The 114,134-nt window shown below is 64.1% G+C and carries 100 protein-coding genes, 1 tRNA gene and 1 riboswitch (1 of these 102 cut by a window edge); of the genes, 51 read left to right on the top strand and 50 right to left on the bottom strand.

All coding sequences use genetic code 11. The annotated features are described in order from the left end of the window. Positions 1-6,918 carry the 5' portion of a GH36-type glycosyl hydrolase domain-containing protein gene (locus P9A16_RS29725; protein ID WP_037408997.1) on the bottom strand. Its footprint begins 1,584 nt before the window's first position, so only the first 6,918 of its 8,502 coding nucleotides appear in the window; the start codon lies at positions 6,916-6,918; its stop codon lies off the left edge, out of view. A 440-nt stretch (positions 6,919-7,358) separates the two neighbouring features. Then, positions 7,359-7,575: riboswitch (cobalamin riboswitch) on the top strand. 100 nt (positions 7,576-7,675) lie between these two features. Between P9A16_RS29725 and P9A16_RS29720 the strand changes: the two genes are divergently transcribed. Together P9A16_RS29720 and metH are read left to right on the top strand one after the other, a co-directional pair. Beyond that, entirely contained in the window at positions 7,676-7,885 is a 210-nt protein-coding gene (locus tag P9A16_RS29720; protein WP_023514825.1) for a hypothetical protein, read from the top strand. An 83-nt stretch (positions 7,886-7,968) separates the two neighbouring features. After that, the gene (metH, locus tag P9A16_RS29715; protein ID WP_024271352.1) at positions 7,969-11,760 is read left to right on the top strand and encodes a methionine synthase; all 3,792 of its coding nucleotides are present in this window, start codon (positions 7,969-7,971) and stop codon (positions 11,758-11,760) included. Positions 11,761-11,766: 6 nt separating this feature from the next. Here the strand turns inward: metH and P9A16_RS29710 are convergent, their stop codons facing one another. Continuing rightward, on the bottom strand, positions 11,767-12,801 hold the full coding sequence (locus P9A16_RS29710) for a YeiH family protein (RefSeq protein WP_023516531.1): 1,035 nt from the start codon (positions 12,799-12,801) through the stop codon (positions 11,767-11,769). Between the two features lie 78 nt (positions 12,802-12,879). Here P9A16_RS29710 and P9A16_RS29705 point away from each other — a divergent pair, with 78 nt between their 5' ends. Beyond that, the gene (locus P9A16_RS29705) at positions 12,880-13,740 is read left to right on the top strand and encodes a LysR substrate-binding domain-containing protein (protein ID WP_037409000.1); all 861 of its coding nucleotides are present in this window, start codon (positions 12,880-12,882) and stop codon (positions 13,738-13,740) included. Positions 13,741-13,796: 56 nt separating this feature from the next. On the opposite strand, the gene cobM is transcribed toward P9A16_RS29705, so the two are convergent. Together cobM and P9A16_RS29695 are read right to left on the bottom strand one after the other, a co-directional pair. Then, on the bottom strand, positions 13,797-14,561 hold the full coding sequence (gene cobM / locus P9A16_RS29700) for a precorrin-4 C(11)-methyltransferase (RefSeq protein ID WP_024271353.1): 765 nt from the start codon (positions 14,559-14,561) through the stop codon (positions 13,797-13,799). Continuing rightward, positions 14,558-15,820, bottom strand: coding sequence for a bifunctional cobalt-precorrin-7 (C(5))-methyltransferase/cobalt-precorrin-6B (C(15))-methyltransferase (locus P9A16_RS29695; protein WP_023512822.1), 1,263 nt, complete (start codon positions 15,818-15,820; stop codon positions 14,558-14,560). Before P9A16_RS29695 ends, cobM begins: the two co-directional genes overlap by 4 nt. Between P9A16_RS29695 and P9A16_RS29690 the strand changes: the two genes are divergently transcribed. Further along, a complete protein-coding gene (locus P9A16_RS29690; protein WP_037409004.1) occupies positions 15,813-16,583 on the top strand; it encodes a cobalt-precorrin-6A reductase in 771 nt (256 codons plus the stop codon). The genes P9A16_RS29695 and P9A16_RS29690 overlap by 8 nt on opposite strands. Here the strand turns inward: P9A16_RS29690 and P9A16_RS29685 are convergent. The 6 genes from P9A16_RS29685 to P9A16_RS29660 form a co-directional block, all read right to left on the bottom strand. Next, entirely contained in the window at positions 16,547-17,311 is a 765-nt protein-coding gene (locus P9A16_RS29685) for a precorrin-3B C(17)-methyltransferase (RefSeq protein WP_023512820.1), read from the bottom strand. The two genes, P9A16_RS29690 and P9A16_RS29685, sit on opposite strands and share 37 nt — an antisense overlap. Then, positions 17,308-18,051 (bottom strand): precorrin-2 C(20)-methyltransferase, encoded by a 744-nt coding sequence (locus P9A16_RS29680; protein WP_023512819.1) that lies wholly within the window; start codon positions 18,049-18,051, stop codon positions 17,308-17,310. The genes P9A16_RS29685 and P9A16_RS29680 overlap by 4 nt, the downstream gene beginning before the upstream one ends. After that, positions 18,048-18,680 carry a precorrin-8X methylmutase gene (locus tag P9A16_RS29675; protein WP_023512818.1) on the bottom strand — a complete coding sequence of 211 codons (633 nt, stop codon included), beginning with the start codon at positions 18,678-18,680 and terminating at the stop codon, positions 18,048-18,050. Before P9A16_RS29675 ends, P9A16_RS29680 begins: the two co-directional genes overlap by 4 nt. Then, complete coding sequence (gene cobG, locus P9A16_RS29670; protein WP_278026273.1) at positions 18,677-20,035, bottom strand: precorrin-3B synthase; 1,359 nt, start codon at positions 20,033-20,035, stop codon at positions 18,677-18,679. The genes P9A16_RS29675 and cobG overlap by 4 nt, the downstream gene beginning before the upstream one ends. Further along, positions 20,032-20,811, bottom strand: a complete 780-nt coding sequence (gene cobF, locus P9A16_RS29665) for a precorrin-6A synthase (deacetylating) (protein WP_023512816.1) — start codon at positions 20,809-20,811, stop codon at positions 20,032-20,034. Before cobF ends, cobG begins: the two co-directional genes overlap by 4 nt. Before the next feature lie 128 nt (positions 20,812-20,939). Next, positions 20,940-21,761 carry an AraC family transcriptional regulator gene (locus tag P9A16_RS29660; protein ID WP_023512815.1) on the bottom strand — a complete coding sequence of 274 codons (822 nt, stop codon included), beginning with the start codon at positions 21,759-21,761 and terminating at the stop codon, positions 20,940-20,942. Positions 21,762-21,872: 111 nt separating this feature from the next. Here P9A16_RS29660 and P9A16_RS29655 point away from each other — a divergent pair, with 111 nt between their 5' ends. Continuing rightward, the gene (locus P9A16_RS29655; protein WP_023516945.1) at positions 21,873-23,072 is read left to right on the top strand and encodes an MFS transporter; all 1,200 of its coding nucleotides are present in this window, start codon (positions 21,873-21,875) and stop codon (positions 23,070-23,072) included. Between the two features lie 62 nt (positions 23,073-23,134). Here the strand turns inward: P9A16_RS29655 and purU are convergent, their stop codons facing one another. Then, positions 23,135-24,019: a formyltetrahydrofolate deformylase gene (gene purU / locus P9A16_RS29650; protein WP_024271354.1), complete on the bottom strand. Its 885-nt coding sequence runs from the start codon at positions 24,017-24,019 to the stop codon at positions 23,135-23,137. A 370-nt stretch (positions 24,020-24,389) separates the two neighbouring features. Between purU and P9A16_RS29645 the strand changes: the two genes are divergently transcribed. Continuing rightward, a complete protein-coding gene (locus P9A16_RS29645) occupies positions 24,390-25,574 on the top strand; it encodes a hypothetical protein (protein ID WP_023514658.1) in 1,185 nt (394 codons plus the stop codon). Positions 25,575-25,678: 104 nt separating this feature from the next. Here P9A16_RS29645 and P9A16_RS29640 read toward each other — a convergent pair whose 3' ends face one another. The 8 genes from P9A16_RS29640 to P9A16_RS29605 are packed head-to-tail and all read right to left on the bottom strand — an operon-like array spanning position 25,679 to position 33,846. Then, entirely contained in the window at positions 25,679-26,692 is a 1,014-nt protein-coding gene (locus tag P9A16_RS29640) for a succinylglutamate desuccinylase/aspartoacylase family protein (protein ID WP_023514657.1), read from the bottom strand. Positions 26,693-26,716: 24 nt separating this feature from the next. Further along, a complete protein-coding gene (locus P9A16_RS29635; RefSeq protein WP_023514656.1) occupies positions 26,717-27,061 on the bottom strand; it encodes a RidA family protein in 345 nt (114 codons plus the stop codon). A gap of 27 nt (positions 27,062-27,088) precedes the next feature. Then, positions 27,089-28,402, bottom strand: coding sequence for an alanine racemase (locus P9A16_RS29630; protein ID WP_278026272.1), 1,314 nt, complete (start codon positions 28,400-28,402; stop codon positions 27,089-27,091). After that, complete coding sequence (locus P9A16_RS29625) at positions 28,395-29,351, bottom strand: amidohydrolase family protein (RefSeq protein WP_023514654.1); 957 nt, start codon at positions 29,349-29,351, stop codon at positions 28,395-28,397. The genes P9A16_RS29630 and P9A16_RS29625 overlap by 8 nt, the downstream gene beginning before the upstream one ends. Continuing rightward, entirely contained in the window at positions 29,348-30,289 is a 942-nt protein-coding gene (locus P9A16_RS29620; protein WP_023514653.1) for an ABC transporter permease, read from the bottom strand. Before P9A16_RS29620 ends, P9A16_RS29625 begins: the two co-directional genes overlap by 4 nt. Then, positions 30,286-31,251 (bottom strand): ABC transporter permease, encoded by a 966-nt coding sequence (locus P9A16_RS29615; protein ID WP_023514652.1) that lies wholly within the window; start codon positions 31,249-31,251, stop codon positions 30,286-30,288. Before P9A16_RS29615 ends, P9A16_RS29620 begins: the two co-directional genes overlap by 4 nt. Further along, positions 31,248-32,756, bottom strand: coding sequence for a sugar ABC transporter ATP-binding protein (locus P9A16_RS29610; protein WP_023514651.1), 1,509 nt, complete (start codon positions 32,754-32,756; stop codon positions 31,248-31,250). Before P9A16_RS29610 ends, P9A16_RS29615 begins: the two co-directional genes overlap by 4 nt. Before the next feature lie 19 nt (positions 32,757-32,775). Next, entirely contained in the window at positions 32,776-33,846 is a 1,071-nt protein-coding gene (locus P9A16_RS29605) for an ABC transporter substrate-binding protein (RefSeq protein ID WP_037409014.1), read from the bottom strand. Between the two features lie 229 nt (positions 33,847-34,075). On the opposite strand from P9A16_RS29605, the gene P9A16_RS29600 reads away from it, so the two are divergent. Next, a complete protein-coding gene (locus tag P9A16_RS29600; protein ID WP_023514649.1) occupies positions 34,076-34,858 on the top strand; it encodes an IclR family transcriptional regulator in 783 nt (260 codons plus the stop codon). A gap of 10 nt (positions 34,859-34,868) precedes the next feature. Here the strand turns inward: P9A16_RS29600 and P9A16_RS29595 are convergent, their stop codons facing one another. Then, positions 34,869-36,086: a TIGR03862 family flavoprotein gene (locus P9A16_RS29595; protein ID WP_023514648.1), complete on the bottom strand. Its 1,218-nt coding sequence runs from the start codon at positions 36,084-36,086 to the stop codon at positions 34,869-34,871. A gap of 106 nt (positions 36,087-36,192) precedes the next feature. Here P9A16_RS29595 and P9A16_RS29590 point away from each other — a divergent pair, with 106 nt between their 5' ends. Next, a complete protein-coding gene (locus P9A16_RS29590; RefSeq protein ID WP_023514647.1) occupies positions 36,193-36,594 on the top strand; it encodes a (R)-mandelonitrile lyase in 402 nt (133 codons plus the stop codon). Between the two features lie 25 nt (positions 36,595-36,619). Here the strand turns inward: P9A16_RS29590 and P9A16_RS29585 are convergent, their stop codons facing one another. Then, positions 36,620-38,242: an ABC-F family ATP-binding cassette domain-containing protein gene (locus P9A16_RS29585; protein WP_023514646.1), complete on the bottom strand. Its 1,623-nt coding sequence runs from the start codon at positions 38,240-38,242 to the stop codon at positions 36,620-36,622. A gap of 115 nt (positions 38,243-38,357) precedes the next feature. Next, positions 38,358-38,447 (bottom strand) — tRNA-Ser (locus P9A16_RS29580). Positions 38,448-38,793: 346 nt separating this feature from the next. Here P9A16_RS29580 and rplU point away from each other — a divergent pair. The 4 genes from rplU (at position 38,794) to P9A16_RS29560 (ending at position 40,804) form a co-directional block, all read left to right on the top strand. After that, entirely contained in the window at positions 38,794-39,165 is a 372-nt protein-coding gene (gene rplU / locus P9A16_RS29575) for a 50S ribosomal protein L21 (RefSeq protein ID WP_023515223.1), read from the top strand. A 25-nt stretch (positions 39,166-39,190) separates the two neighbouring features. Further along, complete coding sequence (gene rpmA / locus P9A16_RS29570; protein WP_023515222.1) at positions 39,191-39,460, top strand: 50S ribosomal protein L27; 270 nt, start codon at positions 39,191-39,193, stop codon at positions 39,458-39,460. A gap of 124 nt (positions 39,461-39,584) precedes the next feature. Beyond that, positions 39,585-40,217 carry a GNAT family N-acetyltransferase gene (locus P9A16_RS29565; RefSeq protein ID WP_024270533.1) on the top strand — a complete coding sequence of 211 codons (633 nt, stop codon included), beginning with the start codon at positions 39,585-39,587 and terminating at the stop codon, positions 40,215-40,217. Beyond that, positions 40,214-40,804: a GNAT family N-acetyltransferase gene (locus tag P9A16_RS29560; protein ID WP_023514266.1), complete on the top strand. Its 591-nt coding sequence runs from the start codon at positions 40,214-40,216 to the stop codon at positions 40,802-40,804. The genes P9A16_RS29565 and P9A16_RS29560 overlap by 4 nt, the downstream gene beginning before the upstream one ends. A gap of 39 nt (positions 40,805-40,843) precedes the next feature. Here the strand turns inward: P9A16_RS29560 and P9A16_RS29555 are convergent, their stop codons facing one another. Beyond that, positions 40,844-41,704: an endonuclease/exonuclease/phosphatase family protein gene (locus P9A16_RS29555; protein WP_023514267.1), complete on the bottom strand. Its 861-nt coding sequence runs from the start codon at positions 41,702-41,704 to the stop codon at positions 40,844-40,846. A gap of 79 nt (positions 41,705-41,783) precedes the next feature. Here P9A16_RS29555 and obgE point away from each other — a divergent pair, with 79 nt between their 5' ends. The 10 genes from obgE to P9A16_RS29505 all read left to right on the top strand — a co-directional run bounded on the left by obgE (position 41,784) and on the right by P9A16_RS29505 (position 51,766). After that, the gene (obgE, locus tag P9A16_RS29550) at positions 41,784-42,794 is read left to right on the top strand and encodes a GTPase ObgE (RefSeq protein WP_023514268.1); all 1,011 of its coding nucleotides are present in this window, start codon (positions 41,784-41,786) and stop codon (positions 42,792-42,794) included. A 1-nt stretch (position 42,795) separates the two neighbouring features. After that, positions 42,796-43,968 (top strand): glutamate 5-kinase, encoded by a 1,173-nt coding sequence (proB, locus tag P9A16_RS29545; RefSeq protein ID WP_023514269.1) that lies wholly within the window; start codon positions 42,796-42,798, stop codon positions 43,966-43,968. Next, a complete protein-coding gene (locus tag P9A16_RS29540; protein WP_023514270.1) occupies positions 43,961-45,238 on the top strand; it encodes a glutamate-5-semialdehyde dehydrogenase in 1,278 nt (425 codons plus the stop codon). The genes proB and P9A16_RS29540 overlap by 8 nt, the downstream gene beginning before the upstream one ends. Positions 45,239-45,274: 36 nt before the next feature. Then, positions 45,275-45,883, top strand: coding sequence for a nicotinate-nucleotide adenylyltransferase (locus P9A16_RS29535; RefSeq protein ID WP_050745341.1), 609 nt, complete (start codon positions 45,275-45,277; stop codon positions 45,881-45,883). Between the two features lie 40 nt (positions 45,884-45,923). After that, positions 45,924-46,397 carry a ribosome silencing factor gene (gene rsfS / locus P9A16_RS29530; protein ID WP_050745342.1) on the top strand — a complete coding sequence of 158 codons (474 nt, stop codon included), beginning with the start codon at positions 45,924-45,926 and terminating at the stop codon, positions 46,395-46,397. Positions 46,398-46,477: 80 nt separating this feature from the next. Then, positions 46,478-46,960 carry a 23S rRNA (pseudouridine(1915)-N(3))-methyltransferase RlmH gene (rlmH, locus tag P9A16_RS29525; RefSeq protein ID WP_278026271.1) on the top strand — a complete coding sequence of 161 codons (483 nt, stop codon included), beginning with the start codon at positions 46,478-46,480 and terminating at the stop codon, positions 46,958-46,960. Between the two features lie 140 nt (positions 46,961-47,100). Beyond that, the gene (locus P9A16_RS29520; protein WP_037407081.1) at positions 47,101-48,531 is read left to right on the top strand and encodes a murein hydrolase activator EnvC family protein; all 1,431 of its coding nucleotides are present in this window, start codon (positions 47,101-47,103) and stop codon (positions 48,529-48,531) included. Then, the gene (locus tag P9A16_RS29515; RefSeq protein ID WP_023514275.1) at positions 48,521-49,843 is read left to right on the top strand and encodes a S41 family peptidase; all 1,323 of its coding nucleotides are present in this window, start codon (positions 48,521-48,523) and stop codon (positions 49,841-49,843) included. Before P9A16_RS29520 ends, P9A16_RS29515 begins: the two co-directional genes overlap by 11 nt. A gap of 183 nt (positions 49,844-50,026) precedes the next feature. Then, positions 50,027-51,229, top strand: coding sequence for a divergent polysaccharide deacetylase family protein (locus tag P9A16_RS29510; RefSeq protein ID WP_023517260.1), 1,203 nt, complete (start codon positions 50,027-50,029; stop codon positions 51,227-51,229). A gap of 9 nt (positions 51,230-51,238) precedes the next feature. Next, entirely contained in the window at positions 51,239-51,766 is a 528-nt protein-coding gene (locus P9A16_RS29505) for an RNA pyrophosphohydrolase (protein WP_023517259.1), read from the top strand. Positions 51,767-51,832: 66 nt separating this feature from the next. On the opposite strand, the gene bfr is transcribed toward P9A16_RS29505, so the two are convergent. Together bfr and P9A16_RS29495 are read right to left on the bottom strand one after the other, a co-directional pair. After that, the gene (gene bfr / locus P9A16_RS29500) at positions 51,833-52,318 is read right to left on the bottom strand and encodes a bacterioferritin (protein ID WP_024271270.1); all 486 of its coding nucleotides are present in this window, start codon (positions 52,316-52,318) and stop codon (positions 51,833-51,835) included. Further along, positions 52,284-52,595, bottom strand: a complete 312-nt coding sequence (locus tag P9A16_RS29495; RefSeq protein ID WP_024271271.1) for a (2Fe-2S)-binding protein — start codon at positions 52,593-52,595, stop codon at positions 52,284-52,286. Before P9A16_RS29495 ends, bfr begins: the two co-directional genes overlap by 35 nt. Before the next feature lie 386 nt (positions 52,596-52,981). Here P9A16_RS29495 and P9A16_RS29490 point away from each other — a divergent pair, with 386 nt between their 5' ends. Next, positions 52,982-53,416: a metallopeptidase family protein gene (locus tag P9A16_RS29490; RefSeq protein WP_024271272.1), complete on the top strand. Its 435-nt coding sequence runs from the start codon at positions 52,982-52,984 to the stop codon at positions 53,414-53,416. A gap of 180 nt (positions 53,417-53,596) precedes the next feature. Here P9A16_RS29490 and P9A16_RS29485 read toward each other — a convergent pair whose 3' ends face one another. Beyond that, positions 53,597-53,803, bottom strand: a complete 207-nt coding sequence (locus tag P9A16_RS29485; protein ID WP_023517284.1) for a DUF1737 domain-containing protein — start codon at positions 53,801-53,803, stop codon at positions 53,597-53,599. Next, positions 53,800-54,711 carry an HpcH/HpaI aldolase/citrate lyase family protein gene (locus tag P9A16_RS29480; RefSeq protein WP_037408753.1) on the bottom strand — a complete coding sequence of 304 codons (912 nt, stop codon included), beginning with the start codon at positions 54,709-54,711 and terminating at the stop codon, positions 53,800-53,802. The genes P9A16_RS29485 and P9A16_RS29480 overlap by 4 nt, the downstream gene beginning before the upstream one ends. Positions 54,712-54,863: 152 nt before the next feature. Here P9A16_RS29480 and P9A16_RS29475 point away from each other — a divergent pair, with 152 nt between their 5' ends. The 5 genes from P9A16_RS29475 to P9A16_RS29455 all read left to right on the top strand — a co-directional run bounded on the left by P9A16_RS29475 (position 54,864) and on the right by P9A16_RS29455 (position 58,296). Next, positions 54,864-55,112 (top strand): hypothetical protein, encoded by a 249-nt coding sequence (locus tag P9A16_RS29475; protein ID WP_023517286.1) that lies wholly within the window; start codon positions 54,864-54,866, stop codon positions 55,110-55,112. A gap of 155 nt (positions 55,113-55,267) precedes the next feature. After that, the gene (leuD, locus tag P9A16_RS29470; RefSeq protein WP_023517287.1) at positions 55,268-55,873 is read left to right on the top strand and encodes a 3-isopropylmalate dehydratase small subunit; all 606 of its coding nucleotides are present in this window, start codon (positions 55,268-55,270) and stop codon (positions 55,871-55,873) included. A gap of 5 nt (positions 55,874-55,878) precedes the next feature. After that, entirely contained in the window at positions 55,879-56,259 is a 381-nt protein-coding gene (locus tag P9A16_RS29465) for a RidA family protein (RefSeq protein WP_023517288.1), read from the top strand. Between the two features lie 108 nt (positions 56,260-56,367). Then, on the top strand, positions 56,368-57,477 hold the full coding sequence (leuB, locus tag P9A16_RS29460) for a 3-isopropylmalate dehydrogenase (protein WP_023517289.1): 1,110 nt from the start codon (positions 56,368-56,370) through the stop codon (positions 57,475-57,477). Between the two features lie 120 nt (positions 57,478-57,597). Then, positions 57,598-58,296, top strand: coding sequence for a phosphatase PAP2 family protein (locus P9A16_RS29455; protein WP_023517290.1), 699 nt, complete (start codon positions 57,598-57,600; stop codon positions 58,294-58,296). A 59-nt stretch (positions 58,297-58,355) separates the two neighbouring features. Here P9A16_RS29455 and P9A16_RS29450 read toward each other — a convergent pair whose 3' ends face one another. Beyond that, complete coding sequence (locus P9A16_RS29450; protein WP_050745348.1) at positions 58,356-60,245, bottom strand: MFS transporter; 1,890 nt, start codon at positions 60,243-60,245, stop codon at positions 58,356-58,358. Between the two features lie 491 nt (positions 60,246-60,736). Between P9A16_RS29450 and P9A16_RS29445 the strand changes: the two genes are divergently transcribed. Both P9A16_RS29445 and P9A16_RS29440 read left to right on the top strand, forming a co-directional pair. After that, complete coding sequence (locus P9A16_RS29445) at positions 60,737-61,771, top strand: aspartate-semialdehyde dehydrogenase (protein WP_023512369.1); 1,035 nt, start codon at positions 60,737-60,739, stop codon at positions 61,769-61,771. 226 nt (positions 61,772-61,997) lie between these two features. Next, entirely contained in the window at positions 61,998-62,819 is an 822-nt protein-coding gene (locus P9A16_RS29440; RefSeq protein WP_037408762.1) for a lytic murein transglycosylase, read from the top strand. 150 nt (positions 62,820-62,969) lie between these two features. Here the strand turns inward: P9A16_RS29440 and P9A16_RS29435 are convergent, their stop codons facing one another. Next, on the bottom strand, positions 62,970-63,611 hold the full coding sequence (locus tag P9A16_RS29435) for a carbonic anhydrase (protein WP_023512367.1): 642 nt from the start codon (positions 63,609-63,611) through the stop codon (positions 62,970-62,972). Between the two features lie 95 nt (positions 63,612-63,706). Continuing rightward, positions 63,707-64,582 carry a pyridoxal kinase PdxY gene (gene pdxY / locus P9A16_RS29430; RefSeq protein ID WP_023512366.1) on the bottom strand — a complete coding sequence of 292 codons (876 nt, stop codon included), beginning with the start codon at positions 64,580-64,582 and terminating at the stop codon, positions 63,707-63,709. A 276-nt stretch (positions 64,583-64,858) separates the two neighbouring features. Here pdxY and P9A16_RS29425 point away from each other — a divergent pair, with 276 nt between their 5' ends. After that, complete coding sequence (locus P9A16_RS29425) at positions 64,859-69,640, top strand: NAD-glutamate dehydrogenase (RefSeq protein WP_023512365.1); 4,782 nt, start codon at positions 64,859-64,861, stop codon at positions 69,638-69,640. 249 nt (positions 69,641-69,889) lie between these two features. Next, on the top strand, positions 69,890-71,215 hold the full coding sequence (locus P9A16_RS29420; protein ID WP_081870721.1) for an MFS transporter: 1,326 nt from the start codon (positions 69,890-69,892) through the stop codon (positions 71,213-71,215). A 107-nt stretch (positions 71,216-71,322) separates the two neighbouring features. Here the strand turns inward: P9A16_RS29420 and purH are convergent, their stop codons facing one another. The 4 genes from purH to htpX all read right to left on the bottom strand — a co-directional run bounded on the left by purH (position 71,323) and on the right by htpX (position 77,203). Next, the gene (purH, locus tag P9A16_RS29415; RefSeq protein ID WP_023512363.1) at positions 71,323-72,933 is read right to left on the bottom strand and encodes a bifunctional phosphoribosylaminoimidazolecarboxamide formyltransferase/IMP cyclohydrolase; all 1,611 of its coding nucleotides are present in this window, start codon (positions 72,931-72,933) and stop codon (positions 71,323-71,325) included. Positions 72,934-73,035: 102 nt separating this feature from the next. Further along, complete coding sequence (locus P9A16_RS29410; protein ID WP_023512362.1) at positions 73,036-74,718, bottom strand: heparinase II/III family protein; 1,683 nt, start codon at positions 74,716-74,718, stop codon at positions 73,036-73,038. A gap of 116 nt (positions 74,719-74,834) precedes the next feature. Next, positions 74,835-76,247: an RsmB/NOP family class I SAM-dependent RNA methyltransferase gene (locus P9A16_RS29405; protein ID WP_439604869.1), complete on the bottom strand. Its 1,413-nt coding sequence runs from the start codon at positions 76,245-76,247 to the stop codon at positions 74,835-74,837. After that, complete coding sequence (gene htpX / locus P9A16_RS29400) at positions 76,238-77,203, bottom strand: zinc metalloprotease HtpX (protein WP_024271274.1); 966 nt, start codon at positions 77,201-77,203, stop codon at positions 76,238-76,240. The genes P9A16_RS29405 and htpX overlap by 10 nt, the downstream gene beginning before the upstream one ends. Positions 77,204-77,415: 212 nt before the next feature. Between htpX and P9A16_RS29395 the strand changes: the two genes are divergently transcribed. Further along, positions 77,416-77,613: a DUF1674 domain-containing protein gene (locus tag P9A16_RS29395; RefSeq protein ID WP_023515750.1), complete on the top strand. Its 198-nt coding sequence runs from the start codon at positions 77,416-77,418 to the stop codon at positions 77,611-77,613. A gap of 192 nt (positions 77,614-77,805) precedes the next feature. Here P9A16_RS29395 and acs read toward each other — a convergent pair whose 3' ends face one another. Beyond that, positions 77,806-79,761, bottom strand: a complete 1,956-nt coding sequence (gene acs, locus P9A16_RS29390; RefSeq protein WP_024271275.1) for an acetate--CoA ligase — start codon at positions 79,759-79,761, stop codon at positions 77,806-77,808. A gap of 232 nt (positions 79,762-79,993) precedes the next feature. Here acs and P9A16_RS29385 point away from each other — a divergent pair, with 232 nt between their 5' ends. Further along, entirely contained in the window at positions 79,994-80,695 is a 702-nt protein-coding gene (locus P9A16_RS29385; protein WP_023516580.1) for a DUF1013 domain-containing protein, read from the top strand. A gap of 60 nt (positions 80,696-80,755) precedes the next feature. Here P9A16_RS29385 and P9A16_RS29380 read toward each other — a convergent pair whose 3' ends face one another. Both P9A16_RS29380 and P9A16_RS29375 read right to left on the bottom strand, forming a co-directional pair. Beyond that, a complete protein-coding gene (locus P9A16_RS29380; RefSeq protein ID WP_023516581.1) occupies positions 80,756-82,660 on the bottom strand; it encodes a propionyl-CoA synthetase in 1,905 nt (634 codons plus the stop codon). Positions 82,661-82,794: 134 nt separating this feature from the next. Next, positions 82,795-83,454 (bottom strand): YggS family pyridoxal phosphate-dependent enzyme, encoded by a 660-nt coding sequence (locus P9A16_RS29375; protein ID WP_023516582.1) that lies wholly within the window; start codon positions 83,452-83,454, stop codon positions 82,795-82,797. A 198-nt stretch (positions 83,455-83,652) separates the two neighbouring features. On the opposite strand from P9A16_RS29375, the gene leuS reads away from it, so the two are divergent. Genes leuS through holA form a run of 3 tightly spaced genes read left to right on the top strand, consistent with a single transcriptional unit; the run spans position 83,653 to position 87,836 of the window. Continuing rightward, positions 83,653-86,283 carry a leucine--tRNA ligase gene (gene leuS / locus P9A16_RS29370; RefSeq protein WP_024271276.1) on the top strand — a complete coding sequence of 877 codons (2,631 nt, stop codon included), beginning with the start codon at positions 83,653-83,655 and terminating at the stop codon, positions 86,281-86,283. Further along, on the top strand, positions 86,270-86,794 hold the full coding sequence (gene lptE, locus P9A16_RS29365; protein ID WP_023514414.1) for an LPS assembly lipoprotein LptE: 525 nt from the start codon (positions 86,270-86,272) through the stop codon (positions 86,792-86,794). Before leuS ends, lptE begins: the two co-directional genes overlap by 14 nt. A gap of 7 nt (positions 86,795-86,801) precedes the next feature. After that, positions 86,802-87,836: a DNA polymerase III subunit delta gene (gene holA / locus P9A16_RS29360; RefSeq protein ID WP_023514415.1), complete on the top strand. Its 1,035-nt coding sequence runs from the start codon at positions 86,802-86,804 to the stop codon at positions 87,834-87,836. Positions 87,837-87,851: 15 nt separating this feature from the next. Here holA and P9A16_RS29355 read toward each other — a convergent pair whose 3' ends face one another. The 8 genes from P9A16_RS29355 to hemE form a co-directional block, all read right to left on the bottom strand. Further along, positions 87,852-88,742 (bottom strand): ParB/RepB/Spo0J family partition protein, encoded by an 891-nt coding sequence (locus P9A16_RS29355; protein WP_023514416.1) that lies wholly within the window; start codon positions 88,740-88,742, stop codon positions 87,852-87,854. A 24-nt stretch (positions 88,743-88,766) separates the two neighbouring features. After that, entirely contained in the window at positions 88,767-89,561 is a 795-nt protein-coding gene (locus P9A16_RS29350; protein ID WP_024271277.1) for a ParA family protein, read from the bottom strand. A gap of 13 nt (positions 89,562-89,574) precedes the next feature. After that, the gene (gene rsmG / locus P9A16_RS29345; protein WP_024271278.1) at positions 89,575-90,210 is read right to left on the bottom strand and encodes a 16S rRNA (guanine(527)-N(7))-methyltransferase RsmG; all 636 of its coding nucleotides are present in this window, start codon (positions 90,208-90,210) and stop codon (positions 89,575-89,577) included. After that, positions 90,207-92,096, bottom strand: a complete 1,890-nt coding sequence (mnmG, locus tag P9A16_RS29340; RefSeq protein ID WP_024271279.1) for a tRNA uridine-5-carboxymethylaminomethyl(34) synthesis enzyme MnmG — start codon at positions 92,094-92,096, stop codon at positions 90,207-90,209. Before mnmG ends, rsmG begins: the two co-directional genes overlap by 4 nt. Before the next feature lie 66 nt (positions 92,097-92,162). Then, positions 92,163-93,488, bottom strand: a complete 1,326-nt coding sequence (gene mnmE, locus P9A16_RS29335) for a tRNA uridine-5-carboxymethylaminomethyl(34) synthesis GTPase MnmE (RefSeq protein ID WP_024271280.1) — start codon at positions 93,486-93,488, stop codon at positions 92,163-92,165. 127 nt (positions 93,489-93,615) lie between these two features. Continuing rightward, on the bottom strand, positions 93,616-94,881 hold the full coding sequence (rho, locus tag P9A16_RS29330) for a transcription termination factor Rho (protein ID WP_024271281.1): 1,266 nt from the start codon (positions 94,879-94,881) through the stop codon (positions 93,616-93,618). A gap of 186 nt (positions 94,882-95,067) precedes the next feature. Continuing rightward, positions 95,068-95,607: a protoporphyrinogen oxidase HemJ gene (gene hemJ, locus P9A16_RS29325; protein WP_023517181.1), complete on the bottom strand. Its 540-nt coding sequence runs from the start codon at positions 95,605-95,607 to the stop codon at positions 95,068-95,070. After that, positions 95,604-96,638 (bottom strand): uroporphyrinogen decarboxylase, encoded by a 1,035-nt coding sequence (hemE, locus tag P9A16_RS29320; RefSeq protein ID WP_024271282.1) that lies wholly within the window; start codon positions 96,636-96,638, stop codon positions 95,604-95,606. The genes hemJ and hemE overlap by 4 nt, the downstream gene beginning before the upstream one ends. A 404-nt stretch (positions 96,639-97,042) precedes the next feature. Between hemE and P9A16_RS29315 the strand changes: the two genes are divergently transcribed. The 5 genes from P9A16_RS29315 to dnaQ are packed head-to-tail and all read left to right on the top strand — an operon-like array spanning position 97,043 to position 100,630. Then, positions 97,043-97,864, top strand: coding sequence for a pyruvate, water dikinase regulatory protein (locus P9A16_RS29315; RefSeq protein WP_023513438.1), 822 nt, complete (start codon positions 97,043-97,045; stop codon positions 97,862-97,864). A gap of 25 nt (positions 97,865-97,889) precedes the next feature. Beyond that, on the top strand, positions 97,890-98,486 hold the full coding sequence (locus P9A16_RS29310; protein ID WP_023513439.1) for a Maf-like protein: 597 nt from the start codon (positions 97,890-97,892) through the stop codon (positions 98,484-98,486). Next, entirely contained in the window at positions 98,479-99,336 is an 858-nt protein-coding gene (locus P9A16_RS29305) for a shikimate dehydrogenase (protein WP_023513440.1), read from the top strand. The genes P9A16_RS29310 and P9A16_RS29305 overlap by 8 nt, the downstream gene beginning before the upstream one ends. Beyond that, entirely contained in the window at positions 99,336-99,926 is a 591-nt protein-coding gene (coaE, locus tag P9A16_RS29300; protein ID WP_023513441.1) for a dephospho-CoA kinase, read from the top strand. The genes P9A16_RS29305 and coaE overlap by 1 nt, the downstream gene beginning before the upstream one ends. Then, on the top strand, positions 99,926-100,630 hold the full coding sequence (gene dnaQ / locus P9A16_RS29295; RefSeq protein WP_023513442.1) for a DNA polymerase III subunit epsilon: 705 nt from the start codon (positions 99,926-99,928) through the stop codon (positions 100,628-100,630). The genes coaE and dnaQ overlap by 1 nt, the downstream gene beginning before the upstream one ends. An 83-nt stretch (positions 100,631-100,713) precedes the next feature. Here dnaQ and secB read toward each other — a convergent pair whose 3' ends face one another. Both secB and P9A16_RS29285 read right to left on the bottom strand, forming a co-directional pair. Continuing rightward, on the bottom strand, positions 100,714-101,190 hold the full coding sequence (gene secB / locus P9A16_RS29290; protein ID WP_023513443.1) for a protein-export chaperone SecB: 477 nt from the start codon (positions 101,188-101,190) through the stop codon (positions 100,714-100,716). 69 nt (positions 101,191-101,259) lie between these two features. Then, positions 101,260-101,718 carry an FxsA family protein gene (locus P9A16_RS29285; protein WP_023513444.1) on the bottom strand — a complete coding sequence of 153 codons (459 nt, stop codon included), beginning with the start codon at positions 101,716-101,718 and terminating at the stop codon, positions 101,260-101,262. A 154-nt stretch (positions 101,719-101,872) separates the two neighbouring features. On the opposite strand from P9A16_RS29285, the gene P9A16_RS29280 reads away from it, so the two are divergent. The 5 genes from P9A16_RS29280 (at position 101,873) to gyrB (ending at position 107,212) form a co-directional block, all read left to right on the top strand. Next, complete coding sequence (locus P9A16_RS29280) at positions 101,873-102,577, top strand: Tim44/TimA family putative adaptor protein (RefSeq protein WP_023513445.1); 705 nt, start codon at positions 101,873-101,875, stop codon at positions 102,575-102,577. Positions 102,578-102,591: 14 nt separating this feature from the next. Continuing rightward, the gene (gene mltA / locus P9A16_RS29275; RefSeq protein ID WP_023513446.1) at positions 102,592-103,707 is read left to right on the top strand and encodes a murein transglycosylase A; all 1,116 of its coding nucleotides are present in this window, start codon (positions 102,592-102,594) and stop codon (positions 103,705-103,707) included. Beyond that, positions 103,694-104,269: a Smr/MutS family protein gene (locus P9A16_RS29270; protein ID WP_023513447.1), complete on the top strand. Its 576-nt coding sequence runs from the start codon at positions 103,694-103,696 to the stop codon at positions 104,267-104,269. Before mltA ends, P9A16_RS29270 begins: the two co-directional genes overlap by 14 nt. Further along, positions 104,266-104,646, top strand: coding sequence for a helix-turn-helix domain-containing protein (locus P9A16_RS29265; RefSeq protein ID WP_023513448.1), 381 nt, complete (start codon positions 104,266-104,268; stop codon positions 104,644-104,646). Before P9A16_RS29270 ends, P9A16_RS29265 begins: the two co-directional genes overlap by 4 nt. 133 nt (positions 104,647-104,779) lie before the next feature. Beyond that, positions 104,780-107,212, top strand: coding sequence for a DNA topoisomerase (ATP-hydrolyzing) subunit B (gyrB, locus tag P9A16_RS29260; RefSeq protein ID WP_024271283.1), 2,433 nt, complete (start codon positions 104,780-104,782; stop codon positions 107,210-107,212). Positions 107,213-107,362: 150 nt separating this feature from the next. Here the strand turns inward: gyrB and P9A16_RS29255 are convergent, their stop codons facing one another. Next, a complete protein-coding gene (locus P9A16_RS29255) occupies positions 107,363-107,956 on the bottom strand; it encodes a nitroreductase family protein (RefSeq protein WP_023513521.1) in 594 nt (197 codons plus the stop codon). 160 nt (positions 107,957-108,116) lie between these two features. On the opposite strand from P9A16_RS29255, the gene gabD reads away from it, so the two are divergent. Further along, on the top strand, positions 108,117-109,568 hold the full coding sequence (gene gabD, locus P9A16_RS29250) for an NADP-dependent succinate-semialdehyde dehydrogenase (protein WP_023513522.1): 1,452 nt from the start codon (positions 108,117-108,119) through the stop codon (positions 109,566-109,568). A 64-nt stretch (positions 109,569-109,632) separates the two neighbouring features. After that, positions 109,633-110,433 (top strand): HpcH/HpaI aldolase family protein, encoded by an 801-nt coding sequence (locus P9A16_RS29245; RefSeq protein WP_023513523.1) that lies wholly within the window; start codon positions 109,633-109,635, stop codon positions 110,431-110,433. Here P9A16_RS29245 and P9A16_RS29240 read toward each other — a convergent pair. Beyond that, complete coding sequence (locus P9A16_RS29240; RefSeq protein WP_023513524.1) at positions 110,427-111,524, bottom strand: altronate oxidoreductase UxaB; 1,098 nt, start codon at positions 111,522-111,524, stop codon at positions 110,427-110,429. The genes P9A16_RS29245 and P9A16_RS29240 overlap by 7 nt on opposite strands. Before the next feature lie 10 nt (positions 111,525-111,534). Then, positions 111,535-112,413 (bottom strand): GntR family transcriptional regulator, encoded by an 879-nt coding sequence (locus tag P9A16_RS29235; RefSeq protein ID WP_024271284.1) that lies wholly within the window; start codon positions 112,411-112,413, stop codon positions 111,535-111,537. 194 nt (positions 112,414-112,607) lie between these two features. Between P9A16_RS29235 and P9A16_RS29230 the strand changes: the two genes are divergently transcribed. Both P9A16_RS29230 and P9A16_RS29225 read left to right on the top strand, forming a co-directional pair. Continuing rightward, complete coding sequence (locus tag P9A16_RS29230) at positions 112,608-113,627, top strand: aldo/keto reductase (RefSeq protein WP_037408767.1); 1,020 nt, start codon at positions 112,608-112,610, stop codon at positions 113,625-113,627. Between the two features lie 38 nt (positions 113,628-113,665). After that, positions 113,666-114,112 (top strand): RbsD/FucU family protein, encoded by a 447-nt coding sequence (locus tag P9A16_RS29225; protein WP_023517126.1) that lies wholly within the window; start codon positions 113,666-113,668, stop codon positions 114,110-114,112. Positions 114,113-114,134: the final 22 nt, after the last annotated feature.

Genomic DNA, 114,134 nt, shown 5'->3' with positions numbered 1-114,134 from the left:
GCCGGGCTTCAGCACGATCTCGACCGCGAGCGCCGCGCAGGGATCGCCAATGCCCTCGGCCGCACCCGACAGCGCCTGCCCTGCCACGACCGCACCCGGCAGCACGATATCGCCGCCACGGCCGATGAACTCACGACGCTTGGCGGTGAAGCCTGCGACCGGCGCATCGACGGCGAAGAAGCTGGTTCTTCCCGCAAAATCGAAGCTGTAGGGATTGGTGGCAAAGAGCGCACCGCTCTCCTCGTCATGGCTGGTCAGCACGAAGGGCGCGGTCTTCGCCGGGTTGTTGCCGAGCACCCATTCGACATAGCCATAGACCGTCAGGCTGCGCTCTGTCTCACCGGTGTTCTTGAGGGCGAGACGGGAATATTTGACCGGCTCTTCCGGATCGACCGTCTGCACGAGATCGAGTTCGATACCGTCCTCCCAGCTGCGGAACGCGGAATAGCCGAGGCCATGCCAGGTTTCGAACTTGACCGACTTCTTGCGCGACAGGGCGGCAAACGGCGTGGCGACCGTACCGCGGTCGTTGTCCCGTATGTAGAAAGCCTCGCCCGGGCGGTTGATGACAGGATCGTTCGTCCAGTGCGTCAGCTGGAAATCGCGCGAATTGCGGCTCCAGGTGTAGCTCGCGCCTTCTGCAGAAACATGGAAGCCGAAATGCTGGTTGGCGATGACGTTGATCCACGGCTGAGGCGTCGCCTCGCCGCCGCGAAGGCGCACGGCATATTCCCGGCGCTCCTCGTTGAAACCGCCGAAACCGTTCCAGAAGGTCAGGCCCTTGCCGTCGATCTCCACCGGTTCATCGGCGACCGGGGCGGGCAGTTTCGGCACCGGCGCCGGCGTTGCTTCCGCCTTCGCCTCTTCCTCGCCGCGCGGTGTCGAGAAGAGGGAGACCGTGCGGGCGATCTGGTCGGAAAGCGTGCCGTTGCGGGCGTGGAAGACGGCGCGGGCCGTCGCCAGCAGCGCCTGCCAGGTGGTGACGTCCATCAGGTCGCGGCGCACCGTGAAGACATGCTGGCGCGCACCGTCGGACTGGCTGCGGATGCGCAGGTTCTCGCACATATGGTCGAGCGTGTGCTGCATGTCCTGCGCATAGGAGGCGGCGCGCTCGTTGAGGATGACGAGATCCGCGACGACGCCGCGATGACGCAGGTAATCCTGCGCGCGCAGCGCCTCGCGGGCGACTTCCACGTCGATCTCATCGTTGATGCGCAGCACGAAGATCGGGAAATCGCCCGAGATCGCCAGCGGCCAGAGCGCTGACTGGGCGGTGAGGCCGTTCTCGATCGTGCCGGTGTCGGCCCTGAGATGCATGTCCGGATAGGTGAGGTAGCGGCCGAGCATCTGGAAGCTCGCCGCTTCCTGAGAGGTGACGCCGACATGGCGCATATGCACCTGCGAGCGCGTCCAGGCATGGATCATTTCGTGGTTGAAACTGTCCGGATGGCGATAGCGGTCGATGGCGGCATCCACCTCCGCGCGGCTCGGGGCCGCAACGGTCCAGAAGATGACCTTGACCTTCTTGCCCGCCGGCACGCGCACCACGCGGCGCAGCGCCATGACCGGATCGAGCGTAAAGCCGTCCGTGCCCGAAAGCTGCGCGCCCGGTTCGAAGGCGGCGGCGGTCGTCAGCGAGCGGCCACGGCCGACGAAGCGGCGGCGGTCGGTCTCGACCTCGGTGCGGCGCGAGGGACCGGCATTGTCCACGATGAGATGGGCGATGGACATGTCCGGTTCGTTCGGATTGCGCTTCTGCCGCTCGGCACGGATGACGTCGCCGCGCTTGCCGATCTCCGTCTTGATGAACATTTTCGAGAACATCGGATGGGCGTTGTCGGCCTCGTCCGTCGAGATGACGGGCTCCATATAGGACGTCACTTCGATGAAGCGGTCTTCCGGCCCGGTGTTGAGCAGCGTCAGGCGGCGGCCTTCGGCGTCGTGCTCGGTGGCGACGATGCACTCGACCTCGCTGGTCAGCGTGCCGACGGTCTTGATGAATTCCGCCTTGTCGTCGCCGAACTGGGTTTTCGTGACCTCACCCTCGATGCGCTTCGGCTCAGCGGTAGCGGACCACCACTCATTCGTCGCGGTATCGCGCAGGAAGAGGAAGGAACCCCAGCGGTCCTCGGTCGGATCAGGCTTCCAGCGCGTGACGGACTGGCCGTTCCAGCGCGAATAGCCGGCACCGGTGGCCGTCAGCATGACGGCATAGTGGCCGTTCGACAGGAAGACGGTCTCGCGCTCCTTGGAGAAGGGCTCCTTGATGATGCGGATTTCCGGGCGCAGCAAATCGGCCTGCGTGCTGCCAACGGTTTCCGGCTCGCGCTTGGCGTTGATGACAGGAATGTCGCGCGGCGCCTTTTCCTGCAGCAGCAGTTCGGCCGCCTCGATGACGGGGTCGGCGTGGAAGCGTTCGCGCAGCGCGCCGTTGAAGACGACGTTGGCGACGGCGGCGATCGACATGCCGTGATGGTGCGCCATGTAGTTCTTCACCACGGCGCAGGTTTTTCCTTCGGGCACGCGGGTCGGCGTAAAGTCGACGGCATCGTGGAAGCCGTAAACGCCGAGCGCGCCGAGTTTGCGCAGGCGTTCGAGGTTTTCCAGCGCCGCCGTCGGGGCATATTGCGTCGCCAGCAGCGAGGCATAGGGCGCGATGACGGCATTCTGGCCGAGGCCGCGCTTGAGGCCGAGCGTCGGCACGCCGAAATTGGTGTACTGGTAGGTCAGCTCGTGGTCGCGGGCGTTGAAGGCCGCTTCCGAAATGCCCCAGGGCGTGCCGAGGCGGCGGCCGTGGTTCATCTGCTCGACGACGACGAGATTGTTCGTCTGGTTCAGGATGCCGCCCTGGCGCTCCTGCATGACGAGCGGCGGCATCAGGTATTCGAACATCGAGCCGGACCAGGAGACCAGTGCCCCACGCGAGCCGACCGGCACGACCGGACGGCCGAGCTTGTACCAGTGCTCGGTGGGAAGGTCTCCCTTGGCGATGGCGAAGAGGCTGGTGAGGCGCGCTTCGGAAGCGAGCAGGTCGTAGCAGGCCTCGTCGAGTTCGTTGGTCTCGACGCGGTAGCCGATCGACAACAGGCGGCGCTCCGGCCGGAAGAGGAAGCCGAAATCCATTGTGAAGGCGATGTCGCGCGAGCGGTCGCGCAGCACGATGAGGCGTTCGCGCAGGCCCTCGATGCTGCCGAGGTCGAAAACGCTGTCGGCGATATGCGCCTCGCAGGTCGAGACCAGCGCGCCGGCCCATTTGGCAAGCTCGCCGCTCTCAGCCGATTTGATCTCGTGGTCGAGGTTGACGATCAGCTTGTTGACGTCGCGTGCCAGCACCGAGAGGTTGATGACGCGGATGGAGGCGAACTCATGCTCGCGCTTGACTGCGGCAAGCGCATTCTGGAAGCCGGCGATACGCTCCTCGATGAGGCGGCGCAGCGGACGCACGGTCTTCCGGTCATCCGGCAGGTCCTTCAGCGTCTCGGAGAGGATCGAGGCAACGTCGCCGATGCCGTCAAGGCTGCCCTGAAGATGCGCCGAGGGGGCTTCGGCCCATTCGCGGCACATAGAGGAGATGGCGATGAGGTGACCCGCGAGGTTGCCGCTGTCGACCGCCGAAACGTAGCGCGGTCCCAGCGTTTCCAGCGTGTTGGTGCGATACCAGTTGTAGAGGTGGCCGCGATATTTCGGCATGCCGTCGATGGTGGCGATCGTCTGTTCAAGGCGGCGGACCGTTTCCTCGAAGCTGATCCAGCCAAAATCGCGCGCGGAGATGACCGAGAGCAGATAGACGCCGATATTGGTCGGCGAGGTGCGCTCGGCGAGCACCGGTTGCGGCGTCTCCTGGAAATTGTCCGGCGGCAGGTAGTGCTGTTCGGCCGTGACGAACTCTTCGAAGTAGCGCCAGGTGCGACGGGCGATCTTGCGCAGCTCCGTTGCAACATAATCGGAAACGACGAGCTGGTCCTCGGTCTCGGCTGTCTGGCTGACATACCAGGCGATCATGGGCGACAGAGCCCAGACGAGAGCAAAGGGAATGCCGATGTAAGGAAGGCCCGTATCCGAAATCATGGCAAGCGCCACGGAAAGGGCGGCAAGCGCCGGAGCCTGCCACATCGACTTGTAATGGGCGAGAATACCGCCGCGCGCCGCGCTGTCGGCCTGCGCGGCCGTGCGCCATTCCAGCATCAGCTTGCGGCTGACCAGCGTGCGATAGAGCGAACGCACGATGGCATCGGCCATCAGCGCCGCCGAATGGGCGATGAAGACGATACGCAGCGCCACCTGTGCGTTGGCCGCCCGGATGTCGGAGATCACGCGATGCACGTGCGCGCGGGCGACAATGTCGTTGCGGCGCGGCATGACGCCTGAAATCAGCGAGAGCGTCGGGGCGACGAAAAGCAGGAAGATCAGCACGAGCTGCCAGATCAGCGCCTGGCGCGGCTCCATGTAGTACCAGCCCATCACGGAGGCGACGAGCCAGCCGATCGGGATGAGGCTGCGGCGCAGGTTGTCGTACATCTTCCAGCGACCGAGCATGGAAATGCCGCTCGACGGGCCGAAAATATACGGCAGCAGCTGCCAGTCGCCACGCGCCCAGCGATGCTGGCGCGATGTTTCGACGCCGTAGCGCGTCGGGAAATCCTCGACCAGCTCGACATCCGTCACCAGCGCGCAATGCGCCAAGGAGCCTTCGAGCAGGTCGTGGCTGAGCACCGAGTTTTCCTCGATGCGGCCCTTCACCGCCGCCTCGAAGGCGTCGACATGGTAGAGGCCCTTGCCGGTGAACGTGCCTTCGCCGGCGAAATCCTGGTAGACGTCGGACACCGTGAAGACATAGGGGTCGATGCCGCGGTCGGCGGAGAAGATGCGCTGGAAGGTCGAGGCTTCCTTGCCCGTCGTCAGGGACGGCGTGACGCGCGGCTGCAAAATGCTGTAGCCGGCGGTGACTTCGTTCTTTTCCGTGTCGATGACCGGACGGTTGATCGGGTGGTGCAGCTTGCCGACGAGCTTGGTCACCGCATCGCGCATCAGGCGCGTGTCGGAATCGAGCGTCATGACGTATTTCACGTCCGCCGGCACGATGTTGGCGCCCGGCAGGAAGGTCGTGTCGCCGTCACCCCGCAGAAGGAGGTTCAGCTCGTGCAGCTTGCCGCGCTTGCGCTCCCAGCCCATCCAGCACCCCTCGGACGGGTTGAACAGGCGGCGGCGGTGCAGGAGATAAAAGCGCGTGCGGCCGTCATAGGCATAGCGCGCCGAAAGCGTCGCGATCTCGCGCTTGGCATAATCGAGCACGTCGAGATCGGCGGGGGATTCCTCCGCCTGGCTGTCCGCCCAGTCGCTGAGCAGCGAGAAATAGATCTCGCCGCGCGGATTGGCGAGATAGTGGACTTCGAGATTGCGCACCAGTTCGTCGACATGGTCGCGCTTGGAGATCAGACACGGCACGACGACGAGCGTGCGCGCATCCTCGGGAATCCCGTCCTTGAACTCGTAGCCGACAAGGCGCGACGGCGTGACGAAGAAGGTGACAAGCGTGTTGAACAGGCCCGTCGCCCCTTCGGACGCCGGCAGCGCGAAAAGCACCAGCATGATCAGCCATGCGCCGTCGGGAATGTCGAGCTGATCGAGGAAATAATAGACCGCGATCATCGCCAGCAGCGTCAGGATGATATTGGGTCCGGCAATGGCGAACCAGTCGAGCTTGCGGCCGAAACGCACGATGCGCTGGACGATCGACGGCCGGTAGCCGATGCGCTTTTCGAGCAGCTTCCGCTTCTTGCCCACGAGGAAGGCGGCGACATTGGCCTCGTAGTCGAGGTCCTCGACATGCGCCGCGGCGTCTTCCGCGGTCATCGCCAGTGCCGTCTCGGTCACCTCAAGCTCGGTCTTGCCGGATCTGCGGGCGAAGCGCTCGATCGTGTTGCGATACTTGTTGCGCGAGCCGAAATCGAGGTCGCTGTAGTCGGACCCCTGGCGCAGCGCCTCGTCGAGGCGGCTGACGCTTTCGAACCAGACCGGCCACTCGGTATCGTCCACCGAGCGCAGGCTCTTGATGAGCGAACTCATCGTGACGTTGCCGGAGGAGAGGCGGTTGTTCTCCGCGACGATCAGTTCTTCGAGGTCGCTGCCGCGGCTCTCGATCTTGCGCTCCAGCCACTGGATCACCGCGCCGGAGGCCTGGAGGCCGTCGCGCAGGCGATAAAGCAGCTGGATGACGAACGTATTGTCCTCGATGAAGCTTTCCAGCGACTGGAGATGCGCGATGGACTTTTCCGGATCGTTGAGGCGGATCAGCTCATCGGCCACCTCGTTGGCCTTGAAACGCATCTTGCGCGAACGCTCGACGCGGCTGGAAATGCGGCGGAGGTTTTCAAGCAGCACGAAGCGGATGAAGGAGGGCAGCGCCCAGAGCTCGCCGATCTTCAGCGCGTCGATCTTCTGGAAGCCCTGAACAAAAGCCGTCAGCCCCTCATGCGAGACGCCGCTATGGGTGTGCGCGACATAGAGCCAGGCAAGCGCCAGCGTGCGCGGCATCACCTGCCCTTCGATCTCGATGGTCGGAAGCTGGCGATAGAAGCGGCGCGGAAAATCGCGTCGCACTTCCTGGATCGCCTCTTCGACGACGTAGTAGTTGTCGAGCAGCCATTCGGCCGCCGGCGTGATCTGCGCACCGGCTTCGACATCCTTGGCCGTGGCGCGATAGACGCGAAAGATTTCCTTCTCGTTTTCCTTGTGCCGGGCGCGGAATTCGAAAGGGTGGAAGCCGGGCAGCGCCGCGGTCTTGTCGCGCGCCAGCGCTTCACCGCAATCGGCGAGCTCCTCCAGCGACAGATAGGTGGCGCGGATCGAATCGTTATAATCGATCTGCTTGGCGTCGGCGTCGCGCGAAGGGGCTTGCGGCGTATTGTGAAGGGGCATGTTTCTGATTCTGGATCCGGCCATATGGAACCATCCGGCGACGGCCTTTGCGCCGAACGGTTTTTTGCGGGCAGGTTTCATCTCGGTGCCGCGATCAGCCATGTGACCAAACAGCGCCCGGACGGCGCGATTGGAATGGACATGGCTCAAGCGACACGCTGGTTGGCATCCTGGCCGCGTGGTGCATGAAAACGGCATTTTTTAGCCGTAAGGACAGAGACTTGCAACATGTCAACATGACCGGATGGCGCAGCATCGACCCTCATCTGCGGTTTTGGTGAATCGTGCGCCCTCGCAGGAGGCGAGCGGACACAAGGAGCAGGGGAATGGCAAATGGATGCGGCAGGAAAAAGTTCCCGCCCGCCCATCTGGCTGCCCGCCAAGCTGTGTCCAAACCGCCGAACGGAGCCTTGCACCATTGACTCGGTGCCGGCGCCAAGCCAGTTTGACGCCGTCAGGGTCTTCCGAGTCGATTGGCTCGGAGGCTAAGAGGGAAGCCGGTGCGATGCTCCGAAAGGAGCACCAAGACCGGCGCTGCCCCCGCAACTGTGAACGGCGAGCTGCTGTCGCTCCATGCCACTGGTGGATTTCACCGGGAAGGCGAGACAGACGCGATGACCCGCAAGCCAGGAGACCTGCCCTGACAGTCGTAACGTCCATGGGCGGGGTGTCCCAGTGGTGCGCTTGCTTGTCGCCTCCGGGCGAAGTTCCAGCAGCGTGCGTCCGGTCATCCCCCAATTTTCCGATTGGGGAAGAAATGCTTGCCATCACCGACAATGGTTTCGCCGGGAAACCGGAATCCATCTTCATCTCCTGGCTGCTCTGGCAGCCACACGGCGCCGACCTTGCCGTCGAGGCGCTGAAGGAGGTCCAGAAACTCTCGCGCTATGAAAAGGTCGATCCCGACATCGCCAGACTGAAGGCGCTGTTCGCCTCCCTGGCCGGGTCGAATCGACCGATGCACTGACTGCTAAGGCATAAAGACATATTGACATAAAGATATCTTTATGTGATTTCCGGTGCAGGATTATTGCACCGGAGGGCTTTGCCGTGGCCGAATCGCACCTGGACACCCTGTTCGGACCTGAACTGCCGCCACGCGATGGGCGCGAGATTCTCGCTGCCCTTCAGGCCGCCGCACGCGAGCGCATCCTGGTGCTCGACGGCGCCATGGGCACGGAAATCCAGACGCTGAAGCTGGTGGAAGAGGATTTCCGCGGCGATCGCTTCGGCGATTGCGCATGTCACCAGCAGGGCAACAATGACCTCCTGACACTAACCCAGCCCGGCGCGATCGAGGACATCCACTATCGCTACGCGCTGGCCGGTGCGGATATTCTCGAAACCAACACCTTCTCCTCCACGACCATCGCCCAGGCCGATTACGGCATGGAGGACATGGTCTATGAACTGAACCGTGACGGCGCCCGCCTTGCCCGCCGCGCCGGCCTCAGGGCCACCGAAAAGGACGGCCGCCGCCGCTTCGTCGCCGGCGCACTCGGCCCGACGAACCGCACGGCCTCCATCTCGCCTGACGTCAACAATCCCGGCTACCGCGCCGTCACCTTCGACGACCTCAAGCGCGCCTATGCGGACCAGCTGCGCGGCCTCATCGACGGCGGCGCCGACATCATCCTGATCGAGACGATCTTCGACACGCTGAATGCCAAGGCGGCGATCTTCGCCACCCGCGAAGTCTTCGAGGAAAAGGGCATCGAGCTGCCCGTCATGATCTCGGGCACGATCACCGACCTCTCGGGCCGCACGCTGTCCGGTCAGACACCGGAAGCCTTCTGGAACTCGGTACGCCACGCCGATCCCTTCTCCATCGGCCTCAACTGCGCACTCGGTGCCAACGCCATGCGCGCCCATCTCGCGGAGATCTCCTCCGTCGCGCAAACCTTCGTCTGCGCCTATCCCAATGCCGGCCTGCCGAACGCCTTCGGCAAATATGACGAGACGCCGGAGGAAATGGCCGCCCAGATCGAGGGCTTCATGCGCGATGGCCTCGTCAACATCGTCGGCGGCTGCTGCGGCTCGACGCCGGACCATATCCGCGCCATTGCGGCGGCCGCCGCACGCCACGCACCGCGCGCAATCCCCGACATACCGCGCCACATGCGCCTCTCGGGCCTCGAGCCCTTCACGCTGACCGAGGCTATCCCCTTCGTGAATGTCGGCGAGCGCACCAACGTCACGGGCTCGGCGAAATTCCGCAAGCTGATCACCGCGGGCGACTATGCCGCGGCGCTCGATGTCGCGCGCGACCAGGTGGCGAACGGCGCGCAGGTCATCGACATCAACATGGACGAGGGCCTGATCGATTCCGCCAAGGCCATGACGGAATATGTGAACCTCATCGCCGCAGAACCTGACATCGCCCGTGTTCCGCTGATGATCGACAGTTCGAAATGGGAGGTGATCGAGGCAGGCCTGAAATGCGTGCAGGGCAAGCCGCTGGTCAATTCCATCTCGCTGAAGGAGGGCGAAGAGGCCTTCCTTCACCATGCCAAGCTCGTGCGCGCCTATGGCGCCGCCGTCGTCGTCATGGCCTTTGACGAGAAGGGTCAGGCCGACACGAAGGCACGCAAGGTGGAAATCTGCACACGCGCCTACAAGCTGCTCACCGACGTTGCAGGCCTTGCACCCGAGGATATCGTCTTCGACCCGAACATCTTCGCCGTCGCGACGGGCATCGAGGAGCACGACAATTACGGCGTCGACTTCATCGAGGCGACGGCAGAGATCACAGCAACACTGCCGCATGCCCACATTTCCGGCGGCGTCTCCAACCTCTCCTTCTCCTTCCGCGGCAACGAGCCTGTGCGCGAGGCGATGCACGCCGTCTTCCTCTACCACGCCATCCAGTCGGGCATGGACATGGGCATCGTCAATGCCGGCCAGCTCGCCGTCTACGACACGATCGAGCCGGACCTGCGCGAGGCCTGCGAGGACGTTGTGCTGAACCGCGTGCCGAAGACCGGCGGCACCGCTACCGAACGCCTTCTGGAGATTGCCGAGCACTTCAAGGGCGCTGCCGGCAAGGAGGCCAAGGAGCGTGACCTCGCCTGGCGCGACTGGGTGGTCGAAAAGCGCCTCGAACACGCGCTCGTCAACGGTATTACCGAATTCGTCGAGATCGATACGGAAGAGGCTCGTCAGAACGCCGAGCGCCCGCTGCACGTCATCGAAGGCCCGCTGATGGCCGGCATGAACGTCGTCGGCGACCTTTTTGGCGCAGGGAAGATGTTCCTGCCGCAGGTGGTGAAATCCGCCCGCGTGATGAAACAGGCCGTCGCCGTGCTGCTGCCCTACATGGAGGCCGAAAAGCTCGCCAATGGCGGCAGCGGCGAGCGCCAGAGCGCCGGCAAAATCCTGATGGCGACCGTCAAGGGCGACGTGCACGATATCGGCAAGAACATCGTCGGCGTCGTGCTCGCCTGCAACAATTACGAGATCATCGACCTCGGCGTCATGGTGCCGGCAACGAAGATTCTTGAGACGGCAAAGGCCGAAAAGGTCGACATCATCGGCCTCTCCGGCCTCATCACCCCCTCGCTCGACGAGATGGTGCATGTCGCCGCCGAAATGGAGCGTGAAGGCTTCGACATCCCCCTCCTCATCGGCGGGGCGACGACGAGCCGCGTGCATACGGCGGTGAAGATCCATCCGCGCTACGACCGCGGCCAGACCGTCTACGTCACCGATGCCAGCCGCGCCGTCGGCGTGGTCGGCAGCCTGCTGTCGGCTGACATGAAACCCGGTTATGTCGAGACGCTGAAGGCTGAATACCGCAAGGTCGCGGATGCCCACGCCCGCAGCGAGGCCGAAAAACAGCGCCTGCCGCTCGCCAAGGCCCGTGAAAATGCCTTCAAGGCTGATTGGTCTGCCTACCGGCCGAAGACGCCGTCCTTCCTCGGCACGCGCGTCTGGCAGGACTGGGACCTCGCGGATCTCGCCCGCTATATCGACTGGACCCCCTTCTTCCAGACCTGGGAGCTGAAGGGTGTCTATCCAAAAATCCTCGACGATGAGAAACAGGGCCCCGCCGCCCGCCAGCTCTTTGCCGATGCGCAGGCGATGCTGGAAAAGATCATCGCCGAAAAATGGTTCACGCCGAAAGCCGTCGTCGGCTTCTGGCCGGCCGGAACCGTGGGCGACGACATCCGCCTCTTCACCGACGAGGCACGAAACAAGGACCTCGCCACCTTCTTCACACTGCGCCAGCAGCTTTCGAAACGCGACGGACGGCCGAATGTCGCCCTTTCCGATTTCGTGGCGCCTGTCGACAGTGGCAAGCCGGATTATCTCGGCGGCTTCGTCGTCACGGCCGGCATCGGGGAGATCGCCATCGCCGAACGTTTCGAGCGGGCGAATGACGACTACAACTCGATCCTCGTCAAGGCGCTGGCCGATCGCTTCGCCGAGGCCTTTGCCGAGCGCATGCATGAGTATGTGCGCAAGGAACTCTGGGCCTATGCGCCGGACGAGACCTTCTCCCCAACCGACCTCATCGGCGAACCCTATGCCGGCATCCGCCCCGCGCCGGGCTATCCCGCCCAGCCGGACCATACGGAGAAGACGGCGCTCTTCCGCCTGCTCGATGCCGAGAAGCAAATCGGTGTCGAACTCACCGAGAGTTTTGCCATGTGGCCCGGCTCCTCCGTCTCCGGCCTCTACATCGCCTCGCCGGAAAGCTACTATTTCGGCGTCGCCAAGGTGGAGCGGGACCAGGTGGAGGACTATGCCCGCCGCAAGGGCATGACCGTCATGGAAGTGGAGCGCTGGCTCGGCCCGGTACTCAACTACGTGCCAGTGACCGCACGGGAAAACGCGGCCTGAGTTTCCTCAGGCCGTCGCAAGGTTCAAGAACACGACCATGCCATAGCTCACGGCGACCAGCACGCCGAGCGACAGGACGACTGCGGCCGTCACCCGCGGGCCGGCCCGCATCACGCGCCTGAGGTCGATGCCGAGGCCGAGGGCGGCCATGGAGAGGATGGTCAGTACGGTCGCAGCGCGCGCCATGCCTTCGGCAAGCCCCGCATCGATCAGGCCGAAACTGCGCACAGCGAGCATAGCGAGGAAGCCGAGGATGAACCATGGCACCAGCCGGTGCAGCGCCGGGCGACGACCGCTCTCCTTACCTGCTGCAAGCGACAGGAAGAAGATCACCGGCCCCAGCATCAACACGCGCACGAGCTTGACGAAGGTACCGATCTGGATGCTGAGCGCGGAGACCGGGGCGGTGGCGGCCAGCACCTGCGGCACCGCATAGACCGTCATGCCCGCCATCACGCCGTAGCCCGTCGCCGAAAGGCCGAGCAATGGCACCAGCACCGGCAGCAGCAGCACCGTGACCATGCCGAGAACGGCGGTGAAGGCGATGGAGGAAGCGACGTCCTCCGCATCGGCGCGGATGACCGGCGCCGTCGCGGCGATGGCAGAGTTGCCGCAGATCGAATTGCCGCAGGCAACCAGCAACGCAACAGTGCGGGAGAGGCCGAGGCCGCGCCCGATGGCATAGCTTGCAAGGAGAACGACGCCCACCACCGCCGCGATCGCCCCGATCAGCAGCCAGCCCATGCCGGCAATTGCCGTGGCGCTGACGCCCGCACCGAGAAGCACAATCGCAATTTCAAGGAAGTACTTCGCGGAAAAGGCGATGCCGGGATCGAACACCGCCGGCCGTTTCAGCAGCAGGCGGCAGACGGCACCGATCAGGATCGCCAACACCAACGCCTCGATCCACGCCCCGCCCGACAGGTGCATTTCCAGCCGCTCGGCGAGCACGGCGAGGCCCGACACGAAGCCGGAGAGCAATACCCCGGGCAGAAGTACACGAATTCCAAGGAATGATGATTTATTAGGCGAATTTTCCATGTGCGGACGATGCGCTTGAAAACCTGTTCGATCCATCGGTAAATATCGGACATTTCATTCGACTGGATCGAACAGATGATGACGCTGGAACAACTCCGTATCTTCGTCGCCGTGGCGGAACGGGAGCACCTGACGAGGGCCGCGGAGGCACTGAACCTCACGCCCTCGGCCGTCAGCTCGGCCATCCGCGTGCTGGAGGAGCGCTACGGCATCGCGCTGTTCCATCGTACGGGGCGGCGGATCGAGTTGACCGAGACGGGTGAGGCCTTCCTGCCGGAGGCGAAAGCCACGCTGGCGCGGGCGGGCAGTGCAGACCTCTTCCTCACCGAGATCGGCGGCCTGAAACGCGGCACGCTGACGCTTGCCGCCAGCCAGACCATCGCAGGCTACTGGCTGCCGCCGCGTCTCATGCATTTCCGCAAGACCTATCCGGCGATCGACATCCGCTTGACCGGAGGCAACACCGACGAAGCTGCCGAAGCGGTTCTCGACGGGCGGGCGGAACTCGGTTTCGTCGAAGGCGAGATCGACCACCCTGCCCTCGTCCAGCGCGTGGTGGCGCGCGACCGGGTCGTCATCGTCGCGCCGTCGGGCCATCCGCTCGCCGGCAAGCCCGATATCGATGCGGACGACCTGGCCGCCGCCCGCTGGGTGCTGCGCGAACCAGGCTCGGGCACGCGGCGTGCCCTGACGGCGGCGCTGCCCGAGGAGGCGCTCGACATCGCGCTCTCCCTGCCTTCCAACGAAGCCGTGCGCAGCGCCGTTCTCGTCGGCCAGACGCTGACAGCGGTCTCCGAATTCGTCGTAAAGGACGACCTTGCCGCCGGCCGGATGGCCCGCATCGCCTTCGAACTGCCGGAACGCGCCTTCCGCCTGCTCCGCCACAAGGAGCGCTACCGCTCCCGGGCCTCGCTCGCCTTCGAGGCCGAGCTGGCCTAGATCATTTCCGCTTTTCTTCGAAACGCGAACCGCCGTACACTTTGGCTGGGATGGCTTTATAGTCCGTCGCGCCCCCGGAACCGGCGCTGGTATGCGGGATCGTAGAGCGAACTTTCGCGAAAATCCTCAGCGCCGAGCGAGCGGCCGACGAAGATCAGCGCCGTGCGCTCGATCGGCTCCTCGGCGACCTTCGCCGCGATATCCGCCAGGGTGCCGCGCACCACGCGCTCATCGGGCCAGGAGGCTTTCACCACGATCGCCACCGGGCAATCCGCACCATAGAGCGGTGTCAGGTCCGAGACGACCTTGTCCAGTGCGTGGATGGCGAGGTGGATCGCCAGCGTCGCCCCCGTCGCGCCGAAATTCGCCAGCGTCTCGCGGTTCGGCATCGGTGAGGCACGGCCGGAAACACGGGTGAGCACGAGGCTCTGGGCGACGGCGGGAATGGTGAGCTCACGCCCGAGCGCGGCGGCGGCGGCGGCAAAGGAAGGCACGCCCGGCGTCAGCGTGTAGGCGAGCCCGTGTTTTTCCAGCCGGCGGATCTGCTCGGCGACGGCACTCCAGACGGAGAGATCGCCGGAATGCAGCCGCGCCACATCCTCGCCCGCCGCGGCGGCGCGCAGATATTCGGCCTCGATCTCGTCGAGCGACATCGGCGCCGTATCGACGATGCGTGCGTCCGGCGGGCAATATTGCAGGAGTTCCGGCGACACGATGGAGCCGGCATAGAGGCAGACCGGGCAGGTGCCGATGAGATCACGGCCACGCACGGTGATGAGATCGGCAGCACCGGGGCCGGCGCCGATGAAATGAACAGTCATATTTGGTCCTCGATAGGTTGCGCCGGCTTCACCCAGGCCCACTGCGTGACCGGCATGGCCGGCCGCCAGCCCGTCATCTGCCCGACAGGCGATGCACGCGCGATGTCGATCCGGATCAGCGAACCGCCGAACCGGGCGTGCTGGGCGAGGAGCACAGCTTCCATTTCCGTTGTCACCGCATTGGCGACAAGCCGGCCACCCGGTTTCAGGCGGTCGATCGCCGCCGGCATGACGCCCGCCTCGCTGCCGCCACCGCCGATGAAGATCGCATCCGGCGCGGCCAACCCCACCAGAGCCTCCGGCGCCATGCCCTCGACCACCGCAAGACCCGGTACACCGAAGCACCCGGCATTGCGGTGAATGCGAGCGGCCCGCTCCGCATGGCCCTCGACGGCGATGGCCCTGAGCGAGGGGTCGGCCAGCATCCATTCGATACCGATGGAGCCCGAGCCGGCCCCGATATCCCAGAGAAGCTCGCCGCGGCGCGGCGCGAGAGCCGAGAGCGTCAGCGCGCGAACCTCGCGCTTGGTGATCTGGCCGTCATGCTCGAACAGCCCGTCGTCGAGGCCCGGCGTGTAGGCGAGCACCCGCGCCCCGTCTCCGGCGACAATCTCCACCGCGCAGACATTCAGCATGTCGGCCTCATCGAGGGCGAACTGCCCGGCCCGATGGTGGCTCACTCGTTCCCGTGCGCCACCGAGGGCTTCCAGCACAGTTAGCGCCGAGCCGCCGAACCCGCTTTCAGCCAGAAGAGCGGCAAGCGCCGCCGGCCCGTCGCTGTCCGAGGTCAGCGCCAGGATACGGCAGCCGGGATGCAGGTGCGGGCGCATCAGGTCGACGGGGCGGCCGTGCAGCGAAACACAGACCGTGTCCTGCAGGGCCCAGCCCAAACGCGATGCAGCGAGACTGAAGGCAGAGGGGGCAGGAAAAACGCGCATCTCCGCCCGCGCGATGCGCCGGGAGAGCGTGACGCCGACGCCATAGAAGAAGGGATCGCCCGAGGCGAGCACGACGACGGCCCTGCCGCGCGCAGCCAGAACAGCCTCCACCGAGCGCTCGAAGGGACTGAGCCAGCCATGGCGGTCGCCACGGATCGCCGCATCGGCAAGCTCCAGGTGCCGCGCGCCGCCGAAGACGATCTCCGCGCGGCCGATCGCGGCCTTGGCCTCGTCGCCGAGACCCGCTAGACCGTCTTCGCCGATCCCGACGATGGAAAGCCAGGGAGCGGCTGTCGAAAGGGACTGATCAGGCGTGGACAAACGACGCATCCTCATCTTGGGCGGCACGGCGGAAGCCCGCGACCTTGCAGGCGTGCTCGCCGACAGAACCGATCTTGCCGTCACGCTGTCGCTCGCCGGCCGCACGCTCGACCCCGCGCCGCAACCCGTACCCGTGCGCACCGGCGGCTTCGGCGGCGTCGAGGGGCTTTCGGCCCATCTGCGCGACGAGGCCATCGATCTCCTGATCGACGCGACGCATCCCTTCGCCCGGCAGATCTCCGCCAATGCCCGCGCCGCCAGCGCGGCGACCGGCATTCCGCTGCTGCGGCTGGAACGGCTCGGCTGGGATATGGTGGAGGGTGACCGCTGGACGCGCGTCGCCAATATGACGGAGGCCGTGGGCGCGCTCGGCAAAGTGCCGCGCCGCGTGTTCCTTGCCATCGGCCGCCAGGAGGCGAAGGCCTTCGACGCCGCGCCGCAGCACCACTATCTCGTGCGCAGCGTCGATCCCGTCGACCCGCCGCTTGCCGCACCCGATGTCGATTATCTGCTCGCCCGCGGCCCGTTTACCGTGGACGCGGAGGTCGAACTTCTGCGCGGCCATCGTATCGATGTCGTCGTCAGCAAGAATTCCGGTGGAGACGCCACCTATGGCAAGATCGTCGCGGCGCGCAGTCTCGGCCTGCCCGTCGTTCTGGTCGATCGGGCAGAGGCGCAGGGTGGCCACCACGCAGGAACCGTCCAGGATGCGGTGCGGCTCGCCGATCATCTCGTCGGCTCTTCGAGGAAACGCGGCGTATAGACGAGATCCGGCAGGCCCGGACGGGAAATGACGCGCGTTGCCGGCGAACCGATGACGACGCAAGTCGCCATGTCGGCACGCTCCGCCTCGGCCTCGCCGAGCGGCATGACCAGCATGCGCTCATCCGGGCGACCCGCGGCACGGCCGAAGATGACGGGCGTTGTCGCCGGAAGCGTCTCCCGCAGGATTTCAAAGGCCCGGCCGAGTTGCCAGGGCCGCGCTTTGCTGATCGGATTGTAGAGCGCGACAACAAGACCCGCCTCGGACACCAGGCGCAGCCGCTTCTCGATGATCTCCCAGGGTTTCAGGTTGTCGGAAAGCGAGATCGCGCAGAAATCATGGCCGAGCGGCGCACCGATGCGCGCGGCGACCGCCAGCATGGCGGTGACACCGGGCACGATGGTGAGATCGACCGCCTTCCACTCGTCCGGTCCCGCATCGATCGCCTCGCAGACGGCCGCCGCCATGGCGAAGACCCCGGGATCACCGCCCGAGACGACACAGACATCGACACCCTCGGCCGCCCGCTTCAGTGCGGCTTCGGCCCGGTTCAGCTCCTCGCGATTGTCGGAGGCGACCTTGATCTGGTCCGGCCGGAGGTTCAGCCGGTCGATATAGGGAAAGTAGCCGAAGAATTCGCGCGCAGCCTCGACCGCCTGTCTTGCCTCCGGCGTCATCTGGTCCGGATTGCCCGGCCCGGTGCCGATCACGAAAAGCCGGCCGGTCATGCGCGGCCGCTCCAGCCCGGCACGAGCACCAGCGAGAAATAGGGCGCGGTGTCGTCGGGCTTTTCGGAAAGCCGCATCGACCGGCTGGTCGGCATGGTGCCGCGCTCGACATAGATCGCCTCGCCGAGCCGGCCGGCCTTTTCCAGCGCCCGCCGGATTTTCGGTAGGTTGCGGCCGACCTTCATGATGACGGCGGCCTCGGTGTCGACGAGGCGGCGTGACAGCTCGCCCTCGCCCATCGTGCCCGGGAGCACGGAGAGCACGTCGTCACCCTGCACGATGGGCAGGCCCGACAGCGACCAGCAACCGGACATGGCCGTGATTCCGGGAATGACCTCGGTCGGGAACCGATCGGCGAGCCGCACGTGGAGATGCATGTAGGAGCCGTAGAACATCGGATCGCCTTCCGAGAGGATGGCGACCGTGCGGCCGGCGGCAAGGTGCTCCGCAACGGCGGCGGCCGAGGCATCGTAGAAGGCGGTGATCTGGCGCTTGTAGTCGTCGTGGTCCTTGTCGATTTCCGTCGTCACCGGATAGTAGAGCGGCAGCTCCGCCATTCCGGGCTTCAAGAGACCCTCGACGATCGCCCGCCCATTGCCCGCGCGGCCGGCCTTGGCGAAGTAGGCGAGCACATCCGCCTCGCCGATCGCCCGCACCGCCTTCAGCGTCAGGAGTTCCGGATCGCCCGGTCCCGTGCCCACGCCATAAAGTCGTCCCGTCACCGTCGCCACCCTGTTCATAGCCCCGGCCTCGCCAGAGAATTGAGCGCCGCGGCCGTCATGGCGCTGCCGCCGAGGCGACCCCGCACGATGGCGAAGGGCACGTCGTAGGAATTTTCGGCAAGCGCATCCTTGGATTCCGCGGCACCGACGAAACCGACCGGCATGCCGAGGATTGCCGCCGGCTTCGGCGCGCCGTCGCGCAGCAATTCCAGCAGGTAGAACAGCGCCGTTGGCGCATTGCCGATAGCGACGACGGAACCGGCGAGACGATCGAGCCAGAGGCGGATGGCCGCGGCCGAGCGCGTGTTGCCGATATCCCGGGCGATGTCGGGCGTGCGCGGATCGCGCAGCATGCAGAGCACCTCGTTGCCGGCCGGCAGGCGGGCGGCCGTCACGCCGCGCGCGACCATCTCGGCATCACAGAAGATCGGCGCACCGGCCTGGAGCGCGCCGCGCGCCGCCGTGACGAAACCGGGAGAGAAAACGAAATGCGGTGCCGCCTCGACGAGGCCTGCGGCATGGATCATGCGCACGGCGACGTCCGATTCCTCTTCGGAAAAGCGGGAGAGATCGGCTTCGGCGCGGATGATCGCGAAGGATTTTTCGTAGATGGCCGTGCCATCCTTGATGTAGTCGTAATCGGTCATTGTTGGCCTTGATAAGCAGAAACCAGGGTGTCGGACGCGGTGCGGTCGATGAGGTTTCCCGCCGTCTCGCCGTCCGCACGACGCGCGCGCAGGAGGGCACCGAGACGATGCAGGGCGGGCCGCAGCGCATCGGCGGGCAGGATCGCGGCGGCGCCATCGCCCGCACGCCCGCCAAGAACAAGACCGACGCCGGCGGCAGTGCCGCAAAGCGTGACCGCGGCCGCGGCCGGATGGGCGCAGCCCTTCGGGCAGCCGGAAACATGCACGTCGAAGGAACCGTCCAGGAGATCGCCGGCTCCCGCCACAAGGGCATCGGCGGCGGCGTGGGTATCGAAGCTGGCCGAAGCGCAGCCGGCGGAACCGGCACAGACGGAGACGGTCCGCCCCGGCGCATCCTGCGTGCTCCAGACACGTCCCCGCGTCGCACAGGCCTGCGCGGCGGCCACCGTTTCCGCGCAGAGCCCGCGTACCAGCAGCGCGTGATGCGGCGCGAGGCGGAACTCCGTTGCGCCACAGGCGACCAGCTCCCGTGTCAGGGCGGCAAACCGATCGGCATGGATCTGACCATAGGCCGGGGCGAGCCCCAGAACCGTTTCGTCTCCGATCCCGTGTACACCGAGCGGATGAACGGGTGAAGCGACCGGAATCGGCGGCACCGGAGCCGCACCGAGAGCCGCCGCCAGCAGCGTTGGATCGAGATCCCGCCCCCGCGCCGCCGGCCCGATGGCGGCAAGGGCAGCGGCGACTGTCATCACGCCGTCGACAGCCTTTTCGCCGGGCAGCAGCGCAACGGCCCGCGCCGTCATGCGATCACCACCGAGGGAAAGCCGCCAGGCAAGACCTCGTATGCGTGCGACCGCATCGAGGCGGATATCGGCAACCATGTCGGCAAGAGACAACACACCGCCGCCATCGACGACGACGGCAAGCTTCGGCGCGAGAACAAGAGCGGCATCGGCAAGAGCCGCCCGCAGTGCATCGGCAAGCGGCGCGGCATCGGCAAGTTCGGACGGATCGATGCCGGCAAGCGGCGGCACTTCGATGGCAACGCCCGTCTGCGGGACGATGCCGGCCGCGGCGAGCCCGACGGCAAGGTGCGGAACGGAAGCATCCGTAAGGCCGCGAAGCTGGAGATTGCCGCGCGCGGTGATTTCGATAAGGCCGTTGCCATGCGCCCGCGCCAGATCGGCAAGCGCAAGGAGATCGTGCGCGGTGAGGGCCGCCGCGGTGGGGCGCAGGCGCACCAGCAGGCCGTCGCCAGTCCGCATCGGAGTGGCGAGGGAAGGGCAGGCGCCGCGCCGCAACGCGCCGATCTCGCCCAGGGGGCCCGGAAGCATCGCACAGGTCACCGTCATGCCGCGCCCTCCTCCGCTTCGGGCGCCGGGCGACGGATCAGGTAGGTGTCCATGATCCAGCCATGCGCGGCGCGCGCCTTTCGGCGCGTCTCGCTGATCGTATCGGCGACGTCGGAAAGCCGGCCGGACAACAGGATCTCGTGCGGCGTGCCGAGATAGGCGCCCCACCAGATCTCCGCTTCCGGATCCTCGACCGTCCGAAAGGCTTCGACGCCGTCGAGCATGACGAGCGCATCGCGCGAGGATTCCGGCCAGGCGCCGGCAAGGCGGCGGCCTGTGGTGATCTCGACCGGCAGGCCGATGCGGTTGAGCGTGATGGCATGGCTGGCGCAGAGCGCCTGGACGCTGGTGATGCCGGGAATGACCTCGATCTCGAAGGCGACACGGCCGGCCGTGCGCACATGATCGATAATACGCAGCGTGCTGTCATAGAGCATCGGATCGCCCCAGACGAGCAGGCCGAGCGTCTCGTCCGCACCGGTCTCGTTGAGGAGAGTGCGTTCGTAGATGGCCGCGATGGCACGGTGCCAATCGTTGACGCCATCCTCGTAGCTTCCGTCGGCGCGGCGCACCGGTACGGTGTAATCGAGGATGCGGCAAGCGGCATTGTCGAGGAAACGGTCGCAGATTTCGCGGCGCGCATCGGCCAGAAAGGCCTTTTCATCGCCCTTCGTCGGAATGAGCAGCACATCGGCCCGGTTCAGCGCCTGAATTGCCTGAACAGTCATGTGCTCGGGATTGCCCGCGCCGATCCCGATGACCAGTATCTTTCTCAAAAACCCGTCTCCCGTGCGACCCTGCGCTCCCGGTTCGCGGCCCGACTTGGGTCCCGCACCCCTTCCTAATCCCAAAAGCCGGCGGAAAACAGTACCCGAATCGCGTCCTTTGCCGGTCTTTTTGAGACTCAGGCGGCAGTGCGGCTCGTCAGATAGGCCCGCGGCGCGGTTCCCAGCATGCGCTTGAACATGGTTGTGAAGGCCGGCACGCTCTCGTAGCCGGCATCGAGCGCCACCCGCGTCACCGGTTCGCCGGCGGCAAGGCGCGGCAAGCAGGCGAAAAGGCAGGCCTGCTGACGCCAGGTGACGAAGCTGACACCCATCTCCTGGCGGAAGAACCGCGTGAAGGTGCGCCGGCTCATGTTCAGCCTTCGAGCCCAGTCGTCGATCTTGGCCACCGGCGACGGCTGTTCGACAAAATCGCGGCAAAGGCCCGCCAGCCTTCCACTTGCCGGAAACGGCAGGCCGAGCGGACGCTCGGGCAGGCGGCCGATTTCGTCAAGCAGCAGCGCCATGACGAGGTCGCTGCGCCGGCGATCCTCCGACAGGCCATCATGCCGAACGGTCTCCGCGATCAACTGGCGGGCAAGGTCGGTGACTTCCAGCACGGTGGGCACCTGCGAAGCGGCCCGGCCCTCCGGTGAATAGATATAGACCGAGCGCATGCTGACATCGCTGATCATCTCGACGGAATGTTCGAGACCGCGCGGAATGAGCAAGGCGTGGCCGGGTGGAATCATCCAGCGCCCACGCTCCGTCCCCACCAGCACTACACCGGCAAAAACGCAGAGGAACTGCGTGCGGCGGTGACGGTGCGGCGGCACCGTATAGCCACCCGGGATGTCCGAACTGTGCACCAGAACATCCGTATTCGCCTGTTCCATCCGGAAGAGGTTGCGGATGTGGTCGTCATCGAGCGCCCTGCGGCGTGCATCGCTCAGTTTTTCCATCTTTGGCCCACTCGCGTAAGAAATGGACCTCAGCACGAAAGCAGGCCTATAGCAATCCCTGTATGGGAAGCAGCCGTGACGCGGAATCTGCGCGTATCATTCGAGGCCATCATGTCGACAGTCGTTCCCGCGGCACCCCGCAGCGCCGCCACCACCACCTATTCCATCATCGTCGCCGTCAGCGCGTGCCACATGCTGAACGACATCATGCAGTCGCTCCTGACGTCGCTCTATCCGCTGCTGAAGGAAAACTACGCGCTCGATTTCGTGCAGATCGGCCTTCTGACCATGGCCTTCCAGGTCACCGCCTCGCTGCTGCAGCCGGCCGTCGGCATCGTCACGGATCGCTGGCCGATGCCCTTCTCGCTGCCGGTCGGCATGGGCAGCACCTTCGTCGGCCTCATCATGCTCGCCTATGCGCACAGCTTCCCGGTTCTGGTCTTCGGCGCCTGCCTGATCGGTCTCGGCTCGGCGATCTTCCACCCGGAATCCTCGCGTGTCGCCCGTCTCGCCTCCGGTGGCCGCCACGGGCTTGCACAATCGCTGTTCCAGGTCGGCGGCAATGCCGGCACGGCGATCGGGCCGCTGCTCGCCGCCTTCATCGTGTTGCCCCTCGGCCAGACGAGCGTCGCCTGGTTCTCGGCCGTCGCCCTCCTTGGCATGGTCATCCTCACCTGGGTCGGCAACTGGTATGCCGGTGAGCGCCGCCTTGCGGCCGGCCGGCCGGCCGTCAGCCGCGAACTGCCGCTGCCGCGCGGTCGCGTCGCCTGGGCCCTTGCCGTTCTGGTGCTGCTGACGACCACGAAAAACGCCTATCTCGCCAGTATCTCCAGCTATTTCACCTTCTACACGATGGAGAATTTCGGCCTTGGCGTGCGCGACGCACAGCTCATGCTGTTCCTCTTCCTCGGAGCTTCGGCACTCGGCGTCTTCATGGGCGGGCCGATCGGCGACCGGTTCGGCACGCGCTTCGTCATCTGGTTCTCGATCCTCGGCGTCATCCCCTTCGCCCTGTTGCTGCCCTATGCGAACCTCTTCTGGACGGGCGTGCTGACCGTGCTGATCGGGCTGATCTTCTCCTCGGCTTTCTCCGCCATCGTCGTCTTCGCGCAGGAGCTGATCCCGGGCCGCGTCGGCATGATCGCCGGCATCTTCTTCGGCTTCGCCTTCGGCGCAGGCGGTCTGGGTGCGGCAGTCCTTGGCATCTTCGCCGACAGCCACGGCATCAACTTCGTCTACCAGATCTGCTCCTACATGCCGCTGCTCGGCATCCTCACGATCTTCCTGCCGCGCCTGCCGGCACACCGCTGAACCGGCCACAGACGTGTCCGAACATAAAAAGGCCGGCGAATTCGCCGGCCTTTTGTTTTGGATCAGCCCATGCGCTCGGAAGCGTAGCTACCCGGGCTGGGCGGGAAGACGATGGTCTTGTTGCCGTTCATGAAGGTGCGGTGGTGGATGTGGGCATGCACGGCGCGGGCAAGCACCTGGCTCTCCACGTCACGGCCGATCGAAACATAGTCCTCGGCCGACTGCGCATGCGTGATGCGCGCGACATCCTGCTCGATGATCGGGCCTTCGTCGAGATCTTCGGTGACGTAGTGCGCCGTCGCACCGATCAGCTTCACGCCGCGCTCGAAAGCCTGCTTGTAGGGGTTCGCACCCTTGAAGGACGGCAGGAACGAGTGGTGGATGTTGATGATGCGGCCCGACATCTTCTTGCAGACGGCATCCGACAGGACCTGCATGTAGCGGGCGAGAACGATCAGCTCGGCGCCGGACTGTTCGACCACTTCCATCAGACGTGCCTCGGCCTGCGGCTTGTTCTCCTTCGTCACCTTGATGTGGTGGAAGGGGATGTCGTGGTTGACGATGACCTTCTGGTAGTCGAAGTGGTTGGACACGACGCCGACGATATCGATGGGCAGCGCGCCGATCTTCCAGCGGTAGAGCAGATCGTTGAGGCAATGGCCGAAACGCGACACCATGAGCAGCACCTTCATGCGCTCGTCGCTGTCGTTGAAGCGGTACGTCATGGCGAACGTCTTGGCGACGGGGACGAAACCGGTCTTGATGTCCTCCTCCGAAATACCCTCCTGGGAGAGGAAGGTCAGGCGCATGAAGAACAGGCCCGTCTCGAGGTCGTCGAACTGCGACGAGTCGGAGATGTAACACCCCTTTTCGGCGAGGTAGCCGGTGATCGCGGCGACGATGCCGCGGGTCGATTGGCAGGATACGGTCAGGACGTGGCTTTTCATCGGTTCGTTTCTCGCGTTCGGCCGGTGCGGGGGCAAGGCACCGGCGGATCCCCTTGTCTGCGGGCCGCACTCACGGCTTGGCGCATATTTCAGGCCGCTTGCCTCTGCGCAAGCCCCTGCAATGGCCAGAAGCTACGCCGGCTCTTGCAAGGAATCCCTCCGGTTCGCGACATCCAATGCGTCGAAACTGCCAAGTGGGGCCTTCGCAGCCCGCTCTACCGGATTCGCACCATCGCGCATGATCCGGCGTGACGAAGCTCGCGAACGAATCTTTCATCGATGCAAGACCGTCCGTGCCTGGCTAAAATCCTTCTGGACACTATTATGGACACATGTTCTATAAACTGGACAGATTCGACGGGAGCTCGCCATGCATCTTTCCATGTGGACCTACCCCTGGGACATCCAGGACCAGGGCATCGCGGCACTCGCCGCCGACCTTTCCGGCCGCGCCGGCCTCAACACGGTGAGCCTTGCGACCTCCTACCATGCCGGCCGCTTCCTGCAGCCGCGCAGCCCTGAGCAGAAGGCCTACTTCCCCGAAGACGGCACCGTCTATTTCCAGCCCGACGAAACGCTGTGGCAGGGCAAGACGATCCGCCCCCTGGTGGCGCAGAACGTCACCGACCGCGGCGACATGCTGGAAGCACTGACCAGAGCGCGCGCAACCACAGGACTTGCCGTCTCCTGCTGGACGGTCTGCCTGCACAACACCCGCCTCGGCATGCTGCACCCCGATCATGTGACCCGCAACGCCTTCGGCAATGCCAATTACTACAATCTCTGCCCCTCCAGCCCGGCGGCACGCGACTATGTCGTGACGCTGGTGCGCGACATCACAGTGAACCACAAGCCCGACATGCTGGAGCTGGAAAGCCCGAACTTCATGGGCTTTGCCCACGAATACCACCATGAGAAGGACGGTGTCGGCCTCAACGCCGAGGATGACTTCCTGCTGTCGCTCTGCTTCTGCCACCATTGCACCGCCCGTGCGCGGAAGGCCGGCATACCTGTCGACAGTGCACAAAAAACGGTGGCGCGCTTCATCGCCGAACTGTGCGAACGGGCGGTACCTGAAAAACAGTTCCCCGACTTCCCCGCCGCCGGTATCGACGCCTTCCGCGACCATCCGGAGCTGCACGCCTTCCTCACCTGGCGCTCCGAACCGGTGACGAGCCTGATCGGCGAGATCAAGGCGGCTGCCGACCCGGCGACGCGCATCGTGCTGATCGACCTGAAGGACGGCTGGCTCGGTGGCGTCGACCTCGAGGCGGTCGGAACGCTCTGCGACGGCGCGATCCTCTGCTGCTACGGCATGACGCCCGAGGCCGTCGGCGAGGTCATCCGCACCGGCCGGGCGATGCTCGGCCCGGACAAATTCCTGGGGCTGGGCCTGCGCGTCTTCTATCCCGAGGTCGATGGCCCGGCCATCCTTGCCGCCCGCGCAAAGGCAGCCGTCGAGGCTGGTGCGAACGGCGTGAACTTCTACAATTACGGGCTCATTCCGGCAAAGCGCCTCGACTGGGTGAAGGAAGCCGTCGGCGCGATCACGTAGAGTCTGTCAGCTTCATACTGAATCTGCCGAACTCCATAATACTTTGTTTTCGTTGTCTTTTCTTGAAAAGCGGGCCCCACTTTTCCCTGACAAACCCCAAGGCCTCAGCCGTCGATCGGCTCGGCGACCTGGATCAGACAGTCGCCGGCCTGGCTGTCGCAATGCAGCCGGTGGGAGATGACGATGCCGCCCTCGGCAAAGCGCAGCGCCTCCTCGGGCTGCTCAAGCCGTTCGAGATCGTGATACCAGCCAGCCAGATCACCTGCCGAGACGTGCGCACCGAGCGACACGGCAGGCTCGAACCAGCCGCGCCGGCCCGCATAGATGCCCTGGCTGTGCCGGGAGAGCGACAGGAGCTGCAGGGCAGGTGGAGCTGCGAGCGGCCCGCGCGACAGCACCGGCTCTCCCGCAATGCCGAGTGCGACGAGCAGACGGTCGATCGCCGCCGCCGTAAACGCCATGCTCTCGGGCGACACGGTGCCGCCGCCGCCGAACTCACCCGAAAGGCCGATCGTGCCAGCCCGGCCGGCCGCGCCCATCGAGGTCGGCGCGGCCGGCCCGTTATCGGCGATGAAGGCATGTGCGGCCCCCATCGCCCGCATCAACGTGACCGCGCGCGCAAAGCGCTCGGCATCCGCCTGCCGCTCGATCAGCGTGCAGGACAGATGCGCCATGGAGGTACCGCCGGAGTGCAGGTCGAGCACGGCATCGTGGTGCGGGAAAAGATCATGTTCAAGGAAATGCGCCAGCCGCGCCGTCGGCGTGCCGGCCGGATCGCCGGGAAAGGCGCGGTTGAGATTGCCGCCGTCGAAGGGCGAACAGCGCTTGGCCGCCATCACCGCCGGCAGGTTCACCATCGGCAGGATGGTGACGGCACCGCGGATTTTCGTGATATCGAGCTGGCGCATCAGCCGCCCGAGCTGGAGCTCACCCTCGTATTCGTCACCATGGTTGCCCGCCATCAGGAGCAGGCTCGGCCCCTCGCCGTTCTTCAGCCGCAGGATGGGGATGCGGATCTGGTAGTAGGGCGAGCGGTCGACGGAATAGGGAATCGCAAGATGCCCGGCCTGCCGGCCCTCCCGGGAAAGATCGATCGGATTGACGAGGCCGCTGTGCATGGTGGCTCCAGTTCGGGCGGGTTTTCAGAGTGCGGCGACGGCAGTCATCTCGACGCGCAGGTCCGGATCGGCAAGGCGCGCCTCGACGCAGGCGCGGGCCGGCGGGTTTTCCGGGTCGATCCAAGCATCATAAACGCCGTTCATCGCCTCGAAATCGACAATCGCCGGCAGGAAGACATTGACAGCGAGCAGTTTCGAGCGGTCCGTACCGGCTTCCTTCAGAAGGGCATCGATCTTGCCGAGCACGTCGCGCGTCTGGTCCTCAAGGCCGGCCTTGCGGTTTTCCGCGACCTGGCCGGCGATATAGACGAGCCCGCCATAGCTGACGGCCTGGCTCATGCGCGAACCCTTCTGGTAACGCTGGATCATGGGTGTTTTCCTTTCTTCCCGGGAGGATCAGCCGAAGCTGGTGGTATAGGCCGCCGTGACCGTGTGGTCAGGTGCAAGGCCGTAGAGGATCGCATGCCGGTCGAGGCAGGTGCAGGGATGCGAGATGCCGAACTCGACCACATCACCGACGCGTACATCGCTGCCGGCGGGAAGCGCCACGAAGGCATGCTGGTCGTTGAGACGAAGCACATCGGCCCCCGCAAGAGCGGCGAGCGGCACCCCGTCGCGATAGAGAGCCAGCGGCCGCGGCAAGCCCTGGTCCATCGCGACATCCCGCAGGCCCATACCGCAGATCGCGAGCGCCGGCTCGGGCAGCGACAGCACCTCGGCCCAGACCCGGAGCACCGGCTTGAAGTCGCTGCCGGCGGAGCGGACCTGCCCGCCGAACCGGAAGCCCGCACGGGCGTCGAGGCCGGCAAGACCGCGCTCGTAAACGCCGTGGTCATGGAAGAAGATCGCCCCGCTGCGCAGCACGAGCAAACTATCGGGATCGGCCGCGACGGCGGCAGAGAGACCGGCGATCACCCGGTCGAAAAAGACCGAACCGCCCGCTGTGACGATCAGCGGCCGCGCATCGCCAATGCGGGCGCGAACCTCCGGCAGGAAGGCCGCCGTCATCGCCACCAGCCCGTCGATCCGGCGCAGCGTCTCTTCCGCATCCGCCGTTGCGGCGGCCCCCTCGTAGGCGGCGATGCCAGTGAACCGGAAGGTGGGCGTTTCCGCGGCAAGGATGGCATCGAGGATCGCGCCTGCCGCCTCGGCGCTGCGTGCTCCGGCACGGCCCGCGCCAAGTTCGACGAGAAGGCCGAGCGGCGGCAGACCGCTGCGGCCATGCCAGACGACCCGCAGGGCTTCGACCAGGTCAATGGAATCGACGAAGACATGCAGCGCTGCATCGGGATAGTTTGCGGCAAGCGCTGCAAGCCGGCGTGCAGCCGCGGCCCCGCCGATCTCGTTGGCGAGGATCAGCCGGCGCTGGCCAGCCTTCAGCAGTACCGCCGCCTGGCGGATATCCGCCACCGTGGTGCCCCACGCGCCGGCCGCCAGCAGCGTGCCGGCAATCGCCGCCGACATCGGCGTCTTCGCATGGGGTGCGATCGCGACGCCGTGATCGCGTACATACTCCATCATCAGCGCGACATTGCCGGCAAAGGCCGCACGATCGAGCGAGATCAGCGGCAGCGCCATCGCACCGTCATAGGGCTTCCAGCCTTGCTTGCCGACGGCATCCAGCGGCAGGGGCGCATGGCCCGGCGGGAAGCCGCGGATGCGGTCGTCGATTACCGGATTGTCCGGTCCGGTCACGGAAAGGTCAGGCATGGTTTTCTCCCTTGGCCGCGACGGGATCGGCGATCCCGAGGCGATAGGTGTCATTGGCAGTCGTGAAAAAGAGGGCACGCTGCTCGTCGAGCGAAAGCGGCGCGGCCGCGGCGCGGAAAACGGCGTAGACCTCGTCGAACGAGGCGTGCAGGCCGGCGACCGGAAAATCGCTGGCGAACATGGTTCGAGCGGGGCCAAAACAGGCGAGGCAATGCTCGATCACCGGCCGCAGGCTTTCCGGCGTCCAGTCATTGTCATAGGCGACGAGGTCGGAGATCTTCAACCGGACATTCGGCTCACGACCGAGCGCCGCAAGGCCACCGCGCCAGAGCGTCATACCCTCCGCGCTGCGATCGGCCGGGCTGCCGCCATGGTTGAGCACGAAGAGTATCTGCGGAAAGGCCCGCACGAGATCGAGCGCCTCATCCATCTGCCACGGATAGAGCATGAGGTCGAAAACGAGGCCGAAACGGGCGAGACGGGCAAGGCCGGCGCGCCAGCGGGGATCGGCCATGCGGCGGGCGCGGGGTGCGAAGCTCTTTGCCGGTTCGGGATGCCAGCTGACGATATCGCGGATGCCGGCGACATCGGGATTGGCGGCCTCCGCCTCGATCAGGCGCGCGGCATCCGGGCTGTCGAGCGGCACGCGGGCGATGATACGCTTCGCCACACCGGAGGACCGGTCGAGACCGGCAAGCCAGCGGCTTTCCTCCAGCGGATGGGCGTCGGACCAGCCGGCCTCGACATGCACGGTGGCCACCACGTTCTGGCTCGCCGCATCGGCGCTGTAGTCCGCAACGCCATAATCCCTAAGGATCGGCGCCAGGCTGCCGAAGACCATCTCGCCGCCGGTCGCCCGGGCCATTTCCAACCAGGGATGACGTTTGAGCGACAGATCCCAGAGATGGTGGTGCGGGTCGATGACCGGCCCGTCATAACGCACCGTCATCGGCGCGCCTCTCGGCCGGAAATGAGCAGAAGCGCGAGGATCAGCGAACCGAACATGATCGAGCGCCAGCCGGGCGAGGCGTTGACGACGGTGATCAGCGCCGTGGTGGTGACGAGCAGGATGGCACCGGGAATGGTGCCGGCATAAGTGCCGCGCCCACCGAGGATGGAGGTGCCGCCGAGCACGACCGCGGCGATCGACATCAGGAGATAGGGATCGCCGATGCCGACATAGCCTTGCCGGTTCATGCCGAGCACCAGAATGCCGGCAAGCCCCGCGAAGAAGCCGGACAGCGCATAGAGAAGCAGCGTGTTCCTGGCAACGCTGACGCCGGAAAGCCGGGCAGCCAGCGGATTGGCCCCGAGCGCGAGGAAGCGCGCGCCGAGCGGCGTGCGATGGATGATGAGCAGCACCGCGATCGAAACGACGATCCAGAGGATGATGCCGGCGGGAACGCCGAGCGGGCGCGCCTGGCCGAGCAGGATGACCGCCGGGTTGCTCACCGTGACGGCGCTGCCGCCGGCGACGATGACGAGCAGTCCCTGAAGAAACGTCGCCATGGCGAGCGTCATGATGATCGGCGGCACGCGCAGATAAGCCGCACCCGCCCCGTTGAGGAGGCCGATGCCGGTGGCGATGGCAAGGACGAGCACGATGCCGACGAGGCCGGTCGGGTCCGAAGCCGGCGAGATCAGCGGCAACAGGATCGCCGTGACGGTGATCACGGCCCCGACGGAGAGGTCGATGCCGCCCATCAGGATGACCAGCGTCTGCCCGGCCGCGACGATGCCGATGACGGCGGCAAGCTCCAGGAGATAGCGCAGGTGCCCGTAGGCGCCGAAGCCGCGCAGCGTGAGGCTGGCGACAAGCCAGACGAGCGCCACAAGGAGGAAGGTCAGGAGCGGCGGATTGCGGAACACGGATTTCACGGCCTTCATCGCCTTGCCCTCCACTGTTTCAAGAGTTCCGGCACCGCGACGGCACCGACGATGATCAGGCCCTGCGCGACATATTGTGCGACCGGCGGAAAACCGAGGAAGAACATCACGTTGATCATGACCGAGAGCAGCAGGCTGCCGCAGATCGCGCCACGCATCGTGCCCTTGCCGCCGAGGAAACCGACGCCGCCGAGCACGGCGGCCGCGATCGAATTCAGCGTGAAAGGCGTGCCGATGACCGGATCGCCCGAGCCCGTCTGCGCCGCGACAAAGAGGCCGGCCAGCGCCGCCAGCAGACCGGACAGCGCGAAGGCGACGATCTTGACCCGCTCGACCGGAACGCCCGAGCGGAAGGCGCCGATCGGGTTGTCGCCGGCGGCATAGATGCCGATGCCGAGCGGTGTCGCGAGAAATGCTTTCCAGGCGAGAAGGACGACGACGAGCAGCAGGAAGGCAACCGGCGTGTGGCCGGCGAGCGTGGTCGACAGCCAGTCCGGAATGAAGCCGCCCGGGCGCGGCAACAGGATCAGCGCGACACCGGTAATGATGAAGGAGCCAGCCAGCGTGACGATGATGGCCGGCAGCCGCAGATGCGCGACGATGGCGCCGATGACGGCACCGATGGCAAGGCCGGTGAGCGCGACAGCGAGGATGCCGCCGGGCACGCCGAACACGCTGCCCATCGTCGTCGCCGCAATCACGGCGCCAAGGCTCACCAGCGGGCCGATGGCGAGCGTGATGCCGCCATTCAGCATCAGAAGTGCCTGCGCCATGGTGACGAGCGCCAGCGGGAACCAGTTCTGCGTGAACTTGGAAAAACCGCCGACCGAAAGGATGCCGGGAAAGAGCACCGCATAAAGGACGAGGAAGGCGGCGACGACCAGGTAGAGGCCGCCAAGGCCGCGATTGCGACCGCGCTGGATGGCGCCGTAGAGCCAGCCGGAAGACGGAACGGCACTCATGCGGCCTCTCCCTGTTTGTGGATGCCCATGGCGGCGCCGACGATGGCCTCCTCGCTGATTGCCGCACCGGAAAGCCGGGCAGCGACGCGCCCCTCGCGCAGCACGACGACACGATCGCACAGGTGCACGAGTTCCGGTGTGTCGGAGCTTGCAAGGATGACGAGCCGCCCCTCGGCAGCGAAGGCGCGCAGCATGAGGTAGATCTCGCGCTTCGTCTCGATATCGACGCCGCGCGTCGGATCGTTGAGCAGCAGCACGGACGGATCGAGCGGCAGCCACTTGGCGAGCGCCACCTTCTGCTGGTTGCCGCCCGAGAGCGCCTGGACCGGCCGGGCGACGTCGCCCTTGATCGTCAGGCGCCGCGCCAGGTCGGCGATCAGCCCGGCCTCCGCCGTGCGGTCGCGAAAGCCGCCCCGCGCGAGCCGGCCGAGCGAGGGCAGGATGAGGTTGGAGGCGATGGAATGGGGCAGGACGAGCCCCTCGTGCTTGCGGTCCGCCGGCACATAGACGATGCCCGCGGCATTCGCCTCGCCGACATGGGCCGGCAGGCGGGGAAGACCGGAGACCTCCGCATGGCTCGCCTTCGCGGGAATGGCACCGTAAAGGCCGAGCAAAAGGTCTTCCTGCCCCTGCCCGACAAGGCCGCCGATGCCGACGATCTCGCCGGCGCGGGCGGAAAAGCCGATCTCGCGCACGAGGCCGGCCGAGAATTTCTCGACAGTGATGCGTGTCGCACCGGCTTCGGCAACCGGGCGCGGCGGGAAGAGATCGCCCGTCTCCCGGCCGACCATGAGGCGAACGAGCCCCTCACCATCGATACCGGCGAGCGACTGGTCCGCCGTGACGCCGCCATCCTTCAGCACCGTAACATGCGTGCAGAGCGCCTGCACCTCGTTGAGCCGATGGGAAATATAGAGAAGCGCCGTGCCGCGATCGCGCAGCGTCTCGATGAGACGGGCGAGAATGCCGGCCTCATGCGCGGAAAGCGAGGAGGTCGGCTCATCGAGGATGAGCACGCGCGGCTTGCGGAACAACGCCTTGGCAATCTCCACCATCTGCCGGCGGCCGAGCGCAAGATCGGCGACCGGCATGTCGAGCGGCTCGGTAAGCCCGACCATGTCGCAGACCTCCCGCACGCCCCTGTGAAGCGCGGCATAGTCGATGAGGCCGAAGCGGCGCGGAAAGGCGCCGAGCCCGATATTCTCGGCGATCGACAGGTCGGCGGTGAGGCTCAGCTCCTGCTGCACCACGGCGATACCCGCACCGCGGGCGGCAGCCGGGCTGAAACGCCCGACCGGCCGCCCCTCGACGAGGATGGCGCCGCTGTCCGGCTGGAGAGCGCCGGAAAGGAGATTGATCAGCGTGGATTTTCCCGCACCGTTCTCCCCGAGCAGGGCATGGACCCTGCCCGGGTGAAGGGCGATATCGACGCCCTTCAGAACCGGATTGCCGAAAAATCCCTTGAACACCTGCCGGGCTTCCAGCAGGGGTCTTGTTTCCGTCATGACGGCATCCTTCAGGGAATTACTGGGCGAGCAGCTTGTCGAACAGCGCCTTGTCGTAATCCGAATAGATGTAACCGTCGGCCGGGAACTTGTCGGCGCGGGCGAGATAGGTGTCGATGGTGCTGTCGTCGATGACCGGCAGCGGCACCTTGATGAAGGCCGGCACGTCCTTGCCTTCCAGCGCCTGTACGGCCGTGTAGACCGAGAGCGCACCAAGCCAGTTCGGCTGCATGGTGGCCCAGCCCTTCAGGCCCTTTTCCTTCCACAGTTCGAGGAACTGGCGGGCGTTTTCGCCGGTGATCGGCACCTGCTCGCGACCCTGGCGATCGAAGGCCATGACGGAACCGGCCGAAATCGCGCCGCCGAGCGAGAGCACGCCGTCGATTTGCGGATTGGCGAAGAGCAGGCTGGTCATCGCCTCCTGCGCCGGCGCGGCATTGTATTCCGTGTTGGTCTCGGTGATGATTTCCAGGCCCGGATTGGCGTCGAGCACAGGCTGGGCACCCTTGCGGCGGTCATCGCTGACGGAAATGCCGGCCGGACCGTTCATGACGATGATCTTGCCCTTGCCGCCGAGCTTGTCGGCAAGCCACTTGGCAGCGCCCGCGCCCCATTCGTTGGAATCGGTATTGATCTTCGCCGTCACCTTGTCCGTGTTGACGAGGCTGTCGAAGTTCACCACGGCGATACCCTTGTCGCAGGCATCCGAAATGACGCGGTCGAGCGCATTGGAGGAACCGGCGATGACCACGATCGCGTCGACATTCGCGTCGATCATCGACTGGATGTGCTGGATCTGCGTCTGGGCATTGCCCTGCGCGTCCGTGATCATCAGGTCCTTCACGAGACCGGCCTTCTTCAGCTCCTCGACCTCGGCGGCGATGGTGCCTTCGGTCTGCTTCATCCAGGTCGGCACCGAATAGATGTTCGCCCAGCCGACCGTATACGGCGCCTTGCGGTCGCCCTTGATGCAATTGGCGGCGGCCGAGGCGGTGCCGGCCGACAGGACGAGGACGGCCGCAGCGGCGGCGGCACCCGCAAGAAGGCGGCTGCGCAGCGAGACGGTCGAGCTGTTTTCGAGAGTTTTCATGTCGTTCCCCTTTTTTGGCGGCAGCAGGTACGAGCTTGCCATCCGTCTTTGTCCATTATATTGAACACTTGATCTATATATCGGACTGGCGCGATCTTATGCCGAATTTTCGGCCTCGCAAGAGGGGGCCTTCGGAAATTTCGCGCACGGCAATGCCGCGTCCTGCGCATTGACAGATGGCGCGGGCGGCGGGAGAAGCTTGACGGGACGAAGGGCAAGGACGGACGAGATGGATGCTATTGCGGATGATGCAGGCGGCAAGCGCGCCCGAGGGCTCGATCGCGCCTTCGAGATCCTCGATTTCCTGCGCCAGAAACGGCAGGCTCTGAAACCGAACGAGATCGCCGCGCAGATCGGCGCGCCGCGCTCATCGGTCTATGAGCTGGTGAACCTCCTCCTGCGCAACGGCATCCTGGAATTCACCGGCGGCGACGGCCGGGTCTATCTCGGGCGGAAACTCTATTTCCTGGGGGCTGCCTACGAGAACCATTTCGACTTCACCCGCGAATGCGAGGCGGCACTGGATCGGCTGGCCGACGAAACGCGCGAGACCGCGCAGTTCTGCATGCTGGATGGCAACAAATATACCGTCGTGCGCATGCGCGAGGGCGCAAGGCCCTTCCGCATCTCCACCGATATCGGCCAGTCGGTACCGATCCCGTGGACGGCTTCAGGACGCCTGCTCGTCGCGCATATGACGAACGAAGAAATCCTCACCTTCATCCCGCCGCAGGATTTCCAGCTGCCCGGCGGCGAATGGCTCGATCCGCAGGTTTTCCTCGCCGAGGTGCGCCAGGCCGGGCAGGACGGTTTCTTCACCTTCAACAGCATCGTCGACAGCTTTACCCATTGCTTCGCCGTGCCGGTCATGGACGAGGGACATGCCGCCGCCACGCTCTGCCTCGTCACCCCGCGCGACGACGGGCTGGCCAACCGCGATCGCTACCTCGTCTGCCTGAAGGACGCCGCCGCCAGCCTGAGCCAGGCGCCGACGCGGCCGAAGCGCAGCTAGGGATCCGGCTTCAGCCGGCCCGGCCGGTAAGCCAGCGGTCGATCCCCTCCGCAGCCGCCCGCCCGGTCGCAAAGCAGGCCGTCAGCAGATAACCGCCGGTCGGCGCCTCCCAGTCGAGCATTTCGCCGGCCGCAAAGACACCCGGAAGGGCCTTCACCCCATAGTCCGCATCGAGGGCATCGAACCGGATGCCCCCTGCCACGGAAATCGCCTCCGCAATCGGCCGCGGCCGGATGAGCAGAACGGGCAGGGCCTTGATCACCGAAGCCAGCGCATCCGGCAGCAAGGCCGAAACATCCCGGATACATTCCCGCAGCATGGCCGCCTTGACCCCGTCGAGGCCGGCCCCTTTGCGAAGCCGGCTGGAAAAGCTCGCCTTGCCGCCCTGCCGGGCCAGATCGGCTACAAGCCGCGCGTGGCTCCGCCCGGGCACAAGATCGAGCAGGAAGGATGCAGCGCCCGACGTTTCCAGCGCATCGCGCAACACCGCCGCATGAGCATAGACGAGGCTGCCCTCGATGCCGGTCTTCGAGATGACGAATTCGCCGGGGATCGTGCCCGCCGCAGACCGCGCCGTGACGCCCTTGACCGGCGCGCCCGCAAAGCGCTCGACGAAGAACGGCGACCAGTCCACATCGAAGCCGCAATTGGCCGGACGGAAGGGCGCAATGTCGACGCCCCGTTCCGCAAGACCACCGACCCAGGCCGCGTCCGACCCGAGCCGCGGCCAGCTCGCACCGCCGAGCGCCAGCAGGACCGCATCGAAGGCCATCACGGCCACGCCCTCGGGCGTTTCAAAGCGCAGTCCTTCGGGCGCAAACCCGATCCAGCGATGGCGTACGCGGATATCGACACCCCGCCCCTCCAGCCGCGCCCGCCAGGCGCGCAGCAACGGCGACGCCTTCATGGCGACCGGAAACACCCGCCCGGAGGACCCGACGAAGGTCTCCGTGCCAAGCTCCTCCGCCCAGGTCCGCAGATCCCCGGGCGTGAAAGCATCGAGCGCCGCCCGCAGACGCGCGCCCGCCGCACCGAAGCGGGCGGCGAAACGGTCGTAGGGTTCGGAATGGGTGATGTTGAGGCCCGACTTTCCGGCCAGCAGGAACTTTCGCCCTATGGTCGGCATGGCTTCGAGCACGGTCACTGCATGGCCCCGCGCCGAAAGCACTTCTGCCGCCATCAACCCGGCCGGCCCGCCGCCGACGATCCCTATCCGCCGCCTGTCCATTCCGCACCCGCCTTGAAACCCTGCGCCGTTCTCATAAATCGTCTCCGACGGCTTCGCCAGCGTTCTTGCCGGTATATGATCCGCACAGCAGAATCAGGAGACGGATATGGATATCAAGCGCAACGGCACCAGCCCCTCGGCGCCAGGCCCGGCCGACTACTTCACCGGCAAGGTCCGCCTCGACACGCCGTTCAAGGCGGAAGCCCCCGGCCGCGCCGGCGGCGCCATCGTCACCTTCGAGCCCGGCGCCCGCACCGCCTGGCACACCCATCCCCTCGGCCAGACCGTCATCGTGACATCAGGCCTCGGCTGGGCGCAACGTGAGGGTGGGCCGATCGAAGAAATCCGCCCCGGCGACGTCGTCTGGTTTCCGCCCGGCGAAAAACACTGGCACGGCGCCACGGACAAGACCGCGATGACCCATGTCGCCATCGCCGAGGCGCAGGATGGATCGCCGGTGACCTGGTTGGAGCAGGTGTCGGACGCACAATATCTCGGCAGGGCCTGAAGTCTGTCCGCCGCAAACCGGACGATCAGTTCGGAAGGCCGGGCGCCTCGTGGCCGGTCTGGGCGACATACTCGGTATAGCCACCCGGATATTGGTGCACGTCGTCGCCGTTGAGTTCCAGCACGCGGTTCGACAACGCGCCGAGGAAATGACGATCGTGCGAGACGAAGAGCATGGTGCCCTCGTACTCGGAAAGAGCCTTGATCAGCATTTCCTTGGTGTCGAGATCGAGATGGTTCGTCGGCTCGTCGAGGATCAGGAAATTCGGCGGATCGAACAGCATCGCTGCCATCACCAGCCGGGCCTTCTCGCCGCCGGATAGCACCCGGCACTTCTTCTCGACGTCATCGCCGGAAAAGCCGAAGCAGCCCGCCAGCGTGCGCAGCGGCCCCTGCCCTGCGCGCGGAAACTCCGTCTCCAGCCACTGGAACACGGTCTGGTCGCCGTCGAGCAGATCCATAGCATGCTGTGCAAAGTAGCCGACCCTGACGCTCGCCCCGATTGTCACGCTGCCTTCGTCCGGGTTCGCCGCCCCGGCGACGAGCTTCAGCAGCGTCGACTTGCCGGCCCCGTTGATGCCCATCACGCACCAGCGTTCCTTCCGGCGGATAAGGAAGCTGAAATCCCGGTAGACGGTCCGGCTGCCATAGGCCTTGTCGACATTCTTGAGGCTGGCGACGTCCTCGCCCGAGCGCGGCGCGGGCTGGAACTCGAACATGACCGTCTGGCGGCGGCGCGGCGGCTCGACACGCTCGATCTTGTCGAGCTTCTTCACACGGCTCTGCACCTGTGCGGCATGGGAGGCACGCGCCTTGAAGCGCTCGATGAACTTGATCTCCTTGGCGAGCATCGCCTGCTGGCGTTCGAACTGCGCCTGCTGCTGCTTCTCGTTCTGCGCCCGCTGCTGCTCGTAGAAGCCGTAGTCGCCCGAATAGGTGGTGAGCGAGCCGGCATCGATCTCGATGATCTTGGTCACGATGCGGTTCATGAACTCACGGTCGTGCGAGGTCATCAGCAGTGCCCCGTCATAACCCTTCAGGAACTGCTCCAGCCAGATCAGGCTTTCGAGATCGAGATGGTTGCTCGGTTCGTCGAGCAGCATGACATCCGGCCGCATCAGGAGGATGCGCGCCAGCGCCACCCGCATCTTCCACCCGCCGGAGAGCTTGCCGACGTCGCCGTCCATCATCTCCTGGCTGAAGCTCAGGCCCGCCAGCACCTCGCGCGCCCGGCTCTCCAGCCCGTAGCCGTCGAGTTCCTCGTAGCGCGCCTGCACCTCGCCGTAGCGCTCGATGATGGCGTCCATCTCGTCGAGCCTGTCCGGGTCGACCATCGCGGCCTCGAGCGCGCGCAACTCCGCGGCAACCGAACTGACCGGCCCTGCCCCGTCCATCACCTCGGTGACGGCACTGCGCCCTTCCATCTCGCCGACGTCCTGGCTGAAATAGCCGATCGACACGCTCTTTTCCGTCGAGACCTGCCCCTCGTCCGGCGCTTCCTGCCCGGTGATCATGCGAAAGAGCGTCGTCTTGCCGGCCCCGTTCGGCCCCACAAGCCCGATCTTCTCCCCCCGGTTCAACGCGGCGGACGCCTCGATGAAGAGGATGCGATGGCTGTTGGACTTGCTGATATTCTCGATGCGGATCATGGAAACCGGGCCTCGTCGTGGTCCCGCGCCCTATGCCATGACGCACGGCATCAAGTCCATGCGCCCGCAGCAGGAAAGCACGCAAGTCAGGCAGGAAAACCCGGAAGGAAGTTTATGGCGGAGAGGGTGGGATTCGAACCCACGATACCCTTGCAGGTATGCCGCATTTCGAGTGCGGTGCATTCGACCACTCTGCCACCTCTCCGCGGTCAGGTCGGCGCCCTTTGAGCGCGGGGCGGTTAATAGCGGGTGTCGGGCGGGCTTGCAAGGGGGCCAGGCTACGGAAAGTTCATCTATTTGTCATGGTGACGGAAATCCCCTTGACAGTTTTCATCGGCTCACCTATTGCGCAAGGTGCAGTGGCATAGGTCTCACTTGTGCCGCGACGCTGGTTCTTTGTGCCGTCCGGCCTTGCCTTTTGCAAGCGTCCGGTCTCGCAACGAACCATTTGAGCCGGCGATGCGCCAATGCATCGCCATCCCCGCGACTGATAAAAAGACGGCCTTGCCCTTTCGGGACAAAGAGCCGGCACGAACATGAAAGGATAAAATATGTTCGCAGTCATCAAGACCGGCGGTAAGCAGTACCGCGTGGCCGCCAACGACGTCCTGACGATTGAAAAGCTGTCGGGCGACGCAGGCGCCAAGATCGAATTCACCGAAGTGCTGATGGTTGGCGTCGGCGCCGACGCCACGATCGGTGCGCCCTTCGTCGAAGGCGCCATCGTGACGGCCGAAGTCGTCGAGCATGGCCGCGCCAAGAAGGTTATCGCCTTCAAGAAGCGTCGTCGCCAGAACTCGAAGCGTTCGCGCGGTCATCGTCAGCACAACACGACTGTCCGCATCATCGACATCGCCGCAGCCGGCAAGGCGAAGAAGGCTTCCAAGAAGTCCGACGCCGCCGCTGAAGCTGCAGCCGAATAATCCGGACAGGTAAAGGAGAACTCCTATGGCACACAAAAAAGCTGGCGGCTCCTCGCGCAACGGTCGCGATTCCCAGTCCAAGCGCCTTGGCGTGAAGAAGTTCGGCGGCGAAGCCGTACTTGCAGGCAACATTATCGTCCGCCAGCGCGGCACGCAGTGGCATCCCGGTGCCAATGTCGGCCTCGGCAAGGATCACACGATCTTCGCACTTACGGCTGGCAATGTGAATTTCCGTACGAAGGCCAACGGTCGCGTTTACGTGTCTGTAGCCCCGAAAGCGGAAGCAGCGGAATAAGCCGGTAGCGCTCTAAAACAGCCGGCGTCTCATCGACCCGGCTGACGCTACAGGTTCAGGCCTGAAGAAAAAAGGGGAGATGGGGCGAGACCCATCTCCCCTTTTTGCTCTGGAGGACTGAACCATGCAGACCGAATTGTTGAGGGAAGGCCAATCACGGTCTCCCAAGGAACGGCTGAGGCCTGAACGGTCGAGGACCGATTGCCCGATCTTGCTGTCGCAGAGGCTCGTCATGAGAGCCCCGCACGAAGACGACATCGACGCCCTTGCCCATCTCGCCAACAACGCCAATATCGCCAACATGGTCGCCCGCATGCCGCACCCCTACACGGTTGCGGACGCTGCTGATTTCGTGCGACGCACACGCGCCGGCGCGATTGGCAAGTGCGTCTATGCCATTACGAAAGCCGACAACGGCGCCTTCCTAGGATGCTGCGGCATCGAACCGCATGAGGATGGGCGCACGGTCGAGCTCGGCTATTGGCTGGGCGAACCGTACTGGAACCAGGGATATGTCACCGAGGCGGCCCACGCGCTGATCGACATGGTCTTCCGCACCCGCGACATCGAGCAGATCGATGCGCGCTGCCGGGTCATGAACATTCCCTCGCGCCGGGTCATCCAGAAGTGCGGCTTCCAGTTCCAGGCGACCGGCATGGTGCAGAGCCTCGCGGTCGGCGGCATGGTGCCCGTCGAATGGTACAGGCTGGACCGCAAGACCTGGGTTTCGCTGAAGAGCTGGGGAGGCATGCGATGAACGCCATGCAGACCCAGATCGAACGCGAGCGCGTCACCGGCGCCGGGCCCTGCCCGACCATCACGACGGCGCGCCTGGCGCTCCGCCCGCACCGCATGTCCGATGCGGAGGCGATCGCCCAGTCGCTGAACGACTTCCAGGTCTCGCGCATGCTGGCGCGGGTGCCCGCACCGTATGACCGGCAGGATGCGACGGAATGGCTTTCCGTCACCACCACCGATCTCAACGAGGGCTGGGCCTTCGCCATCACGGCCGGGGACGACGTGCATATCGGCTGCGTCTCCTTCGAGCGCAGCAATGGCGGCTGGGAGATCGGCTACTGGCTGAACCGCTTCTACTGGGGGCGGGGCTATATGAGCGAGGCCGTGCATGCGGCAACGGCGCGCTTCCTGATGCGGATGCCCGGCACGGACATCAGGTCCGGCATCTTCGCCGACAACCTCGCCTCGCTCAGGGTGCAGGAGAAGGCAGGGTTCCGCATCACCGGCTGCAGCGACCTCTTCTGCGTCGCCCGCGGCGCGATGGTGCCGCATATCGAAACGCGGCTGGAGCCTGGTGACTTCCGCCCGGCAGCACCGCGGCACTGAAAACGAGCGGGGCGGAGAAATCCGCCCCGACCGCTGCCGTCAGGACAATTCGAACCAGACCGGCATATGGTCGGAGCCGAAGGCGGTCTCGTCGACCCAGGCGTCCGTCAGCCGCTCCACCAGGCCGTGGCTGAGGAAGCAGTAATCGAGGAAGAGGCGCTCGGCATGGTTCTTCGGATCGACCCAGCTATAGCTGGCGGCGTGGCGCTTGCCGAGGCCGGCCAGCGCATCCACCGGATGGGTGGCGCGAATCTGTCGCCCGTAAAGCGCGTCGACGCCGCCGACCATCTCGCAATATTCCGGCGATTCCGGCACCATGTTGAAATCGCCCATCAGCACGTAGTCCTCCGGCACCGGCGGTTCGGCAAGGCCGAATTCGTGGGCGCCGGAAATCGCGCCGCCCTCGACCGGGTAGAGCTGGGCACGGTCCTTGAGGGCGCGGATCTGCGTGATGCGCTCGTCGCGATGCACATGGTCGAGATGCACGGAGTAAACGCGGATCGGCCCCTTGGGGCTGGCGATCACCGCTTCGGTCGCACCGCGCTGAAGGTTCAGTTTGTCGAGGGTGCGCGTGCGCGGCAAAAGAATGGTGCGGGTCGACAGGATCGGCCAGCGCGAAAAGATCATGTTGCCGAACTGGAAGCGGCGGTTGACCACGCGGCCCTGCTCGATCGCCGAACCCGCATCGAGATCGCAGGCCGCGCCGAAGACGGAATAGTGGGTGGCAAGCAGCACCTGCAACTCGGCGACCATGTCGACATGGCCGTTGCGGTTGAAATTGCGGGTCACCTCCTGCAGCGCGATGATATCGGCACCGTGGATGCTGGAAACGATGCGCGGCAGATCGAACCGGTCGTCGAGACCGATGCCATACTGGACGTTGTAGCTGACGAATTTCACGATAGTCTTTGACCTCTCACGGAAGCGGCTATATCGAAGACGGCACTATGAAAATACGAGAAAAGCGAACGGCGAGCCGATGAAATTCCTGGACGAAGCAAAAGTCTATATCCGGTCCGGCGACGGCGGGGCAGGGGCTGTCTCGTTCCGTCGTGAAAAATTCGTCGAGTTCGGCGGTCCCGACGGCGGCGACGGCGGGCGCGGCGGCGATGTGTGGGTGGAGGCCGTCAACGGCCTCAACACGCTGATCGATTTCCGTTTCCAGCAACATTTCAAGGCTTCGACCGGCACGCACGGCATGGGCCGCAACCGCACCGGCGCGAACGGCGCCAGCGTGACGCTGAAGGTGCCAGTCGGCACCCAGATCTTCGAGGAAGACAACGAGACGCTGATCATCGACCTCATCACGGAAGGCCAGCGCTTCAAGCTGGCCGCCGGCGGCAATGGCGGTTTCGGCAACGCGCATTTCAAGTCGGCGACCAACCAGGCGCCAAACTGGGCCAATCCGGGCCTGGAGGGCGATGAGAAGACCATCTGGCTCCGCCTGAAGCTGATCGCCGATGCCGGCCTCGTCGGCCTGCCGAATGCGGGAAAATCGACCTTCCTCGCCACCTGCACGCGGGCCCGGCCGAAGATCGCCAACTACCCCTTCACCACGCTGCACCCCAACCTCGGTGTCGCGACGATCGACGGCGGCGAATTCATTCTCGCCGACATTCCCGGCCTCATCGAGGGCGCACATGACGGTATCGGTCTCGGCGACCGGTTTCTCGGCCATGTCGAGCGCACACGCGTATTGCTGCACCTCGTCTCCGCACAGGAAGAGGACGTCGCCAAGGCCTACAAGACGGTGAAGCACGAGCTGGAAGCCTATGGCGGCGGCATCACCGACAAGCCGGAGATCGTCGCACTCTCGCAGATCGACCTGCTTGACGAGGACGAACTGAAGAAGAAGACCAAAGCGCTTGCCAAGGCGAGCGGCCAGACGCCGTTCCAGATTTCCGCCGTCGCCAATGTCGGCATGACGGGCACGCTGAGGGCGCTGCGCGACATCATCGTCCAGGCGAAGAACTCCGGGTCCGACGACTGAGATGACAACGCACCGCAAACCGCTCGGAAAACACCGCCGGATTGTGATCAAGATCGGCTCGGCCCTGCTCGTCGACCGCGCGAGCGGCCTGAAGAAGGCCTGGCTCGACGCGATGTGCAGGGATATTGCGGCGCTGCGCGCCGGCGGCACCGAGGTGCTCGTCGTGTCCTCCGGCGCCATCGCGCTCGGCCGCTCCGTGCTGAAGGTGCCCTCGGGCGCGCTGAAGCTGGAGGAGAGTCAGGCCGCCGCCGCCGTCGGCCAGATCGCGCTTGCCCGTGCCTGGTCGGAAAGCCTCTCGACGGACGGCATCGTCGCCGGCCAGATCCTCCTGACGCTCGGCGATACGGAAGAACGGCGGCGATATCTCAATGCACGCGCAACGATCAACCAGCTCCTGAAGCTCGGCTCCGTGCCGATCATCAACGAGAACGACACGGTCGCGACGACGGAAATCCGCTACGGCGACAACGATCGGCTCGCCGCCCGCGTCGCCACCATGACCGGCGCCGACCTGCTGGTGTTGCTCTCCGACATCGACGGGCTCTATACGGCGCCGCCGCATCTCGATCCCGACGCGCGTTTCCTCGAGACCATCGACGCCATCACACCTGCTATCGAAGCCATGGCCGGCGGCGCCGCCTCGGAACTGTCACGCGGCGGCATGCGCACCAAGATCGACGCCGGCAAGATCGCGACGGGTGCGGGCTGCGCCATGATCATCGCCTCGGGCAAGGTCGACCATCCGCTGCGCGCCGTCGAAGAGGGCGCGCGGTCCTCGTGGTTTGCACCCTCCGGCTCGCCGGTCACGGCAAGAAAGACGTGGATTGCCGGGCAATTGCAGCCGGCCGGCCGGCTGGAGATCGATGCGGGGGCGGAAACGGCGCTGACATCGGGCAAGAGCCTGCTGCCCGCAGGCGTGCGCGGCGTCTGGGGCACGTTCTCGCGCGGCGATACGGTGTCGATCTACGGCACGAACGGGCGCGAGATCGCCCGTGGGCTTGCCGGCTACGATGCGGACGAAGCGCGCATGATCATCGGCAAGAAATCGGCGGAGATCGCCGCCATCCTCGGTTATGCCGGCCGCGCCGCCATGGTGCACAGGGATGACCTCGTGGTGACCGGCCTTTCCGCGCCGCTCGCCGCCGAGGCGGGAAAGGACGTGAGCCATGCTTGACCAGGTCAAAACCGAGATCGACGGCCTGATGGCCGAAATCGGCCGAAATGCCCGCGCTGCGGCAAGGCCGCTGGCCATCGCCACCGCCGAGGCCAAGAACCGCGCGCTCGAAGCGATGGCCGCCGAAATCCTTGGCGGCCGCGATGCCATCCTCGCCGCCAATGCCATCGACCTTGCCAATGCCCGGGAAAGCGGCGTCGCCGCGTCCTTCATCGACCGGCTGACGCTGACGGCTGAGCGCATCGAGGGCATTGCCGACGCGATCCGCGACATTGCCGGCCTGAAGGACCCGGTCGGCGATATCATCACCGAATGGGACCGACCGAACGGCCTGCATATCGAGCGCGTGCGCACGCCGCTCGGCGTCATCGGCGTCATCTATGAAAGCCGGCCGAACGTAACGGCGGACGCCGGGGCGCTGTGCCTCAAGGCCGGCAATGCCGTGATCCTGCGCGGTGGCTCGGACAGCGTGAATTCATCGCAGGCGATCCATTCCTGCCTCGTCGCCGGCCTCAAGGCCGCCGGCCTGCCGGAACATGCAATCCAGTACGTGCCCGTGACGGACCGGGCTGCCGTCGGCGCCATGCTGTCGGGCCTTGGCGGTACGATCGACGTCATCGTGCCACGCGGCGGAAAAAGCCTCGTCGCCCGCGTACAGAGCGAGGCGCGCGTGCCTGTCTTCGCCCATCTCGAAGGCCTCTGCCACATCTATATCGACAAATCCGCCGATCTCGACATGGCGAAACGGATCGTCGTCAACGCGAAGATGCGCCGCACGGGCATCTGCGGCGCTGCCGAAACCCTGCTGATCGACCGCGCCACCGCCGATACGCACCTTGCACCGCTTCTCGAAGGCCTGCGCGCCGCCGGCTGCGAGGTGCGCGCGACGGACGAGATCCGCACCCGCATCGAAAACCTCGTCGCCGCAACGGAAACGGACTGGTCGACGGAGTATCTCGATGCCATCATCTCCGTCGCGCTCGTCGACGGCATCTCGGGTGCGATCGAACATATCAACCGCTGGTCTTCCGCCCATACGGAGGCCGTGATCGCGGAGGATCCCGCCGTCGTCGAGCGTTTCTTCACGGAAATCGATTCGGCGATCCTGCTGCACAATGCCTCTACCCAGTTCGCCGATGGCGGCGAGTTCGGCATGGGCGGCGAGATCGGCATCGCGACAGGCAAGATGCATGCGCGCGGCCCGGTTGGCGTCGAGCAGCTCACCTCCTTCAAATACCGGGTGCGCGGCACCGGACAGGTGCGACCCTAAGTGACGTCGGACGTGGTTGCAGAGCGCTACCTGAGAATGCCGCATGCGGAAAAGGGCATGGCGATCGGCCTGTTCGGCGGCTCGTTCAACCCGCCGCACCAAGGCCATGCGCTCGTCGCGGAAATCGCCCTGCGGCGCCTCGGCCTCGACCAGCTCTGGTGGATGGTGACCCCCGGCAACCCCCTGAAGGACCACCGGAACCTCGCCCCGCTCAGCGAGCGCATCCGCCTCAGCGAGGACATCGCACCGGGCCCGCGCGTCAAGGTGACGGCCTTTGAGAAGCGGCTCGGGCAGAGCTATACGGCCAAGACGCTGGAGCGCGTGCAGGCGCTGAACCGCGGCGTCCACTTCGTCTGGATCATGGGCGCCGACAATCTCGGTACCTTCCACCGCTGGCAGAACTGGCAGAAGATCGCCCGCACCTTCCCCATCGCCGTCATCGACCGGCCGGGCTCGACGCTCGCCTATCTCTCCTCGCGCATGGCGAAAACCTTCGACTATGCGCGCATCGACGAGGAGGATGCGATGTCGCTGGCCGGGCGCCCGGCGCCGGCCTGGACCTTCATCCACGGCCCCCGCTCACCGCTCAGCTCGACCGCGCTGCGCAGCCAGGCGGCCCTAGAGAAAACCATCCCTCAGAAGTGACGTCTTGAAAGTGGTAACCTTTGATGCCTACATTTGGTAGGTGCCGGCCCGACACACCGGTACAAGACGTGCTTGTCCTGTTACACAGAAAGGAACGAACCTGACAACAGTGCACGCGAAGGGAAACGTCATCGGCGTTTTCTCAAAGAGCGCGGGAAGGGGCGACGATGCCGCCGACCGTGCCCTTCAACTGGTCCTCGCAAGCCTCGAGGACTCGAAGGCAGAAGATATCGTCACCATCAACATTGCCGGGAAATCGGCGCTGGGCGACTACATGGTGGTCGTGTCCGGACGCTCGAACCGTCATGTCATGGCGATTGCCGATCACCTCATCTCCGATCTCAAGGACGAAGGCCTGGGCAATGCCCGCGTCGAGGGCCTGGAGGCGGGCGACTGGGTGCTGATCGACACGGGCGATATCATCGTTCACGTGTTCCGGCCGGAAGTCCGGGAGTTCTACAACATCGAACGGATGTGGGCAGCTCCCGAGATCGAGGACGGTACCGTCCATTGACATGACGCCGGGCGCCTGTCCGGCGAGGAAAAACGGTGGCGTGGCTTCAGGCGTCACCCGAACGGACAGGGCTTTGGGCGATGCGGGTTGGACTTTTTGCGGTTGGACGGCTGAAGGCCGGCCCTGAGAAGGATCTTGCGGCCCGCTACATGGACCGTTTCGCCAAGGCCGGCCCCGCGATCGGCCTCGAGCTTGGCAAGCTTGCCGAGGTCGGCGAAAGCCGCGCCGGCAATGCCGAGACGCGCAAGCGCGAGGAGGCGGCCATGCTGCAGAAGGCGCTGCCCGACGGCGCCGTACTGATCCTGCTTGACGAGCGCGGCAAGGCGCTCAATTCCCCCGCTTTCGCCGATCTCATCGGCGGGTTTCGCGATGCGGGCAAGCGCGAGCTGATGATCGCCATCGGCGGCGCCGACGGGCTCGACCCCGCCCTTTACGAGCGCGCCGATGCCACGCTCTGCCTGGGTAAGATGACCTGGCCGCATCAGCTCGTGCGCATCCTTATCGCCGAACAGCTTTATCGCGCGGTCACCATCCTTTCCGGCCACCCCTACCACCGCAGCTGAGACAGGCGTCACCGCCACGCAAGGCTGGAAGGGCAGAATGGGCGCAGCCGTATTTTCGGCACGGTTTGTTGGCCAAGTGAAATTCTTGGCGAAAGCGCCAAATCAGCATAGAGCGGGAGAGAACGGACGTTCGGGGAGCGATGAGGACAGCCCATAGAGTCAATCCAGGGAAAGGCATCGCCCGCGTGCTGCGGCCGGCCTGGCTTTGTGCTGCCCTGACGCTGGCCCTTTTCCCCCATCCCATCGCCGCCGAACCGAACGAAACCGGCGTCGCGCTGGAAAAGACCGGTTCGCTGCCAAGGGCCGAGCCCGATCCGGCCGCGGCCCTGACCCTGCGCCGCGACAGTACGCGGCGCGAGCTTGAAACGCTCTCCCAGTCGATCACGGTTTCCGAAGAGAAGACGAAAGAGCTCGAAGCCGAGATCGCCAAGCTGGAAAAGACGCGCCAGAGCCTGCGCGAGGAAATCGTCAAGTCAGCCGCCATGCGCAAGAGCATGGAAGAGAAGATCCTTGCCGGCGAAAAACGGCTGGAAGGCATGCGGGAGCGGGAGGCGGGCGTTCGGGCCTCGCTGCACGAGCGCCGCGGCCTCCTGGCGGAGGTTCTCGCCGCGCTCCAGCGCATGGGCCGAAACCCGCCGCCGGCCCTGCTCGTCAACCCGGAAGACGCGCTGTCTTCGGTCAGAAGCGCCATCCTCCTCGGCGCGGTCGTGCCCGGCATCCGCAAGGAAACGGAAGAGCTGGTCGATGACCTGACGGCGCTGATGGACATCAAGAGCGATATCGACCGCGAGCGAACGGAGCTGACCGATGCCATGCAACTGCGCATCGAGGAGGAAAAGCGCTCCGAACTGCTCGTCGCCCAGAACGAGGCCCTGACGCAGACCAACAACCGCACGCTCGCCGCCGAACGCCGGCGCGCCGAGGAGCTCGCCGCCCGCGCGACAAGCCTTGAAGGCCTGATCGGCAGCCTGGAGCGCGACATTGGCTCCGTACGCGATGCCGCCGCGCTCGCCCGCGCCAAGGAAGAGGAGCGGCGCAACCTGAGCGAGGCGGAGCGGGAGAAGGCGAGAGCCCTCGCCCGCGACAGCGTGCCCGACAAAAACCGCATTGCTCCGGCATATGAATTCTCCGAACTGCAGGCAAAACTTGACTTTCCCGTGGCCGGCGACGTTCTGCGCCAATTCGGCGAGGCGGACGGCACCGGCCATGATTCGCAGGGCCTGACGCTGGCGGCCAATCCCGGCGCACTCGTCACGGCCCCCTCCGACGGATGGATCGTTTTTGCCGGCACGTTCCGCAGTTATGGGCGCATGATCATCCTGAACGCCGGGGAGGGTTACCATCTGGTCCTCGCGGGCATGGATCGGGTGAGCGTGCGGGAGGGTCAGTTCGTCGTGGCGGGAGAACCACTCGCCGTGATGGGTGAAAAAAGGGTGGCGAGTGTCAACGCTTTGACGCTGGAAACGGACAAGCCGACACTTTACATTGAATTCCGAAAGAACGGAAAACCGGTTGATTCCCGGCCATGGTGGTCCGCAAAAAATTCTGGAAAGGCACGCAATGATACGTAGGGCTTCTCTTGTTCTCGTCGGTGCACTCATGGGTGCCACGGCGATGAGCGTCATCAACACGGCCACTCTGCCGGCCGAAGCCGCCGGCTCGTCGACCTATCGCGAGCTTTCCATCTTCGGTGATGTCTTCGAGCGCGTGCGTGCGCAGTACGTGACGCCGCCCAAGGAAGACCAGCTCATCGAGAATGCCATCAACGGCATGCTCACCTCGCTCGACCCGCATTCCTCCTACATGAATGCGAAGGACGCCGAGGACATGCGCACCCAGACGCGCGGTGAGTTCGGCGGCCTCGGCATCGAGGTCACCATGGAGGACGAGCTCGTCAAGGTCATCACCCCGATCGACGATACGCCGGCCGCCCGCGCGGGCGTCCTTGCCGGCGACTTCATCTCGAAGATCGACGGCGCCGATGTGCGCGGCCTGAAGCTGGAAGAAGCGGTCGAAAAGATGCGCGGCGCGGTCAACACGCCGATCAAGCTGACGCTGATCCGCAAGGGCGCCGAAAAGCCGATCGAGCTGACCATCATGCGCGACATCATCGCCGTGAAGGCCGTCAAGTCGCGCGTCGAGAACGATGTCGGCTACCTCCGTGTCATCTCGTTCACGGAAAAGACCTATGACGACCTGGAAGCCGCGATCATCAAGATCAAGGAAGAGGTTCCGGCCGACAAGCTGAAGGGTTACGTGCTCGATCTCCGCCTCAATCCGGGCGGCCTGCTCGACCAGGCGATCAACGTCTCCGACGCCTTCCTGGAGCGCGGCGAGGTCGTTTCGACCCGCGGCCGCAACGAGGACGAGACCCGCCGCTTCAACGCGACGCCGGGCGATATCACCGACGGCAAGCCGGTCATCGTCATGGTCAACGGCGGCTCGGCCTCGGCCTCGGAAATCGTTGCGGGTGCCCTGCAGGACATGCGCCGCGCCACCGTGCTCGGCACGCGGTCCTTCGGCAAGGGTTCGGTCCAGACCATCATCCCGATGGGCGATGCCGGCGCGCTGCGCCTCACGACCGCGCTCTACTACACGCCGTCGGGCAAATCGATCCAGGGCACCGGCATCACCCCCGACATCACGGTCGAGCAGCCGCTGCCGCCCGAGCTGCAGGGCAAGCTGGAATCTGCCGGCGAATCCAACCTGCGCGGCCATATCCAGGGCCAGAGCGAAACGGAAGCAGGCTCCGGCTCTTCGGCCTATGTCCCGCCGGAAGCCAAGGATGACCTCCAGCTTCAGTATGCGCTGGAACTGCTGCGCGGCCAGAAGACCGACAAGGCCTTCCCGGCCAATCCGGAAAAGGCCGAGCTGAAGAAGTAACCTGCCATCTCCGGGCCCGCGACCACGCGGGCCCGGAATTCCATGCACCAGACGCATGTCGTGATCGCTGACTACCGCACGCTTTTGCGCGACATGCCCTAGAGGCTAGTTTTTACCGCATCTCCGACGCCGGCGCGGCACCGCCCCGGCTGGAAATGCTCCAGCGGCCGGCGCGGACTGACCTTGGGCACAGACATTCACGCACCTCTCGGCCAGGACCGCAAGGCAAGGCCCCGACCGACGGGACCGTCGCGGTTCCCGGCTGGCACGATCCTGTTCACCCTTGCCGCCATCGGCCTCATCGGCTTTTCAGGCTGGACCGCAACCGCCCCGAGCGGCCTCGGCACTACACCTTACGCGCCTCCGGCAGAAGAGACCGCCTCCCAGGCGACCACCGAGGGCAAGGCCGACCAGAAGACGGCGACTGCGACGGACGGCGTGCGCCGCGCGAACGGCCTTTCCGGTGCCCGTGTCGAGGAAACGCTGACCGACGACGGCACTGTCGTGCGCACGTTCACACCCGGCACGCGCACCGGTACAGGCCCGCTTATCATCGAGGCGAACCGCATCGGACAGGATGCCCGCTCGGCCGCCTTCCCGAACGAAGACCTGCTGGAGGAGACTTCCGACGGCAAGATCCCGATCATCGGCCTCGACGGCACCCGCCCGATGGATCAATACGCCCGGCCCTGGTCCGGCGCGCGTGGCACGCGTATCGCCATCGTGGTCGGTGGCCTCGGCCTCAGCCAGACGGGCACGCAACGCGCCATCCGCGAACTGCCGGGAGAAGTGACCCTCGCCTTCGCCGCCAGCGGCAACAGCCTGTCGCGCTGGATGCAGGAAGCGCGCCGTGGCGGCCACGAAATCCTGCTGCAGATGCCGCTCGAGCCCTTCGACTATCCGCAGAACGACCCCGGCCTCTACACGCTGCGCACGGATCTCGGCGAAGCCAAGAACCTTGCCGAGCTGCACCGCGCCATGGCGCAGGTCACAAACTATACCGGTATCGTCAATTTCATGGGCGGCCGCTTCCTCTCCGATGCCGATGCGCTGGAGCCTGTGATCCGGGACATTTCCAGCCGCGGCCTGCTCTTCCTCGACGACGGCAGCTCGGCGCAGTCGCTGTCCGGCACCATTGCCGGCGCCGTGGAGGCCCCGCACGCCTTTGCCGATCTCCAGCTCGACGGCGATCTTTCACGCGAGGCGATCCTGAAGAAGCTGGACGAACTCGAGCGCGTCGCCCGGCGCAACGGCACGGCGATCGGCATGGCCTCGGCCTTCGACGAAAGTGTGGACGCGATCCGCGAATGGTGCGAGGAAGCGAGCGGCCGCGGCATCGAGATCGTCGGCGTCGCGTCGCTCGCAGCGGTTCCCGCCAAACAATAGGAATTTTCGATGGGCAAGGAAAAGGACAAGGTGATCAGGGCCGAGGACCTGCCGTACCGCCCCTGTGTCGGCATCATGGTGCTGAACAGCGAGAACAAGGTCTGGGCAGGCCGGCGGATCCCTGTCGGCAACTCCGAATATGACGGTTCGCCGCAGCTCTGGCAGATGCCGCAGGGCGGCATCGACAAGGGCGAGGACCCGCTGAAGGCCGCCTACCGCGAACTCTACGAGGAAACCGGCATCCGCAACGTCTCGTTGCTCGGCGATGCCGGCCGCTGGATCAACTACGATCTGCCCGCCCACCTGATCGGCGTCGGCCTCAAGGGCAAATACCGCGGCCAGACGCAGCGCTGGTATGCCTTCCGCTTCGAGGGCGCCGAAGACGAGATCGCCATCAACCCGCCGCCGGGCGGCCACGCTGCGGAATTCGACGCCTGGGAATGGAAGTCGATGCGCGACCTGCCGGACCTGATCGTGCCCTTCAAACGCGGGGTCTACGAAGAGGTCGTCGCCGCCTTCGCGCATCTGGCACCCTGATGGGCCCCAAGAAAAAACCCCGGTCGCAAGACCGGGGTTTTCTGTATCGGGCGTAGGGCTTTCGCCTTATTCGGCTTCGTTCGCCGGCGCGGCGTTGAGCTGGCCGTATTTTTCCTCGCCGAGCTTGCCGAGCAGCTCCAGCTGGGTTTCGAGGAAGTCGATGTGACCTTCCTCGTCGATCAGCAGCTCTTCGAACAGCTTCATGGTGACGTAGTCACCGGCGTCATGACAGATGTCGCGCGACTTCTTGTAAGCCTTGCGGGCGTCATATTCGCCGGCAAGATCGGCTTCCAGCACTTCCTTGACGTTCTGGCCGATGCGAAGCGGCGCGACGGTCTGGAGGTTCGGGTGGCCTTCGAGGAAGATGATGCGGGCGACGAGCTTGTCGGCGTGCTGCATCTCTTCGATCGACTCGGCGCGCTCCTTCTTGGCGAGAAGCGTGTAGCCCCAGTCTTCCAGCAGGCGATAGTGAAGCCAGTACTGGTTGACGGCACCGAGTTCGAGATGGAGCGCTTCGTTAAGCTGCTCGATGACTTTTTTGTCGCCTTTCAAGGTCCGCTCTCCTGTTTTCTTCATGGAATTGTTTGAGGCGGGTCATGAAATCAAATATCTCGTCATCCGTCGAGTGGCGGCCGGCGTGATACTGCTCGGTCGTGCGGATGATGATGTCGACGACATTGGGGAAACAGCCGCAGCAGCGGCCGCGCTTCTGCATGGCGTGATAGACCTTTGCAGGCACGATGAGCTGCCAACAGTCCTCGTCGAGGAGACCATTGATCACGTCAACGATTTCCTTTTGGGTGATGAAATTACAGCTGCAAACCAGCATTTCGTCTCGCCTGCCATACGCAAAGTACTGAGTTTCCGGGATTAAGCAAAAGGCGACCCTGACTGTCAAGAATGAACAGGTCAGTCTTGTTGACTCATTAATTTAGAGTCATTCTAATCTTGATTATAAATATCGTCTTTTCATGGACTTACCGCCCGTACTCTGCCGATGGAAAGCCATCCGACTGCGGCAAACTGACCGATCACGTTTTGTTGCAAATCCGCCCTGGTGCCGGATTCCATCACGCTCGCCGCCATCCGCTTTCAATGCGAGGTGTCGAATCGGCCGGCAAAGCGGTGCGATCGCGCATCGATGCACGCGGGGCATGCAATTTCGTCCCTCGAAAAACCCTGGAAATCGTCTATATGACGGGCAAAGGAGAGCCCATGGCCCGCATTGACCAGACCGAGGATTGGCGCACGCGCCACGCCCCGACCATCAGCACCTTCGAATCCCTGGCGCTGGAAGCCTATGGCCACCTGCCGGAAGAATTCCGCGCACTCACCGGCAACCTGATCATCGAGATCGCCGAGTTCCCGAGCGACGACGTCTTCGAGGACATGGCGCTGGAAACCCCGTTCGACCTGCTGGGCCTCTTCGAGGGCCGCGGCATCACCGAGCGCTTCACCGTCGAGACCGGCGAGATGCCGAACCGCATCACGCTCTACCGCCGCCCGATCCTCGATTACTGGGCAGAGAACGAGGAGACACTGGGCGACATCATCACCCATGTCCTCATCCACGAGATCGGCCACCATTTCGGCCTGTCGGACGACGATATGGAGCGCATCGAGGCGAGTGCGGAAATCGCCGCGGGCTAACCGCCGCGCGTTGGGCGGCCAACAAGGCGTACCCTCTCCTCGCTCAAGGTCGGGCCTGACGCGACCATCCACACCGGACCCAAAGCCTGGCTCCTCGGCTCAAGGCCGAGGATCACGCAGGTGAATAGGCATTGTTCATCGAAAGATGTGACGGACACACACCGCGATCGCTTTACGCGATTACTGCTCCGAAAGCTTGATATCGGGCGTGTACTCCTTGCCAGGAACGTCCTTCACAACCGCCTGGCCGCACTGCATCAGCTTGGTCTCGGCATTGTAGGCGTAGGTCGGCGAACCGTGCAGGTCCCAGCCCTTGTTCAGCGCCAGCGTCACCTTGTGGCAGAACGAGGCATCATCGGGACCAGTCAGGAAGCGGTAGACTTTCATGCTTTCTTCTTTCTCTCATTGATCAGATCGGCCTTGGCCAGAATACGCCCGGCCTGGTCGGCATGGAGCTTTTCCACCATGCGGCCGGCGAGGGCGATGACGGCCTTGCCGGCATTGTCGGGTGCGGCAAAGGCGGAGACGACGGCCAACGCCTCGGCCGCTTCTGCCTCGGTAACGCCATAGGCTTCGTTGGCAGCGGCGATCTGTGCCGGATGGATCAGCATCTTGCCGTCAAACCCCATCTGCCGGCCCTGTCGGCACTCCAGCACGAAATTCTCGTCGTCGGAAAAATCGTTGAAAACGCTGTCGATGACATCGAGCCCGGACGCCCGCGCAGCGACCACCACCTGCAACAGCAACGGTACGAGGAACGGCCGGCCGGCAATATCCGCGATGCCGGTTTCCTTACGAAGGTCGTTGAGACCGACAACGAAACAATCCAGCCGACCACCATGGGTACGGCCCGTCTCCGCGATGGCGGGGAGATTGAGGAGGGACGCCGCCGTCTCGATCATCGCCCACAGGCGCGGCCCTTCGTCGGCACCGGCCTCGGAAAGCCAGTCGGCGACGGTCAGCACATCCTGCGGTTCCGACACTTTCGGGAGCAGCACCGCCTCGGGCATGCAATCGAGCACCGCCTCCAGGTCGAGCACGCCGTCGGGCCCGTCGAGCGAATTGATCCGAATAACATGCTCGCAGCCCTTGGACCGATCGAGCGTCTTGAAATGTGAGACAAGGGCGGCACGCGCCTCCGCCTTCTTCTCCTGCAACACGGAATCCTCAAGGTCGAAGATGATGGCGTCGCAATCGAGCGCAGCGGACTTGGCAAGCGCCCGCGCATTGACGGCGGGAACACTGAGCACCGAGCGGCGCAGGCGGAGCGGATGGTGATGCGGTGTCCTGTTCATCCGCCCTTTTTGCCGCGCTTTGCCGCAGCCCGCAAGCGCCATGGCACTGCGCACGCCCTCAGGACATTGTGGCACAGCGAATCCCGCGCGTTCGGCCTTGCAATGGACAAAATCCGCCCCCACATTCTCTCGTAGAGAAAGGGTCAATCAAAATGCAGCGTATCCGCTCCATCGTCTTTACCGTCTTCACCATGCTTGTCGCAGGCGCGACCTTCCTTTTCGCCGCCTCCGTGGGCCTCGCTATCGCCGGCATCGTCGCCGTGCTGATGCTCGGTTCCATGCTCGCCGCCAAGCTCCAGCCGGCTCCGGTCCGCGCCACAGCGCGCAACGATCGCCGGGCGCCTGGCCAGCGCGAACCGCGCATCTGGAACGACGGCCGTGGCACGATCATCGACCTCTAAAAAAGGTTCGCTCCCGAAAGGGACGCTCCGGGCGCTTTGCGCGCCTGGCACTAGCGTTTGATGCCCGGCTTTCCGGAAGATTCTCCTTCAAATCCGCGGAAAATTCATCTAAACGCTTGTGCCAACCGACATCACCGCATTTCGAGGGTTTTCGCATGGACAAGTTCGTCAAGCTGACCGGCGTCGCCGCGCCGCTTCCCGTCGTCAATATCGACACGGACATGATCATTCCGAAAGACTACCTCAAGACGATCAAGCGCACCGGTCTCGGCAAGGGCCTCTTCGCCGAAGCCCGCTACAACGAAGACGGCAGCGTCAACGAAAGCTTCGTGCTGAACAAGCCGGCCTACCAGAACGCCTCGATCCTCGTCGCCGGCGACAATTTCGGCTGCGGCTCCTCGCGCGAACATGCGCCGTGGGCCCTGCTCGACTTCGGCATCCGCTGCGTCATCTCCACGAGCTTCGCCGACATCTTCTACAACAACTGTTTCAAGAACGGCATCCTGCCGATCGTCGTCAGCCAGGATGACCTCGACAAGCTGATGGACGATGCCAGCCGCGGCTCCAACGCCATCCTGACCGTCGACCTGGAAGCCCAGGAAATCACCGGTCCCGACGGCGGCCGTATCGGCTTCGAGATCGACGCCTTCCGCCGCCACTGCCTGCTGAACGGTCTCGACGACATCGGCCTGACGCTGGAAAAGGCGACCTCGATCGACAGTTTCGAGAAGCAGAACGCGACCTCGCGCCCCTGGGCTTGAAGGCCATGCGCCGACTGATCTCCTCCGGCTCTCCCTTCGAAGTGACGGCGGGCTATTCGCGCGCCGTCGTTCAGGGTGACTGGTGTTTCGTATCCGGCACGACCGGCTACGACTATACAACCATGACCATGCCGGAAGGCGTCGAAGCACAGACGCGCACCTGCCTTGCCACCATCGGCGAGGTTCTGCAGGAGGCCGGCTTCTCCTTCGCCGAAGTCGTTCGCTGCCACTATTACGTGACTGACGCTGCCTTCGCCGACCGCATCTTCCCCATCCTCGGTGAAACGTTCAGAACGATCCGTCCCGCGGCCACGATGGTGGTCTGCGACCTCATCCGGCCGGAAATGCTGATCGAGATCGAGGTCACGGCCCTGCGCGCAAGCTAGCCGAAAGGCGAAGCGCTCCGCGCAAAATTCTTTCTTTTCGGCGATTTTCCTTGAACGGAAGTTGCGCTAAGAAGCGCGCGACCATTCCGTGACATCAAGGACAATCCCATGACAGCGCGCACCCTCCTCCTTCTGCCCGGCGACGGCATCGGCCCGGAAGCCATGGCGGAAGTCCGCAAGATCATCGCTTACATGAACGCCGAACGGGGCGCTGGCTTTGAGACCGACGAAGGCCTCGTCGGCGGCTCGGCCTATGACGCCCATGGCGCGGCGATCTCGGAAGGCGACATGGAGAAGGCACTGGCGGCCGACGCCGTGCTGTTCGGCGCCGTCGGTGGCCCGAAGTGGGACGACGTGCCCTACGAGGTCCGCCCGGAAGCCGGCCTCCTGCGCCTGCGCAAGGATCTGAAGCTCTTCGCGAACCTCCGCCCGGCCATCTGCTACCCCGCGCTGGCAAACGCCTCCTCGCTGAAGCCGGAACTCGTCGAAGGCCTCGACATCCTGATCGTGCGTGAGCTGACGGGCGGCGTCTATTTCGGCGAGCCGAAGGAGATCATCGACCTCGGCAACGGCCAGAAGCGCGGCATCGACACGCAGGTCTACGACACCTACGAGATCGAGCGCATCGCCGGCGTCGCCTTCGAACTGGCGCGCACCCGCCAGAACCGCGTCTGCTCCATGGAAAAGCGCAACGTCATGAAGTCGGGCGTGCTGTGGAACCAGGTGGTGACGGAAACGCACAAGCGCAGCTATTCCGACGTCCAACTCGAACACATGCTGGCCGACGCCGGTGGCATGCAGCTCGTCCGCGCGCCGAAGCAGTTCGACGTGATCGTGACGGACAACCTGTTCGGCGACATGCTCTCGGACGTTGCCGCCATGCTGACCGGCTCGCTCGGCATGCTGCCGTCCGCATCGCTCGGCGCGCCGGATGCCAAGGGCCAGCGCAAGGCGCTCTATGAGCCCGTGCACGGCTCGGCGCCCGATATCGCCGGCAAGGGCATCGCCAACCCGATCGCCATGATCGCCTCCTTCGCCATGTGCCTGCGCTATTCGTTCAACATGGTCGCGGATGCCGACAACCTCGAAAAGGCGATCGCCGAGGTGCTCGACAGCGGCATCCGCACCGGCGACATCATGGCCGAAGGCTGCCGCAAGGTCGGCACCGCGGAAATGGGCGACGCCATCCTCGCCGCCTTCAGGAAGCTCTCGGCTTGAGCCTGAAATTTTCATGAAAAGGCCCCCGGCGCGCCTGCACCGGGGGCCTTTTTCGTTCGCCTCCCTTGAAATACCGGCTCTCGCCAACACATGGAGGCAACGCTGTTTTTAGGGATACCCATGAACCGATCGTTCGCGACCTCCTCGCTCTGGATCCTCGCCGCCACCGCCATCCTTGTCGTGGCCCTCGTTCCTCTCGATCCGATGCTGTCGCAGCGCGCCCAGGGTCTTCCCGGCGCCATCGTGACCTTCAACGAGCGCATCACCGATTTCGGCACCTTCTCCTGGATGATCTATGGTTCGGGCCTGATCGTGATCCTCGCCTACATCACTCGCCGGGTGAGCCGGAACGAAACCTTTGCCGGTCGGGCACGAACGGCGCGACGGCTGTCGCTCTACTTCTTCCTGACGATCGGCGCGACGAGCGCGCTCGTGCATCTCTTCAAGCTGATCATCGGCCGAGCGCGCCCCGAACTCTTCACCGATCTCGGCGCTTACAGTCTGACGCCCTTCGCCTACGACAATCTCTATGCCAGTTTCCCGTCAGGCCATTCGGCAGCGGCTGGCGCGTTCTTCGGGGCTTTCTCGATGCTGGCGCCCCGGCTGCGCCCACTCTTCCTCATCGGCGCACTGGCGATCGGCGCCTCTCGCGTCATCGTCGGCGCGCATTATCCGAGCGACGTCGCCGCCGGCCTCCTGCTCGGTCTTTGGACCGCCATCGCCGCAGCCTTCTTCTTCGCCAGCAGGGAATGGCTCTTCCGTTTCGACGACCGCGGCTGGCCGCTGCCGAAATCCATGTTCCCCACCAGGACCCCATAAAAAACCCGGCTCGTGGAAACCACGAGCCGGGCGCGCCATGAACTATCGGAAGGGGGAGATCAATCCATGGCGTGGATGTCGCGGTCCTTCGTTTCCGGCAGGAAGAGAAGGCCGATGACAAGGGTGATGCCTGCGAAGACGATCGGGTACCAGAGGCCATAGTAGATATCGCCCTGGGCCGCGCTCATCGCGAAGGCCGTCGCCGGAAGCAGGCCGCCGAACCAGCCGTTGCCGATATGATAGGGCAGCGACATGCCGGTGTAGCGGATGCGGGTCGGGAAGAGCTCGACCAGCAGGGCGGCGATCGGACCGTAAACCATCGTGACATAGATCACGAGGACGGTCAGCACGGCAATGATCGTGATCCAGTTCACGTTTGCCGGATCGGCGACCATGGTGAAGGCGCCGCCACCAGCGATCGTGTAGACGGCCATATCCGTGACGCCGGCAGCTTCATCAGCCGTCAGCAGCTTGCCCGAGACGAGATCCGCCGCCGGCAGGGTGGCCTTCTCGCCGGCGCGGATGGCGGCGGCATCGAGGGCGAGTTCCGGGTTGGCCGCAACGAAGGCGTCGAGCTTCGATTCCGGAACCTTGGCCGCGCCGCGGACCAGCGGATAGCCGGCATCGTGAAGCGCCATGTTGGTCTGCTTCTGGAAGGCGGCGTCGAGGGCCTTGGCCTGGTCGCCCGCAGCCGTCGCGTCATAGCCGGTGATCGTCTGTTCGCCGATCTTGACCGTTGCCGCCGTACCGGCAGCCGCCGTCGTGACGACGTCATAGGGCACCGAGTTGCGGGTCAGGAACGACGTCGCGATATCGCACGAGGTGGTGAACTTCGCCGTGCCCGTCGGGTTGAACTGGAACTTGCAGTCGCCAGGAGCAGCCGTGACGGTCGCACGGACCGTTTCCTGTGCCGTGGCGAGCGCCGGGTTACCGGCCCAGGTCAGCGCCTTGAACAGCGGGAAGTAGGTCAGCATGGCGAGCAGCAGGCCGGCCATGATGATCGGCTTGCGGCCGATCTTGTCCGACAGCCAGCCAAAGAGAACGAAGAAGCCGGTGCCGAGCAGCAGCGAGGCGGCAACCATCAGGTTGGCCGACTGGCCGTCGACCTTCAGAACACCCGTCAGGAAGAACAGTGCGTAGAACTGGCCGGAATACCAGACGACGGCCTGACCGACGACAGCGCCGAACAGTGCGAGAAGGGCGATCTTGGCATTGCGCCACTGGCCGAAGGCTTCCGTCAGCGGGGCCTTGGAGCCCTTGCCCTCTTCCTTCATTTTCGCAAAGGCGGGCGATTCGTTCATCTTCAGACGGATCCAGACGGATACGCCGAGCAGGACGACGGAGAGCAGGAACGGAATGCGCCAGCCCCATTCGGCAAAGGCTTCCTTGCCGACGATGAACTGCACCGAGAGGATGACCACCAGCGACAGGAACAGGCCGAGCGTCGCCGTGGTCTGGATCCAGGAGGTAAAGTAACCACGCTTGCCGTCCGGCGCGTGCTCGGCGACATAGGTCGCAGCGCCACCGTATTCACCGCCGAGCGCCAGGCCCTGCAGCATGCGCAGGAGGATCAGGATGATCGGGGCGGCGATACCGATGGTGGCCGCGCCAGGCAGGAGGCCGACCACGAAGGTCGAGACGCCCATGATGAGGATGGTGACGAGGAAGGTGTATTTGCGGCCGACAAGATCACCGAGCCGGCCGAAGACCAGAGCACCGAACGGACGCACGAGGAAGCCGGCAGCAAAGGCAAGCAGCGCGAAGATGTTGCGCGTCGTCTCGGGATACTGGCTGAAGAAGGTGGCGCCGATATAGATCGCCAGAGAGCCGTAAAGATAAAAATCGTACCATTCAAAAACGGTGCCGAGCGACGAGGCGAAAATCACCTTCTTCTGCTCGCCCGTCATGGGCGCCGACTTGGCGTTGCCCACGGTCGAAACATTTGCCATTTCATTGTCCTCCACAAAAACGGCGTAGCGGGGCAGCCCTATGAGGTCCGGAATTTCTCCCTAAAAACGCCGGACGGGGTGCGCCTGATGGAAGGATGGCAGAAAACGCCTTGTGACATCAGCGCTGCTTTGGGCTTATGACTTTGGGTGTACGACTTAAGTCGAGCAGGGGGCTCGCCCTTGAAAGGCCTGATCCATCAAGCAAGGCTTGACTCTTCGGCAGATGAGCGTATGCAGCACCCTACGCAAGGGAACCGACATGAACCGCCTTGGATTTTCCATCGCCCGCATGATCGCTCCGGCCTTCACCGCCGGGCGGGTTCGTCATTGCGTATCGATTTCCAAAACAATGGCCAAAACGACGACGAAAACCGTCTGACGTCTCTGGCCACCGCTCTCTCCCCGGTATGGCCGGGGACCGAAACCCGCGTCATGGCCGACGGGTTTCACCTCCTGAACCCGCGGAGAGACAGAGAAAGAGAGCTTTAGACATGGGTTTCAAGATCGCAGTCGCCGGCGCGACCGGCAATGTCGGCCGTGAAATGCTGAACATCCTTTCCGAGCGCGGTTTCCCGGCTGACGAAGTCGTGGCGCTCGCCTCCTCGCGTTCGCAGGGCACCGAGGTCTCGTTCGGCGACAAGACGCTGAAGGTGCAGAACCTCGAAAACTACGATTTCTCCGACACGGACATTTGCCTGATGTCGGCCGGCGGCACGGTTTCGCAGAAGTGGTCGCCGAAGATCGGCGCGCAGGGCTGCGTCGTCATCGACAACTCCTCGGCCTGGCGCTACGACGCCGACGTTCCGCTGATCGTTCCGGAAGTGAACCCGGATGCCATCGCGCAGTTCACCCGCAAGAACATCATCGCGAACCCCAATTGCTCGACCGCCCAGCTCGTCGTCGCACTGAAGCCCCTGCACGACCGCGCCACCATCAAGCGCGTCGTCGTCTCGACCTACCAGTCGGTCTCCGGCGCCGGCAAGGACGGCATGGACGAGCTCTTCAACCAGACCCGCGCCGTCTTCGTCGCCGATCCGATCGAATCGAAGAAGTTCACGAAGCGCATCGCCTTCAACGTCATTCCGCACATCGATAGCTTCATGGAAGACGGCTACACGAAGGAAGAGTGGAAGGTTCTCGCAGAAACCAAGAAGATGCTCGACCCGAAGATCAAGGTCACCTGCACGGCCGTGCGCGTTCCCGTCTTCATCGGCCATTCCGAATCCGTGAATATCGAATTCGAGAAGGAAATCACGGCGGACGAGGCTCGCGATATCCTGCGCGAAGCACCGGGTTGCCAGGTCATCGACAAGCACGAGAACGGCGGCTACATCACGCCTTACGAATCGGCCGGCGAAGACGCCACCTACATCTCGCGCATTCGCGAGGACGCCACGGTGGAGAACGGCCTCAACATGTGGGTCGTTTCGGACAACCTGCGCAAGGGTGCCGCCCTCAACGCCATCCAGATCGCGGAACTGCTCGTCAACCGCGGCCTGATCAAGGCGAAGAAGCAGGCCGCCTGACGGCACAAAAAGCGGAGCGTTCGCCACCTTTTCGAGAAAATTGGCAACGCTCCCTTAATCAATTTTAAATAAAAGTCCCGGTTGTTCCGTCAGAGGACAATCGGGACTTCGCTTTGAAGCGGGTCCCGGCGGCATCGCCGGAACGGTTCACGGCAAGGTGCGGTGACAGAAACAGGGGAGCATGACATGCTTCCCCAGCGGAATTGACGAGATCACGGGGTTTTTCATGGGCATGACAAAGAGCGTGGCCAAGGTGCTGGCCGCAATGATCGCCACGGCAGCAGTGCCGGCGGCGGCCAACGCCGCCAGCTGCGGCAACGATGGGGGCGGTTTTCCGGCCTGGGTAGAGGCATTCAAGGACGAGGCGGCAGGCCGGGGCATCAGCCGTTCAACGCTCGACAAGGCATTCGCCAATGTCAGCTATGCCCGCGCCACGATCCGCGCCGACCGCGGCCAGAAGAGCTTCAAGCTCTCGCTCGAACAGTTCATGCAGAAGCGGGGCGGCCAGGCGATCATTCGCCGCGGCAAGAGCCTGAAGAAGCAGAACGCTGCCCTCTTCGACCGCATCGAGGCCCGCTACGGCGTGCCCGCCGGCCCGCTGCTCGCCATCTGGGGCATGGAAACCGGTTTCGGCGGCTTCCTGGGCAAGGAACACACGATCTCGGCCGTCGCGACGCTCGCCTATGACTGCCGCCGTTCGGACTATTTCACCACCCAGCTCTACGCCACGCTCCAGCTCGTGCAGAAGGGCGTCCTGTCGACCTCGGCCCGCGGCGCGGCGCATGGCGAAATCGGCCAGACGCAGTTCCTGCCGGCCAACGTCCTGAAGTACGGCGTCGACGGCGACGGCAACGGCCGCATCGACCTCGTCGGTTCGAAGGCCGACGCGCTGGCCTCCACGGCCAACTTCCTGCGCGGCCACGGCTGGAGCGCCGGCGGCGGCTACCAGCCGGGCCAGGGCAATTTCGGCGCATTGCAGGGTTGGAACGCAGCCAGCGTCTACCAGCGCGCAATTGCCATTATCGGCGCGGAAATCGACGGCGAGTGAGCCGGTCGTAGACTCCGGTTTTGAAGAAACCCGGTGCGAGCCTTCGCACCGGGTTTTTTGTTGGAGCACTTCCAGCAAAAGCGCGAAGCGGGATTGCCTGGAAACAAAAAGATAGAGCGTTTTCGCGCTTTGGAGAAAAGCGGAATCGCTTTATGCGCCGGGGCGCTGGAAATCACCGGTCTTGCCGTCCATGATCCACAACTCACCCGTCGAGATATCGAACCAGGCACCGTGAAGCTGGATACGGCCGCGCTCCTCGAGGATCCGGACACAGGGAAAGGTGCGCAGGTTGGCGAGCGAATTGCGGATCGAGACCCGCTCCAGCGCACGCTGGCGCTCGGCCTGCGTGAGGATTTCAGCGCCCTGGATCTGCTCGGCGACAGGCTTCAGCATGCCCATCCACTTGCCGATGAAATCGCCAGGTGACAGCGGCTCGGCATCGGGGTCGAGCGCCGCGGAAATACCGCCGCAGCGGCCATGGCCCATCACCACGATATCGCTGACCTTCAGCGACTGGACAGCAAATTCGAGCGCCGCCGACGTCGCATGGAAATTGCCGTCTGGCTCATAGGGCGGCACGAGGTTCGCGACATTGCGCACGACGAAGAGTTCACCCGGGCCGCTGTCGAAGATCGTCTCCGGTGCGGCACGGGAATCGCAACAGGCGATCACGAGTGTCTTCGGTTTCTGGCCCGTCTCGGCCAATGCCCTGTAGCGCGCCGACTGCTCGGCGTAGCGGCCGGACATGAAGTTGCGGTAGCCATTCAGAAGACGATCGGGAAAGCGGTTCATGGTGTCGGAATACCCCCGTGTAACAATCTACCGGATGAGGCCCCATCCGACCCTGCATAAACCACTCCGAAAGGCACCGCGCAAGGCCGGATCGTTCAGGATCGCCGCGACTGGGCCGGATGCACGAGGCGGCGCATGTGCACCATTGCCATGGGCGTGGAAATGCTGGAGGCGTCCTGTTCCAGCGTCAACTCGTCGGCACCGCGTTTTGTGGTGCGCGCCACGATCTCGAAGACGCTGGCAGTCGCCATCATCAGAGCGCGCTCCTCCGGCAGGCCCTCCATAATCCGGGAGAGGAAGATGGCGGCCAGCAGGTCACCGGTGCCGTTCGGCGGGTTGGGCACGAGCCGGTGCTCCGCCAGCAGCGCGTGACGCCCGGAAAGATAGAGATTGCCGGTGCTCCCCGCCATCAGCGGCAGCGAGGAGGTGACGAGCATACGGGCGGGCCCAAGCGACAGCGCCGCCTCCATGATCGCCCCGTTCGTTTCGAGCGGCGCGCCGGCAAGCCAGGCGAGTTCAAACCGGTTGGGCGTGGCGATCGAGGCAAGCGGGATCAGCGCATCGCGGATCGCCACCGCCGTTTCCTCCGGCACGTAGAGGCCGCGATCGTCGCCGCACACCGGGTCGCACATGTAGAGAAGGTCGGGATTTTCCGCCCGCAGGGCCGCAACCAGCCGCGCCACCGAATGGGCCTGCGCCGCGCTGCCGAGATAACCCGACAGCACCGCCTTCACCTCGCCCCGCCAGGGTGCGCGGATGAGATCGGAGATCATCGCATCGAAATCGTCGGCCGAAATCGCCACACGCGTCGAACGCCCGCGACCGGGATGCCAGGGCAGAATGACGGTCGGCAGCGCCCAGACCGGATGGCCAAGCGTCTCGAGCGCGAAGACGGCGGCGCGGTTGCCCACCGTGCCGCGCACCACATGGCTCGAAATCACGATGACAGCGCCCTTGTCGCTCTCGTTCATATCAGGCTCTCCTGGTTCCGGCCGAGTGATGACAAGGGGGTCATTTTCTGTCAACGCCCACCCCGTTTTCGGCCTTTGGCGAAAAAGATGAAAAAAGCAGATCCGGCCGGTTTTTGGCTGCTTTTCGACGAAAAAACACGAGATTCGTGACAAAACGACAGTGAAACTGACCTATCTAGGACAAAATCGATTGAATTTTCTCGCAAATGCACAAATTCCGTCGCACGTATTTTTTCTTCTGCTAACGTCCGGCCATCGGATTCGAGGGAGAATTCCATGGGTGCCAGGACCAACGTGAAACGAGAAAAACACATCGAGGCCGCAAAGGCCGCAGCTGCCGCCCTCGGCGCAAAGACGCTGAACCCGGACATCCTCTTCGGGCGCGCCAGCAAGGACGACCTCGAGCACTATAGCGGCGAGATGTTGGCCGTCGCGGCAGCCCATGCCATGGCCGAAATCGAGGCCTGGGACGGCACCGAGCCGCGCGTCACCGTCACCACGCTTGCCGGTGTGACGCCGCAGAGCCAGCCCGTTTCGGTTCTCTCCGTCACCGATCGCAACCAGCCGTTCCTCTATGATTCAGTGATGGGCGAGGTGACGAGCACCCATCGCGACATCCATCTGGCGATCCACCCGATCCTCGTCGTAACGCCCAGTGAGGCACCGAAGCTCTTCTCGCCCGACGAGGAAAGCGATCCGGCGCAGCGGGTCAGCCATATCGAGATCCACCTGTCCGAACTCGCGCCGAGCGAGGCCGCCGCACTTGCGGAACGGGTCGGAACCGTGCTCGATCAGGTCCATCTGGCCGTCGATGACTGGCCCGCCATGGTGGAAAAGCTCGACAGCACCATGGCCGACGTGGAGCGCTACGCCAAGGAGAAGCCCGGCAAGGACGAAGCGCTCGCCTTCCTCGCCTGGCTGCGCGGCAACAACTTCACCTTCCTCGGCATGCGCGAATACAGCTATTCCGGCAAGGGCGAAGCGGCAACCGTCGAACGCGGAGGGGAGGGCCTCGGCATCCTCTCCGACCCCGATGTGCGCGTGCTGCGCCTTGGCAAGGACGCAGTGACGACGACGCCGGAAATCCTTGAATTCCTTGAAGGTCCGGATTTCCTGATCGTCACCAAGGCCAATGTGAAATCGCTCGTGCACCGCCGGGCCTATATGGACTATGTCGGCCTCAAGCGCTTCGACGAGAAGGGCAGGGTGATCGGGGAACTGCGCATCGTCGGCCTCTTCACCTCGACAGCCTACACCCACGCCGCCGGCCAGATTCCGCTGCTGCGCTCGAAGGTCGCCGCGGTCATCGAGCATTTTGGCTACGACCCGAAAAGCCATTCCGGCAAGATGCTGATCAACACGCTGGAATCCTATCCGCGCGACGACCTCTTCCAGATCGACACCAGTCTGCTTGCCGCCTTCTGCGAGCAGATCAACGAACTCTCCGACCGGCCGCGCATCCGCGTGCTGCCGCGTATCGATCGCTTCGACCGCTTCGTCTCCGTCATCGTCTACGTGCCACGCGAACAGTACGATTCCGACGTGCGCGAAAAGATCGGCAACTATCTGAAATCGGCCTATGACGGCCGCGTCTCGGCCTATTATCCGGCCTTCCCGGAAGGCGGCTTGGCGCGCGTGCACTTCATCATCGGCCGCTCCGGCGGCAAGACTCCGCGCATCCCGCAGGGCAAGCTCGAACAGGCGGTGCGCGAGATCGCCACCCGCTGGACCGACAGGTTCGAGGCCCTCTCCAATACAGACGGCGTGCGGCTCGTCACCGACCGCAGCTACCAGGAGGACTTCACCCCCGCCGAGGCCCATGCGGATCTTTCCCTCATCACCACGGCAACGCCCGAGAACCCGATCAGCATCGCCTTCTACCGCAAGGCCTGGAACACGGATCTCGCCTCCGTCGAACTGAAAATCTTCCATGCCGGCGAACCCGTTTCGCTATCGCAGCGCGTGCCGCTTCTGGAAAATCTCGGCTTCAACGTCATCAGTGAGCAGACGCACGACCTGACACATGCCGGCCTCGATGGCGGTGAGCGCCGCGTCATCCTGCATGACATGGAACTGAAGCACCGCGACGGCATCGAGATCAATCTTGCCAAGCTGAGCCCGATGCTGGAGGAGGCATTCCTCGCGGCCTGGCACGGCGATGTGGACGACGACGCGCTGAACCGCCTCGTGCTGACCGGTGGACTCTCCGCCCGTCAGATCATGGCGCTGCGCACCTATTCGCGCTACCTGCGCCAGACGGGCATCGCCTATTCGCAGGGCTATATCGCCGATACGCTCAACAAGTACCCGCTTATCGCCGCCGACCTCTTCCGCCTGTTCGAGACCCGCCTCGATCCGAAGCTTTCAGAACGCCAGCGCGAGAAGAAATCCGCAGAGATCGCAGCGGCGATCGAGACCGCGCTGGCGAACGTGCCGAGCCTCGACGAGGACCGCATCCTGCGCCGCTACGTCAACGCCATCGAGGCAACACTGCGCACCAACTACTTCCAGCGCGATGCGGACGGAAAACCGCGCAAGACGCTGGCGATCAAGCTCGACCCGAAGGCTCTCGAGGGCCTGCCGGAACCACGGCCCTTCCGCGAGATCTTCGTCTACGGCGCCGAGGTCGAGGGCGTGCATCTGCGCTTCGGCAAGGTTGCCCGCGGCGGCCTGCGCTGGTCCGACCGCGCGCAGGACTACCGAACGGAAGTGCTCGGCCTCGTGAAGGCCCAGCAGGTCAAGAACTCGGTCATCGTGCCCGTCGGCGCCAAGGGCGGCTTCTATCCGAAGCAGCTCCCGGTCGGCGGCAGCCGCGACGCCGTCTTCAAGGCCGGCACCGAGGCTTACAAGACCTATATCCGCACGCTCCTCTCCGTCACGGACAACATCGTCGGCCAGGACGTGGTGCCGCCGGCAGACACGGTGCGCCTCGACGGCGACGATCCCTATTTCGTCGTCGCCGCCGACAAGGGAACCGCAACCTTCTCCGACACCGCAAACGGCCTGGCGCAGGAAGCCGGCTTCTGGCTCGACGACGCCTTTGCCTCGGGCGGCTCGGCCGGCTACGATCACAAGAAGATGGGCATCACCGCCCGCGGCGCCTGGGAAACCGTGAAGCGCCACTTCCGCGAAATGAACATCGACATCCAGAAGACGCCCTTCACCGTCGCCGGCGTCGGCGACATGTCGGGCGACGTCTTCGGCAACGGCATGCTGCTGTCGCGCAAGATCCGGCTCCTCGCCGCCTTCGACCACCGCGACATCTTCATCGATCCCAACCCGGACACCGACACGTCCTTCGCCGAACGGCGCCGCATGTTCAACCTGCCGCGCTCCAGCTGGCAGGACTATGACCGCTCGGTCCTGTCCAAGGGCGCAATGATCATCCCGCGCACGGAAAAATCCGTGACGCTCACGCCGGAAGCCATGGCCGTGATCGGCATCGACAAGGCCAAGGCGACGCCCTTCGAGATCATGACGGCGATCCTCAAGGCGCCGGTCGACCTGATGTGGTTCGGCGGTATCGGCACCTATATCCGCGGCCAGAACGAGACGGATGCCGAGGTCGGTGATCGCGCCAACGACCCGATCCGCATCGTCGCCGACGACGTGCGCGCCAAGGTGATCGGCGAGGGCGCCAATCTCGGTGTCACCCAGCGCGGCCGCATCGCCTTCGGCCTCAAGGGCGGGCGCTGCAACTCGGATGCCATCGACAACTCGGCCGGCGTGAACTCGTCGGACGTCGAGGTCAACATCAAGATCGCGCTCGCCTCGGCCATGCGCGACGACCGGCTGCCGCGCGCCAAGCGCAACGTACTGCTCGCCTCGATGACGGACGAGGTGGGGCACCTCGTGCTGCGCAACAACTACCTGCAATCGCTGGCGATCTCGCTGACGGAAAAGCAGGGTGCCGCCAACCGCGCGCCACTGACCCGCCTGATGGATCGCTTCGAGGCCGCCGGCCAGCTCAACCGAAAGGTCGAGACGCTGCCCGACGACCGCACGGTCGCCGAACGCTACCAGGCCGGCAAGCCGCTGACGCGGCCGGAGATCGGCGTGCTGCTCTCCTATGCCAAACTGGTGCTGTTCGATGAACTCGTCCATACCGATCTGCCGGACGAGCCCTATTTCGAGCCGACGCTGATGGGCTACTTCCCGGCGAAGATGCAGAAGGCCTATGCAGACGACATCCGTTCGCACCGCCTGCGCCGCGAGATCATTGCAACGATCCTCGCCAACGAGGTGATCAACCGCGGCGGCCCGGCCTTCGTCAACACGCTGACCGACGGCACCGGTTTCGGTCCGGCGGATGCGGTAAAAGCCGCCGTCATCGCCCGCGACGGCTACGGCCTCGCCGCCCTCTATGCCGGCGTCGATGCTCTGGACAACCAGGTTTCTGGATCGGTGCAGAACGAGCTCTACGAGGAAATCGGCCGTATCTACGCTTCCGTCACCAGCCTGCTCCTGACCACCGGTGCGGTCTCCGGCCCGATGGACCAGGCGGTGCACAAGCTCAAGCAGGCCCTGAAGCAGCTGCGTCCGCATCTTACCACCCTCATCTCCGAGCAGGCCGGCGACGAGGCCCGCCGCAAGGCCCATGCCTATGAGGACGAAGGCGTGCCGACGGAGCTGGCCGAGGAGATCGCCACGCTCTCCATGCTGACCTTCGTGCCGGAGGTCATGCTGATCGCCGGGGCGACGGGCGACACGCTCGGCAAGACGGCGCAGACCTTCGCCGGCATCAGCGCAGCACTCAATATCGGCCGGCTGCTTTCGGCGGCCAGCCGCATCCCGACCGGCGATCTCTATGAAGCGCTCGCCCTGCAGCGCAGCCTCACCGACATCGCCAATGCCCGCCGGGACCTCGCCACGGTGGTGCTGACACGCCACAAGGGCGACAAGGCACCGCTCGCCACCTGGCAGCAGGGTGACCGCGAGCGCCTCGCCCGCGTCACCGCCAACCTCTCGGCGCTGACGGAAGCAGGCGAAGCCACGCTCGCCAAGGTCAGCGTCGCCGCTGGCATCCTGAGCGACCTCGCACAGGAACGGGCCCGGTAAGGCACGCCCTTGCCTCATCGCGGCCACCTTCCGTGCGGCCGTGGCTATCGCGCCTTCGCGCAACCGCAACTGCCCTCTCTGCCTGCCAGGCAGAGAGGATCTCACCGCACCCGTTGAATCCCGTCACCGGCAAATGCTAGCCTCCCGGCGAAACCGGCGTGAAAACCCGCCGCAGCGATTCGAAAAGCGGGGATAGGCGTGGCGGAAGCAGCGGCAGGGCGGACGAGCCGCCTCGGCATAACGGGCTGGATGCTGTTCGACTGGGCAGCGCAACCGTTCTTCACGGTCATCACCACCTTCATCTTCGGCCCTTACCTCGTCTCGCGCCTCACCGAGGACCACGCGGCCGGGCAGGCGGCCTGGAGCTATACGCTCACCATCGCCGGCGTCACCATTGCGTTGCTCGCCCCGATCATGGGCTCCATCGCCGATGCCTCCGGCGCGCGAAAGCCCTGGATCGCCGCCTTCGCCGCCATCAAGATCCTGTCTCTCTTCGCCCTCTGGTATGCCGCGCCCGGCAGCAGCCTCATCTTCGCCATGGCGATGATCGTGCTCGCCACCGTGGCGGCGGAGTTCTCCATCGTCTTCAACGATTCGATGATGCCGCGCCTGGTGAGCCCCGCGGATGCCGGCCGCATCTCCAACATCGCATGGGGCCTCGGTTATCTCGGCGGCATGATCGTGTTGATTGCCGTCGTCGCCCTGCTGGCCGCAAATCCGGAGACAGGCCGGACGGCGATCGGCATCAGCCCGCTCTTCGGCCTCGACGCTGCCGCAGGCGAAGATGCCCGCATCACCGGGCCGATCTCGGCGCTGTGGTACCTCGTCTTCATCCTGCCGATGTTCTTCTTCACGCCGGACCAGAGCCGGGGGCTGCCCATTGTAGCTGCGGTGCGCGCCGGCTTCGCCGATCTCACATTCGCACTGCGCGACCTTCGCAGAAAACCGGGCATCCTGCGCTTCCTCATTGCCCGGATGATCTATCAGGACGGGGTCAATGGGCTGCTGGCGCTCGGCGGCACCTTCGCCGCCGGCATGTTCGCCTGGCAGACCTTCGAACTCGGCATCTACGGCATCATCCTCAATGTGGTGGCTATCGGCGGCTGCCTCTATGCCAGCCGCATGGACCGGCGTCTCGGCTCGAAGACCGTGGTGGTGATAAGCCTCGTCTGCCTGACGCTGGCCACCATCGGCATCGTCTCCACCGGCCCGGGCTTCACGCTGTTCGGCCTGTTGCCCTTGCCGACCGCCGATTCCGGCGGCCTGTTCGGCACCGCAGCGGAAAAGGCCTATATCGTCTACGGCCTTCTGATCGGCATCGCCTTCGGCCCCGTCCAGGCCTCCGCCCGGTCCTATCTCGCCCAGAGCATCCATCCGGACGAGGCGGGTCGCTATTTCGGCCTCTATGCCCTGTCCGGCCGCGCCACATCCTTTCTCGCCCCCCTCTCCGTCGCGCTCGTCACCACGGCGACAGGCTCGGCGCGCCTCGGCATGATGGCGCTCATCGCCTTCCTCCTTGTCGGCTTCCTGCTCCTGCTGCGCACGCCCTATCCGGCGGCGAAGGTGGAGGTCTGAAACGCAAAACGCCCCGCAAGCGGGGCGTTTCTATCTGGTGAAGAATCCGGCTAACTACTCAACGAGGCCAAAAGGCGGCCTTCCGGAATTGCGCAGGACAAAACGGTCTAGTGACGGAAATGGCGCATGCCGGTGAAGACCATCGCGACGCCCGCCTCGTCAGCCGCGGCAATCACCTCAGCGTCGCGCATCGAACCGCCCGGCTGGATCACCGCCGTCGCGCCCGCTGCGATCGCCGAGAGCAGGCCGTCAGCAAAGGGCAGGAAAGCTTCCGACGCGACAGCCGAACCCCGCGTCAGCGGCTCGGCAAGACCCATGGCCTTGGCCGCTTCCTCGGCCTTCAGGCCGGCGATGCGGGCGGAATCGACACGGCTCATCTGGCCGGCACCGATGCCGGCCGTCTGGCCATCCTTGGCATAGACCACAGCATTCGACTTGACGTGCTTGGCAACCTTGAAGGCGAACTTCATATCCACCAGTTCCTGGGCGGTCGGCGCACGCTTGGTGACGACCTTCAGCTCAAGGTCCTCGACCATGCCGTTGTCGCGGCTTTGCACGAGCAGGCCGCCCGACACGGTCTTGGCGGAAAGGCCGGGCACACGCGGATCGGGCAGGGCGCCCGTCACCAGCAGGCGCAGGTTCGGCTTGCCGGCAATGATGGCCCGGGCTTTCTCGTCCGCGTCCGGCGCGATGATGACCTCGGTGAAGAGCTTGACGATCTCCTCCGCCGTCTCGCCATCAAGTGTGGTGTTGAGCGCGATGATACCACCGAACGCCGAGACCGGATCGCAGGCGAGCGCCCGCGCATAGGCATCCTTCAGCGTCTTGCCGGTGGCAACGCCGCAGGGATTGGCATGCTTGATGATCGCGCAGGCCGGGCCGTTCTCCGGCAGGAATTCGGCGACGAGCTCGAAGGCCGCATCGGTGTCGTTGATGTTGTTGTAGGAAAGCTGCTTGCCCTGCAGCAGCATGGCGGTCGCGACGCCCGGGCGGTTTTCACCCGTCACGTAGAAGCCTGCCTTCTGGTGCGGGTTCTCGCCATAACGCATCTCTTCCTTCAACACGCCGCCGAGCACGCGGTGGCGGGGCATCGCGATGTCGAGCGCATCGGCGAACCAGTTGGAGATGGCCGCGTCATAGGCCGCCGTGCGGGCATAGGCCTTCGCCGCCATACGCTGGCGGAAGGCGTAGGAGGTCGAACCGTCGGCGAGTTCCTCAAGCAGCGCAGGATAATCGGCAGGATCGGTGACGATGGTCACATAGGCATGGTTCTTGGCCGAGGCGCGGATCATCGCCGGGCCGCCGATGTCGATGTTCTCGACCGTCGTCGGATAGTCCCCCCCCTTGGCGCGCACTTCCTCGAAAGGATAGAGGTTGATGACGGCAAGGTCGATCGCGCCGATACCGTGTTCCTTCATCGCCTCGACATGCTCCGCATCGTCACGGATCGCCAGCAGGCCGCCATGCACGGTGGGATGCAGCGTCTTTACGCGGCCGTCCATGATTTCCGGAAAGCCCGTAACCTCGGAAACGTCGGTGACGTCAAGCCCGGCGTCGCGGAGCGCCTTGTGCGTGCCGCCGGTCGACAGCAGCCGCACGCCCTTCTCGGCAAGGGCCCGGGCGAGGTCGACGACGCCGGCCTTGTCGGAGACGGACAGCAGGGCCGTGCGCAGGGCGACACGGTCGGGGGCGGGGATCTTCTTGGAAATGACGGCCATTGGGGGCGCTCCGTTCTGACGGCCCGGAAGGGCGGGCCGGATGGTCATGCGCCCCGTTATCACAGGCCCGGCCGCGAGAAAACCGCCAAACGCCGGGAATTCTCAGCGTTGCCGCACCAACGACCACTGAACTTCGGCCACTTTGGCAAGCGGCATGGTCAGCGTGAGCTGGCGCGAGGCCCTGACACCGGAAGGATCGGCGAAGAAGACATCCTCCTCTTCCGCCACCGCGACATCGACGCAGGTCAGCGCCCAGGCCTCGCCGTCAGGGGCGATCAGCCGCGTCTCGTTGGCCGATACCCTGTAGAGCTGGATCGTCGGGTGGATGTGGAAGCGCACCACTGCCGTGCCCTTCTCGATCGCGCCGTCCGGATCGGCGGGCTTGTAGAAGCGCTCCCGGCCACGGATCTCACCGCCCGTCGCCGCAACGAGGATATCCCGTTCGTAGAGCAGGCCGAAGCGCTTGAGATAACCGTCATGGGTCGCCGTCACGCTGTCGGCGCCCGACTGACGCTCGGCCCGCGCCACGTCTACCTTGCTGATGCCGCCGACGACGATCGGCCCCAGGAAGCGGGAGGTGGAAATCCGCGAGGAGGATGTGTCGTTGAGCGTGGCGACGGAATGGGCTGCGGTGGTACGCGACATCTGCCTGAGTGCCTCGCCGGCAAAACGCGGACGACCGGAATTGACGATGAAGCGGTTCTTGCCCGAGGACACTTCAATGGAAAGCGCACCGGCGGCGGCTGTCGCCGACAGATCGACAGATTTGGGCACGCCCGTATCCATCAGAACGACCGTTTCCTGGACCGCCAGGCGATCATACCGGCTCAACGGCAATGCCTTGAAGGGCGCACCGCCGGTCTCGTCATACCGCAGCACCGACATCAGCTCATTTGCGAGCGTATAGGTCGCGCCATTGAACAGCGCGAGCTCGCCACCCTGATGGCGGAAGAAGCGCAGCGCCGGGAAGATACGGTCGATCGAGGGGATGAGCTGCGCCGGCATGTCGTGGCCGAGATTGACATAGGTCTGGCGCAACGGCAGCAGGTCGAGCAGCACATCAAGCGCGGCGCGCGGATTGCGGGAGGAATGACCACCGTCCGGCAAAATCTGCCGGTCGAGCTCTTCGTCGAGATGGCGGGCGGCCTTGCGCATGCGAGAGGCCGAGCTCGGCATGGCGATGGAGGCCATGGCGAGCGCAATACGCACCCTGAGCCGCGGTTCGCCATCGCGCGTCGTATCGGCGACATGGCGCAGATACCGAACCTGGAAGGCGAGACTCTTCAGGAAGCGGCGATAGAACGGATAATCGGCATCCTTCAGGACAACAGGCGAATGGGACAACCAGGCGATGATGCGCTGAGCGGCGACATCCGGCCGCCAGGCAAGCCCGCCGATGACGCGTCCATGGCTCTGCAGCCAGTCGTCCACCACGAAGCGGGCGGTATGGGCCGCCTTTTCCGGATCCACCAGCCGCATGTGCCGCAGCCAGCCGAAGGAATGCAGGCGCACCGCGAACTCCTCCGAGGGAAGCTCCAGCGCGAAGGGTGATTCGCCGTCGCATTCAAGAACGCGGCCAGCCAGCGGAAAGCGGCCGGCAACGATTTCTTCGCCGGCAAACGAATCAGCCGGGTGAAGGTCTGTCGGCGCGACGACCAGCCGGTCCGGCGTACCGCCGGAAAAGCGCATGGCACTGATTCGCCCGAGGGCGAGCCTCCGAGAAAACCGGCGCCAACCCTCACGCATATACAGATAGAGAAGCCGCTGCCTGTCGGAAAGCTGCATGGTTAACGAATGCCTCCTTGGCCTATAGCTAGGCCGAGAAGGCAAGCGACGTCAATTGACTGCCGGTCGATGGACTGTTGACGACGGTGGAAGCCGTTCCCAGGCGCCCTTGCAGATCAGCCGGCATGGACGAGCCGCACGGCATAGAACCCATCCAGGCCACCGGCATGGCTGGCGGTTGCGGGCAGCATCGCAGGCGTGGTGCGGAATTCGCCGCGCGGGGAAATCGCCTCTTCCAAACCCGGCCAGTCGGCAGGATCGACCGGCGCAATGCGCCAGTCCGGATTGTCGGCGAGAACGCGGGCTACCATCTCCTCGCCTTCGCTCGGATCGAGCGAGCAGTTGGAGAAGACCAGCTCGCCGCCAGGGCGCACCAGCGTCAGCGCGTGGCGCAGCAGGCGCTCCTGCAGGCCGGCCAGCTTGCCGATATCCTCCGGCCCCTTGGTCCAGAGCACGTCGGGATGACGGCGGATCGTGCCTGTCGAGGAGCAGGGTGCGTCGAGAAGAACGGCATCGAAGGGTTCACCCGGGCGGTATTCCGCCATGTTCGCCTCAACGGTCTCGGCCGAGAGGCGGAGCCGGTCGAGATTGCCGACAAGCCGCTTCAGACGGTTGCCGGACTGGTCGAGGGCGGTGACCCTGGCCCCCGCTGCGGCGAGCTGCGCGGTCTTGCCGCCGGGCGCAGCACAGAGATCGGCGACCCGCTTGCCCGCAAGATTCGAAAACAGCTTTGCCGGCAGGCTTGCCGCGGCATCCTGTACCCACCATTCCCCATCCTCAAAGCCTTCGAGTGCCGGAATGGCACCGGAGGCGACCGGAAGGCGGACCGATCCTGTCGGCAGAATCAGGCCGCCAAACCGCCCGGCCCAGCCTTCGGCATCGGACTTGACCGTCAGATCGACAGTGGAGGGCTCGAGCAAGGCATCGGCAATGCGCGCGGCGTGGTCATGTCCGTAGACGGCGGCTAGCCGCTCATGGAACCAGGCCGGAATGACGGAAACGGCTTTTGTCGCCGTCAAATGCGAGGCCTTTTCGCGCGACAGGCGGCGCAGCACCGCATTGGTGAGGCTTGCGAAACGGCGGTTGCGCGGATCGATCTGCGCCTGCTCGACCGCGAGGTCGACAGCGGAGTGATCGGGCACGTCGAGATAGAGGATCTGTGCCGCCGCGACCGTCAGGACGTGATGCAGCGCACGGGCGCCATCAGGCAGGGGTGTGCCGACCAGCGTGTCGAGAATAGCCTCGATGCGGGGGAGGTGGCGCAGCGCCGTGTTGAGGATGGCGCGGACGAGCGCACGGTCGGCATCGTTCAGCTGGCAATAGGCCGGGTTGCCGTTTTCGAGGTCAAGCATGCCGTCGAGCGGCGTCCTGCGATCGACGACAGCCGCCAGGATCTTGGCCGCGGCCTGCCGGGCGCGCAGGCCCGGCTTTTCCGGATGGTTGGCTGCGGCATCCGCAGACGGCCCCTTGCTGGGGCGATGGCGTTTCGGATGCGATCTGTTTTTTCGATTGTCGTCGTTCAAGACCAGGGACCTTTGGGCGGTTCGGAACCTCCGCGTCCCCAGCCGGTCGATGGGACGGAACGCGATTTGCGGGACGGATTATCAGCCCGCACCGGCTCCGTCGAGCGCATCTCTTTGCCGCGGGCCATTTCCTGAAGCGCGGCGATGCGGTTCTCCGTGTTCGGATGGGTGGAGAACAGGTTGTCCATGCGCTCGCCCGACAGCGGATTGATGATGAACATATGGGCTGTCGCCGGATTGTGCTCGGCGCCGTCGTTGCGAATGCGGCCGGCAGCGACCGCGATCTTCTTCAAGGCGGAGGCGAGCCAGAGCGGATTGCCGCAGATCTCCGCACCCCGCTTGTCGGCAGAATATTCGCGGGTGCGGCTGATTGCCATCTGCACCAGCATGGCAGCGAAAGGGGCGACGATCATGGCAATGAGCACACCGATGAAGCCGAGCGGGTTGTTGTTTTCCCGGTTGCCGCTACCGCCGAAGAACATGGCGAAGTTGGCGAGCATGGAGATCGCGCCGGCAATCGTCGCCGTCAGCGTCATGGTCAGGGTGTCGCGGTTCTGGATATGCGCGAGCTCATGCGCCATCACGCCCGCCACCTCTTCATAAGTCAAGGCATGCAGCAGGCCGGTCGAAGCAGCAACCGCGGCATTCTGCGGGTTGCGGCCGGTGGCAAAGGCATTCGGCTGGTCGCTGTTGATGACATAGACGCGCGGCATGGGCAGGCTAGCGCGTTTGGCAAGATCACGCACGATGCCGTAATATTCCGGCGCCGAACGCTCATCGACCTCCTTGGCGCCATACATGGACAGCACCATGCGGTCGGAATTCCAGTAGGAAAAGAAGTTCATGGCGATGGCGACGAGAAGCGCGATCAGCATGCCGCCCTTGCCGCCGATGAGCAGGCCCACGCCCATGAAAAGCGCCGTCATCACGGCGAGAAGCATGGCTGTGCGAACGATGTTCATACGTTTTCGGCTCCTGTCTGGTCTCTTGCCGGGTTGCCATTCACCTGTTGTCAAGGGAATGTTTCACGTGAATCAGCGCTTTCCACAACGCCTTCACACCCAGCTTTTTACATGTCGTTCTCGCAAAACCGCTGCACACTTTTGCGCGACATGCCTTATAGGATGGGAAGCGAACAGGAATTCTTCAATATCCGGGAAGGATGCCCAATTTCATGCAAAGCGACAACGACAATCATACGGACGGCCGGAAAGTGCTGTCCCCCGCCGCCCAGCGGGCCCTTCAGGAAGCAGAAGAACGCCGCAAGGCCGCCCCGCAGGCGGAACCCGCCCCGGAGACCGGTGGACGCGGCGGAGCCGATCCGGCCCGCTTCGGTGATTGGGAGATCAAAGGCCGGGCGATCGATTTTTGACCGGATACGCCCGGCGTGTCTCCTTCATCACGGTGGGGTGTGATCCGCCCTACCACTCGGCCGGCACTCCACACAGCAGGATCCCCGACAGACCCGAGGATAGCGACCGAGGGTAGGAAACTCCCGCTCAAACAAAACCACCTCAAACGAAAACGGCGGCCAGTGGCCGCCGTTTCGCTTTATGTTTCAGGCTCAACCCGCAGCCTTGTTCTGCCGGTTGGCGATCAGGTCGTCCACCACGGCCGGATCAGCGAGGGTGGACGTATCGCCGAGAGAGCCAAAATCGTCCTCGGCGATCTTGCGCAGGATGCGGCGCATGATCTTGCCGGAACGCGTTTTTGGCAGGCCGGGCGAGAACTGGATCTTGTCCGGCGTCGCGATCGGGCCGATCTCCTTGCGCACATGCTTGACGAGGTCCTGGCGCAGCGCATCGGTGCCTTCCTCGCCAGCCATCAGCGAGACATAGCAGTAGATGCCCTGGCCCTTGAGGCTGTGCGGATAGCCGACGACGGCGGCTTCCGAGACCAGATGGTGCGAGACGAGGGCCGATTCAATTTCGGCCGTGCCGAGGCGGTGGCCGGAAATGTTGAGCACGTCGTCGACACGACCGGTGATCCAGTAATAGCCATCCTCGTCACGGCGGCAGCCGTCACCGGTAAAATACTTGCCCTTGTAGGTCGAAAAATAGGTTTCGACGAAGCGCTTGTGATCGCCATAGACTGTGCGCATCTGGCCCGGCCAGCTGTCGGTGATGCAGAGGTTGCCGTCGGCCGCCCCTTCCAGCACGTTGCCTTCATTGTCGACAAGCTGCGGCTTGATGCCGAAGAACGGCCGTGTCGCCGAACCGGGCTTGAGCTCCGTGGCGCCCGGCAGCGGGGTGATCAGAATGCCGCCGGTTTCCGTCTGCCACCAGGTGTCGACGATCGGCGAACGACCTTCGCCGACGACGTTGTAATACCATTCCCAGGCTTCCGGATTGATCGGCTCACCGACCGAGCCGAGCAGGCGCAGCGACGAACGCGACGAGCGCTTCACGAAGGCATCGCCAGCGCCCATGAGGGCGCGGATCGCCGTCGGAGCGGTGTAGAAGATGTTGACCTTGTGCTTGTCGACCACCTCCCAGAAGCGGCCGGCATCCGGGAAGTTCGGCACGCCCTCAAACATAAGCGTGGTCGCACGGTTCGCCAACGGACCGTAGACGATGTAGGAATGGCCGGTGACCCAACCCACGTCGGCCGTGCACCAGTAGATATCGCCGTCCTGGTAGTCGAAGACGTATTTGTGCGTCATCGAGGCATAGACGAGGTAGCCGGCCGTGGTGTGCAGAACGCCCTTCGGCTTGCCGGTGGAGCCCGACGTGTAGAGGATGAAGAGCGGGTCTTCCGCCTTCATCCTGGCCGGCGGACAATCGCGCGGCACGGTCAGCACTTCCTGGTGATGCCAGATGTCACGGCCCGGCGCCCAGCCGATCTTGCCACCGGTGCGGCGCACGACGAGCACCTTGTTGACGATGACATGGTTCTTGGCGGCGATGTCGATCGCCGTGTCGGTGTTTTCCTTCAGCGGAATGGGTTTACCGCCGCGCACACCCTCGTCGCAGGTAACAACGAAGGTCGATTCGCAGTCGACAATGCGGCCGGCCAAGGCATCCGGCGAGAAGCCGCCGAAGACGACGGAGTGCACGGCGCCGATGCGCGCGCAGGCGAGCATGGCATAGGCCGCTTCCGGGATCATCGGCATGTAGATGGTGACGCGATCGCCCTTCTTGACGCCGTGCTTCTTCATCACGTTCGCCATGCGGCAGACGTGTTCATGGAGCTCGTTATAGGTGATCTTCTTGTCGATATAGGGGTTGTCGCCTTCCCAGATGATGGCGACCTGATCACCATGCGCCTTGAGATGGCGATCGATGCAATTGTAGGAGACGTTGGTGATGCCGTCTTCAAACCACTTGATCGGCACCTTGCCGGTGAACGACGTGTTCTTCACCTTGGTATAGGGCTTGAACCAGTCGATCCGCATGCCGTGCTTGTCCCAGAAACGCTCCGGGTTCTCGATGCTTTCGCGATACCAGTTCTGATAGGTTTCGTTGTCGATCAGCGTGCGGCTTTTCGCGGACTTCAGCACCGGATAGGTCTTTGCGGACATGGATTCCTCCTCACTGCGCATGGGCGGGCAAGCCGTGTCTCCTCCGGTCCCCCGCATCTCCGTCGCCATACATATCAGGTCAAATCCTTCGGGCAATTAGACAAAAGGTCATTTGCGCTTGAAGAATTGCATTTCTGCGACAGTGATTGTATAGAGGGCCGAATTCCCGGAACATAGTGGTTACACCCCACGGCCCGCGACACCGGCGCGGACGGACAGAAGGACTATATCCATGGCTCAGCAGCTCCTCATGCCAAAGGCGACCGCGGTCTGGCTGGTCGACAACACGGCGCTGTCGTTCGACCAGATCGCCACATTCTGCAAACTGCACCCGCTCGAAGTGAAGGCCATCGCCGACGGCGAATCGGCGCAGGGCATCAAGGGCCTCGACCCCATCTCGACCGGCCAGCTGTCGCGCGAGGAAATTGCCCGCGCCGAAGCCAATCCGAATCACAAGCTGAAGCTGTCCGAACCGAAGGTCCGCGTGCCGGAATCCAAGCGCAAGGGCCCGCGCTACACGCCGGTCTCCAAGCGCCAGGACCGCCCCAACGCCATTCTCTGGCTCGTGCGCAACCATCCGGAACTCAAGGATGCGCAGATCTCGCGTCTCGTCGGCACGACCAAATCGACGATCGAGCAGATCCGCGAACGCACCCACTGGAATTCGACCAACCTGACGCCGATGGATCCGGTAACGCTGGGTCTGTGCTCGCAGATCGACCTCGACCTCGAGGTTGAACGCGCCTCGAAGGGTCGTCCGCTGCCGACCGCCGCCGAGCTCGGCGCAACGCTCGAATCCGCGCAGGAAACGGAAAAGCTGCCCTACAGCACCGACCGCGAGGAAGAGAAGGAAATCGACGCCGATGCCGTCTTCGCCAAGCTGAAGTCGCTGAAGTCGGCCACGCCGGACGAGGATGAAGACGACCGCTTCTAAGCGCCGTCCATCACCAGACAGCAAAAACCCGGCCACCGAAATGGCCGGGTTTTTTGTTGCTCAAACGATCCGCCGACCCGACAGGACCTCGGCAATCTCGTCCAGGATAGCGGGATCGTCGATGGTCGCCGGCATCTTCCAGTCCACCCGGTCCGCGATCTTCTGCATGGTGCCGCGCAGGATCTTTCCGGAGCGCGTTTTCGGCAAGCGCTTCACGCAGATCGCCGTCTTGAAGGCGGCGACCGGGCCGATGCGCTCGCGCACAAGGCCGACAACCTCTTGCTCCACGACCGATGATTCACGTGAAACACCGCTCTTCAAAACGAGGAAGCCGGCCGGCAACTGGCCCTTCAACGCATCGGCGACGCCGATCACGGCGCATTCGGCGACATCCGGATGGCTCGCGCAGACCTCTTCCATCGCGCCCGTCGAAAGACGGTGACCGGCAACGTTGATGATGTCGTCGGTGCGCGACATGATGAAGACGTACCCGTCCTCGTCGATGTAACCGGCATCGGCCGTCTTGTAGTAGCCGGGGAACTCCGAAAGGCAGGCTGAGCGGAAACGCTCGTCGGCATTCCAGAAGGTCGTCAGGCAGCCAGGGGGGAGGGGCAGCTTGATGGCGATGTTGCCGAGCGTGCCAAGCGAAACCTCGTGGCCGGCATCGTCGAGCACATGCAGCTCATAACCCGGCATGGGCACGGTCGGGGAGCCGTGTTTCACCGGCAGCGGCCCAAGGCCGAGCGGATTGCCAACGATCGGCCAGCCGGTTTCCGTCTGCCACCAGTGATCGATGACCGGCACGCCGAGCACCGCTTCGGCCCAGCGGATTGTATCCGGATCGGCCCGCTCACCGGCCAGGAACAGGGCCCGCAGGCTGGAAATGTCGTGCCGCTTGACGAGCACACCTTCCGGATCCTCCTTGCGGATGGCGCGGAAGGCGGTCGGGGCGGTGAAGAGCACCGAGACCTTGTAGTCCTCCACCACCCGCCAGAAGGCGCCCGCATCCGGCGTGCCGACCGGCTTTCCCTCGTAGAGCACCGTGGTGCTGCCATTGAGAAGCGGTGCATAGACGATGTAGGAATGGCCGACGACCCAGCCGATATCCGACGCCGCCCAATAGACCTCGCCGCGCTCCACGCCGTAGAACGCCCGCATCGTCCAGGCCAGTGCCACCATGTGGCCGCCATTGTCGCGGATGACGCCCTTGGGCTGGCCGGTCGTACCTGACGTGTAGAGAATGTAGAGCGGATCCGTTGCCGCCAATGGCACGCAGGGGATTTCACGCCCATCCTCCCGCGCCGCCGAAAGCGCAGGGCCGAGATCCACATCACGCCCAGGCTTCAGCTCCGCCACCAGTTCCGGCCGTTGCAGCACGAGGCAACGCTCCGGCTTGTGCCCGGCCAGCTCGATCGCCGTGTCGAGCAACGGCTTGTAGGCCACCACGCGATTGGGCTCGATGCCGCAGCTGGCCGTGACGACGAGTTTCGCGGTGGAATCGTCGATGCGCGCTGCGAGTTCGCTCGCGGCAAACCCACCGAAGACCACCGAATGGATCGCCCCGATGCGCGCACAGGCCAGCATGGCGAAGATCGCCTCCGGGATCATCGGCATATAGAGAATGACGCGGTCGCCCTTCTCTACGCCCTGATCGACGAGCACTGCCGCCATGGCATTCACATGGGAAAGGAGGTCGCCGTAGCTGTAGCGCGCCTTGCGACCGGTCACCGGGCTGTCATAGATCAGCGCCGTATCCCCGCCATGCCCGGCCGCCACATGCCGGTCCACGCAATTGTGACAGGTGTTGCCGATCGCGTCGGGAAACCAGCGCCCGTAAACGCCCTGCGCCGCGTCGAAAATATCCGTCGGTTCGCTGAACCAGTCGATCGCCCGGGCCGCCTCGGCCCAATGACCCCTGTGGTCATTCTTCCACGACCGATAGATCTCGGCATAGGTCTTCTGCATCGCATCCTCCATGTCCGGCCATGAAACCGGCCGGTCCTCCATGGGGAGGAGAATAGGAGAGGACGATGCTTCGGAAAAGCCAGACGAAAGCCTCAAGCGGCAAATTGCCCCTTGAAGACCGTCAAGCGGGAACGTCAGCGCGTTCCAAAAATCGCGGAACCGACACGCACACTTGTCGCGCCAAAGCCGATGGCCACGTCATAGTCGCCCGACATACCCATCGACAGGCGGTCGAGGTTGCAGCGTTCGGCGAGCTTTGCGAGCAGCGCGAAATGCGGGCCCGGATTTTCCTCCGCCGGCGGAATACACATCAGCCCCTCGATGGTGAGGCCGAGCTCGTCACGGCAGAGCGTAACGAAGGCGACCGTGTCATCAGGCGCGATGCCGGCCTTCTGCGGTTCAAGCCCGGTATTGACCTGGACATAGAGCCGCAGCGCACGCCCCTGCCGCGCCATCTCGGTGGCGATCGCGCGGGCGATCTTTTCCCGGTCAACAGTCTCGATGACATCGAAAAGGGCGACGGCCTCGGCCGCCTTGTTGGATTGCAACGGACCGATCAGATGAAGCTCCATGCCGGCCGTTTCGGCTCGCAGCACGGGCCATTTGCCCTGGGCCTCCTGCACGCGGTTCTCACCGAACACGCGCTGCCCGGCGGCAATTGCCGGGCGAATCGCTTCGGCATCGAAGGTTTTCGAGACCGCCACCAGCGTCACCGCCTCGGGTCTGCGGCCGGCTTCAACGGCCGCCTTGCTGATCCGGTTGCGAACGTCCTCGAGACGGTCCTGAAGGTCCATGGTCACTCTCCATCGGCATCTGGTTCCGGACCTAGCGAAATCGGCGCCGTTTGCCAAGCGCGCGCATGTCGCATCCCTTCTGCCAGGAGGCCGGAAAACTTGACGCTTCGGCGGTTTCATGATGAAGGTCTCGGCACCATATTCGCATGGGCGCACCGCCCTCCAAGACTCCCAAAAGACTTCCGGAACATCAAAGACATGGCCACCGAACGTTACAATCCGCGCGATGCCGAACCCCGCTGGCAGGCAAAATGGAACGACGACAGCGTCTTCCTGACCAAGAACGACGATCCGCGCGAAAAGTACTACGTCCTGGAAATGTTCCCCTATCCGTCTGGCCGCATCCACATGGGCCATGTGCGCAACTATGCGATGGGCGACGTCGTCGCGCGCTACAAGCGCGCCCGCGGTTTCAACGTGCTGCACCCGATGGGCTGGGACGCCTTCGGCATGCCCGCCGAAAACGCCGCCATGCAGAACAAGGTGCACCCGAAGGGCTGGACCTACGACAACATTGCGACCATGCGCAACCAGCTGAAGTCCATGGGCCTGTCGCTGGACTGGTCGCGCGAGTTCGCCACCTGCGACGTGGAATACTATCAGCGCCAGCAGCACCTCTTCCTCGATTTTCTGGAGAAGGGCCTCGTCTACCGCAAGCAGTCCAAGGTGAACTGGGACCCGGTCGACCATACGGTTCTCGCCAACGAGCAGGTCATCGACGGCCGCGGCTGGCGCTCCGGCGCACTCGTCGAGCAGCGCGAGCTGACGCAGTGGTTCTTCCGGATCACCGATTTCAGCCAGGACCTGCTCGATTCGCTGGAAACGCTTGACCAGTGGCCGGAGAAAGTCCGGCTGATGCAGAAGAACTGGATCGGCCGCTCGGAAGGCATGCTGGTGCGCTGGGAGATCGCCACCGGCGCGGATCTCGCCGGCGAGAAGGACATCACCGTCTACACCACCCGTCCCGACACGCTGTTCGGCGCCTCCTTCATCGCCATTTCCGCGGACCATCCGCTCGCCAAGGCCGTTTCGGCGAAGAACGCCGAGATCATGGCGTTCTGTGAGGAGTGCCGCCGTGCCGGCACCTCGCTCGCCGCACTTGAGACGGCGGAGAAGAGGGGCATGGACACCGGCATCCGCGTGCGCCATCCCTTCGATCCCAGCTGGGAGCTGCCGGTCTATGTCGCCAACTTCGTCCTGATGGACTACGGCACGGGCGCCATCTTCGGCTGCCCTTCCGGGGATCAGCGCGACCTCGACTTCGCCCGCAAATACGACCTGCCGGTCGTGCCGGTCGTGATGCCTGAAAACGGCGACGCCGCCACCTTCGCCATCGCCGGCGAAGCCTATGTCGGCGACGGCGTGATGATCAATTCCCGCTTCCTCGACGGCCTCAGCACCGGCGCCGCCTTCGAGGAGGTGGCAAAGCGCCTGTCGGCCGCAACGCTCGGCAACGCCCCGCAGGGCGAGCGCAAGGTGAACTTCCGCCTGCGCGACTGGGGCATTTCGCGCCAGCGCTACTGGGGCTGCCCCATTCCGGTCATCCACTGCGAGGATTGCGGCGTCGTGCCGGTTCCGAAGGCAGACCTGCCGGTCAAGCTGCCCGACGACGTCACCTTCGACAAGCCGGGCAACCCGCTCGACCGCCATCCGACCTGGCGCCACGTCGCCTGCCCGCAATGCGGCAAGGACGCCCGCCGCGAGACGGACACGATGGACACCTTCGTCGATTCGTCCTGGTACTTCGCCCGTTTCACCGCCCCGTGGGAGAACGACCCGACGGATCCGGCCGCAGCCAATGCCTGGCTGCCGGTCGACCAGTATATCGGCGGTATCGAACACGCGATCCTGCATCTGCTCTATTCGCGCTTCTTCACCCGCGCCATGCAGGTTGCCGGCCATCTCGACGTGAAGGAGCCGTTCAAGGGCCTTTTCACCCAGGGCATGGTGGTGCATGAAACCTATAGCCGCACCGTCGCCGGCAAGCGCGAATGGGTGACACCCGCCGAAATCCGCATCCAGGAAATCGACGGCAAGCGCCACGCGACGCTTCTCGAATCCGGCGAAGAAATCGCTATCGGCTCCATCGAGAAGATGTCGAAGTCGAAGAAGAACGTTGTCGATCCCGACGACATCATCGCCTCCTATGGTGCCGACACGGCCCGCTTCTTCGTGCTCTCCGACTCCCCGCCGGATCGCGACGTCATCTGGTCGGAAGCCGGCGTCGAAGGTGCCCACCGCTTCGTCCAGCGCGTCTGGCGCCTTGTTTCCGAAGCCGCACCGGCCCTGAAAGCAGCGGGAAGCCGCCCCGGCGTGGACGGTGAAGCGCTCGCCGTCTCCCAGGCGGCGCACAAGACGCTGAAGGCCGTTCAGGCCGACTACGACAAGCTTGCCTTCAACAAGGCCGTTGCGCGCATCTACGAGTTCGTCAATGCGCTTGCCGCGCCGCTCACCACCGCTGCTGCCGGCAAAGCCTCGAGCGACCTTATCGCCGCCCTGCGTGAAGCAGTTGGCATCCTGATCCGCATCGTTGCGCCCATGACGCCGCATCTTGCGGAAGAATGCTGGCGCACGGTCGGCGGCGAAGGCCTCGTCGCGACAACCCCTTGGCCGTCCTACGAAGACCGCCTCGTCGCCGACGACGAGATCACGCTGCCGGTGCAGATCAACGGCAAGAAGCGCGCCGATTTGACAATCGCCCGCGATGCGGACCAGACTACCGTCCAGGCGGCCGTTCTGGCGCTCGAAGCGGTTCAGGCCGCCCTTGCCGGCCAGCAACCCAAGAAGATCATCGTCGTACCACAGAGGATCGTGAATGTTGTTGTCTGACGGAACCGGCCTCTCGCGGTTCGCCAAGGCGTTTGCCGGCATCGCCATCCTTGGCATCGTCGCCGGCTGCCAGGTGCGGCCGCTTTACTCCACGCCTGCCGGTACGGAGGGCAAGCTTGCCGCCGTGGCCATCTCGAAAGCCGATGACCGCGTGGAACAGCAGGTCCGCAACGACCTGATCTTCCTTTTCTCCGGTGGCACCGGCGAGACGCAGAGCGCGCTTTACCACCTCGAACTCAACGTGACGGTCCGCAAGATCGGTGTGCTGCTCGACGTGCGTGACGACATTCCCCGCGCCGGCCGCATCGTCGTTTCTGCGGACTACAATCTCGTGCAGACCGACTCCGGCGAAACACTGGCCTCGGGCAAGCGCTCCGCAGTCGCTCTCGTCGATTATCCCGTGCAGGAATTCGCCAAGCTGCGGGCGGTCAGGGATGCGGAGAACCGCGGTTCCCGGGAGCTGGCAGAGCTGATCCGCGCGGATGTCGCGTCGGCTCTCGGCCGTCGCTGAGCCGGCCATGGCCGAAGTCAAGTCGCACGAGTTCGACGGTTTCCTGAAGCGCAAACCGCTGCCCGTGCGGCTGTTCCTTATCTATGGACCCGACCGGGGCCTGGTTTCGGAGCGCGCCGCGGCGCTCGCCGCCGTCAGCGGCGTCGACCTCACCGATGCCTTCTCCGTCGTGAAACTCGATGCCGGCGAGATCGGCGGTCAGCCTGGGCGGCTGATCGACGAGATGAACGCGATCGGCCTTTTCGGTGGCGATCGTCTGGTCTGGATCCGCAATGCCGGCAGCGAAAAGGGCCTTTCCGACGCGTTGGACATCCTTGCCCAACAGCCCGCAGGTCCCTCCACGCTGATCATCGAAGCCGGCGACCTGAAGAAGGGCGCCGGACTGCGCAAGGTGGCCGAATCAAGTTCCGCCGCCGTCGCCATTGCCTGCTATGCAGACGACGGGCGCGCCCTCCAGGCCCTCATCGACCAGGAACTGGCCTCGGAAGGCCTGCGCATTTCACCTGCCGCCCGCACGCGCCTGGTGGAAACCATCGGCGGAGACCGGCTCGCCTCGCGCAACGAGGTGCGCAAGCTGGCGCTCTATTGTCGGGGTAGGGAACTGATCGAGGAGCAGGACGTCGAGGAGATTGTCGGCGACGCCAGCGCGATCTCGACGGATGACGCCATCGACGCCATTCTGAAGGGTGACAAGGACGGTTTCCTGCACGCCATACAAAAGATCGTTTCCTCCAAGACGCCGGTCTTCCTTGTGCTGCAAGGGTGCCTTCGACAGTTCCAGCTCCTTGAGTTGATGCGCGCCGAAATGGATGAAAAGCGGGCGCCCGCCGCCCAGGCCATGGCAGCCCTTGGCCGGCATCTGCATTTCCGGCGCAAGCCGATTGTCGAGAACGCGCTGAAAAGCTGGACAGGTCCGGCAATCCGTCGTGAAACACAGCGTCTTCAGGCCGCCATCCTGCAAAGTCGGCAGCGCCCGGCACTGGAAGACACGATCGCCATGCAAACCATGCTGGCGACCGTTCTGCAATCCGCCCGCCGCTGAATCCGGCTAAGGATTCTACCGTCGCTCGAGAAGCCGGCAGATTTCCTCAAGCTGTTCGAGGGTCTTGTAAGCGATCCGCAGCTGCCCGCCGCTTCCCTTGTGATTGACGGTCACGTCAAGCCCAAGAACATCCGAAAGCGTGCGCTCGAGCGCCAGCGTATCGGCATCCTTCTCGTCCTTGCGCTGCGCCTGCCCGTGGTTCGGATCGCTTTGCGCCTTGATATCGTTCTGCGCAAGACGCTCCGTATCACGCACCGACATGCCCTTCGCAACGACGCTTTTCGCCAGGGCGATCGGATCGGACGTCGGGATAAGCGCCCGCGCATGACCGGCGGAAAGCGAGCCGGACGCCAGCATATCGCGCACCGGTTCGGGAAGCTTCAGCAGACGGAGACTGTTTGCCACATGGCTGCGGCTCTTGCCGATGATCTCGCCAAGATCGTTCTGCGTATAGCCGTGATCGGCAATCAGCAGCTCGTACCCCATCGCCTCTTCCAGCGGATTGAGGTCGGAGCGCTGCACGTTTTCCACGATAGCGATTTCGAGGGCCGTGCGGTCGTCCACATCCCGGATAATGACCGGAATATCGGTGAGCCCTGCCAGCTGAGCAGCGCGCCAGCGGCGCTCGCCAGCGATGATTTCATAACGATTGTCCGCCGTCGTTCGCACCACGACCGGCTGAACGATGCCATGCTGGCGAATGGAGGACGCGAGATCCTGAAGTTCCGACTCATCGAAATAGCGCCGCGGATTGCGCGGATTGCGACCGACGAACTCAATCGGAACCAGGCGATCGGGATTGACCGCCGGTCGCTCGCCGACATCGGTTGCGGGCAGCTGATCCATTTCCCCGATCAGGGCGGCGAGACCACGGCCAAGGCGCCGCTTCGAATTGTCTTCATTCATCGGATCTACTCACGGATACTGGAATCAGGCAGCCCGACGCTGCCTCTCACGCTGAATCACCTCGGAGGCGAGCTGAAGATAGGCCTGGCTTCCGGCGCATTTAAGATCATAGAGAATTGCCGGCTTGCCATAGGAAGGCGCTTCGGAAACGCGCACATTGCGCGGAATGAGCGTGTGATAAACCTTTTCGCCGAGATGCGTGCGCACATCGTTGACGACCTGCTGCGCAAGATTATTGCGCGAGTCGAACATCGTCAGCACGATACCCTGGATATCGAGATACGGATTAACTGTCCGACGCACCTGATCCACCGTCTCCAGCAGCTGGCTGAGGCCCTCCAGCGCGAAGAATTCGCATTGCAGCGGAACCAGCACGGAATGAGCCGCGGCAAGCGCATTCATGGTCAGGAGATTGAAAGAGGGGGGGCAATCGACCAGCACGTAAGAGTAAGACAGCGCCTCCACCGATGCCAACGCCCGCCGCAGCCGGAAAACGCGGTCGTTCTGCTGCGCGATCTCCATCTCGATACCAAGGAGATCCATCGTCGACGGAATGATCGCCAGATTGGGAACCGCCGTCGGCAACACCGTCTCGGCAACGCCGTGGCTACCGATCAACAGGTCATAGGAGGAGAGCTCACGGTTGCGGCGATCTATTCCGAGACCCGTACTGGCGTTGCCCTGCGGATCCAGATCGACGATCAGCACACGCTCGCCGATGGCAGCCAGTGCCGTAGCGAGGTTGATCGCGGTCGTCGTCTTCCCTACGCCACCCTTCTGGTTTGCAATGGTGATGATCCGGTTCTTTTCGCCTGCCATGGAGATCCGCCAATCACTCGCGTTTTCGCGAAAGCTTCGAGATTTCGAGCACTACCGAGTCCGGCTCGACGACACTGGCATGTTTTACCAGATCGAATCTCCACCTTCCATGCGCTTTCTCGACCTCCCGCCGATAATCCCGGCCTTTGTGGAGGAAAAACTTGAGGTCCGGGTTGCGCTCCGCCCACGGCAGCCCGAAATCCATCAGAAGATCCAGATCCGCCAGCGCCCGGGCCGAGATCGCATCGCAACGTTCGATCACTGCAGGCGCCTCTTCGATACGAATCGCATGAACCGAGGCGCGAGCGCCCGTCTCCAAAATAGCGGTTCGCAGAAAAGCAGCCTTCTTGTTGTTGCTCTCAATCAGATGGACCCATCCGTCACCCACCCCCGCCAACAGAATGCCGGTGACAATGCCCGGAAAGCCGCCACCGCTGCCAAGATCGGCCCAGACACGGGGACCGGGGCACTGTGCATAAATCTGTACGCTATCGACGATATGCCGGCTCCAGACTTCGGCCAATGTCGAAGGGGCCACCAGATTGATGGTCTTGGCCCATTTCTGAAACAGGGCAACAAAGACGTTCAACCGGTCTTCAGTTTCACGTGAAACATTCAGACGGGAAAATTCTCGAGGTAAGTTGCTCATGCACTGGCAGTCCGTTGTATCGATGCCGTATCGGGCACACGCTTGAGATAGGCGAGCAGAAGCGTCAGTGCTGCTGGTGTCATGCCGTCCACCCGCGCCGCCTGCGCCAGATTTGACGGTCGGGCCACAGCCAGTTTCTGCTGGAGTTCGATGGAAAGGCCGGGCAGGGCACTGAAATCGAACCCTGCCGGAATTCCGCGTTCTTCCTCCCGACGTGCCTCAGCGATATCGGCCTCCTGCCGGTTCATATAGACCGCATAGCTGGCCTCAATCTCGACAGCATCCCGAACCCGTGGCGAAAAGGTTTCAAGCTCCGGCCAGACTGCCGCCAACCGGGCGAAGTCGATATCCGGATAGGCCAGCAAATCATAGGCGGTACGGCGCACGCCGTCCTGGTTGATCCGGATACCCTTGCCCGCAGCTTCGTTCGGCGAGAGCCTCAAGGCCGCGAGCCTTTCGCGCGCAACCAGCATCTCCGCAGACCATTGATCAAAACGCTGCCGTCGATCCGCGCCGACCACGCCAAGCGCCATTCCCGTCGGCGTCAAACGCACATCGGCATTGTCTGCGCGCAACGAAAGGCGGTACTCCGCCCGCGAGGTGAACATGCGATAGGGTTCGGTCACACCACGCGATGTCAGATCATCAATCATGACACCGATGTAGCTATCCGTACGGCTGAAGACGTGGCCGTCCATGCCTGCCGCCCGCCGCGCCGCGTTCAAGCCGGCCACCAACCCCTGCGCCGCTGCTTCCTCATAACCGGTCGTGCCATTGATCTGTCCGGCCAGGAAAAGCCCGGCCTGGCGCCGTGCCTCCAAGGTGGCCGACAGTTCCCGCGGATCAATATGGTCGTACTCGATCGCATAGCCCGGCTGCAGGATACGGGCGCGCTCCAGGCCCGGGATCGTGTGAATGAAAGCCTGCTGCACATCCGCCGGCAGCGACGTCGAGATCCCGTTTGGATAGACGGTGTCATCATCAAGACCCTCCGGTTCAAGGAATATCTGATGACCATCGCGCTCCCCGAACTTGACGATCTTGTCCTCGATTGAGGGGCAATAGCGAGGACCGACACCTTCGATCTGGCCGGAATACATCGCCGATTGGCCGATATTCTCTTCAATGATGCGATGGGTCGCCGAGGTGGTTCGCGTCACACCGCATTCGATCTGCGGTGTGACGATGCGGTCCGTCATGAAGGAGAATGGCACCGGTTCTGCGTCCGCCGCCTGGCGTCCGACCGCGGCCCAATCGATGGTGCGGCCATCCAACCGTGCGGGCGTGCCGGTCTTCAGGCGGCCAAGTTTGAAACCCAGATGTTCGAATGTCGCGGAGAGCCCCAAAGAAGGCTCTTCGCCGACCCGACCGGCCGGGATTTTTTCGGAGCCGATATGAATAAGTCCACGTAGGAACGTGCCTGTTGTGATGACGACGGCAGCACAAGCCAGGTGTCGCCCGTCCTTCAGGATCACTCCGGCGATGTGACCGTCCCGGCAGTTCAGATCATAAGCATCGCCCTCGACAACCGTCAGGCCGGAAAGCTGTGCAATCTCGGCCTGCATGGCTTCGCGATAGAGCTTTCGGTCGGCTTGAGCGCGTGGACCGCGTACAGCGGGGCCCTTGCGACGGTTCAGCAGGCGAAACTGAATACCAGCACGATCCGCGACCCGTCCCATCAATCCGTCGAGGGCGTCCACCTCACGAACGAGATGCCCTTTGCCCAAACCGCCAATCGCGGGGTTACAGGACATGACCCCGATCGTCGACGCCTTGTGGGTCAGAAGGGCTGTTCGTGCGCCGAAGCGCGCTGCGGCGGCAGCCGCCTCCACGCCGGCATGTCCACCCCCGATCACCACCACATCATATGTCATTTCTTCTATCATCCCGCACCACCTGTTTCACGTGAAACGTACAAAGCGACTCGTGTACGTTGTGCTGTTTCACGTGAATCATTTGCCTATGCAAAATTCCGAAAAGATCACGTCGAGCAGATTTTCCACGTCCACCCGTCCCGTGACCCGACCCAGTGCCTGTCCGGCCAATCGAAGATATTCGGCCTGTATATCCAGGCCCCGCTCATCCGCCTCCAGAGCGGATTCAATGTGATCGCGCGCCATGATCAGATTGTCCGTGTGGCGCTGGCGGGTCGGCAATGCCAGGGCATTTGCCTCGCCCAGATCCGGCAAATGGGTACCCACACGATCAAGAAGCTCGGCAATACCCTGCCCCGTCTGAACCGAGATGACGACATCAGCGCCCGAATTGGGCGATGCGTCATCCTGTAGATCAGCCTTGGTCCGGACGCGAACAACAGGGCCGCTATAGCCGTTGACGAAGGTTTTCCAATCGAAGTCTCCTTCCGCGGACAGGAGAAGAACCAGATCGGCTTCCGCCATCGAGCGCTGCGTCCGCCGGATACCTTCTTGCTCGACGAGATCGTCCGTATCCCGCAAGCCAGCGGTATCATACAGCCGAACAGCGAAGCCGTCGAGGTCGAGATCAACATGCAGGACATCCCGCGTCGTCCCGGGAATCTCCGTGACGATCGCCACGTCGCGTCGCGCCAGATGGTTCAGCAGGCTCGACTTGCCGGCATTCGGCGGGCCGGCAATCACCACTTTTAGGCCGTCACGGACAATCTCCCCGGCTCTGGCACCGGAAAGATGGTTAAGGATTTCCTGCTCCAAGCACCGCATATCCGTCCAGACACTGCTTGCTACGGAACCAGGCACATCATCTTCGTCGGCGAAATCCAGCTCTGCCTCGATCATCGCGCGAGCGTGCGTTAGTCGTTTCGCCCACGAATCGTAAAGCTTCGAGAGTCCGCCGGACGATTGCTCTGCCGCCAAGCGGCGCTGCATCTCCGTCTCGGCGCCGATCAAATCGGCAAGGCCCTCGACCTCCACCAGATCCATACGGCCATTCAAAAAGGCCCGGCGGGAAAATTCTCCGGCCTCAGCCGCCCGCAAACCAACCATCCCGGCCAGTTCCGCCAGCACTGCCTTGACCGTCGCGCGCCCCCCGTGGATCTGGAGCTCCGCGCAATCCTCCCCCGTGAAGGAGCTCGGACCCGGAAAAAACAGCACCAGGCCCTTGTCGAGCGTCTCACCGTTCCGGTTTCGAATCGAACAAAGGGAGGCACGCCGCTCCTCCGGCTGGCGACCACACAGGGTCTGAACCGCTGATCCGCTGGCCGAACCGCTCAGGCGTATCACCGCCACGCCGGAGGGCAGGCCTCCGCTCGAAAGGGCAAAGATCGTGTCCGTGGAATGCATGGTCTCATTATTCCGGGTACGAATCGATAAATCCATTTCGGGAAAGAATCGAATTTTCCCACTTCAAACGAAAATGGTCCCGGCTTGCGGCGGGACCATGCAGCGTAACGACGACGAGGCGTGTCGCTTACGTGTTCATCGAGTCGAAGAAGTCGCCATTGTTCTTCGTCTGCTTCAGCTTGTCGATCAGGAATTCGATCGCATCCGTTGTGCCCATCGGAGCGAGAATGCGGCGCAGGACGAAGATCTTCTGGAGATCCTGGCGGGGCACCAGAAGGTCTTCCTTGCGCGTGCCGGACTTGAGAATGTCCATCGCCGGGAAGATGCGCTTGTCGGCAACCTTGCGATCAAGCACGATTTCCGAGTTGCCGGTGCCCTTGAACTCTTCGAAGATCACTTCATCCATGCGGCTGCCTGTATCGATCAGCGCGGTCGCGATGATGGTCAGCGAACCGCCTTCCTCGATATTGCGTGCCGCGCCGAAGAAGCGCTTCGGGCGCTGCAGCGCATTCGCGTCGACGCCACCCGTCAGCACCTTGCCCGAGGACGGAACGACGGTGTTGTAAGCGCGGCCGAGACGGGTGATCGAATCCAGCAGGATGACGACGTCGCGGCCGTGCTCGACGAGGCGCTTCGCCTTCTCGATGACCATTTCGGCGACCTGCACGTGGCGCGTCGCCGGTTCGTCGAAGGTCGAGGAAACAACTTCCCCCCGCACCGAACGCTGCATATCCGTCACTTCCTCCGGACGCTCGTCGATCAAGAGGACGATGAGATAACATTCGGGATGGTTGGCGGTGATCGAATGGGCGATGTTCTGCAGGAGAACCGTCTTACCCGTCCGCGGCGGAGCGACGATGAGGCCGCGCTGGCCCTTGCCGAGCGGGGCGACGAGATCGATGACACGCGGAGAAAGATCCTTCGAGGTGGGGATCTCGAGTTCCATCTTGAAGCGCTCGTTCGGGTAGAGCGGCGTCAGGTTGTCGAAGTGAACCTTGTGACGGATCTTTTCCGGATCGTCGAAATTGATCGTGTTGACCTTCAGCAATGCGAAATAGCGTTCACCTTCCTTCGGGCCGCGGATCGGGCCCTCCACCGTATCGCCGGTCTTCAGCGAGAAGCGGCGGATCTGGGAGGGCGAGATGTAGATGTCGTCGGGGCCCGGCAGATAGTTCGCATTGGCCGAACGCAGGAAGCCGAAACCGTCCTGCAGCACTTCGACCACACCTTCGCCGATGATTTCCACGTCCTGCGCGGCCAGCATCTTCAGGATCGCAAACATCAGTTCCTGCTTGCGCATCGTGCTCGCGTTCTCGACCTCGAGCGATTCGGCAAAGGCAAGGAGGTCGGTCGGAGTCTTGTTCTTGAGGTCTTGTAGCTTCATTTCGGCCATGAATGGTCCATGCTGGCTGTCATCGGGATGGGAAAAGGCGTGCGGGTCAAGGCCGAACTGCGGGGGAACGGTGCAGTTCACTGAACGAATACACATGCCACGAAAGATGAGATGCGCGGAAAATAGCGGTTCCGGTGCTGGCCCGCAAGGGGGCATCGGAATTTCATCCGTTTTGCCGCAGAGGGCCTAAAACGGCTTCACGACGACCAGGATGACGATGAGGATCATCAGAAGCGCCGGCGCCTCGTTCCAAAGCCGCCACTGACGGCCTGTCTTCGTGTTGCGATCCTCGGCAAAGGCCCTCACGGCGCGGCCGTAGAACTGATGCACAGCCGAGAGCAGCACGACGAAGGCAAGCTTGGCATGCAGCCAGCCGCCCTGGAAACCATAGACCGACCAGGCGAGATAGAGACCGAGCAACCAGGAAAGGCCCATCGCGGGCTGCATGATGACCCGGTAGAGCCGCCGCTCCATCACCTTGAAGACCTCAGCCTCGGCCGAGCCGGGCGGGGCATCCGTGTGGTAGACGAAGAGCCGCGGCAGGTAGAGCAGACCCGCCATCCAGGAGATGACGGCGATGATGTGCAACGCCTTGATCCAGAGATAGAGATCCTCGGGCGGATAGAGAACGAGAAGAAGCGCCAGCAGCGCAAAGACGGCGAGCGCCACTGCGGCCCGCAGCCGCGCCCGGCGCCCGGCGCTCTCGCCCGCCTGTTTCTCGCTCACCGCGCCCCTCCGCGCACACGCGCCACAAGGCGCGTGACGTTGTCCGGATCCGCCTGCGGCGTGATCCCGTGGCCGAGATTGAAGATCAGCGGCCCGTTGCCGAGCGCCTGCAGAATGGCATCGATGCCCTCATCGAGCGCCGCGCCGCCGGCAACGACACGCATCGGATCGAGATTTCCCTGGACGGGACCCTCCTTCTGCAAGTCGGCCGCAACGGAGAGCGGCACGGACCAGTCGAGGCCGATGGCGTCGGCGCCGGTTTGCTGCCGGTAGGATTTCAGCTGCAGGCCTGCCCCCTTGGCGAAGGCAATGACCTTGGCCTGCGGACGGCGGGCCTTCACCGACGCAATGATCCTGTGCACCGGGCGGACGGCAAACTCGGCAAACTCCCGCTCGCCGAGAACGCCGGCCCAGGAATCGAAGATCTGTACCGCGTCGGCGCCGGCATCGATCTGTGCCACGAGGTAGTCAGCCGAGAGTTCGGCAAGCACATCGAGCAGATGCGCGAAGGCGCGCGGCTCCTTGTAGGCGAAAAGACGCGCGGGCGCCTGATCCGGGGTACCATGGCCGGCGATCATGTAGGTGGCGACGGTCCAGGGCGCCCCGCAGAAGCCGAGCAGCGCCGTTTCCTCGGGCAGGGCACCCCGAATGCGGCCAACCGCCTCTATGACCGGTCTGAGGTGCTCTGCGACCCCGTCTGTCTTCAGGGCGAGAATGCCATCCGGATCGATCGGGTCGAGACGAGGGCCATGACCCTCCTCGAAGCGGACATTGCGCTTCAGGGCGTCGGGAATGACGAGGATATCGGAAAACAGGATTGCAGCGTCGAAACCGTAGCGACGGATCGGTTGCAGCGTTACCTCCGTCGCCAGCTCCGGCGAATAACAGAGATCGAGGAAGCTTCCTGCTGCCGCGCGCGTCTGCCGATATTCCGGCAGATACCGTCCGGCCTGGCGCATCAGCCAGAGAGGAGGAGGGGAGACCGTCTTCCCGTTCAGGACATCGACGATCTTCCGGTTTTTCGCAGACACCGCGGGGTTCTCCCAATCTTTAAATAATCTCTTTGAAAAGGTTTCTATTTCTTAGAGTCGGTGACTATCAAGGATTAAATCCTCTCCACAGGGATACAGCCTTGCCGGCAGTGCTGGGGAAAAAGCAATGTGCACAGAGATATTTCTGGCCTGGAAGGCGGAAAACCGGATTCGTCATTTTGAATCAAGAGGATTCTTGATGTCGCATGGAAAGCCTTCCTGTGGATGACGTGTGGAGAAGCGCGACACTTTGCCGTGTCATGAGTCTTATCCACATGCACCGTGAATCCTCGTCCCGTCTCCCGCGGATTGTGGACAAAATGGCAGTTATCCCCTTGCCTCCGGGTCCCTGCCGTTCTTAGCTCACCGTTCTCCCGGTTCATCAACAGGGGGCGGAGGATATTGTGGAAAGCACCAAAAACTACTTCCATCTGCACCTGATATCGGACTCGACGGGCGAGACGCTGATTGCCGCGGGGCGGGCGGCCGCGGCGCAATTCCAATCATCCCAGGCGCTCGAACACGTCTATCCGCTGATCCGCAACCGCAAGCAGCTCATGCCCGTGCTCGACGCCATCGATGGTGCGCCGGGCATCGTGCTCTATACGATCGTCGACCGGGAGCTGTCCGAGATCATCGACCAGCGTTGCCGGGAGATGGGCGTGCCCTGCGTTTCCGTTCTCGAACCGGTCATCGATCTCTTCCAGTCCTATCTCGGTGCACCGTCGCGGCGGCGGGTCGGTGCGCAGCATGTAATGAATGCGGAGTATTTCGCGCGCATCGACGCGCTGAATTTCACGATGGATCACGATGACGGGCAGCTGCCTGCCGATCTGGACGAGGCGGACGTCATTCTCATCGGCATCAGTCGAACCTCGAAGACACCGACGAGCATCTATCTCGCCAATCGTGGCATCAAGACCGCCAATGTGCCGATCGTGCTTGGCGTACCGCTTCCGGAGCGGTTGGCGGCGGCGGCGAGACCGCTGATCGTCGGGCTGATCGCCACAACGGATCGCATTGCCCAGGTGCGGCAGAACCGGGTGCTCGGCCAGACGCAGGATTTTCGCGGCGATGACTATGTCGACAGGGCGCAGATTTCCGAGGAGCTGAAATATGCGCGCGCCATCTGCGCGCGCAACAACTGGCCGATCATCGACGTTACCCGGCGCTCGATCGAGGAAACGGCCGCCGCCATCGTTGCTCTTCGCCCGAAGCTTCGGTAACCCGGAGCGGCAAACGGAGATTTTCATGACACTGCTGATCCTCGCCTCGCAGAGCCCCTTTCGTCGCATGCTGATGGAAAATGCCGGCCTTGCCTTTGAAACAGAGGCGGCCGCCATCGATGAGCGTGCGGTCGAAACGGCGCTTGCCGCCCGCAAGCCGACGCCGCAGCAGGTTGCCGAGACGCTGGCGACTGAAAAGGCGCTGGATGTCGCAAGGCGTCGCCCCGGTGCGCTCGTCATCGGCTCCGACCAGACATTGTCCCTGGAAGGGCGTGTGTTTCACAAGCCGGCCGACATGGCGGAAGCCAGGACTCATCTTCAGGCCATGTCCGGCCGCACCCATTCCCTCAACTGCGGCATTGCTTTGGTGCGGGACGGCGCGACATTGTGGAGCCACGTTTCCATCGCGCATCTGACAATGCGCCCGCTCACGGATGCTTTCATCGATCGACATCTGGCCCGGGTCGGCACGCGGGTTCTGGCAAGTGTCGGAGCCTATCAGCTCGAGGGTGAGGGCGTGCAGCTCTTCGAGCGGATCGACGGAGACTACTTCACAATTCTGGGCCTGCCGCTGCTTCCGTTGCTGGCTAAACTTCGCGATCTCGGTGCCATCGATGCATGATTCACGTGAAACATTCGTTCGCCACGCCTTCGTGACGGGCTACCCGGTCAAACATTCGCGCTCGCCGCTGATCCATGGCTTCTGGCTGAAAACGTTGGGATTGCAGGGATCCTACACGCGGCAGGAGGTTTCATCCGAAGACTTCGCCGGCTTCATTTCCCGGCTGAAGAGTGGAGAATCCGGCTTCGTTGGCGGCAATGTCACCATCCCGCACAAGGAAACGGCCTTCGCGCTTGCCGACCAGCCGGATGCATTGAGCGAAGAACTCGGTGCGTCGAACACGCTCTGGCTGGACGAGGGCCGGCTGCACGCGACCAACACCGACGGTTTCGGTTTTCTTGCCAATCTCGATGCCGCTTCACCGGGGTGGGACAGGACGGATCGTGCTGTCATTCTCGGGGCTGGCGGCGCCAGCCGGGCGATCATCCAGGCGGTGCGCGATCGCGGCATCGGCGAAATCCATGTCGTCAACCGCACTCTGGGGCGGGCGCAGGAGCTCGCCGATCGGTTCGGAGCGAAGGTGCATGCCCACGCCATGGCCGCCTTACAAGAGGTCTCGGCGGGTGCGGGGCTCTTCGTCAACACGACATCGCTTGGTATGGATGGCGAGGCGGCACCGGATTTCGACTTCTCACCATTGGCGGGGGGCGCTGTCGTGACCGACATCGTCTATGTGCCGCTGGTCACTCCCATCCTGCGCCAGGCGGCCGCGCAGGGGTTCGCCACGGTCGATGGCCTCGGCATGTTGCTGCACCAGGCGGCGCCGGGTTTTGAAAAATGGTTCGGTGTCCGGCCCACCGTCGATATGAACCTGCGCCGGTTGATCCTCGCGGACATGGAGGCGCACTGATGATCGTGCTCGGCCTTACCGGATCGATCGGAACGGGCAAGTCGACCACCGCGGCAATGTTCCACGATCTTGGCGTGCCGGTGCACGATGCGGATGCGACGGTGCACGATCTCTACCGCACCGATGCCGTCGCTCCGGTTGCCGAACGCTTCCCGGAGGCGCTCAAGGAGGGGGTCATCGATCGCAAGACGCTATCGGCGACGCTTGCGCGGTTCCCGGGCCGCTTTGCCGCTTTGGAGGCGATCATCCATCCGCTCGTGCGGGCGCGGGAAAAGGCCTTTCTCGATGCGGAACGGGATCGTGGTTCGCCACTCGTTTTGCTCGACATCCCGCTTCTCTACGAGACGGGGGGCGAGGGGCGGGTGGACAAGGTTGTCGTCGTCACCTGCGATCCCGATATACAGAGACAGCGCGTGCTCGCCCGCCCGGGCATGACGGAGGAGAAATTCCAGCTCATCCTGTCGCGCCAGATGCCGGACGCCGAAAAACGCAGGCGCGCCGATTTCCTCATCGATACCGGTAGGGGACTTGAAGCGGCGCGCAAAGCGGTGGAAGAGATTGTCGAAAGTCTGAAGGGACAAGAGGACTGATGCGCGAGATCATCTTCGATACGGAAACGACCGGCCTCGACAACAAGCTCGACCGCGTCATCGAAATCGGCGGCGTCGAGCTGGAGAACCATTTTCCGACCGGCCGCACGCTGCATCTCTTCGTCAGCCCCGGCGACCGCAAGGTGCATCCGGATGCGCTTGCCGTGCACGGTATCACGGATGAGTTCCTCAAGGACAAGCCGCCCTTCGCCGATCTGGCACAGCAGATACTCGACTTCTTCGGCGATGCCCGCTGGGTGGCCCACAATGCCAGCTTCGACATGGGTTTCATCAATGCGGAGTTCGAGCGCATCGGTCTGCCGCCGATCCTGCAGGAGAAGGTGACGGACACGCTGGCGCTGGCGCGCCGCAAGCATCCGATGGGACCGAACTCGCTCGATGCGCTCTGCCGGCGCTACGGGATCGACAATTCGCACCGTACGAAACACGGCGCCCTGCTCGATTCCGAGCTTCTCGCCGAAGTCTATATCGAGATGATCGGCGGCCGGCAGGCGGCGCTGGGGCTCGGCATGGCGGAAAGCGGTCGCCGGGCGCTGGTCGAGATGGAGGACGATGTCGTTCTGCCGCTCGGTGTCAGGCCGAAGCCGCTTGCCTCCCGCCTTTCCGAAGAGGAGAGCGCTGCTCATGGCACCATGGTGCAGAAGATGGGCGACAAGGCAATCTGGGCGAAATACGGCGGGTGAATCCGGCTCAGCTTCCCTGAGACAAAAGAAAACGCCCGGTCACCTGGTGGCCGGGCGTTTTCTTTGGAGTGAGGTTTTCTGCCTTAGTTGGCGTTGACCTTGGCCTTGACCTGTTCTTCGGCCATGCGCTGGGTGAACATCTGCGCAAAGTCGATCGGGTCGATCATCAGCGGCGGGAAGCCGCCGTTGCGGGTTGCGTCGGAGATGATCTGGCGAGCGAAGGGGAAGAGCAGGCGCGGGCACTCGATGAAGAGAACCGGCAGCATGTGCTCCTGCGGGAAGCCGGTGACGCGGAAGACGCCGCCATAGGCGAGCTCGGCGTTGAAGAGCATCTTGTCGCCGTCCTTGGCTTCCGCGTTCAGCGAAAGAATGACGTCGAAGTCCGTCTCGGAGAGCGGGTTGGCATTGACGTTGACGCTGATGTTGATCGCCGGCGCCTTGTCACGGGCCTGGAGCGACCGCGGAGCACCCGGGTTTTCGAAGGAGAAGTCCTTCACGTACTGCGCCAGGATGTTGAGCGAGGGGCTCGCGGCGTTGTTCTCGGTTGCTGCGTCAGTCATGGAAGTATCCTCGGGGACTCTGGAAAGTCAGGCCATCTAGCATTTCAGCAGGGGGCTTACAACCCGCCGTCAGGGCCGGCCATCGCGATGGAAGTCGCTTTCATCGAGATCGATGGTGCGCTGGGGTTCCGTTTTCGGCTGGCTGCCGGGACGCGCGCCGCCGATATCGACAACCACGATGTTGCGCATCAGCCGGTTCCAGAGAAATGTACGCACCGGCGGCAGAAACAGGGCCAGGCCGAGGATGTCGGTCAGGAAGCCGGGGATCAACAGAAGGATACCAGCAATCATGATCATCGCCGCATCGAGCATTTCCTTGCCCGGCGCGCGGCCGTCCTGTCCGGACTGGCGCAGTCGTGCGAGCACGCCGAAGCCCTGGATGCGCATCAGCACGACGCCGGCAATCGCCGAGAGCACGACCAGCGACAGGGTGGCGAAAAGGCCGATGCGCCGACCGATAACAATGAAGCAGGCGATTTCCGCCAGCGGCAGCACGAGAATGAGAAGGGGGATGAGGCGTCGAAGCATGGTCTTGACTGTCGCACAGATTCGCGCGGACCGATACTGCCGGTGCCATTTGCGCGCGCCTTGGTCGCATTCACGTCATCGCCATTTGAATGATCCGGTTTTGCGGACTATATGGGGAAGGAACAAGAAAAACGAAAACGGCTGCGGATCGATAATGGGCTCATTCGACTTTGTAACGATTTTTTTCCTGGTGGCTGCGGTGGTCATCTTCCTGCAGCTGCGCAGCGTGCTCGGCCGGCGCACCGGCAACGAGCGCCCGCCGTTCGATCCCTATTCCAAGCGCGAGGCCGCCGGCGAGACTGATTCGGCCGATCGCGGCAAGGTCGTCACCCTGCCGCGTCGGGATGGAACGGACGCGGACGAAAATCCCTATGCGTCCGTCGATAGCTTCGCCGCGCCGGGCACGCCGCTCAACGAGCAGCTTCGCCAGCTCGTCAAGGTCGATCCTTCCTTCAATCCGAAGGAATTCGTCAACGGTGCGCGCATGGCCTATGAAATGATCGTCGTCGCCTTCGCCGATGGCGACCGCAAGGCGCTGAAGAACCTGCTGTCACGCGAGGTCTACGAAGGGTTCGACGCGGCCATTTCGGACCGCGAGAGCAAGGGCGAGGTCGTCCGCTCCAGCTTCGTCGGCATCGAGAAGGCCGACATCGTCAGCGCCGAGGCCAAGGACAGCGAGGCGAATGTGACGCTGCGCATCGTCAGCCAGCTGATCTCGGCCACCTACGACAAGGCCGGCACGCTGATCGAGGGCGATGCGGAAACGGTAGCAGAGGTCAACGACCTCTGGACCTTCGCCCGCGACACCCGCTCGCGTGATCCGAACTGGAAGCTGATCGCCACCGAATCGGAAGGCTGAGCGAGGCAAAGCCAATGGACTATCGCCTGGTTCCGGCCCGGTTTTCGGCGCTTCCCGGCTGGAACGAGGATGATCCGACAGCACTTCTTTCGGCCATGGCCCGCTGTCGCGATCACATCCGCACCGTAAAACCCTACAAGACAGGCTCGCTCGGCATTACCGCCGGCGAGCTTTTGACGTTGCTGGACGCAGCAGCCGACGAGAAGCCGCAAGGGCCTACCGCGGTGCGTGCCTTCTTCGAGGCGCAGTGCGTGCCGTTCCTGATCGAGAAGGCGGATGGCTCGTCCGGTTTCGTCACCGCCTTCTACGAGCCGGAAGTCGCCGTAAGGACAACGCCGGACGCCGAATACCGCCATCCCTTCTATGCCCGGCCGGAAGACCTGGTCGATATCGACGACAACAATCGCCCGGCCGGTTTCCCGCCGGGCTTCGCGTTCGGGCTCGGGACAGACGATGGCATTGTCGAGCACCCCGACCGGGGCGAGATCGAGCGTGGCTTTCTCTCGGGTCGCGGGCTCGAGATTGCCTATGCCCGCTCGAAGGTGGACGTCTTCTTTGCCCATGTGCAGGGCGCTGCACGGCTCGTCTATCCGGACGGGTCGGTCAGGCGAATCACCTATGCTGCCAAGAGCGGCCATCCGTTTTCCGCGATCGGCAAGCTGCTGATCGACCGCAGCGAGATCGATGCGGCAACCGTCTCCATGGCCTCGATCCGCGACTGGCTGGCCCGCAACGAAGATCAGGTCGATGCCGTGCTCTGGCACAATCGCTCCTTCATCTTCTTCAAGGAGGCCGAGGTTACGGATCTGTCGCTCGGCCCGATCGCCGCGGCGAAAGTGCCGCTCGTTGCCGGCCGTTCGCTTGCGGTCGACCGGATGATCCACACCTTCGGGCTGCCCTTCTTCATTTCGAGCGACAGCCTCACCCATATGGATGAGGGCAAGCCCTTCCGCCGCCTGATGCTGGCGCTCGATACCGGAACGGCGATCGTCGGTCCGGCGCGCGGCGATATCTTCACCGGCTCGGGCGACGCGGCGGGCGCGCTGGCCGGCCATGTGCGCAATGCGGCGACCTTCCATATCCTCATGCCGAAGGCAGCGGCGGAGCGCTACCTCCATGCCGAAGGGTAAGACGCTCTCAAGCGAGGACCGTATCCTCTGGGGCAAGGTGGCGCGCAGCACGCGCGCGCTGCCGGGCAGGCTCGACGCATTGACGGAATTCGAGGAAGCCTTCGCGCAAAAGCCGGCGGCCGAAAAGCAGCCGGAACCGGAACCGAAGAAGAAGAAAAAATCCGTCCAGGCCGACGAAGGCATCGCGCTGACCACCATCGGCCGCGACAAGGAGACCAGGCACCACCCGCTGGAGCGCCCGGTCAAGCGCAAGATTGCCAAGGGCCGCCTGGCGCTGGAAGCGCGCATCGACCTGCACGGCATGGTCCAGAGCGAGGCGCACGGTTTTCTGCTCGGTTTTCTCATCCGCGCGCATGAGCGTGGCCTGCGCCATGTGCTTGTCATCACCGGCAAGGGCACCTCGCTCGGCAGCGACGGCGCGCTGAAGCGGGCGGTGCCGCTGTGGTTCTCCCTGCCGGAGTTCCGCCCGCTGATCTCCTCCTACGAGCCGGCGGCGCGCAACCATGGCGGCGACGGCGCGCTCTATGTGCGGCTTGCCCGGCACCCGGGAGACAAACGATGACGACACCTTTCGGCAAGGCGGTGCGGCATCTGCGCGATCGCAAGGGCGTTTCGCAGAAGGACATGGCCAAGGCGCTCGGCGTCAGCCCCGCCTATCTCTCGGCGCTGGAAAACGGCAAGCGCGGCACGCCGAGCTTCGATTTTCTCCAACGGGTGGCCGGATATTTCAATGTCATCTGGGACGAGGCGGAAGAACTGTTCCGCATTGCCCGGATTTCCGATCCGCGCGTTGTGGTGGATACGGCGGGCCTTCCGCCGGAATACACCGCCTTTGCCAACCGGCTTTCGGCGGAAATCCGCGACCTGCCGCCCGAGACGGTACGCCGTCTTGCCGGTATTCTGGAAAAAGCATGCAATAACCGGGTAAAACCCGGCTGATTCCCTGAATTCTGCCGTGTTTGCCCGCTCTCAGATTTGGAACTTCAGGGCAAGAACCCTATATTCAAGCACTTGGAAAGCGGTGATTCGCCGCGCTTCCCGCCTTCCGCGAACACTCTGGAAAGACGTTTGAATGACTGACACACCCGAGACCGACAACGGCCCGGCCGAATATGGCGCAGATTCGATCAAGGTCCTCAAGGGGCTTGATGCGGTGCGCAAGCGTCCCGGCATGTATATCGGCGATACCGATGACGGCTCGGGCCTGCACCACATGGTTTACGAGGTCGTCGACAACGCGATCGACGAGGCGCTTGCCGGCCATGCGGATATTGTGACGGTCACGCTCAATCCGGACGGGTCCGTGACGGTGACCGACAACGGCCGTGGTATCCCGACCGATATCCATAAGGAAGAGGGCGTCTCCGCCGCCGAGGTCATCATGACTCAGCTGCATGCCGGCGGTAAATTCGACCAGAATTCCTACAAGGTGTCCGGTGGTCTGCACGGCGTCGGCGTTTCGGTGGTGAATGCGCTTTCGATCAAGCTGAAGCTGAAGATCCGCCGCGCGGGCAAGATTCACGAGATGAGCTTCACCCATGGCGTGGCCGATGGCCCGTTGACGGTGACAGGCGAGTGCGGCAGCGAGACCGGCACGGAAGTGACGTTCCTCCCCTCGACCGAGACCTTCTCGAATATCGATTTCAACTACGGGACGCTGGAACACCGTCTGCGCGAGCTCGCCTTCCTGAATTCCGGCGTGCGCATCCTGCTCACCGATCGCCGTCATTCGGATATCAAGCAGGACGAGTTGATGTACGAGGGCGGTCTCGAAGCCTTCGTGACCTATCTCGACCGGGCGAAGAAGCCGCTGGTCTCCAAGCCCATTGCTATCAGGGGCGAGAAGGACGGAATCACCGTCGAAGTCGCAATGTGGTGGAACGACAGCTACCACGAGAACGTGCTCTGCTTCACCAACAACATTCCCCAGCGCGACGGCGGCACGCACATGGCGGGCTTCCGCGGCGCACTGACCCGCCAGGTCGTTTCCTATGCCGATACATCCGGCATCACCAAGAAGGAGAAGGTGACGCTGCAGGGTGAGGACTGCCGCGAAGGCCTGACGGCGGTTCTGTCGGTCAAGGTTCCCGATCCGAAATTCTCCTCGCAGACCAAGGACAAACTGGTTTCCTCCGAAGTTCGGCCGGCCGTGGAAAACCTCGTCAACGAGGCGCTTTCCACCTGGTTCGAGGAGCATCCTGCCGATGCCAAGACGCTTGTCGGCAAGGTGGTCGAGGCCGCCGCCGCCCGCGAGGCCGCGCGCAAGGCGCGCGAGTTGACGCGGCGCAAGGGCGCCCTCGACATCTCGTCGCTGCCTGGAAAGCTCGCCGACTGCTCCGAGCGCGACCCGGCCAAGTCCGAAGTCTTTCTCGTCGAGGGGGATTCGGCCGGTGGGTCGGCCAAACAGGGGCGTTCGCGCGAGAACCAGGCGATCCTTCCGTTGCGCGGAAAGATTCTCAATGTCGAGCGCGCGCGCTTCGACAAGATGCTGTCCAGCCAGGAAATCGGTACGTTGATCACCGCGCTTGGCACCTCGATCGGCAAGGACGAGTTCAACGCCGACAAGCTGCGCTACCACAAGATCATCATCATGACGGACGCAGACGTCGATGGCGCGCATATCCGTACCCTGCTATTGACCTTCTTCTTCCGGCAGATGCCGGAGCTGATCGAGCGTGGTCACCTCTACATCGCCCAGCCCCCGCTCTATAAGGTGGCGCGCGGCAAATCGAGCCAGTACCTGAAGAACGAGAAGGCGCTGGAAGACTATCTCGTCACCGCCGGCCTCGACGACGCGGCGCTGGAACTGAGCTCTGGTGAAGTGCGTGCCGGCCAGGACATCCTGGAACTGATCCAGGATGCGCTGCGCCTGCGCACGCTGCTTGATGGCCTGCATTCGCGCTACAATCGCGCGATCATCGAGCAGGCGGCCATTGCCGGTGCGCTGAACCTCGAACTCAGCCACGACCGCGAGGCCTACGCCGCCAAGGCGGAAGACGTCGCCCGCCGGCTCGATCTCATCGCGGAAGAGACGGAGCGCGGCTGGACCGGATCCGTCGCCACCGATGGTGGCTTGCGTTTCGAGCGCATGGTGCGCGGCGTCAAGGAATTCGCCCACATCGACATGGCGCTGATCGGCTCGGCCGATGCCCGCCATATCGACCAGCTGTCCGCCCGCTTCCACGAGATCTATGCCGTGCCGCCGGCACTGCGCCGCAAGGACGGCCAGGTCGAGATTTCCGGTCCGCGCGCGCTGCTCGACGCCGTCTTCGCTGCTGGCCGCAAAGGCCTTTCCATGCAGCGCTACAAGGGCCTTGGCGAGATGAATGCCGAGCAGCTCTGGGAAACGACGCTCGATCCGAACGTCCGCTCGCTGCTGCAGGTGAAGGTGACGGACGCGACGGATGCCGATGGTCTCTTCGCCCGCCTGATGGGCGACGAGGTGGAGCCACGCCGTGACTTCATCCAGGAAAACGCCCTCAGCGTTGCCAATCTCGATATCTAAGCAAGAGAGCCGCCGAAAGGCGGCTTTCTTCTATCGAAAAGATATTGCCCCTCCTGCGCCACGGTCATCCTGACCCGGCCATCCACGCTTCAACCGCGACGGTAGATCCTCGGGCCTTGGCCCGAGGTTGGTGGCACAGGGCAAGCCGCTTCAGAGCGCGAATTGCCCCTCGGAGACGAACTCTTCCACCTTCTTGCGCCCGCTCGGTACCTCGCGTTTCATGAGGTCCTCCGGCAGTGTCTCCTTGGGCGCGATTTTGCCGATCGCCACTGCCGCCTCGACGCGAAAATTCTCGGGTACGCCGAGGACTTCTCTTGCCTTCTCGCGGTCGATACCCCCCATGCCATGGGAATGGTAGCCGGCGCGCGTCGCCTCGAGGGCGAGATAGGCCCAGGCGGCACCCGTGTCGAAGGCGTGCGTATAGGCCGGGCGCATTTCGCCGGCGGCGTTTGCCCGGTGGGTCTGCGAGATGATCACGGCGAGCACGGCAGCCTTGTCCGCCCAGCGGCGGTTGCCCTCGTCCAGCGTGTTGTAGATGCGCTCGAAAGCCTCGGTGCCGCGGTGGCCGTAGACGAAGCGCCAGGGCTGGCCGTTGGCCGCAGAGGGCGCCCAGCGCGCCGCCTCGAACAGCGACAGCAGCGTTTCCTGCGGCATCGCCTCGCCGGTAAAGGCGCGGGGCGACCAGCGGTCGAGATAGATGGGGTCGATGACGTGGTCCGCAGTGCGGCCGGTGGGATGGGTCATTGCAAGCCTCGAATGTCAGTTCTGCCGGCCGACCTTAGACCCGGCGGTGCGTCGCGCGAAGCGGTAAAATCGCGTCTCTGTCGCATTGTCGAACCGGTGGGGGAGGCAATATAACCCTTCCGACATGTGAGAAACGGCATCGCGAAATGGGAGATATCCGATGAGCCTCAAAGACCCGAGCTTGCTGCGTCAGGCAGCCCTCGTTGGCACCCGCTGGATCGAGGCGGAGGGCAGCGGCATTGCTGTGAAGAACCCGGCAACGGGCGAGCTGGTCGGCTATGTACCGAAGCTCGGCGCCAAGGAGACGAAGGAGGCGATCGACGCCGCGGCCGCCGCCCAGAAGGGCTGGGCCGCGCGCACTGCCAAGGAGCGCTCGGCCGTGCTGCGCAAGTGGTTCGAGCTGATGATCGAGAACAAGGACGATCTCGGCCGCATCCTGACGATGGAACAGGGCAAGCCGCTCGCCGAGGCGACCGGTGAAATCGTCTATGGTGCAAGCTTCGTCGAATGGTTCGCCGAAGAAGCCCGCCGCCTTTACGGCGATATCGTGCCCGGCCACCAGAAGGACAAGCGCATCCTCGTGATGAAGCAGCCGATCGGGGTCGTCGCGGCCATCACGCCGTGGAACTTCCCGAACGCCATGATCACCCGCAAGGCCGGTCCGGCGTTCGCCGCCGGCTGCGCCATGGTGCTGAAACCTGCTTCGCAGACCCCCTTCTCGGCCATCGCTATCGCCATCCTCGCCGAACGGGCCGGCCTTCCCGCGGGCCTCTTCTCGGTCATCACCGGCTCCGCCCGTGAGATCGGTGCGGAGCTGACGGCCAACCCGACCGTGCGCAAGCTCACCTTCACCGGTTCCACGGAAATCGGCGCCGAGCTTTACAAGCAGTGCGCCCCGACCATCAAGAAGCTCGGCCTGGAACTTGGCGGCAACGCTCCCTTCATCGTCTTCGATGACGCCGATCTCGATGCGGCCGTCGAAGGCGCGTTGATCGCGAAATTCCGCAACAATGGCCAGACTTGCGTCTGCGCCAACCGTATCTATGTGCAGGATGCCGTCTATGACGCCTTCTCCGAGAAGCTCGCCGCCGCGGTCGGCAAGCTGAAGACCGGCAACGGTTTCGACGACGGCGTCGTGCTCGGCCCGCTGATCGACCAGGCAGCGCTCGAAAAGGTCGAGGAGCATGTTTCCGATGCGGTGAAGAAGGGCGGCCGCGTGGTGCAGGGCGGCAAGCGCCATGCGCTCGGCGGCACATTCTACGAGGCGACCGTCATTGCCAATGTGACGCCCGACATGGCCGTCGCCCGCGAGGAGACCTTCGGCCCCGTCGCCCCGCTCTTCCGCTTTACGGACGAGGACGACGTCATCGCCCAGGCAAATGACACGGAGTTCGGCCTTGCCTCCTACTTCTACGCCAAGGAGCTGTCGCGTGTCTTCCGTGTCGCCGAGGCGCTGGAATATGGCATGGTCGGCGTCAATACCGGCCTGATCTCGACGGCGGAAGCGCCATTCGGCGGCGTCAAGCTTTCCGGCCTCGGCCGCGAGGGTTCGAGATACGGCATCGAGGAGTTCACCGAGATCAAGTATGTCTGCCTCGGCGGCATCGCCTAAGATCGGACAGTAGCAAGAATCCGGCCGGCATCGTCCGGCCGGTTTTGTTTTGAGAGGGAAAATCGTGGCAGCACCGAAAAACACCTTCAAGGCCGCACTCCGCGAAGGCCGGTTCCAGCTCGGCCTGTGGGCGGCGCTTGGCAGTGCCTATGCGGCGGAAATCCTGTCCGGCAGCGGTTATGACTGGCTGCTGATCGACGGCGAGCACGGGCCGAACGACATGCCGCTGATCAGCGCACAGGTCGGTGCGTTGCGCCACTCGCCGACCCACGCCATGGTCCGCCCGCCGATGGGCGAGGCGTGGATGTTGAAGCAGCTGCTCGACCAGGGCGCGCAGACCTTTCTCATTCCGATGGTCGAATCGGCAGCGGAGGCGGAGGCGCTGGTGCGCGCCGTGCGCTATCCGCCGCACGGCATTCGCGGTGTCGGTGCCGGTCTCGGCCGTGCAAGCGACTTCAACCGCACGGCGGACTATCTGAAGACCGCCAATGACGAGATCTGCCTCATCGTGCAGGTCGAAAGCCGGGCTGGCCTGGCCGCGATCGATGAAATCGCGGCGGTGGAGGGCGTCGACGGTGTCTTCATCGGCCCTTCGGACCTGGCCGCGGACATGGGGCTTCTCGGCAATCCCGGCGCGCCGGAGGTGCTTGCGGCGATCACCCATATCTTCGCGCGCACGAAGGCCCACGGCAAGGCGCGCGGCATCATGACCGTGTCGCTGCCGCAGGCAGCGGTCTACCGTGATCTCGGTGCGGATTTCATGGCGATCGGCACCGACGTCAATTGCCTTGTATCGGCTGTCGAGACCCTGCGCCGCAGCTTCCTTGGCGAAGAGGAAACGGAAAAGCGCGGCGGTGGCTACTGACCACCGGCAATTGCAGCCAGCCTTGGCATCGGCACACCCGGTGCCCAGGCTAGGAAATCGCCGATGCGGCGAACGCGCTTCTCCGCATGGTGGTTGGCGATGTCGCTGAGGCGGTGCTCGAGGAAGGGATTGTCGAAGCGCTCCAGGGTCGCTGCGACGTAGGCTTCCGCCTCCCGGCCGAGCCCCCTGTCGGCAAAGCCGGGTACCACCTCGTCGTGGTAGATCGACAGAAGCCTCTGCCGGACGTCGGCGTCGGCGTCGGCGAGAATGGCTTTGACTGTCTCCTCCTTCGGCCTTTTCTCCGCCAGCCAGATGTCCGCCAGCACCGTATGGCCGAGATTGAGGATGTGCAGCTTGAGCTTCTCGTAGGGTGTCAGGTCGTCGACAAGGCGGATGTCCGCATGTCTGCACGGCACCGTCAGGCCCGGCTGGGTCTCGATCGCCCAGAGCGCGTAGGGCTCCGCGATGGCCCCGGCCGGTTCCAGCGGTTCGGAAACGATGCGGTCGACCAGCGTATTGCCCCAGATCACGCTTTCGGACAGCCAGTTGCGAAAATCGGACTCCGGGTAACGAACGCCTTGCAGGTCAAGGATAAGCCGCTTCAGCACATCGCCGTTCCGCGAAACGAGCTCGCAGGGCAGAAGGGTCAGTTCGCGCCGGTTCGCCGCGAAACGGCCGTGGAGAAGCGCCAGCAGCTTGCCGGGAAAGGAAGCCGGGACAGGACCGGCGAGATCGTCTGGCCCTACCGTGTAACCGGTGTCCCCGGTATTGGAGAGCACGACCTCGGCCTCGTCGCAAAAGATCTTCCTTACCGTCTCCCAGTCGTTCGCCGCCGAAAGCGTGCGCGCGACGCTGGTGATCCGCTGCTCGCGGTTGACCTCGTGCCCGTCCTTCCGCCCGCGGATGATCACCGGATAGCCGCCTGGCGCTGCGAGTGCGGCAAGGCGTCCCGCCCGTTCCGGGGCGCCCGTGGTCTGGATGACCGTGATGCGGCCGAGGGCCTCGCCCCTTTTCAGCGCCTCGTCGATGAAAAGGTCCGCATGCGCCTGCAGGAAGCGGCTGGTTCCGAATTGCAGGATGGGTGTGCCCATGCCGTCCTCGTCAGTTGATCGATTGCAAAAGTGTTTCGCGCGCGGATTTCAGGTGCTGCCGGCAGGCCAGCTCGATCTCGATCGGATCGCGTGAACGCAGCGCCGCGATATAGGCAAGGTGTTCTTCCAGCGCCCTTGCATTGCGTTCGCGGGCATTCGTCTTGTTCCACTGGTAGTGATAGTGGAAGACGATCGCGATGACGTCGTAGAAATCGACGATGAAGCGGTTCTTCGAGGCCCGGTGCACGAGGAGGTGGAAGCGCTCGTCGAGTTCGGAGAAATCGAGGTAGCGGTTTTCGATATCGGCCAGGATGGCATGGTGCATCGCCTCGATCGCATCGAGTTCCTGCCAGGCTGGATGATCCTCCGGAAGGCGGGCGAAGGCGTTGGCCGAGCGCAGCTCGAACATCTCGCGCACTTCCGTCAATTCGAGCGCGAAGTCCCGTGTGAAGCCCTTCAGCACCCAATGGCTGTTCGGCCGCTTCTCGATCAGGCCGAACCGGCTGAAGCGGATAAGGAATTCGCGTACGCTCGTCGTGCCGATTCCGATCTCGCGGGCAAGTTCCAGTTCGTTGATCTGCATGCCCGGCTCGGCACCGCCGGCGAGAATGCGGCGCATGAAGCTGCGCTCGATGATCTCGGAAAGCGAATCCGTTTCCTCGGTCGGAAAATAATCTCCGGCGACCGGCTTGCGCAGCACGATCTTGCGCCGCTTCTCCCAGGTCAGCAGACCGGCCTCCTCCAGCCGGGTGAGGATCGCGCGGACGGTCGTGCGGCTGACGCCGAGCGTGGCGCCGAGTTCCGGCTCCGAGGGCAGGTTTGGCGTCTGCTCCAGGAGTTTCAGGCAGCGATTGAAGGCATCTTTGAAGACGGTGTTCTGTTTGGCCATGGGTGCCGCCGGTTCTGTGGTCTGCTGTTGCGTCCCTTACTGACTGCCCGGGCGAAAGGCCAGACGCCGGCCGCTTGGCATGCCGGTGCCGTCATCCTCCCGTTTCCTCCTTCTTGCATATTACCCATTGACGGCAATCTGTCTATTGTCGATAAAAGACAAATGACGGCGAGAGGACGCCGACGGGAGGTTCGATGAAAATGCGTACCATCGGCAGGACAGGCCTGGCTGTGACCGAATTCAGTTTCGGCACCGCAGCGCTTGGCGGTCTCTACCGGGCGTGCCCGCGCGATGCGGCGATCGAAACGCTGGAGGCGGCCTGGGACGAGGGGCTGCGTTACTTCGATACTGCGCCCTGGTACGGTTTCGGCCTTGCGGAGCGCCGCACCGGCGATTTCCTGCGCGACAAGCCGAGCGGCAGCTGGGTTCTGTCCAGCAAGGTCGGCCGCGTCATGATTCCCGTCGCCGACGACAAGGTGCCGAGTTACGGCTACGTCGATCCGCTGCCTTTCGACGTGCGCTACGACTACAGCTATGACGGCATCATGCGGTCCGTCGAACTCAGCCATGCCCGCCTCGGGCTGAACCGCATCGATATCCTCTATGTGCACGATATCGGCGTCTATACACACGGCGCCGAGCGCAACGCGTTCCATCTGCGCCAGCTGCTCGAGACGGGTCTGAAAGCCCTGGAGGAACTGAAGGCGTCAGGCGTGATCAAAGCCTATGGGCTTGGCGTCAACGAGGTGCCGGTCTGCCTCGATGTGCTTGCGAAGGCCGATCTCGACTGCATCCTGCTGGCCGGCCGCTACACGCTGCTCGACCGTTCGGCGGCCGCGGACCTGCTGCCGCTGTGCGAGAAGAAGGGCACGTCCCTGGTGGTGGGCGGCGTCTTCAATTCCGGAATTCTGGCGACGGGGCCGGTGGACGGCGCGCATTTCGACTACATGCCGGCAACGCCGGATATCGCGGCCAAGGTTGGTGCGATGATGGCGATCGCGCAGCAAGGCGGCGTGCCGCTCGCTGCGCCCGCGCTCCAGTTTCCGCTCAGTCATCCGGCCGTTGCCTCGGTGCTGATCGGCACGGCAAAACCGCAGAGCCTGCGACGCAACATGGCGCTTGCGCGCATGGATCTGCCGAAAGAGATTTACCCGGCTTTCGAGCCGCATATAGTGGTTGCGCCGGAACTCGGGGAAAACGCCGTCCGGCAATGATTTTGATCTGGGTTTCGATCTGGGAGGATCGCTAGGGCATGTTGAAAGGCATTCATCCGTTGCTCGGGCCGGATCTGCTGCACGCCATCCGGACCATGGGCCACGGCGACGACATCGTCATCGCCGACGCCAATTTCCCGTCGAGTTTCCTCGGCCCTAAGGTCATCCGGGCGGATGGGGTCGATGCCGTGTCGATCACGGAAGCCATTCTCGCGCATATGCCGCTCGATACCTTCGTGCCGGAGGCCGCCTGGCGCATGGAGGTGGTCGGCGATCCCGACGCGGTGCCGGAGGTCTGCGCGACCTTTCAGGATCTCGTCCATCGGCTGGCTGGTGATTTCAAGGTGCATGCGGTCGAGCGTTTCGCTTTCTACGAGATGGCGAAGAAGGCGGCCTATATCGTCGCCACGACGGAGTTCCGTCTCTATGGCAATATCATTCTGAAGAAGGGTGTCGTGCACCCGCACGAGATTTTTCAGGCCTAGCCGCCCGGCGGCCACCGTTTGG

Source organism: Shinella sp. 838, from assembly GCF_029623935.1.
Lineage (GTDB): Bacteria > Pseudomonadota > Alphaproteobacteria > Rhizobiales > Rhizobiaceae > Shinella.
This window is presented reverse-complemented; position numbering and strand designations above follow the sequence as displayed.

Excerpts from the sequence above, each read along its gene's own strand:
- P9A16_RS29585 (WP_023514646.1), bottom strand. The coding sequence starts at position 38,242 with ATGATCCGCATCGAGAATATCAGCAAGTCCAACAGCCATCGCATCCTC.
- P9A16_RS29540 (WP_023514270.1), top strand. The coding sequence starts at position 43,961 with ATGCTTGACCAGGTCAAAACCGAGATCGACGGCCTGATGGCCGAAATC.
- P9A16_RS29710 (WP_023516531.1), bottom strand. The coding sequence starts at position 12,801 with ATGGAAAATTCGCCTAATAAATCATCATTCCTTGGAATTCGTGTACTT.
- P9A16_RS29565 (WP_024270533.1), top strand. The coding sequence starts at position 39,585 with ATGCAGACCGAATTGTTGAGGGAAGGCCAATCACGGTCTCCCAAGGAA.
- P9A16_RS29305 (WP_023513440.1), top strand. The coding sequence starts at position 98,479 with ATGCATGATTCACGTGAAACATTCGTTCGCCACGCCTTCGTGACGGGC.
- cobG (WP_278026273.1), bottom strand. The coding sequence starts at position 20,035 with ATGACGGTGACCTGTGCGATGCTTCCGGGCCCCCTGGGCGAGATCGGC.
- P9A16_RS29450 (WP_050745348.1), bottom strand. The coding sequence starts at position 60,245 with ATGGCAAATGTTTCGACCGTGGGCAACGCCAAGTCGGCGCCCATGACG.
- P9A16_RS29310 (WP_023513439.1), top strand. The coding sequence starts at position 97,890 with ATGACACTGCTGATCCTCGCCTCGCAGAGCCCCTTTCGTCGCATGCTG.
- mnmG (WP_024271279.1), bottom strand. The coding sequence starts at position 92,096 with ATGATAGAAGAAATGACATATGATGTGGTGGTGATCGGGGGTGGACAT.
- P9A16_RS29410 (WP_023512362.1), bottom strand. The coding sequence starts at position 74,718 with ATGCAGCTTTCCGACAGGCAGCGGCTTCTCTATCTGTATATGCGTGAG.
- P9A16_RS29505 (WP_023517259.1), top strand. The coding sequence starts at position 51,239 with ATGGGCAAGGAAAAGGACAAGGTGATCAGGGCCGAGGACCTGCCGTAC.
- P9A16_RS29480 (WP_037408753.1), bottom strand. The coding sequence starts at position 54,711 with ATGAACAGGACACCGCATCACCATCCGCTCCGCCTGCGCCGCTCGGTG.
- leuD (WP_023517287.1), top strand. The coding sequence starts at position 55,268 with ATGGACAAGTTCGTCAAGCTGACCGGCGTCGCCGCGCCGCTTCCCGTC.
- P9A16_RS29640 (WP_023514657.1), bottom strand. The coding sequence starts at position 26,692 with ATGCACAGCGGCCTCGTCAATCCGATCGATCTTTCCCGGGAGGGCCGG.
- P9A16_RS29235 (WP_024271284.1), bottom strand. The coding sequence starts at position 112,413 with ATGGCCAAACAGAACACCGTCTTCAAAGATGCCTTCAATCGCTGCCTG.
- P9A16_RS29660 (WP_023512815.1), bottom strand. The coding sequence starts at position 21,761 with ATGGAAAAACTGAGCGATGCACGCCGCAGGGCGCTCGATGACGACCAC.
- P9A16_RS29605 (WP_037409014.1), bottom strand. The coding sequence starts at position 33,846 with ATGAAAACTCTCGAAAACAGCTCGACCGTCTCGCTGCGCAGCCGCCTT.
- P9A16_RS29520 (WP_037407081.1), top strand. The coding sequence starts at position 47,101 with ATGAGGACAGCCCATAGAGTCAATCCAGGGAAAGGCATCGCCCGCGTG.
- pdxY (WP_023512366.1), bottom strand. The coding sequence starts at position 64,582 with ATGAACGAGAGCGACAAGGGCGCTGTCATCGTGATTTCGAGCCATGTG.
- P9A16_RS29350 (WP_024271277.1), bottom strand. The coding sequence starts at position 89,561 with ATGGCAGGCGAAAAGAACCGGATCATCACCATTGCAAACCAGAAGGGT.
- P9A16_RS29270 (WP_023513447.1), top strand. The coding sequence starts at position 103,694 with ATGCCGAAGGGTAAGACGCTCTCAAGCGAGGACCGTATCCTCTGGGGC.
- rlmH (WP_278026271.1), top strand. The coding sequence starts at position 46,478 with ATGCGGGTTGGACTTTTTGCGGTTGGACGGCTGAAGGCCGGCCCTGAG.
- coaE (WP_023513441.1), top strand. The coding sequence starts at position 99,336 with ATGATCGTGCTCGGCCTTACCGGATCGATCGGAACGGGCAAGTCGACC.
- P9A16_RS29425 (WP_023512365.1), top strand. The coding sequence starts at position 64,859 with ATGGGTGCCAGGACCAACGTGAAACGAGAAAAACACATCGAGGCCGCA.
- P9A16_RS29265 (WP_023513448.1), top strand. The coding sequence starts at position 104,266 with ATGACGACACCTTTCGGCAAGGCGGTGCGGCATCTGCGCGATCGCAAG.
- mnmE (WP_024271280.1), bottom strand. The coding sequence starts at position 93,488 with ATGCATTCCACGGACACGATCTTTGCCCTTTCGAGCGGAGGCCTGCCC.
- gabD (WP_023513522.1), top strand. The coding sequence starts at position 108,117 with ATGAGCCTCAAAGACCCGAGCTTGCTGCGTCAGGCAGCCCTCGTTGGC.
- rho (WP_024271281.1), bottom strand. The coding sequence starts at position 94,881 with ATGGCCGAAATGAAGCTACAAGACCTCAAGAACAAGACTCCGACCGAC.
- rpmA (WP_023515222.1), top strand. The coding sequence starts at position 39,191 with ATGGCACACAAAAAAGCTGGCGGCTCCTCGCGCAACGGTCGCGATTCC.
- P9A16_RS29625 (WP_023514654.1), bottom strand. The coding sequence starts at position 29,351 with ATGACGGTGCGTTATGACGGGCCGGTCATCGACCCGCACCACCATCTC.
- P9A16_RS29240 (WP_023513524.1), bottom strand. The coding sequence starts at position 111,524 with ATGGGCACACCCATCCTGCAATTCGGAACCAGCCGCTTCCTGCAGGCG.
- P9A16_RS29595 (WP_023514648.1), bottom strand. The coding sequence starts at position 36,086 with ATGGACAGGCGGCGGATAGGGATCGTCGGCGGCGGGCCGGCCGGGTTG.
- P9A16_RS29225 (WP_023517126.1), top strand. The coding sequence starts at position 113,666 with ATGTTGAAAGGCATTCATCCGTTGCTCGGGCCGGATCTGCTGCACGCC.
- P9A16_RS29380 (WP_023516581.1), bottom strand. The coding sequence starts at position 82,660 with ATGCAGAAGACCTATGCCGAGATCTATCGGTCGTGGAAGAATGACCAC.
- P9A16_RS29630 (WP_278026272.1), bottom strand. The coding sequence starts at position 28,402 with ATGCCTGACCTTTCCGTGACCGGACCGGACAATCCGGTAATCGACGAC.
- P9A16_RS29435 (WP_023512367.1), bottom strand. The coding sequence starts at position 63,611 with ATGAACCGCTTTCCCGATCGTCTTCTGAATGGCTACCGCAACTTCATG.
- P9A16_RS29280 (WP_023513445.1), top strand. The coding sequence starts at position 101,873 with ATGGGCTCATTCGACTTTGTAACGATTTTTTTCCTGGTGGCTGCGGTG.
- P9A16_RS29535 (WP_050745341.1), top strand. The coding sequence starts at position 45,275 with ATGCCGCATGCGGAAAAGGGCATGGCGATCGGCCTGTTCGGCGGCTCG.
- gyrB (WP_024271283.1), top strand. The coding sequence starts at position 104,780 with ATGACTGACACACCCGAGACCGACAACGGCCCGGCCGAATATGGCGCA.
- P9A16_RS29475 (WP_023517286.1), top strand. The coding sequence starts at position 54,864 with ATGCAGCGTATCCGCTCCATCGTCTTTACCGTCTTCACCATGCTTGTC.
- htpX (WP_024271274.1), bottom strand. The coding sequence starts at position 77,203 with ATGAACATCGTTCGCACAGCCATGCTTCTCGCCGTGATGACGGCGCTT.
- leuB (WP_023517289.1), top strand. The coding sequence starts at position 56,368 with ATGACAGCGCGCACCCTCCTCCTTCTGCCCGGCGACGGCATCGGCCCG.
- dnaQ (WP_023513442.1), top strand. The coding sequence starts at position 99,926 with ATGCGCGAGATCATCTTCGATACGGAAACGACCGGCCTCGACAACAAG.
- cobM (WP_024271353.1), bottom strand. The coding sequence starts at position 14,561 with ATGACTGTTCATTTCATCGGCGCCGGCCCCGGTGCTGCCGATCTCATC.
- P9A16_RS29255 (WP_023513521.1), bottom strand. The coding sequence starts at position 107,956 with ATGACCCATCCCACCGGCCGCACTGCGGACCACGTCATCGACCCCATC.
- rsmG (WP_024271278.1), bottom strand. The coding sequence starts at position 90,210 with ATGAGCAACTTACCTCGAGAATTTTCCCGTCTGAATGTTTCACGTGAA.
- P9A16_RS29655 (WP_023516945.1), top strand. The coding sequence starts at position 21,873 with ATGTCGACAGTCGTTCCCGCGGCACCCCGCAGCGCCGCCACCACCACC.
- P9A16_RS29445 (WP_023512369.1), top strand. The coding sequence starts at position 60,737 with ATGGGTTTCAAGATCGCAGTCGCCGGCGCGACCGGCAATGTCGGCCGT.
- P9A16_RS29635 (WP_023514656.1), bottom strand. The coding sequence starts at position 27,061 with ATGATCCAGCGTTACCAGAAGGGTTCGCGCATGAGCCAGGCCGTCAGC.
- mltA (WP_023513446.1), top strand. The coding sequence starts at position 102,592 with ATGGACTATCGCCTGGTTCCGGCCCGGTTTTCGGCGCTTCCCGGCTGG.
- P9A16_RS29285 (WP_023513444.1), bottom strand. The coding sequence starts at position 101,718 with ATGCTTCGACGCCTCATCCCCCTTCTCATTCTCGTGCTGCCGCTGGCG.
- P9A16_RS29420 (WP_081870721.1), top strand. The coding sequence starts at position 69,890 with ATGCTGTTCGACTGGGCAGCGCAACCGTTCTTCACGGTCATCACCACC.
- lptE (WP_023514414.1), top strand. The coding sequence starts at position 86,270 with ATGTTGTTGTCTGACGGAACCGGCCTCTCGCGGTTCGCCAAGGCGTTT.
- acs (WP_024271275.1), bottom strand. The coding sequence starts at position 79,761 with ATGTCCGCAAAGACCTATCCGGTGCTGAAGTCCGCGAAAAGCCGCACG.
- P9A16_RS29355 (WP_023514416.1), bottom strand. The coding sequence starts at position 88,742 with ATGAATGAAGACAATTCGAAGCGGCGCCTTGGCCGTGGTCTCGCCGCC.
- P9A16_RS29440 (WP_037408762.1), top strand. The coding sequence starts at position 61,998 with ATGGGCATGACAAAGAGCGTGGCCAAGGTGCTGGCCGCAATGATCGCC.
- P9A16_RS29560 (WP_023514266.1), top strand. The coding sequence starts at position 40,214 with ATGAACGCCATGCAGACCCAGATCGAACGCGAGCGCGTCACCGGCGCC.
- P9A16_RS29610 (WP_023514651.1), bottom strand. The coding sequence starts at position 32,756 with ATGACGGAAACAAGACCCCTGCTGGAAGCCCGGCAGGTGTTCAAGGGA.
- P9A16_RS29485 (WP_023517284.1), bottom strand. The coding sequence starts at position 53,803 with ATGAAAGTCTACCGCTTCCTGACTGGTCCCGATGATGCCTCGTTCTGC.
- leuS (WP_024271276.1), top strand. The coding sequence starts at position 83,653 with ATGGCCACCGAACGTTACAATCCGCGCGATGCCGAACCCCGCTGGCAG.
- P9A16_RS29385 (WP_023516580.1), top strand. The coding sequence starts at position 79,994 with ATGGCTCAGCAGCTCCTCATGCCAAAGGCGACCGCGGTCTGGCTGGTC.
- P9A16_RS29675 (WP_023512818.1), bottom strand. The coding sequence starts at position 18,680 with ATGACCGATTACGACTACATCAAGGATGGCACGGCCATCTACGAAAAA.
- P9A16_RS29685 (WP_023512820.1), bottom strand. The coding sequence starts at position 17,311 with ATGACCGGCCGGCTTTTCGTGATCGGCACCGGGCCGGGCAATCCGGAC.
- purU (WP_024271354.1), bottom strand. The coding sequence starts at position 24,019 with ATGAAAAGCCACGTCCTGACCGTATCCTGCCAATCGACCCGCGGCATC.
- P9A16_RS29465 (WP_023517288.1), top strand. The coding sequence starts at position 55,879 with ATGCGCCGACTGATCTCCTCCGGCTCTCCCTTCGAAGTGACGGCGGGC.
- P9A16_RS29590 (WP_023514647.1), top strand. The coding sequence starts at position 36,193 with ATGGATATCAAGCGCAACGGCACCAGCCCCTCGGCGCCAGGCCCGGCC.
- P9A16_RS29495 (WP_024271271.1), bottom strand. The coding sequence starts at position 52,595 with ATGCTGGTTTGCAGCTGTAATTTCATCACCCAAAAGGAAATCGTTGAC.
- P9A16_RS29375 (WP_023516582.1), bottom strand. The coding sequence starts at position 83,454 with ATGGACCTTCAGGACCGTCTCGAGGACGTTCGCAACCGGATCAGCAAG.
- P9A16_RS29600 (WP_023514649.1), top strand. The coding sequence starts at position 34,076 with ATGGATGCTATTGCGGATGATGCAGGCGGCAAGCGCGCCCGAGGGCTC.
- P9A16_RS29395 (WP_023515750.1), top strand. The coding sequence starts at position 77,416 with ATGCAAAGCGACAACGACAATCATACGGACGGCCGGAAAGTGCTGTCC.
- P9A16_RS29455 (WP_023517290.1), top strand. The coding sequence starts at position 57,598 with ATGAACCGATCGTTCGCGACCTCCTCGCTCTGGATCCTCGCCGCCACC.
- rplU (WP_023515223.1), top strand. The coding sequence starts at position 38,794 with ATGTTCGCAGTCATCAAGACCGGCGGTAAGCAGTACCGCGTGGCCGCC.
- P9A16_RS29705 (WP_037409000.1), top strand. The coding sequence starts at position 12,880 with ATGACGCTGGAACAACTCCGTATCTTCGTCGCCGTGGCGGAACGGGAG.
- P9A16_RS29615 (WP_023514652.1), bottom strand. The coding sequence starts at position 31,251 with ATGAGTGCCGTTCCGTCTTCCGGCTGGCTCTACGGCGCCATCCAGCGC.
- P9A16_RS29490 (WP_024271272.1), top strand. The coding sequence starts at position 52,982 with ATGGCCCGCATTGACCAGACCGAGGATTGGCGCACGCGCCACGCCCCG.
- purH (WP_023512363.1), bottom strand. The coding sequence starts at position 72,933 with ATGGCCGTCATTTCCAAGAAGATCCCCGCCCCCGACCGTGTCGCCCTG.
- P9A16_RS29620 (WP_023514653.1), bottom strand. The coding sequence starts at position 30,289 with ATGAAGGCCGTGAAATCCGTGTTCCGCAATCCGCCGCTCCTGACCTTC.
- holA (WP_023514415.1), top strand. The coding sequence starts at position 86,802 with ATGGCCGAAGTCAAGTCGCACGAGTTCGACGGTTTCCTGAAGCGCAAA.
- obgE (WP_023514268.1), top strand. The coding sequence starts at position 41,784 with ATGAAATTCCTGGACGAAGCAAAAGTCTATATCCGGTCCGGCGACGGC.
- P9A16_RS29515 (WP_023514275.1), top strand. The coding sequence starts at position 48,521 with ATGATACGTAGGGCTTCTCTTGTTCTCGTCGGTGCACTCATGGGTGCC.
- P9A16_RS29680 (WP_023512819.1), bottom strand. The coding sequence starts at position 18,051 with ATGAACAGGGTGGCGACGGTGACGGGACGACTTTATGGCGTGGGCACG.
- secB (WP_023513443.1), bottom strand. The coding sequence starts at position 101,190 with ATGACTGACGCAGCAACCGAGAACAACGCCGCGAGCCCCTCGCTCAAC.
- P9A16_RS29645 (WP_023514658.1), top strand. The coding sequence starts at position 24,390 with ATGCATCTTTCCATGTGGACCTACCCCTGGGACATCCAGGACCAGGGC.
- proB (WP_023514269.1), top strand. The coding sequence starts at position 42,796 with ATGACAACGCACCGCAAACCGCTCGGAAAACACCGCCGGATTGTGATC.
- P9A16_RS29230 (WP_037408767.1), top strand. The coding sequence starts at position 112,608 with ATGAAAATGCGTACCATCGGCAGGACAGGCCTGGCTGTGACCGAATTC.
- P9A16_RS29720 (WP_023514825.1), top strand. The coding sequence starts at position 7,676 with ATGCTTGCCATCACCGACAATGGTTTCGCCGGGAAACCGGAATCCATC.